This window comes from Ruegeria sp. CJ9 (genome assembly GCF_056536625.1).
In genome coordinates, this window is record NZ_JBQFPY010000006.1 from 110,584 (window position 1) to 220,888 (window position 110,305).

At 58.3% G+C, this 110,305-nt stretch carries 123 protein-coding genes (2 of these 123 running past the window's edge); 69 read left to right on the forward strand and 54 right to left on the reverse strand.

Translation table 11 applies throughout. From position 1 onward, the window contains the following. The 4 genes from ACR0AJ_RS13765 to ACR0AJ_RS13780 all read right to left on the reverse strand — a co-directional run. Positions 1–14, reverse strand: partial view of a GNAT family N-acetyltransferase gene (locus ACR0AJ_RS13765; RefSeq protein ID WP_170350325.1) — the beginning only. It extends 538 nt beyond the left edge of the window; the window shows 14 of its 552 coding nt (coding positions 1–14); it begins with the start codon at positions 12–14; its stop codon lies beyond the left edge, outside the window. Next, on the reverse strand, positions 11–568 hold the full coding sequence (locus ACR0AJ_RS13770) for a GNAT family N-acetyltransferase (RefSeq protein ID WP_480741110.1): 558 nt from the start codon (positions 566–568) through the stop codon (positions 11–13). The genes ACR0AJ_RS13765 and ACR0AJ_RS13770 overlap by 4 nt, the downstream gene beginning before the upstream one ends. Further along, entirely contained in the window at positions 565–2,070 is a 1,506-nt protein-coding gene (gene ffh, locus ACR0AJ_RS13775) for a signal recognition particle protein (RefSeq protein WP_170350327.1), read from the reverse strand. Before ffh ends, ACR0AJ_RS13770 begins: the two co-directional genes overlap by 4 nt. 206 nt (positions 2,071–2,276) lie before the next feature. Continuing rightward, positions 2,277–2,795, reverse strand: a complete 519-nt coding sequence (locus ACR0AJ_RS13780) for a hypothetical protein (protein WP_480647970.1) — start codon at positions 2,793–2,795, stop codon at positions 2,277–2,279. An 88-nt stretch (positions 2,796–2,883) separates the two neighbouring features. On the opposite strand from ACR0AJ_RS13780, the gene ACR0AJ_RS13785 reads away from it, so the two are divergent. Continuing rightward, positions 2,884–3,414 carry a prolyl-tRNA synthetase associated domain-containing protein gene (locus tag ACR0AJ_RS13785; protein ID WP_170350329.1) on the forward strand — a complete coding sequence of 177 codons (531 nt, stop codon included), beginning with the start codon at positions 2,884–2,886 and terminating at the stop codon, positions 3,412–3,414. On the opposite strand, the gene ACR0AJ_RS13790 is transcribed toward ACR0AJ_RS13785, so the two are convergent. Continuing rightward, on the reverse strand, positions 3,415–4,155 hold the full coding sequence (locus ACR0AJ_RS13790) for an aspartate/glutamate racemase family protein (RefSeq protein ID WP_170377459.1): 741 nt from the start codon (positions 4,153–4,155) through the stop codon (positions 3,415–3,417). It abuts the gene before it with no gap. 73 nt (positions 4,156–4,228) lie between these two features. Beyond that, the gene (locus ACR0AJ_RS13795; protein WP_170550833.1) at positions 4,229–4,810 is read right to left on the reverse strand and encodes an FMN-dependent NADH-azoreductase; all 582 of its coding nucleotides are present in this window, start codon (positions 4,808–4,810) and stop codon (positions 4,229–4,231) included. A gap of 117 nt (positions 4,811–4,927) precedes the next feature. Between ACR0AJ_RS13795 and ACR0AJ_RS13800 the strand changes: the two genes are divergently transcribed. From ACR0AJ_RS13800 to ACR0AJ_RS13815, 4 genes are all read left to right on the forward strand, one after another. Next, entirely contained in the window at positions 4,928–5,806 is an 879-nt protein-coding gene (locus tag ACR0AJ_RS13800; RefSeq protein ID WP_480647974.1) for a LysR family transcriptional regulator, read from the forward strand. Next, positions 5,803–6,717 carry a DMT family transporter gene (locus tag ACR0AJ_RS13805; protein ID WP_480741112.1) on the forward strand — a complete coding sequence of 305 codons (915 nt, stop codon included), beginning with the start codon at positions 5,803–5,805 and terminating at the stop codon, positions 6,715–6,717. Before ACR0AJ_RS13800 ends, ACR0AJ_RS13805 begins: the two co-directional genes overlap by 4 nt. 61 nt (positions 6,718–6,778) lie before the next feature. Beyond that, complete coding sequence (locus ACR0AJ_RS13810) at positions 6,779–7,060, forward strand: hypothetical protein (RefSeq protein WP_170359979.1); 282 nt, start codon at positions 6,779–6,781, stop codon at positions 7,058–7,060. 89 nt (positions 7,061–7,149) lie between these two features. Further along, a complete protein-coding gene (locus ACR0AJ_RS13815; RefSeq protein WP_170377467.1) occupies positions 7,150–7,563 on the forward strand; it encodes a universal stress protein in 414 nt (137 codons plus the stop codon). 2 nt (positions 7,564–7,565) lie between these two features. Here the strand turns inward: ACR0AJ_RS13815 and ACR0AJ_RS13820 are convergent, their stop codons facing one another. Then, positions 7,566–7,901, reverse strand: coding sequence for an ArsR/SmtB family transcription factor (locus ACR0AJ_RS13820; protein ID WP_170350335.1), 336 nt, complete (start codon positions 7,899–7,901; stop codon positions 7,566–7,568). Positions 7,902–8,132: 231 nt separating this feature from the next. Here ACR0AJ_RS13820 and ACR0AJ_RS13825 point away from each other — a divergent pair, with 231 nt between their 5' ends. The 5 genes from ACR0AJ_RS13825 (at position 8,133) to ACR0AJ_RS13845 (ending at position 10,703) form a co-directional block, all read left to right on the forward strand. Beyond that, positions 8,133–8,465, forward strand: a complete 333-nt coding sequence (locus ACR0AJ_RS13825; protein WP_170350336.1) for an AtpZ/AtpI family protein — start codon at positions 8,133–8,135, stop codon at positions 8,463–8,465. 2 nt (positions 8,466–8,467) lie between these two features. Continuing rightward, positions 8,468–9,226: a F0F1 ATP synthase subunit A gene (locus ACR0AJ_RS13830; protein WP_170350337.1), complete on the forward strand. Its 759-nt coding sequence runs from the start codon at positions 8,468–8,470 to the stop codon at positions 9,224–9,226. 48 nt (positions 9,227–9,274) lie between these two features. Beyond that, entirely contained in the window at positions 9,275–9,499 is a 225-nt protein-coding gene (locus tag ACR0AJ_RS13835) for a F0F1 ATP synthase subunit C (protein ID WP_005981269.1), read from the forward strand. An 86-nt stretch (positions 9,500–9,585) separates the two neighbouring features. Then, entirely contained in the window at positions 9,586–10,137 is a 552-nt protein-coding gene (locus tag ACR0AJ_RS13840; RefSeq protein WP_170350338.1) for a F0F1 ATP synthase subunit B', read from the forward strand. 5 nt (positions 10,138–10,142) lie between these two features. Further along, the gene (locus ACR0AJ_RS13845; protein WP_170350339.1) at positions 10,143–10,703 is read left to right on the forward strand and encodes a F0F1 ATP synthase subunit B; all 561 of its coding nucleotides are present in this window, start codon (positions 10,143–10,145) and stop codon (positions 10,701–10,703) included. Between the two features lie 68 nt (positions 10,704–10,771). On the opposite strand, the gene ACR0AJ_RS13850 is transcribed toward ACR0AJ_RS13845, so the two are convergent. Further along, positions 10,772–11,377 (reverse strand): hypothetical protein, encoded by a 606-nt coding sequence (locus tag ACR0AJ_RS13850; RefSeq protein ID WP_170411382.1) that lies wholly within the window; start codon positions 11,375–11,377, stop codon positions 10,772–10,774. A 261-nt stretch (positions 11,378–11,638) separates the two neighbouring features. Further along, positions 11,639–12,409 carry a FadR/GntR family transcriptional regulator gene (locus tag ACR0AJ_RS13855; RefSeq protein ID WP_170377475.1) on the reverse strand — a complete coding sequence of 257 codons (771 nt, stop codon included), beginning with the start codon at positions 12,407–12,409 and terminating at the stop codon, positions 11,639–11,641. Positions 12,410–12,559: 150 nt separating this feature from the next. Between ACR0AJ_RS13855 and ACR0AJ_RS13860 the strand changes: the two genes are divergently transcribed. From ACR0AJ_RS13860 to ACR0AJ_RS13880, 5 genes are all read left to right on the forward strand, one after another. Next, positions 12,560–13,759 carry an aminotransferase-like domain-containing protein gene (locus ACR0AJ_RS13860; RefSeq protein WP_480741116.1) on the forward strand — a complete coding sequence of 400 codons (1,200 nt, stop codon included), beginning with the start codon at positions 12,560–12,562 and terminating at the stop codon, positions 13,757–13,759. 45 nt (positions 13,760–13,804) lie between these two features. After that, complete coding sequence (locus ACR0AJ_RS13865; protein ID WP_170398626.1) at positions 13,805–14,215, forward strand: hypothetical protein; 411 nt, start codon at positions 13,805–13,807, stop codon at positions 14,213–14,215. Positions 14,216–14,355: 140 nt separating this feature from the next. After that, positions 14,356–17,811: a chromosome segregation SMC family protein gene (locus ACR0AJ_RS13870; RefSeq protein ID WP_170359992.1), complete on the forward strand. Its 3,456-nt coding sequence runs from the start codon at positions 14,356–14,358 to the stop codon at positions 17,809–17,811. A gap of 54 nt (positions 17,812–17,865) precedes the next feature. Beyond that, on the forward strand, positions 17,866–18,216 hold the full coding sequence (locus ACR0AJ_RS13875) for a hypothetical protein (protein WP_170350345.1): 351 nt from the start codon (positions 17,866–17,868) through the stop codon (positions 18,214–18,216). 131 nt (positions 18,217–18,347) lie between these two features. Next, positions 18,348–19,145 carry a class II glutamine amidotransferase gene (locus ACR0AJ_RS13880; RefSeq protein WP_170350346.1) on the forward strand — a complete coding sequence of 266 codons (798 nt, stop codon included), beginning with the start codon at positions 18,348–18,350 and terminating at the stop codon, positions 19,143–19,145. A gap of 12 nt (positions 19,146–19,157) precedes the next feature. On the opposite strand, the gene ACR0AJ_RS13885 is transcribed toward ACR0AJ_RS13880, so the two are convergent. From ACR0AJ_RS13885 to ACR0AJ_RS13895, 3 genes are read right to left on the reverse strand one after another with little or no spacing between them, the layout of a single operon-like run. Continuing rightward, positions 19,158–20,321, reverse strand: a complete 1,164-nt coding sequence (locus tag ACR0AJ_RS13885; protein ID WP_480663208.1) for a lytic murein transglycosylase — start codon at positions 20,319–20,321, stop codon at positions 19,158–19,160. Positions 20,322–20,332: 11 nt separating this feature from the next. Beyond that, positions 20,333–21,253, reverse strand: coding sequence for an adenosylcobinamide-phosphate synthase CbiB (cbiB, locus tag ACR0AJ_RS13890; RefSeq protein ID WP_480663210.1), 921 nt, complete (start codon positions 21,251–21,253; stop codon positions 20,333–20,335). Then, the gene (locus ACR0AJ_RS13895; RefSeq protein WP_480663212.1) at positions 21,250–22,215 is read right to left on the reverse strand and encodes a threonine-phosphate decarboxylase; all 966 of its coding nucleotides are present in this window, start codon (positions 22,213–22,215) and stop codon (positions 21,250–21,252) included. The genes cbiB and ACR0AJ_RS13895 overlap by 4 nt, the downstream gene beginning before the upstream one ends. Positions 22,216–22,399: 184 nt before the next feature. Here ACR0AJ_RS13895 and ACR0AJ_RS13900 point away from each other — a divergent pair, with 184 nt between their 5' ends. Then, positions 22,400–22,762, forward strand: a complete 363-nt coding sequence (locus ACR0AJ_RS13900) for a response regulator transcription factor (RefSeq protein WP_170350350.1) — start codon at positions 22,400–22,402, stop codon at positions 22,760–22,762. Here ACR0AJ_RS13900 and ACR0AJ_RS13905 read toward each other — a convergent pair. Next, on the reverse strand, positions 22,744–23,733 hold the full coding sequence (locus tag ACR0AJ_RS13905) for a glutathione S-transferase family protein (protein ID WP_480647994.1): 990 nt from the start codon (positions 23,731–23,733) through the stop codon (positions 22,744–22,746). The two genes, ACR0AJ_RS13900 and ACR0AJ_RS13905, sit on opposite strands and share 19 nt — an antisense overlap. A 213-nt stretch (positions 23,734–23,946) precedes the next feature. On the opposite strand from ACR0AJ_RS13905, the gene ACR0AJ_RS13910 reads away from it, so the two are divergent. After that, positions 23,947–24,300 (forward strand): hypothetical protein, encoded by a 354-nt coding sequence (locus ACR0AJ_RS13910; RefSeq protein ID WP_170350352.1) that lies wholly within the window; start codon positions 23,947–23,949, stop codon positions 24,298–24,300. 148 nt (positions 24,301–24,448) lie between these two features. Here the strand turns inward: ACR0AJ_RS13910 and ACR0AJ_RS13915 are convergent, their stop codons facing one another. Further along, on the reverse strand, positions 24,449–25,621 hold the full coding sequence (locus ACR0AJ_RS13915; protein ID WP_480741119.1) for a MalY/PatB family protein: 1,173 nt from the start codon (positions 25,619–25,621) through the stop codon (positions 24,449–24,451). A gap of 94 nt (positions 25,622–25,715) precedes the next feature. Here ACR0AJ_RS13915 and def (ACR0AJ_RS13920) point away from each other — a divergent pair, with 94 nt between their 5' ends. The 6 genes from def (ACR0AJ_RS13920) to speB all read left to right on the forward strand — a co-directional run bounded on the left by def (ACR0AJ_RS13920) (position 25,716) and on the right by speB (position 29,007). Further along, the gene (gene def, locus ACR0AJ_RS13920) at positions 25,716–26,234 is read left to right on the forward strand and encodes a peptide deformylase (RefSeq protein WP_170360009.1); all 519 of its coding nucleotides are present in this window, start codon (positions 25,716–25,718) and stop codon (positions 26,232–26,234) included. Then, positions 26,231–26,725, forward strand: a complete 495-nt coding sequence (gene def, locus ACR0AJ_RS13925; protein WP_170360011.1) for a peptide deformylase — start codon at positions 26,231–26,233, stop codon at positions 26,723–26,725. Before def (ACR0AJ_RS13920) ends, def (ACR0AJ_RS13925) begins: the two co-directional genes overlap by 4 nt. A gap of 2 nt (positions 26,726–26,727) precedes the next feature. Next, the gene (gene fmt / locus ACR0AJ_RS13930; protein WP_480741120.1) at positions 26,728–27,642 is read left to right on the forward strand and encodes a methionyl-tRNA formyltransferase; all 915 of its coding nucleotides are present in this window, start codon (positions 26,728–26,730) and stop codon (positions 27,640–27,642) included. Between the two features lie 5 nt (positions 27,643–27,647). Continuing rightward, positions 27,648–27,884, forward strand: a complete 237-nt coding sequence (locus tag ACR0AJ_RS13935; protein WP_170518024.1) for a hypothetical protein — start codon at positions 27,648–27,650, stop codon at positions 27,882–27,884. A 1-nt stretch (position 27,885) separates the two neighbouring features. After that, positions 27,886–28,122 (forward strand): GlsB/YeaQ/YmgE family stress response membrane protein, encoded by a 237-nt coding sequence (locus ACR0AJ_RS13940; protein ID WP_170398659.1) that lies wholly within the window; start codon positions 27,886–27,888, stop codon positions 28,120–28,122. 63 nt (positions 28,123–28,185) lie between these two features. Continuing rightward, on the forward strand, positions 28,186–29,007 hold the full coding sequence (speB, locus tag ACR0AJ_RS13945; RefSeq protein WP_480741123.1) for an agmatinase: 822 nt from the start codon (positions 28,186–28,188) through the stop codon (positions 29,005–29,007). Here the strand turns inward: speB and ACR0AJ_RS13950 are convergent. From ACR0AJ_RS13950 to ACR0AJ_RS13975, 6 genes are all read right to left on the reverse strand, one after another. Then, positions 29,004–29,627 carry a trimeric intracellular cation channel family protein gene (locus ACR0AJ_RS13950; RefSeq protein WP_170350360.1) on the reverse strand — a complete coding sequence of 208 codons (624 nt, stop codon included), beginning with the start codon at positions 29,625–29,627 and terminating at the stop codon, positions 29,004–29,006. The two genes, speB and ACR0AJ_RS13950, sit on opposite strands and share 4 nt — an antisense overlap. After that, a complete protein-coding gene (gene rnhA / locus ACR0AJ_RS13955) occupies positions 29,624–30,091 on the reverse strand; it encodes a ribonuclease HI (RefSeq protein WP_170350361.1) in 468 nt (155 codons plus the stop codon). Before rnhA ends, ACR0AJ_RS13950 begins: the two co-directional genes overlap by 4 nt. Further along, positions 30,084–30,668, reverse strand: coding sequence for a class I SAM-dependent DNA methyltransferase (locus tag ACR0AJ_RS13960; RefSeq protein WP_170350362.1), 585 nt, complete (start codon positions 30,666–30,668; stop codon positions 30,084–30,086). The genes rnhA and ACR0AJ_RS13960 overlap by 8 nt, the downstream gene beginning before the upstream one ends. Next, complete coding sequence (locus ACR0AJ_RS13965; RefSeq protein WP_170350363.1) at positions 30,665–31,117, reverse strand: DUF3429 domain-containing protein; 453 nt, start codon at positions 31,115–31,117, stop codon at positions 30,665–30,667. Before ACR0AJ_RS13965 ends, ACR0AJ_RS13960 begins: the two co-directional genes overlap by 4 nt. After that, complete coding sequence (gene ispH / locus ACR0AJ_RS13970) at positions 31,114–32,064, reverse strand: 4-hydroxy-3-methylbut-2-enyl diphosphate reductase (RefSeq protein ID WP_170350364.1); 951 nt, start codon at positions 32,062–32,064, stop codon at positions 31,114–31,116. The genes ACR0AJ_RS13965 and ispH overlap by 4 nt, the downstream gene beginning before the upstream one ends. A 192-nt stretch (positions 32,065–32,256) precedes the next feature. Further along, a complete protein-coding gene (locus ACR0AJ_RS13975) occupies positions 32,257–32,832 on the reverse strand; it encodes a LabA-like NYN domain-containing protein (RefSeq protein WP_058283597.1) in 576 nt (191 codons plus the stop codon). A gap of 128 nt (positions 32,833–32,960) precedes the next feature. On the opposite strand from ACR0AJ_RS13975, the gene folK reads away from it, so the two are divergent. The 10 genes from folK to rnc all read left to right on the forward strand — a co-directional run bounded on the left by folK (position 32,961) and on the right by rnc (position 41,119). After that, a complete protein-coding gene (gene folK, locus ACR0AJ_RS13980) occupies positions 32,961–33,542 on the forward strand; it encodes a 2-amino-4-hydroxy-6-hydroxymethyldihydropteridine diphosphokinase (RefSeq protein ID WP_480741212.1) in 582 nt (193 codons plus the stop codon). Between the two features lie 95 nt (positions 33,543–33,637). Further along, positions 33,638–33,991 (forward strand): DNA-directed RNA polymerase subunit omega, encoded by a 354-nt coding sequence (rpoZ, locus tag ACR0AJ_RS13985; protein WP_170350365.1) that lies wholly within the window; start codon positions 33,638–33,640, stop codon positions 33,989–33,991. 26 nt (positions 33,992–34,017) lie between these two features. Further along, positions 34,018–36,150 carry a RelA/SpoT family protein gene (locus tag ACR0AJ_RS13990; RefSeq protein WP_170360026.1) on the forward strand — a complete coding sequence of 711 codons (2,133 nt, stop codon included), beginning with the start codon at positions 34,018–34,020 and terminating at the stop codon, positions 36,148–36,150. Between the two features lie 16 nt (positions 36,151–36,166). Next, complete coding sequence (locus ACR0AJ_RS13995) at positions 36,167–36,865, forward strand: DUF2062 domain-containing protein (RefSeq protein WP_170360028.1); 699 nt, start codon at positions 36,167–36,169, stop codon at positions 36,863–36,865. Further along, positions 36,858–37,604: a pyridoxine 5'-phosphate synthase gene (locus ACR0AJ_RS14000; protein WP_480648004.1), complete on the forward strand. Its 747-nt coding sequence runs from the start codon at positions 36,858–36,860 to the stop codon at positions 37,602–37,604. Before ACR0AJ_RS13995 ends, ACR0AJ_RS14000 begins: the two co-directional genes overlap by 8 nt. A gap of 39 nt (positions 37,605–37,643) precedes the next feature. Further along, positions 37,644–38,621, forward strand: a complete 978-nt coding sequence (locus ACR0AJ_RS14005; RefSeq protein WP_170398677.1) for an NADPH:quinone reductase — start codon at positions 37,644–37,646, stop codon at positions 38,619–38,621. Between the two features lie 58 nt (positions 38,622–38,679). After that, the gene (locus tag ACR0AJ_RS14010) at positions 38,680–39,132 is read left to right on the forward strand and encodes a hypothetical protein (protein WP_480648006.1); all 453 of its coding nucleotides are present in this window, start codon (positions 38,680–38,682) and stop codon (positions 39,130–39,132) included. Then, the gene (gene acpS, locus ACR0AJ_RS14015) at positions 39,129–39,548 is read left to right on the forward strand and encodes a holo-ACP synthase (RefSeq protein WP_170350370.1); all 420 of its coding nucleotides are present in this window, start codon (positions 39,129–39,131) and stop codon (positions 39,546–39,548) included. The genes ACR0AJ_RS14010 and acpS overlap by 4 nt, the downstream gene beginning before the upstream one ends. A gap of 57 nt (positions 39,549–39,605) precedes the next feature. Next, entirely contained in the window at positions 39,606–40,442 is an 837-nt protein-coding gene (gene lepB, locus ACR0AJ_RS14020; protein WP_170350371.1) for a signal peptidase I, read from the forward strand. After that, complete coding sequence (gene rnc, locus ACR0AJ_RS14025; protein WP_480741125.1) at positions 40,439–41,119, forward strand: ribonuclease III; 681 nt, start codon at positions 40,439–40,441, stop codon at positions 41,117–41,119. Before lepB ends, rnc begins: the two co-directional genes overlap by 4 nt. 62 nt (positions 41,120–41,181) lie before the next feature. Here rnc and ACR0AJ_RS14030 read toward each other — a convergent pair whose 3' ends face one another. Further along, complete coding sequence (locus tag ACR0AJ_RS14030; protein WP_480741127.1) at positions 41,182–42,558, reverse strand: multicopper oxidase family protein; 1,377 nt, start codon at positions 42,556–42,558, stop codon at positions 41,182–41,184. Between the two features lie 157 nt (positions 42,559–42,715). Between ACR0AJ_RS14030 and era the strand changes: the two genes are divergently transcribed. The 3 genes from era (at position 42,716) to ACR0AJ_RS14045 (ending at position 44,962) form a co-directional block, all read left to right on the forward strand. Beyond that, positions 42,716–43,624, forward strand: a complete 909-nt coding sequence (gene era / locus ACR0AJ_RS14035; protein WP_170350374.1) for a GTPase Era — start codon at positions 42,716–42,718, stop codon at positions 43,622–43,624. Continuing rightward, positions 43,621–43,950, forward strand: a complete 330-nt coding sequence (locus ACR0AJ_RS14040; protein ID WP_480741128.1) for a DUF1491 family protein — start codon at positions 43,621–43,623, stop codon at positions 43,948–43,950. The genes era and ACR0AJ_RS14040 overlap by 4 nt, the downstream gene beginning before the upstream one ends. Positions 43,951–44,062: 112 nt before the next feature. Beyond that, a complete protein-coding gene (locus ACR0AJ_RS14045; protein WP_480741130.1) occupies positions 44,063–44,962 on the forward strand; it encodes a hypothetical protein in 900 nt (299 codons plus the stop codon). A 190-nt stretch (positions 44,963–45,152) separates the two neighbouring features. On the opposite strand, the gene ACR0AJ_RS14050 is transcribed toward ACR0AJ_RS14045, so the two are convergent. Then, positions 45,153–45,593: a cupin domain-containing protein gene (locus tag ACR0AJ_RS14050; RefSeq protein WP_480741131.1), complete on the reverse strand. Its 441-nt coding sequence runs from the start codon at positions 45,591–45,593 to the stop codon at positions 45,153–45,155. Between the two features lie 207 nt (positions 45,594–45,800). Between ACR0AJ_RS14050 and recO the strand changes: the two genes are divergently transcribed. Next, positions 45,801–46,526, forward strand: a complete 726-nt coding sequence (recO, locus tag ACR0AJ_RS14055) for a DNA repair protein RecO (RefSeq protein ID WP_480741132.1) — start codon at positions 45,801–45,803, stop codon at positions 46,524–46,526. Here recO and ACR0AJ_RS14060 read toward each other — a convergent pair. The 3 genes from ACR0AJ_RS14060 to ACR0AJ_RS14070 all read right to left on the reverse strand — a co-directional run bounded on the left by ACR0AJ_RS14060 (position 46,510) and on the right by ACR0AJ_RS14070 (position 49,349). Further along, a complete protein-coding gene (locus ACR0AJ_RS14060) occupies positions 46,510–46,902 on the reverse strand; it encodes an META domain-containing protein (RefSeq protein ID WP_480648018.1) in 393 nt (130 codons plus the stop codon). The genes recO and ACR0AJ_RS14060 overlap by 17 nt on opposite strands. Positions 46,903–46,943: 41 nt before the next feature. Further along, positions 46,944–47,498, reverse strand: a complete 555-nt coding sequence (locus tag ACR0AJ_RS14065; RefSeq protein WP_480648020.1) for a hypothetical protein — start codon at positions 47,496–47,498, stop codon at positions 46,944–46,946. Positions 47,499–47,657: 159 nt separating this feature from the next. Further along, complete coding sequence (locus ACR0AJ_RS14070; protein ID WP_170411310.1) at positions 47,658–49,349, reverse strand: acyl-CoA dehydrogenase family protein; 1,692 nt, start codon at positions 49,347–49,349, stop codon at positions 47,658–47,660. A 145-nt stretch (positions 49,350–49,494) separates the two neighbouring features. Between ACR0AJ_RS14070 and ACR0AJ_RS14075 the strand changes: the two genes are divergently transcribed. Continuing rightward, complete coding sequence (locus ACR0AJ_RS14075) at positions 49,495–50,259, forward strand: sulfite exporter TauE/SafE family protein (RefSeq protein WP_170350382.1); 765 nt, start codon at positions 49,495–49,497, stop codon at positions 50,257–50,259. Here the strand turns inward: ACR0AJ_RS14075 and ACR0AJ_RS14080 are convergent. The 3 genes from ACR0AJ_RS14080 to ACR0AJ_RS14090 form a co-directional block, all read right to left on the reverse strand. Continuing rightward, a complete protein-coding gene (locus ACR0AJ_RS14080) occupies positions 50,256–50,720 on the reverse strand; it encodes a hypothetical protein (protein WP_480741134.1) in 465 nt (154 codons plus the stop codon). The genes ACR0AJ_RS14075 and ACR0AJ_RS14080 overlap by 4 nt on opposite strands. A 111-nt stretch (positions 50,721–50,831) precedes the next feature. Further along, positions 50,832–51,122: a hypothetical protein gene (locus ACR0AJ_RS14085; protein WP_170350384.1), complete on the reverse strand. Its 291-nt coding sequence runs from the start codon at positions 51,120–51,122 to the stop codon at positions 50,832–50,834. A 360-nt stretch (positions 51,123–51,482) separates the two neighbouring features. Then, entirely contained in the window at positions 51,483–53,081 is a 1,599-nt protein-coding gene (locus ACR0AJ_RS14090; protein WP_170350385.1) for a phosphoenolpyruvate carboxykinase, read from the reverse strand. Positions 53,082–53,426: 345 nt separating this feature from the next. Between ACR0AJ_RS14090 and ACR0AJ_RS14095 the strand changes: the two genes are divergently transcribed. From ACR0AJ_RS14095 to ACR0AJ_RS14125, 7 genes are read left to right on the forward strand one after another with little or no spacing between them, the layout of a single operon-like run. Next, complete coding sequence (locus ACR0AJ_RS14095; protein ID WP_170350387.1) at positions 53,427–54,131, forward strand: response regulator transcription factor; 705 nt, start codon at positions 53,427–53,429, stop codon at positions 54,129–54,131. 32 nt (positions 54,132–54,163) lie between these two features. Next, positions 54,164–55,882 carry an ATP-binding protein gene (locus ACR0AJ_RS14100; RefSeq protein WP_480741136.1) on the forward strand — a complete coding sequence of 573 codons (1,719 nt, stop codon included), beginning with the start codon at positions 54,164–54,166 and terminating at the stop codon, positions 55,880–55,882. Between the two features lie 4 nt (positions 55,883–55,886). Continuing rightward, on the forward strand, positions 55,887–56,357 hold the full coding sequence (locus ACR0AJ_RS14105) for an HPr kinase/phosphorylase (RefSeq protein WP_425081472.1): 471 nt from the start codon (positions 55,887–55,889) through the stop codon (positions 56,355–56,357). Further along, on the forward strand, positions 56,342–57,235 hold the full coding sequence (gene rapZ, locus ACR0AJ_RS14110) for an RNase adapter RapZ (RefSeq protein ID WP_254428536.1): 894 nt from the start codon (positions 56,342–56,344) through the stop codon (positions 57,233–57,235). The genes ACR0AJ_RS14105 and rapZ overlap by 16 nt, the downstream gene beginning before the upstream one ends. Next, positions 57,232–57,639 carry a PTS sugar transporter subunit IIA gene (locus tag ACR0AJ_RS14115; RefSeq protein ID WP_170350392.1) on the forward strand — a complete coding sequence of 136 codons (408 nt, stop codon included), beginning with the start codon at positions 57,232–57,234 and terminating at the stop codon, positions 57,637–57,639. The genes rapZ and ACR0AJ_RS14115 overlap by 4 nt, the downstream gene beginning before the upstream one ends. 2 nt (positions 57,640–57,641) lie before the next feature. Then, complete coding sequence (locus tag ACR0AJ_RS14120) at positions 57,642–57,911, forward strand: HPr family phosphocarrier protein (RefSeq protein WP_170328297.1); 270 nt, start codon at positions 57,642–57,644, stop codon at positions 57,909–57,911. Positions 57,912–57,950: 39 nt separating this feature from the next. Further along, a complete protein-coding gene (locus ACR0AJ_RS14125) occupies positions 57,951–58,850 on the forward strand; it encodes a lysophospholipid acyltransferase family protein (protein WP_170518092.1) in 900 nt (299 codons plus the stop codon). A gap of 57 nt (positions 58,851–58,907) precedes the next feature. Here ACR0AJ_RS14125 and ACR0AJ_RS14130 read toward each other — a convergent pair whose 3' ends face one another. Then, positions 58,908–59,783: a 3-hydroxybutyryl-CoA dehydrogenase gene (locus tag ACR0AJ_RS14130; RefSeq protein ID WP_170377533.1), complete on the reverse strand. Its 876-nt coding sequence runs from the start codon at positions 59,781–59,783 to the stop codon at positions 58,908–58,910. A gap of 163 nt (positions 59,784–59,946) precedes the next feature. On the opposite strand from ACR0AJ_RS14130, the gene ACR0AJ_RS14135 reads away from it, so the two are divergent. Next, entirely contained in the window at positions 59,947–60,768 is an 822-nt protein-coding gene (locus ACR0AJ_RS14135; RefSeq protein WP_480741138.1) for a DUF6473 family protein, read from the forward strand. Between the two features lie 60 nt (positions 60,769–60,828). Here ACR0AJ_RS14135 and ACR0AJ_RS14140 read toward each other — a convergent pair whose 3' ends face one another. From ACR0AJ_RS14140 to ACR0AJ_RS14165, 6 genes are all read right to left on the reverse strand, one after another. After that, positions 60,829–61,758 (reverse strand): electron transfer flavoprotein subunit alpha/FixB family protein, encoded by a 930-nt coding sequence (locus tag ACR0AJ_RS14140; protein WP_170350399.1) that lies wholly within the window; start codon positions 61,756–61,758, stop codon positions 60,829–60,831. Beyond that, on the reverse strand, positions 61,758–62,516 hold the full coding sequence (locus ACR0AJ_RS14145) for an electron transfer flavoprotein subunit beta/FixA family protein (protein WP_170350401.1): 759 nt from the start codon (positions 62,514–62,516) through the stop codon (positions 61,758–61,760). The genes ACR0AJ_RS14140 and ACR0AJ_RS14145 overlap by 1 nt, the downstream gene beginning before the upstream one ends. Before the next feature lie 163 nt (positions 62,517–62,679). Continuing rightward, the gene (locus ACR0AJ_RS14150; RefSeq protein WP_170350403.1) at positions 62,680–63,252 is read right to left on the reverse strand and encodes a cob(I)yrinic acid a,c-diamide adenosyltransferase; all 573 of its coding nucleotides are present in this window, start codon (positions 63,250–63,252) and stop codon (positions 62,680–62,682) included. Then, positions 63,253–63,456 (reverse strand): twin transmembrane helix small protein, encoded by a 204-nt coding sequence (locus ACR0AJ_RS14155; RefSeq protein ID WP_170350405.1) that lies wholly within the window; start codon positions 63,454–63,456, stop codon positions 63,253–63,255. Between the two features lie 80 nt (positions 63,457–63,536). Continuing rightward, positions 63,537–64,364, reverse strand: a complete 828-nt coding sequence (locus tag ACR0AJ_RS14160; RefSeq protein WP_480741140.1) for an SDR family NAD(P)-dependent oxidoreductase — start codon at positions 64,362–64,364, stop codon at positions 63,537–63,539. 69 nt (positions 64,365–64,433) lie between these two features. Beyond that, positions 64,434–65,042, reverse strand: coding sequence for an SH3 domain-containing protein (locus ACR0AJ_RS14165; protein ID WP_254428538.1), 609 nt, complete (start codon positions 65,040–65,042; stop codon positions 64,434–64,436). A 203-nt stretch (positions 65,043–65,245) separates the two neighbouring features. On the opposite strand from ACR0AJ_RS14165, the gene ACR0AJ_RS14170 reads away from it, so the two are divergent. The 3 genes from ACR0AJ_RS14170 (at position 65,246) to tuf (ending at position 69,575) form a co-directional block, all read left to right on the forward strand. Beyond that, positions 65,246–67,594 carry a DNA topoisomerase IV subunit A gene (locus ACR0AJ_RS14170; RefSeq protein ID WP_170377539.1) on the forward strand — a complete coding sequence of 783 codons (2,349 nt, stop codon included), beginning with the start codon at positions 65,246–65,248 and terminating at the stop codon, positions 67,592–67,594. 98 nt (positions 67,595–67,692) lie between these two features. After that, the gene (locus ACR0AJ_RS14175) at positions 67,693–68,286 is read left to right on the forward strand and encodes a hypothetical protein (RefSeq protein WP_170360073.1); all 594 of its coding nucleotides are present in this window, start codon (positions 67,693–67,695) and stop codon (positions 68,284–68,286) included. A 113-nt stretch (positions 68,287–68,399) separates the two neighbouring features. After that, positions 68,400–69,575 (forward strand): elongation factor Tu, encoded by a 1,176-nt coding sequence (gene tuf, locus ACR0AJ_RS14180; RefSeq protein ID WP_480741143.1) that lies wholly within the window; start codon positions 68,400–68,402, stop codon positions 69,573–69,575. Between the two features lie 95 nt (positions 69,576–69,670). Here tuf and ACR0AJ_RS14185 read toward each other — a convergent pair whose 3' ends face one another. Beyond that, a complete protein-coding gene (locus ACR0AJ_RS14185) occupies positions 69,671–70,012 on the reverse strand; it encodes a RidA family protein (protein ID WP_170414024.1) in 342 nt (113 codons plus the stop codon). A gap of 517 nt (positions 70,013–70,529) precedes the next feature. Here ACR0AJ_RS14185 and ACR0AJ_RS14190 point away from each other — a divergent pair. After that, positions 70,530–71,195 carry a Crp/Fnr family transcriptional regulator gene (locus ACR0AJ_RS14190; protein WP_480649030.1) on the forward strand — a complete coding sequence of 222 codons (666 nt, stop codon included), beginning with the start codon at positions 70,530–70,532 and terminating at the stop codon, positions 71,193–71,195. Here the strand turns inward: ACR0AJ_RS14190 and rpe are convergent. Beyond that, the gene (gene rpe, locus ACR0AJ_RS14195) at positions 71,192–71,878 is read right to left on the reverse strand and encodes a ribulose-phosphate 3-epimerase (RefSeq protein WP_480741145.1); all 687 of its coding nucleotides are present in this window, start codon (positions 71,876–71,878) and stop codon (positions 71,192–71,194) included. The genes ACR0AJ_RS14190 and rpe overlap by 4 nt on opposite strands. A gap of 287 nt (positions 71,879–72,165) precedes the next feature. Further along, positions 72,166–72,876 (reverse strand): phosphonate metabolism transcriptional regulator PhnF, encoded by a 711-nt coding sequence (gene phnF, locus ACR0AJ_RS14200; protein WP_170351821.1) that lies wholly within the window; start codon positions 72,874–72,876, stop codon positions 72,166–72,168. A gap of 103 nt (positions 72,877–72,979) precedes the next feature. Here phnF and phnG point away from each other — a divergent pair, with 103 nt between their 5' ends. From phnG to phnN, 9 genes are read left to right on the forward strand one after another with little or no spacing between them, the layout of a single operon-like run. After that, a complete protein-coding gene (gene phnG / locus ACR0AJ_RS14205) occupies positions 72,980–73,438 on the forward strand; it encodes a phosphonate C-P lyase system protein PhnG (protein ID WP_480741146.1) in 459 nt (152 codons plus the stop codon). Continuing rightward, the gene (gene phnH, locus ACR0AJ_RS14210; RefSeq protein ID WP_480649028.1) at positions 73,438–74,013 is read left to right on the forward strand and encodes a phosphonate C-P lyase system protein PhnH; all 576 of its coding nucleotides are present in this window, start codon (positions 73,438–73,440) and stop codon (positions 74,011–74,013) included. The genes phnG and phnH overlap by 1 nt, the downstream gene beginning before the upstream one ends. Before the next feature lie 3 nt (positions 74,014–74,016). Continuing rightward, positions 74,017–75,108 (forward strand): carbon-phosphorus lyase complex subunit, encoded by a 1,092-nt coding sequence (locus tag ACR0AJ_RS14215; protein ID WP_480649026.1) that lies wholly within the window; start codon positions 74,017–74,019, stop codon positions 75,106–75,108. Beyond that, positions 75,105–75,353, forward strand: a complete 249-nt coding sequence (locus tag ACR0AJ_RS14220; RefSeq protein WP_480649024.1) for a hypothetical protein — start codon at positions 75,105–75,107, stop codon at positions 75,351–75,353. Before ACR0AJ_RS14215 ends, ACR0AJ_RS14220 begins: the two co-directional genes overlap by 4 nt. Continuing rightward, complete coding sequence (locus tag ACR0AJ_RS14225) at positions 75,350–76,210, forward strand: alpha-D-ribose 1-methylphosphonate 5-phosphate C-P-lyase PhnJ (RefSeq protein ID WP_480741148.1); 861 nt, start codon at positions 75,350–75,352, stop codon at positions 76,208–76,210. The genes ACR0AJ_RS14220 and ACR0AJ_RS14225 overlap by 4 nt, the downstream gene beginning before the upstream one ends. Beyond that, positions 76,207–76,611 carry a VOC family protein gene (locus ACR0AJ_RS14230; RefSeq protein WP_425081460.1) on the forward strand — a complete coding sequence of 135 codons (405 nt, stop codon included), beginning with the start codon at positions 76,207–76,209 and terminating at the stop codon, positions 76,609–76,611. Before ACR0AJ_RS14225 ends, ACR0AJ_RS14230 begins: the two co-directional genes overlap by 4 nt. A 5-nt stretch (positions 76,612–76,616) precedes the next feature. Then, a complete protein-coding gene (gene phnK / locus ACR0AJ_RS14235) occupies positions 76,617–77,387 on the forward strand; it encodes a phosphonate C-P lyase system protein PhnK (protein WP_425081459.1) in 771 nt (256 codons plus the stop codon). An 11-nt stretch (positions 77,388–77,398) separates the two neighbouring features. Beyond that, positions 77,399–78,082, forward strand: a complete 684-nt coding sequence (gene phnL, locus ACR0AJ_RS14240) for a phosphonate C-P lyase system protein PhnL (RefSeq protein WP_170351814.1) — start codon at positions 77,399–77,401, stop codon at positions 78,080–78,082. Beyond that, the gene (gene phnN / locus ACR0AJ_RS14245) at positions 78,079–78,627 is read left to right on the forward strand and encodes a phosphonate metabolism protein/1,5-bisphosphokinase (PRPP-forming) PhnN (protein ID WP_170351813.1); all 549 of its coding nucleotides are present in this window, start codon (positions 78,079–78,081) and stop codon (positions 78,625–78,627) included. The genes phnL and phnN overlap by 4 nt, the downstream gene beginning before the upstream one ends. Here the strand turns inward: phnN and ACR0AJ_RS14250 are convergent. Then, entirely contained in the window at positions 78,609–79,292 is a 684-nt protein-coding gene (locus ACR0AJ_RS14250; protein WP_170351812.1) for a DUF1045 domain-containing protein, read from the reverse strand. The genes phnN and ACR0AJ_RS14250 overlap by 19 nt on opposite strands. Positions 79,293–79,344: 52 nt before the next feature. On the opposite strand from ACR0AJ_RS14250, the gene ACR0AJ_RS14255 reads away from it, so the two are divergent. Then, entirely contained in the window at positions 79,345–80,484 is a 1,140-nt protein-coding gene (locus ACR0AJ_RS14255) for an alpha-D-ribose 1-methylphosphonate 5-triphosphate diphosphatase (protein WP_480649020.1), read from the forward strand. Here ACR0AJ_RS14255 and ACR0AJ_RS14260 read toward each other — a convergent pair whose 3' ends face one another. From ACR0AJ_RS14260 to ACR0AJ_RS14290, 7 genes are read right to left on the reverse strand one after another with little or no spacing between them, the layout of a single operon-like run. Next, positions 80,485–80,961 carry a class I SAM-dependent methyltransferase gene (locus tag ACR0AJ_RS14260; RefSeq protein WP_480649018.1) on the reverse strand — a complete coding sequence of 159 codons (477 nt, stop codon included), beginning with the start codon at positions 80,959–80,961 and terminating at the stop codon, positions 80,485–80,487. Beyond that, positions 80,958–81,725: a polysaccharide deacetylase family protein gene (locus tag ACR0AJ_RS14265; protein ID WP_480664295.1), complete on the reverse strand. Its 768-nt coding sequence runs from the start codon at positions 81,723–81,725 to the stop codon at positions 80,958–80,960. The genes ACR0AJ_RS14260 and ACR0AJ_RS14265 overlap by 4 nt, the downstream gene beginning before the upstream one ends. After that, positions 81,722–82,864: a glycosyltransferase family protein gene (locus ACR0AJ_RS14270; RefSeq protein ID WP_480664293.1), complete on the reverse strand. Its 1,143-nt coding sequence runs from the start codon at positions 82,862–82,864 to the stop codon at positions 81,722–81,724. The genes ACR0AJ_RS14265 and ACR0AJ_RS14270 overlap by 4 nt, the downstream gene beginning before the upstream one ends. Next, positions 82,861–83,445: a histidine phosphatase family protein gene (locus tag ACR0AJ_RS14275; RefSeq protein ID WP_480649012.1), complete on the reverse strand. Its 585-nt coding sequence runs from the start codon at positions 83,443–83,445 to the stop codon at positions 82,861–82,863. Before ACR0AJ_RS14275 ends, ACR0AJ_RS14270 begins: the two co-directional genes overlap by 4 nt. Beyond that, positions 83,442–84,518, reverse strand: coding sequence for a glycosyltransferase family 4 protein (locus ACR0AJ_RS14280; protein ID WP_480649010.1), 1,077 nt, complete (start codon positions 84,516–84,518; stop codon positions 83,442–83,444). Before ACR0AJ_RS14280 ends, ACR0AJ_RS14275 begins: the two co-directional genes overlap by 4 nt. Then, positions 84,518–85,765: a glycosyltransferase family 4 protein gene (locus tag ACR0AJ_RS14285; RefSeq protein WP_480741151.1), complete on the reverse strand. Its 1,248-nt coding sequence runs from the start codon at positions 85,763–85,765 to the stop codon at positions 84,518–84,520. The genes ACR0AJ_RS14280 and ACR0AJ_RS14285 overlap by 1 nt, the downstream gene beginning before the upstream one ends. Further along, positions 85,762–86,976: a glycosyltransferase family protein gene (locus tag ACR0AJ_RS14290; protein ID WP_170351804.1), complete on the reverse strand. Its 1,215-nt coding sequence runs from the start codon at positions 86,974–86,976 to the stop codon at positions 85,762–85,764. Before ACR0AJ_RS14290 ends, ACR0AJ_RS14285 begins: the two co-directional genes overlap by 4 nt. A 371-nt stretch (positions 86,977–87,347) precedes the next feature. Between ACR0AJ_RS14290 and ACR0AJ_RS14295 the strand changes: the two genes are divergently transcribed. Then, entirely contained in the window at positions 87,348–89,714 is a 2,367-nt protein-coding gene (locus ACR0AJ_RS14295) for a mechanosensitive ion channel domain-containing protein (protein ID WP_480649006.1), read from the forward strand. Between the two features lie 88 nt (positions 89,715–89,802). On the opposite strand, the gene ACR0AJ_RS14300 is transcribed toward ACR0AJ_RS14295, so the two are convergent. The 5 genes from ACR0AJ_RS14300 to ACR0AJ_RS14320 are packed head-to-tail and all read right to left on the reverse strand — an operon-like array spanning position 89,803 to position 97,024. Then, entirely contained in the window at positions 89,803–91,158 is a 1,356-nt protein-coding gene (locus ACR0AJ_RS14300; RefSeq protein WP_170351802.1) for a CoA transferase, read from the reverse strand. After that, a complete protein-coding gene (locus ACR0AJ_RS14305) occupies positions 91,155–92,309 on the reverse strand; it encodes an ABC transporter permease (protein WP_170351801.1) in 1,155 nt (384 codons plus the stop codon). The genes ACR0AJ_RS14300 and ACR0AJ_RS14305 overlap by 4 nt, the downstream gene beginning before the upstream one ends. Continuing rightward, a complete protein-coding gene (locus tag ACR0AJ_RS14310) occupies positions 92,306–93,334 on the reverse strand; it encodes an ABC transporter permease (protein ID WP_170351800.1) in 1,029 nt (342 codons plus the stop codon). The genes ACR0AJ_RS14305 and ACR0AJ_RS14310 overlap by 4 nt, the downstream gene beginning before the upstream one ends. A 14-nt stretch (positions 93,335–93,348) precedes the next feature. Next, entirely contained in the window at positions 93,349–95,259 is a 1,911-nt protein-coding gene (locus tag ACR0AJ_RS14315; RefSeq protein ID WP_170351799.1) for an ABC transporter substrate-binding protein, read from the reverse strand. Continuing rightward, a complete protein-coding gene (locus ACR0AJ_RS14320) occupies positions 95,252–97,024 on the reverse strand; it encodes an ABC transporter ATP-binding protein (RefSeq protein WP_170351798.1) in 1,773 nt (590 codons plus the stop codon). Before ACR0AJ_RS14320 ends, ACR0AJ_RS14315 begins: the two co-directional genes overlap by 8 nt. Positions 97,025–97,299: 275 nt before the next feature. Between ACR0AJ_RS14320 and ACR0AJ_RS14325 the strand changes: the two genes are divergently transcribed. The 7 genes from ACR0AJ_RS14325 (at position 97,300) to ACR0AJ_RS14355 (ending at position 105,227) form a co-directional block, all read left to right on the forward strand. Then, entirely contained in the window at positions 97,300–97,755 is a 456-nt protein-coding gene (locus ACR0AJ_RS14325; protein WP_254428615.1) for a class I SAM-dependent methyltransferase, read from the forward strand. Between the two features lie 16 nt (positions 97,756–97,771). Then, a complete protein-coding gene (locus tag ACR0AJ_RS14330; RefSeq protein WP_480741154.1) occupies positions 97,772–98,401 on the forward strand; it encodes a glutathione S-transferase family protein in 630 nt (209 codons plus the stop codon). Between the two features lie 110 nt (positions 98,402–98,511). After that, positions 98,512–100,914 carry a GcvT family protein gene (locus ACR0AJ_RS14335; RefSeq protein WP_480741155.1) on the forward strand — a complete coding sequence of 801 codons (2,403 nt, stop codon included), beginning with the start codon at positions 98,512–98,514 and terminating at the stop codon, positions 100,912–100,914. Further along, positions 100,914–102,467 (forward strand): trimethylamine methyltransferase family protein, encoded by a 1,554-nt coding sequence (locus tag ACR0AJ_RS14340; RefSeq protein ID WP_480741157.1) that lies wholly within the window; start codon positions 100,914–100,916, stop codon positions 102,465–102,467. The genes ACR0AJ_RS14335 and ACR0AJ_RS14340 overlap by 1 nt, the downstream gene beginning before the upstream one ends. Beyond that, positions 102,468–103,142, forward strand: a complete 675-nt coding sequence (locus ACR0AJ_RS14345; protein WP_170399072.1) for a TetR/AcrR family transcriptional regulator — start codon at positions 102,468–102,470, stop codon at positions 103,140–103,142. After that, entirely contained in the window at positions 103,139–104,443 is a 1,305-nt protein-coding gene (locus tag ACR0AJ_RS14350) for an NAD(P)/FAD-dependent oxidoreductase (protein ID WP_170362467.1), read from the forward strand. Before ACR0AJ_RS14345 ends, ACR0AJ_RS14350 begins: the two co-directional genes overlap by 4 nt. 52 nt (positions 104,444–104,495) lie before the next feature. Continuing rightward, entirely contained in the window at positions 104,496–105,227 is a 732-nt protein-coding gene (locus tag ACR0AJ_RS14355; RefSeq protein ID WP_480741159.1) for a hypothetical protein, read from the forward strand. A gap of 13 nt (positions 105,228–105,240) precedes the next feature. Here ACR0AJ_RS14355 and ACR0AJ_RS14360 read toward each other — a convergent pair whose 3' ends face one another. Beyond that, the gene (locus tag ACR0AJ_RS14360; RefSeq protein ID WP_413247483.1) at positions 105,241–105,600 is read right to left on the reverse strand and encodes a DUF3307 domain-containing protein; all 360 of its coding nucleotides are present in this window, start codon (positions 105,598–105,600) and stop codon (positions 105,241–105,243) included. 244 nt (positions 105,601–105,844) lie between these two features. On the opposite strand from ACR0AJ_RS14360, the gene ACR0AJ_RS14365 reads away from it, so the two are divergent. Next, on the forward strand, positions 105,845–108,841 hold the full coding sequence (locus ACR0AJ_RS14365; RefSeq protein WP_480741213.1) for an ABC transporter transmembrane domain-containing protein: 2,997 nt from the start codon (positions 105,845–105,847) through the stop codon (positions 108,839–108,841). Here the strand turns inward: ACR0AJ_RS14365 and ACR0AJ_RS14370 are convergent. Both ACR0AJ_RS14370 and ACR0AJ_RS14375 read right to left on the reverse strand, forming a co-directional pair. Continuing rightward, positions 108,838–109,125 (reverse strand): ArsR/SmtB family transcription factor, encoded by a 288-nt coding sequence (locus ACR0AJ_RS14370; protein WP_170351829.1) that lies wholly within the window; start codon positions 109,123–109,125, stop codon positions 108,838–108,840. The two genes, ACR0AJ_RS14365 and ACR0AJ_RS14370, sit on opposite strands and share 4 nt — an antisense overlap. Positions 109,126–109,238: 113 nt before the next feature. Further along, on the reverse strand, positions 109,239–110,305 hold the 3' portion of the coding sequence (locus tag ACR0AJ_RS14375; protein ID WP_480741161.1) for a mandelate racemase/muconate lactonizing enzyme family protein. The gene runs 166 nt beyond the window's last position; the window shows 1,067 of its 1,233 coding nt (coding positions 167–1,233); its start codon lies off the right edge, out of view; its stop codon occupies positions 109,239–109,241.

A 110,305-nucleotide genomic window follows, 5' to 3' on the forward strand; every position in this document is an offset into this window, starting at 1 on the left:
AGAGCAAGTTTCATGCCGGCACCTCGCCATAGCGCCAGACATGCTGGTCTGCATCAAATGCACGTTCGGCAACTGCGTCCCGCGAAGCACCCAAGCGCTGTGCCAACGCATTCGAACGGGCATTTGAAGCCGATACATAGCTTACGAATTGCCCAGATCCCAACAGGTCAAAACCGAAATCGCGAACAGCTGAGCACGACTCGGTGGCGTAACCCTGCAGTCTGTGATCCGCGCGGAACAGGTAACCAAGCTCGGGCTCCTGATCGTCCCATTCGAGACCCAGAATGACAAAGCCAATGACCTGAGCATCCTCTTTCAGTGTGACGGTGAACAGACCATGTCCGTGCAACAGCCAGCCGGAGGTATAGTAGGAGAACTCGGTCCAGGCGTCCTGATTGGTGTCGCCAAAGCTCTCTTTACAGATCGACGTCCACACTGGCAGGTCGTCCAAAGTGGGTGCGCGCAGAACCAGCCGCCGGGTCTTAAGGACCGGCAGGGCCGCGCGATACTGCGCTGCTGCCATCGCCGCCTTGCCGGACGGGGGCTGGGTGCAGCGTGCTGGGGTCACTTTTTCTTTCCGAACCCGCTGAGACCCGGAGGCAGACCCATGCCGCCACCCATACCGGGCATGCCGGGCATTTTGCCGCCCATTGCCTTGGCCGCCTGTTCCAGCGCCTTGGGGTCCATGCCTGCGGCCATTTCTTCGGGCGACGGGCCACCTTTGCCGAACATGCCCTTCATCGCTTGTTTCAGCATCTTGCCTTTACCCATCTTGCCCATCTTTTTCATCATGTCCGACATCTGCCGGTGCATCTTGAGCAGTTTGTTGAGGTCGCTGACCTCCATACCGGAACCGGCTGCAATGCGTTTCTTGCGGCTGGCCTGCAGCAGTTGCGGGTTGGCACGTTCGCGCTTGGTCATCGACTGTATCAGGGCGATCTGCTGGCGCAGGATTTTGTCGTCCAGACCGGCCTGATCCATCTGCTTGGCCATCTTGTTCATGCCCGGCATCATGCCCATCATGCCCTGCATGCCACCCATCTGGATCATCTGCTCCAGCTGCATTTTCAGGTCGTTCATGTTGAACTGACCTTTGACCATGCGCTTCATCATGCGCTCGGTCTGTTCCATCTCCATCGTTTCCTGGGCCTTTTCGACCAGAGCAACGATGTCGCCCATGCCCAGAATACGACCAGCGATCCGGTCCGGCTCAAAGGTTTCGAGGGCGTCCATCTTCTCGCCCAGGCCGACAAAGCGGATCGGTTTGCCGGTGACCGCGCGCATCGACAGCGCCGCGCCGCCACGTCCGTCGCCGTCCATACGGGTCAGCACCACGCCCGAGATGCCGACCTTGGCGTCGAACTCTTCGGCCACCTCAACGGCGACCTGACCGGTCAGGCCGTCAACCACCAGCAGGGTTTCGCGTGGGTCAACCGCATTGCGCACCTGCTCGACCTCGTCCATCAGGACTTCGTCGATATGCAGACGGCCCGCGGTGTCGAGCATATAGACGTCATAGCCACCCAGCGTCGCCTGTTGCTTGGCGCGCTTGGCAATGTCGACCGGTTTTTGGCCAGGGACGATCGGCAGGGTATCGACGCCGACCTGTGTGCCCAGAACGGCCAGCTGATCCATCGCCGCCGGGCGATAGACGTCCAGCGAGGCCATAAGGACCTTCTTGCCCTCTTTCTCTTTCAGGCGTTTGGCGAGTTTACCGGTGGTGGTCGTCTTACCCGAACCCTGCAGACCGACCATTAGGATCGGGGCAGGCGGGTTGTCGATCTTCAGCGCACCGGGGTCTTCCTCGCCGCGCAGTACATCAACCAGCGCGTCATGCACGATCTTGACGACCTGCTGACCTGGGGTGATCGACTTGGTGACCGCCTGACCGGTGGCCTGGCTTTGAACCTTCTTGACGAATTCACGGGCAACCGGCAGCGAGACGTCAGCCTCAAGCAGCGCAACCCGAACCTCACGCAGGGCGGTCTTGACGTCTTCCTCGGACAGGGCGCCCTGCTTGGTCAGCCGGTCAAAGACGCCGGAAAGGCGTTCGGATAGATTTTCAAACATGCCTTCGGCCTCCTTAGCCGGTTATCTCGTGGCGCCTCTTAGATAAGAAACACCGGTTAAATGCACAATTGCCCCCTCCCACTGAATTAGACGTGGGGGTAATGCCAAATGACATTGCCCCCACGGGCGAAACTCGCTGGTGGGGGGCGATCCCTGAACGACTCAAGGGACCGGAAGATCAGATGCTTCCGGATGTTGGCGGCGATTTAGGCCGATTGGCTGACAGAGTCAACCTTGCGTGCCGGAAGCCATTCATTGACGGCATCCACCAGCCGATGCGCGCCGCGCCCACTGGAATAGGCCTCAACAATGGGGTGCCGACCCGCGCTCATGCCTTTGTCCAGTATGAGTACGGGGCGATACAGCGTAGATGAGCCCTTGTTGCTGCGCGAAATCGTTGTTTCAATCTCGGCATGGGACAGGTTCGACAGCATGTGTTCGACGGCATCATAGCCAAAAACCGAATGCCTGCGGATCACGATGCTGTCTTTGTCCCGGTCCAGAATGACCTGAACGCGCCGTACAAAAGCGCAGAAGGCCCCAAATCCTAACCCTCCGCCGCCGAGGGCGAATATCAGGCCGAACAGGATGGCCTCGCCCCCCTCGGTCATCAAGAAGAGACCGAGGCCGACAAAGATTAGAATAAATAAGACAAGTGTGATGCCTATGAACCATGGGGTATCGGACAGGATCAGTTGGTTCGGTGTATTGCGCGTGACTTTCATGGCGGCACGCTAGCACTGTGTCGCGGGTCTGTCGTGCCTTGAATCTTGTTCCATGTTGCGCGAAGAGCGCGTTACATAGGAGGTTCCCATGGACGCATCATCTGCCTTTCAAGATACATTGCCGCTCAGCTCTGACGCGCTGCTGACGCAGTTGGGCGATTGGGGGCTGGCCTATCGGTTGCACAGCCATATCCCGCTGCGCACGGTCGAGGATGCGAAAGGGGTTGAGGATCAGTTTCTGGTGCCCGGAGAAAATACGCTGCGGCTCAAGAACCTGTACCTGCGTGACAAGAAAAAGCGGAACTATCTGGTGACGCTGGAACAGAGCCGCGAGATTGACCTTAAAGCCCTGGGTGCGGAGTTGGGTGTCGGGAATCTGTCCTTCGGTTCGGCGGATCGTCTGATGCAGAACCTCGGTATCCGGCCCGGAGCGGTCAGCCCACTGGCGATGATCAATGGGGTTCAGAACGAAGTGCGGTTCTTTATGGATAGCGCGGCGCAGAATTCAGACGTGATCAACATGCACCCGCTGGTGAACGACCGTACCGTAGTAATGACGCGCGCCGATCTGATGGCGTTCTTTGACCGGATCGGCTGTGAAGTGACCTGGTTGCCCTGATCAACCCTCCAGCGCTTCTTTCAAAGCCGCCTCGACATGCGCTGCGGACGGGTTAATGAATAGGTGTCCGTCGGACTTGAAAACGGGATCGTCCAGATGATCAGGAAAGGCCAGGGGTAACTCGGTGCAGGCCAGGAGGACGGCGGTGCCGGGGGTGGCATGTTTGTTGCAAAAGGTCAGTAGTCGTGTGCGGGCCGTGTCCGACGCGCCGCCGTAGAATTCGCTGTCGATCATGGCCTGCATCTCGGCAATCTCGGGTTCCGGCAGGCGGTCGTTGGCCGTGATGCCCTCTTTGGCCAGCCGATCGGCATAGTCAGTCGCCTGCATGGTCACCGCCGTCCCCAGAACCAGAGCGCTTGATGCTCCGGCAGAGGCAGTGGCTTCGGCGGTTGCGTCAAAAATGCTCAGAATTGGCATCGCCACACCTTGCCGGATCGCGTGCAGCCTTGCGTGTGGCGTGTTCGAGGCGATGATGCCGAAATCGCAGCCTGCGCGTTCCAACGTCAAAAGGGCCTCGCGGAAGACGGCGTCGAATTCGGCCCAGCTGGCCTCATCCCCTGCCACACCGCGCAGGGCGCGGGTTTTGGCCTGTGTGACGGATTCAATGGTCATGGGCGGGATGGGTAGTGGCGAGCCGTGACCGAGGTCAGCAAAATACCGGCCCGCGCCCTGTGCAATCGCCCGGTAATAATCCACGGTCGAGGCCCAGCCCACTCCGCCCAGAATTCCGATCTTTTTCATAACTAACGCCCAGCCTGCCAATTCCCGTTCGGGAGGCAGACTGGACGTTTCGGCGTATAAAGACCAGAGGCGATCAGGCCGCCAGCTCAGTTACTGCCTTGTGGGCGTTGTTCAGCGTGGCCTCGGCGTCCAGCGCCATTTTGTCGGCGGCGACCACGTCGACATTGGTGATGCCAATAAAGCCCAGAACGTGACGCACATAGTTGGTAGCAAAATCGATCTCGGACCCAACGGCAGTGCCGCCCGAGGCGATGGCCAGAACCACGCGTTTGTCTGTCAGCAGTCCCACTGGGCCGTTCTCAGTATACGAGAATGTCAGGCCGACGCGGGCAACCAGATCAATCCAGGCTTTGAATGCGGCAGGTACCGAAAAGTTATAGATCGGTAAACCGATGACGATGGTGTCGGCCTGTTGCAGCTCGCCTACCAGTGAATCCGATAGCGCCAGATGTTCGCGCTGCGCGTCGTTGCGCTGATCGCCGGGGGTGAAGTTGGCGCTGATCCAGTCCTCGGTCAGCAGGGGCAGGGGGGACGCCAGATCGCGGCGGATAATGCGTGCAGCACCCAGATGGTTGACGATACGGTTGGACAGATCGCGGGTAGCTGAACCTTCACGGCGGGCCGAGGCGTCGATATGCAGGATGGTCTTGGTCATTTCACTTGGTCCTTCTGATAGGATTTTCGTCTGCGGCCAATATGGATATTGCGAGAATGAACAAAACTCGGATATATCAACACTGACTGTTGGAATTTGCACATCTGAGGTAATGCCGTGGACAATTGGGACGAAGTAAGAACCGCTTATCAGGTTGCCCGTATGGGGACCGTCAGCGGCGCGGCCGAGGTTTTGGGCGTGCATCATGCCACCGTGATCCGCCATATCGACGCGATCGAGGCACGGCTGGGTGTCAAACTGTTCCAGCGTCATGCGCGTGGTTACACGCCGACCGAAGCCGGGGATGATCTGTTGCGTGTGGCACAAGCGACCGAGGATCAGTTCAACCAACTGGTCGGGCGAATGAAGGGGCGGGGGGACGATGTTTCAGGAGAGTTGGTCGTGACCTCGCTGTCCTCATTGGCGCCTTTGGTGGTCCCGGTACTTAGTGAATTCCAACGCTTACACCCGGGCCTGATCGTGCGTTACCTGACAGGTGATCGCCTGTTCCGTCTGGAATATGGCGAAGCGCATGTGGCGATCCGGGCGGGTTCGGCCCCTGATCAACCGGACAATGTGGTGCAGCCGTTTATCGATCAGGAAGTCGGGCTTTATGCCAGTACAGCATATGTGGAGCGTCACGGTCAGCCCAAGAGTGTCGAGGACCTTAGAAACCATTTCTTCGTTGGTGCCGACGATGAAAACAGCCGCGCTCCGTTTTCGCGCTGGTTGCGCAAGACCGTACCGGCCGAAAACATCATATTTCGCTGTACCAATAATTTCTGCAACCGCGAGGCGGTTATGTCCGGGGCTGGGATCGGCTTCATGGCTCGTTGGGAGGCGGGCCGCGACCCCAGTCTGATCGAGGTGATAGAGCCGCTGCCCGAATGGTTCGGGAATCTGTGGCTTGTGACCCATGTGGACCTGCACCGCACCACCAAGGTTCAGAGTTTCCTGACCTTTCTGAAAGAGCAATCCAAAGGTTGGTCGGCGTGAGTCCTCAGGCCCAGGGCCATCTGGCCATGCTGGTTTTTTCGGCTCTGGTGGCGGGCAGTTTTTCGCTGGGGTCACTGATCGCCAACCAGATCGCGCCCGAAGCGATCACGGCAGCTCGATTTCTGATCGCATCGGTTGTGATCGGCGTTGCGGCGCTTCTGACGACCGACTTGCCCCGAAGCGCGGCGCAGGCACCCTGGCGTTATCTGGTCTTGGGCGGATTGTTCGCCAGCTATTTCGTGCTGATGTTCCATGGATTGAAGACCGCGCCCCCGGTCAGCGCAGCGGCAGTGTTCACGCTGACGCCGGTGATGTCAGCGGTTGCAGGGTGGGTGTTGCTGCGGCAGGTCACCACGCCAAGAATGGCTTTTGCCCTGTCAGTTGGCGCAGTGGGCGCGCTTTGGGTCATATTCCGGGCCGACTGGCGGGCCTTTATGGCGTTCGAGATCGGTGGCGGTGAGATCATCTATTTCTGGGGCTGTTTGGCGCATGCGATCTACACGCCCATGGTGCGCAAGCTGAACCGAGGCGAGCCGGCGGTGGTGTTCACCTTTGGTACTCTGGTCGCGGGCTGCGTGTTGCTGACGTTGTATGGTTGGGCCGAGATCCGCGCGACCAACTGGGCCAACCTGCCGCTGATTGTTTGGGTCGGGCTGCTCTATGTCTCGATCTTTGCAACGGCGGCCAGCTTTGTGCTGGTGCAATTCGCAACCCTGCGGCTGCCTTCGGCCAAAGTGATGGCTTACACCTATCTGACCCCCAGCTGGGTGATCCTGTGGGAGGTTGCATTGGGTCAGAAGCCCCCAGGCTTACTGGTGTTTGTGGGTGCAATTCTGACCGTCGTGGCGCTTGTACTCTTGTTAAAGGTCGAGGGTCAGCCGCGCGCATCATCCAAGCCCGTGCCCGAATGACGCTTGTGTTCCCGTCAGATTGTGCGAGCGTTGGTCGCAGGCAAAACAGAGGCAATAACCAATGAGACCAGCACTTTATCTGATCACGGTGGTGGGGCTGTCGGCCTGTACGCAAACGTCCTCGGGCAATGCGGTTTCAGAAACGGATTTGCAGGGCAGTTGTGAAGCGCTTGTTTCCGCCGAAACGGGGGTTGGCCCCAAGGACGTGAACGCCATTTCCACCCGGTCCGAGCCGACAGGGTCGGTGACAACCTTGTCGGTCGCAGGGGCGCAGGCACCATGGTTGTGCATGTCTGATCCGTTCGGTGTCATCACGGGTGTGCAATACAGCCAAGAAGGTTAGTGGCCGTCAGGGTTCAGCACGCCCGTTGAGGCAGATCAATGTCGATACATGCGAATAACCTTATGCTTGGGACCAAGGAGGAATTCGTCATGTATACTCACATTATGTTCCCAGTTGACTTGCATCTTCCCCCCGAGGTTCGCAAAGCCGCCGATGTCGCTGCTGAAGTTGCCAAGTGGCAGGATGCGAAGATAACCGTAGTCAGTGTGACCGGAACTCAACCCGGTGACCCGGTTCAGACGGACGCAGCAGTCAACGAAGAATTGCAGGGTTTCGCCGAGGAACTGGCCAAGAGCGGCGGGACAGAAGTCGCATACCGCAATATTCACTCGGTCGATGTTGCAGCTGAGGTTGATGGTGACCTGATGCGCGCCGCCGAGGAAATTGGTGCTGACCTGATTGTTGTAGGAACTCACGCCCCGCGGATCACGGACTATATCTTTTCAAGCCATGCAGGGTACCTGGCCAATCACGCCAAGGTTTCGGTTTTCGTCGTGCGCTAAATCTAGGGATCGTCAGCCGCAGGCAGTTCAATTTCCAGAAACCGTTCGAACGCGTCCAGATTGACGGGCTCGAACTGTCCAAAGCCTTGCATCCAGACCGACGCTGTGCGCAGGGCGTCAGGTTCCAGCTTGCACCATTTCACCCGTCCGCGTTTTTCCTGGCTGATCAATCCAGCCTTGGTCAGGATCACCAGATGTTTCGAGATTGCGGCCAATGACATCTCGAACGGTTCTGCCACATCGGTCACGGCCATATCATCCTCAAGCAGCATCGCCAGAATGGCGCGGCGCGTGGGGTCGGCGAGAGCTGCGAATACGGTGTCGAGATCATTGGACATGCCTTCGCTCAACCACAGCCTTCGAGTTTGGTCAACCATTTGGTTGAATATGCGGATTCAGGGGTTTTGGTTGAAGTCGCTGCGCTTGTGCAGGTTTTCCCCTGGCTGAGGTTGGGTGAAAAACATTTAAAATCAATCATTTAAACTGCGTCAATTCGGTTGCTCAACGCCGTTGACTCTGTGCGCCTTGCCCCTTAGCACCCTACCCAAGACTGTGCGAGGGAAACGCCCGTGACCGATGATGACCAAAAGCAGCGTATGGCGCAGCTGGAGGCGAAGATCGAGGCGGCGAAAAAGGCGAAGCAGCCAAAGCCTCGTGCAGATGCTGACGTGTCCGGGGGCGAGCTTGCCTGGAGGATGGTCATCGAAATGGTATCCGGTCTGGGGATCGGATTTGGCATCGGATACGGGCTGGACAGCCTGCTCGGGACAATCCCGATCTTTCTGGTGCTGTTCACATTGCTGGGCCTCGTCGCCGGAGTGAAAGTAATGCTCCGCAGCGCCAAAGAGGTTCAAGAGAAACAAACGGCAGCGACGGCTGCCGAGAAGGACGAGAGGGACTGAACGTGGCAACTGAGACCACCGCAGCAGAAGGCAGCAGCCTGGTTTTCCACCCGATGGATCAGTTCATCGTCAAACCGCTTTTCGGTGACGGTGCAATTGCATGGTACACGCCCACCAACGTGACCCTGTGGATGTTCCTGGCGATTGCCGCGATCTTTGCTCTGCTGGTTCTCAGCACTTCGAAACGCGCGATTGTTCCGACCCGGATGCAGTCGGTGGCTGAACTGGCCTATGGTTTCATCTACAAGATGTTGGAAGACATCTGCGGCAAGGAAGGCGTTAAGTACTTCCCCTATGTCATGACCCTGTTCATGTTCATCGTCTGCGCAAACTTCCTGGGCATGATCCCGACGTCCTTTACCACCACATCGCATTTCGCCGTGACCATCCCGCTGGCGTTGGCCGTGTTCCTGACCGTGACTGTTCTGGGTTTCGTCAAGAACGGTGCCGCGTTTCTGGGTCTGTTCTGGGTCTCCAGCGCACCGCTGGCCCTGCGTCCGGTTCTGGCGATCATCGAGCTGATTTCGTACTTCGTACGCCCTGTCAGCCACTCCATTCGTCTTGCCGGTAACGTCATGGCGGGCCACGCGGTTATCAAGGTGTTCGCAGGCTTTGCCGCGATCGCCGTGATCTCGCCCGTGTCTGTTCTGGCGATCACCGCAATGTATGGCCTCGAGGTCCTTGTGTCCTTTATCCAGGCCTACGTTTTCACCATTCTGACCTGTGTCTATCTGAAAGATGCGCTGCATCCGTCGCACTAAGGTCTGATACCCCAACATCGAAACTTCCAATTCGTAAGGAGAAACATCATGGAAGGCGATCTCGCACACATCGGCGCAGGCCTGGCAGCAATCGGTTCCGGCGCAGCCGCAATCGGGGTGGGCAACGTTGCAGGCAACTTCCTGGCCGGCGCCCTGCGCAACCCTTCGGCGGCTGCTTCGCAGACCGCAACCCTGTTCATCGGTATCGCATTCGCAGAAGCCCTGGGGATCTTCGCATTCCTGGTCTCGCTGCTGCTGATGTTCGCCGTATAATCTGCGGAACCTGATCCTTACGCGCAGGTGGGCCCAAGCCATAGCGGCCCGCCTGTTGTAAAGACAACGTTCCGACGGAGGACAACATGGCGACTGAACCTATTGCCGAAGAAGTAGTTGGCAAATGCGTAGACTCCCATGGCTCGGCCATCGGGATGCCGCAGCTCTGCTTTGATTGGTTCCCCAACCAGATTTTCTGGCTGGTCATCACGCTGGTCGTCATCTTTCTGGTCCTGTCCCGCGTGGCCTTGCCGCGCATCGCGGCAATCCTGGCTGAACGTCAGGGGACCATTACAAATGACCTGGCTGCGGCCGAAGATCTGAAGGCCAAAGCGGTCGAGGCCGAAGAAGCCTATAACAAAGCGTTGGCCGATGCCCGTTCTGAGGCGCAGCGTATCGCTGCCGAAGCACGCGCCGAAATTCAGGCTGGTCTGGATGACGCGATCGCCAAGGCGGACGCGGAAATCGCTGCAAAGGCGGCTGAATCGGAAAAGGCGATCGCCGATATCCGTGCAGGTGCGCTGGAAAGCATTCAAGTGGTTGCCAAGGACACGGCGGCTGAACTGGTTACTGCACTGGGCGGTGAGGCGGATGCCAAAGCCATTGACGGTGCTGTTGACGCGCAGATGAAAGGATAAGCGACATGCGGAACACTCTTGCCCTTATCCTGACCTTTGGCGCTGCCAGCCCCGCGCTGGCCGCAAGCGGCCCGTTCTTCTCGCTTGGCAACACCGACTTTGTGGTCCTGTTGGGCTTTATCGTCTTCATCGCGGTCCTGTTCTATTTCAAGGTGCCGGGTATGATCGGTGGCGCGCTGGACAACCGCGCCGAAGGCATCAAGTCCGAGTTGGATGAAGCCCGTGCCCTGCACGAAGAAGCCCGCACCCTGCTGGCCTCGTACGAGCGCAAGCAACGCGAAGTTCAAACGCAGGCAGACGCGATTGTGGCGGCTGCAAAAGACGACGCCGCGCTGGCGGCCGAACAGGCCAAGGCCGATCTGGAAAAATCCATTGCGCGCCGTCTGGCCGCTGCACAGGATCAGATCGCATCGGCCGAGGCTTCGGCAGTTAAAGAGGTGCGTGATCAGGCGATTACCGTTGCTGTTTCGGCGGCAAATGCGGTTCTGGCCAAGCAGATGACGGCGACGCAGGCGAACAAGCTGATCGACGCTGCAATTGCCGATGTAGGCGAAAAGCTGCACTAAGATCTTCACATGATGAAATTGAAAAACCCGGCCTCAGAGCCGGGTTTTTCTTTCTTACGATGCAAAGATCAAGCCGCTGAGCGTTGACTTGGCAGCCGGTTCAGAATGTCCGCATATTTGGCTGAGGCGACAAAAAGTTCCGGTAGTTCGCTCAGTACAGCGTCGATGGGATCGTAAACCGCCGACGCTTGATCCAGAATCTCATCGGGTATGGATTTCTTTGCGCGCTCTGTTCTTTCAGGCAGCGTAAAGTTCAAATCCAGAAAATCGGCAACTTCGCTCTGTCTGCGCCAGATGGCATCATAGTTCAGGCACAGGACAGGTACGTTTTCGAACGTGGCCCATTGCCTCATCTGCTCTGCTTGGTTGAGAACGTCATATTTGAATAGATCCTCAAAAGTTCCTTTGGCGTGAAGATGTGCGAAATGCTGACGGATCCAGTCGCGACCATAGCGACCAAGCACGGAATAGACCGAAAGCGCCGAGTCTTTTGTCGGGCCATGGCAGAACAAGACCTTGACGTTGTCACGACCTCTCAGCACGCCGGGAAAATCATGTGTTTTGACAAGGTTTCCCTGATGCAATTCGGCCTGTGCCAGCTCCATTTCAAAGGTCGCTTTGGGCTTGGGCCACACACGCCGCTGCTTTTGCGCCTTCCACAAAGCATCAAACATGAGCGTGCTACCGGATCGACCGTTGCTGGCAACGATCAAGCAGGGGTTCGTTTTTGGGCGTTGCCCGGGTTTGAAAAGGATCATGTCAGACACCAGGGTTTCAGCGACGGTTAAGGTTCGCGACTTGCCTGTTTAATTGGTTTAGCTGCAGGTCAATATCCAGCAGATAACCACCAGAAATTGCGTAATAAATTATGAACTTTTTGTGTTCGGATTTGAGTCGCGACAGTTGGACGTTGCACTGATACCTCACGCGCCTCTTCAGGTTTGACCGGTCTCATGCTGCAGCCGTTGCTGTGCGATGGCTTCGTTTCGCAGGGCTTTCTGGTGATCTTCCATACAGCTCTGGACATAGTTCAGATGCTGCTGGACTGCATCGCGGGCTGCATCGGGGTCGCGTACCTGCAGGGCCGTGTTGATCGCGCGGTGCTGGTCCAGAATGGCACCACGGGTTGTGCGCTGCTGAAACATCATCTGACGATTGTAGAACACGCCCTGTTGCAGCAGGTCGTACATCGACCGCATCATATGCAGCATAACTACGTTGTGGCTGGCCTCGATGATGGCCATGTGGAATTGCGCATCCAATTGTGCCTCGTCCTGAGGGGCGTTGCGCGCATGCGCAGCCTGCATCTTGTCGAAAATCGCCTGAACCACTTTCAAATCGCTGTCTGATCCCAGCCGTGCGGCACGCTCGGCCGCCAACCCTTCTAGATCGCGGCGGAAAGACAGATAGTCGAACACCGCTTCTTCGTGGCTGCTGAACAGCCGAACCAGCGCCGGGGAGAAGGCAGAGCCCAGAACCTCGGCCACATAGATACCGGACCCGGCCTTGGCGGTCAGCAACCCCTGATCCTGCAATTCCGAGATCGCTTCGCGCAACGAGGGGCGCGATACGCCCAGCCGCTCTGCCAACTCGCGTTCCGCCGGAAGCCGCTCGCCTGGGCGCAGGATGCCACGCAGGATCAGCAATTCGATCTGTTTCACCACTGCGATGGACAGCTTTTCAGTCTGGACTTTTTGAAAGGGCATGTCGGCTTTTCCGAAATTGGTCAAATCATATGACCACGTAATATTGACCGGTTCAAGAACAGGTGAATGTTGGTTCGGAATATTAGGTCAGAATGATTGACATTAAATAAATCACGCTTAGTCTGCCCTGCGAGGTAGGGGAGGAGATCAATGTCGACCAAAGACCTGTTTGCCACGCGAACAAAGCGGATGAAAGCGTCCGAGATACGCGAATTGCTCAAGCTGTTGGACCAGCCGGGCATTATTTCCTTCGCGGGAGGAATTCCGGATCCGGCGTTGTTTCCGGCAGAGGGTTTTGCCGCTGCGTTCCAGAACGCACTGGGCACTGAACTAAAAGATCAGGCGCTGCAATATTCCGTCAGCGAGGGCTATGTCCCGCTGCGGGAATGGCTAGTCGATCACATGCGCCAGATCGGGATCGAATGCGGGCTTGATAACATCCTGATCACGTCGGGTTCGCAGCAGGCGCTAGACTACTTGGGCAAGTTGTACCTGTCGCCGGGTGATACAGCACTGGTCGGATGGCCCACCTATCTGGGGGCATTGGCCGCGTTCAATGCCTATGAACCGCGCTTTGACCGGCTTGGCATCAACGGCAACCGCAGGGCGGCTGAATACGCTGCCGCAGCGGGTGAGGGGGCTGTTAAATTTGCGTATCTGTCGCCTGACTTTGCCAACCCGACCGGAGAAACTGTAGACCTGCGCGGCCGCGAAACCCTGCTCGATCTGGCGGACGAATTGAACTGCGCTGTGATCGAAGACGGCGCCTATCAGGCCCTGCGCTATGATGGGGAAGCAATTCCGCCAGTTCTGGCGTTGGAATTGGCGCGCAAAGGGTCGATCGAAAGCTGCAGGACGATTTATTGTGGCAGCTTCTCGAAAACCCTGTCTCCGGGCCTTCGGGTGGGATGGGTCGTGGCGGCTAAGCCTGTAATTTCGCAGCTGGTGTTGATGAAACAGGCAGCTGACTTGCATTCCGCGACGATCAACCAAATGGCTATCAATGAAGTGGCGCGTGCCTGCTTTGATACGCACATCCCCATGTTGCGCCGCGTTTACGGCGCACGACGCGATGCGATGCTCAGCGCATTGCGCGAACATATGCCCGGTGGGGTGGACTGGACCAAGCCCGAGGGCGGCATGTTCATTTGGGTGACCTTACCCAAGGGCCTCAGCGGGGCTGACCTGCTGGCCAAAGCGCTTGAGACGGTGAAGGTGGCTTTTGTTCCCGGCCAGGCGTTCTTTCCAGACGAAACCGGGGCCAATACTATCCGTCTGAGCTTTTCGAATTCGGATGAGGCAACAATCCGCGAGGGTATCCGCCGGTTGGGCGACGTCCTGCGAACCTAAATGCAGGAAAGGTTCTGTTAACCATATTGCGGCAATGCTGGCGGTATGATCCGGTATCTGTTCCTCCTATCGGTGCTGGCCGCGTGTTCGGCCGGCACCCCTTATTTCCGGGATATCCCTGCAACCCGCATCGCCGTGAACGGCAGTGTCTTTGACGTACGCGTGCGCGGGGATCTGGCCGAGGCCGTGCGGATCAACACCCAATACGCCCCGCGTCTGGGGCCGATCAAAGATCGGGCGGGGCTGGCCATGGCGCAGGTTTCGGGCTGTCCAATCCTGGATGTACTGGGCGACGCCGCGGTGACCGTTGGTGTGCTGGGCTGTGACCACGAGGCGGGGGAACGTCTGTTGCTGACCGCCATCTCGACACCGAATTACGAATGCGTCGATTATGGTGTTTATGAGGATATTGGGAAGGAGTACGGCTTTCAGGTGTTCGAGTGTACGCCGTACTGAGATACGCGTATTCCTGCGCATTTCGGCAAGATATTGTGGATAAGTCGGGGTGATATCCCATATCCTGCGCAACTTCGTTGACTCAGCCCCCATCCGTTGCGCAGACTTCCTTCACATAGGAATCACAGGACTCATTGCCTTTGCGCTTTAGCAAACTCAAACTTACCGGCTTCAAAAGCTTTGTTGATCCGACCGATCTGATCATTGCGGATGGGTTGACCGGTGTGGTGGGCCCGAATGGCTGCGGCAAGTCCAACCTTCTGGAAGCTCTGCGTTGGGTGATGGGGGAAAACCGCCCCAAATCCATGCGTGGCGGCGCGATGGAGGATGTGATTTTTGCAGGCGCCGCGACGCGCCCAGCCCGTAACTTTGCCGAAGTTGTCCTGACCATGGACAACTCGGAACGGCTGGCACCGTCAGGGTTCAACGACGCGGATCAGCTTGAGATCGTGCGTCGCATCACCCGCGACGTAGGCAGCGCCTATAAAACCAATGGCAAGGACGTGCGGGCGAGAGATGTTCAGATGCTGTTTGCCGATGCTTCGACAGGTGCGCATTCACCTGCGCTTGTTGGGCAGAACCGCATTGCCGAACTTATCAACGCTAAACCCCGCGCCCGCCGCCGCATTCTGGAAGAGGCCGCAGGTATCTCGGGTCTTTATCAACGTCGGCACGAAGCCGAATTGAAGTTGAAGGGCACTGAATCCAATCTGACCCGCGTCGACGATGTGCTTGAACAACTAGGCGGTCAGCTTGCGCAACTGGCGCGCCAGGCCCGTCAGGCCGCGCGCTATCGCGAGATTGGCGAGCAACTGCGCCAGGCCGAAGGCATGTTGCTCTATCGTCGCTGGAAAGAGGCAGACATGGCCCGCCAGCAGGCCGAAGAAAAGCTGCGCGAACGGATCACCGAGGCGTCGCGGGCCGAGGCCGAAGCCCGCGCGGCCGCCACCAAACGTGCCGAAATCGAAGAGACCCTGCCACCTCTGCGCGAAGAAGAAGCTATCGCCGCCGCCGTCCTGCAACGCCAGCAGGTACAACGTGATGCCCTGTCGGATCAGGAAACCCGCGCCCGCCAGACCATTGAGACGCTGACCAACCGTATTCAGCAATTGGGCAACGATATAGAACGCGAAACCGGCCTGAATCGCGATGCCGGCCAGATGATCGAACGTCTGGAATGGGAAGCGCGCGAATTGGCCAAGGCCGCCGAAGGGCACGAGGATAAGGTGGCCGAGGCTGCCGAAATCGCGCGTGAGGCGGCGTCAGTGTTGCAGGACCGCGAAGATCATCTGTCGCAGGAAACCGAGGATATGGCGCGCTTGGTCGCCCGTCACCAATCGGCGCAGCGTCTGGTTGAAGACAGCCGCAAGACGTTGACTCGATCCGAGGCCGAAGAGGAAAAGGCCCGCAGCGCCGTGGATGAGGCGCGCGAAGCTTTGACCAACGCAAGCGACGCGTTTGAGACTGCGCAAGAGGGCGAGGAAGAAGCCCGCGAGGCGGCTGAGGCCGCCGAGGAAGCGCTGGCCGCAGCGGATGAACTGCGCAATGATACGCAAGCGCGTGAGGCTGAGGCCCGCGCACAACGGTCTGAGGCCGAGGGCGAACTGGGCGCGATCCGTGCCGAAACCTCAGCGCTGGCAAAGCTGGTGGAACGCGACACAGCCGAAGGCGGTCAGGTACTTGACCTGCTACGCGTCGAACCCGGTTACGAAAAGGCACTCGGAGCTGCACTGGCCGATGATCTGCGTGCCCCACTGGTCGAAGGCGACGGTCCATCGGGTTGGGTACAGGTAGCGGGCTATGATGCTGATCAGCCATTGCCGGATGGGGTTGAACCGCTGGCGCTGCATGTGTCTGGCCCGGATCGCCTGAGCCGTCGGATCGCGCAGATTGGTCTGGTTGATGCGGATCAGGGTGCGCGTTTGCAGGCTTCGCTGAAGCCGGGGCAGCGTCTGGTGTCCCGGTCCGGCGATTTGTGGCGGTGGGACGGGTTCCGCGCCTGGGCTGAGGATGCACCAAGCGCCGCTGCCCTGCGGCTGGAGCAGCTCAATAAGCTGGAGGCGCTGAAACAGGAGCTGACCCGCACCGAGGCACAGGCCGAAGGTGCCCGCGCCGCGCATGAGGCGTTGTCGCAGCAACTGGCTGATGTCACCGAAGCGGACCGCCGCGCCCGCGATGCCCGCCGCGCCGCCGATCAGCGTATGGCCGAAACCGCTCGCGCGCTCAGCCGCGCCGAAGCTGACCGCAATCTGGCGCAAGGCAAGCTTGAGACACTGTCGCTGGCCGTGGATCGCCACAAAGAGGACGCCATGTCCGCCCGCGCGCAGCTGCGCGAGGCCGAGGGGGCGTTGACCGGTCTGGGCGATCTCGACACCGCCCGCGCGCAGGTCGAAGATATCAAACAGACGGTCGAGGCTGCGCGGATCACTATGCTGACCCATCGCTCGTCCCATGATGAATTGCGCCGCGAGGGCGAGGCCCGCACGCGACGTTCGCAAGAGGTTACAAAAGACCTCAGCGGGTGGAAGCATCGTCTGGAAACGGCGGAAAAACGGATATCAGAGCTGGCCGAACGCAAGGAAAGTTCGGAAGAAGAGCTGTCCGAAGCGATGGCAGCGCCCAGCGAGATCGCCGAAGCCCGCGAGGAGCTGAACGAGCTGATTGAAACGGCCGAGGCTCGTCGCGCCGAGGCCGCCGATAAGTTGGCCGAAGCCGAAACCCAGCAGCGCGAAGTGGTGCTGGCCGAACGGGATGCGGAACGTCAGGCTTCGGAAGCACGCGAATCCCGCGCGGCGGCAGAAGCACGTTGTGATGCCGCCAAGGAAAGCGTGACTGCAACGGCAGAACGGATTGCTGAAGATCAGCAGCTGACCCCGAACCAGTTGCTGAATCAGTTGGACGTGAACCCCGATCAGATGCCTGCCGCCGACGCGCTTGAGGCCGAAGTGAACCGTCACAAGCGCCAGCGCGATGCGATGGGTGCGGTGAACCTGCGCGCTGAAGAAGATGCCAAAGAAGTTCAGGAAGAGTTTGACACACTGAACAGCGAAAAGGCGGATTTGGAAGAGGCAATCAAAGCCCTGCGCTCTGGTATCGCCAGCCTCAACCGCGAAGGCCGCGAACGTCTGTTGACCGCGTTTGAACAGGTGAACTCAAACTTTGCCATGCTGTTCAAGCACCTCTTCGGCGGTGGCGAGGCCAATTTGGTTATGGTCGAAAGCGACGATCCGCTGGATGCCGGGCTTGAGATCATGTGCCAGCCGCCGGGCAAGAAATTGTCGACGCTCAGCCTGTTGTCGGGTGGCGAACAGACCCTGACGGCGACGGCCTTGATTTTTGGCGTCTTCCTCGCCAATCCGGCCCCGATTTGTGTGTTGGACGAGGTCGACGCGCCGCTTGACGATGCCAACGTCACCCGGTTCTGCGACCTGCTGGATGAGATGTGCCGCCAGACCGATACACGTTTCCTGATCATCACTCACCACGCGGTGACGATGGCGCGGATGGATCGTCTGTTCGGCGTGACCATGCAGGAACAGGGCGTCAGCCAGCTTGTCTCGGTCGATCTGAAAAAGGCCGAGCAGATGGTCGCTTGACCCATCACTGCAACGTTATGCCCTTTTCATCACCATTCGGGGTAGGGTGTTGGTATGACCCGTCTTTTGATCCTTATCCTGCTGATCGCAAGCCCGGTATGGGCGGCGGAATGGCCAACCAAACCCGGAGATATTCCCCTGACGCCAACAGAACTGGAGGCGCTGGCCGGGCGCACACTGACCTTTTATGATGATGGGCAATCCAGTTTCTCAGTCGGCGGAGCCTACTCTTACACCTATGCCAGCGGTGAATCCGCCTTTGGCACCTATTCGATCGCCGAGGATGGCAGCGTCTGCATCCAGTACAGAAACGGGTTCGACCGCTGCGATTTGTATGTGCGCAGCGGCGAACGACTGATCCTGATTGATCAAAAGGGCGATCGTTATCCGGTGCGACCGGAGTAATTGATTGGCAAATGTGAACTCTGGTTGTCATGTGATAGAAGAAATTCCAAAAAAGTTGGAAATTTGGGAAAAAAACTACTCAATGAGTTGATATACCAGCCACATCTGAAAATTTTTGAATAGGCGAACAGATGTGTCGGTTTCTGGCTTGGGTCGGCGAGCAGCGGTATCTTGATGAATTGGTTCTGGATCAAGAGCAATCTCTTGTCATTCAGAGCCGCAACGCGCTGATCGGGAAGACGCCCGTAAATGCTGATGGATTTGGGCTTGCGTGGTATTCTGATCGTGAGACGCCGTGTTTTTATAAAGATACACACCCAGCCTGGTCGGACGCAAACCTTAAGCAATTGACCCATCATACCAGATCGCGCCTTTTCCTGGCCCACGTTCGGGCCTCGACCGGGACAGCCACGTCTCGGAACAACTGTCATCCTTTTGGGGTCGGTGCATGGAGCTTTATGCACAATGGCCAAGCCGGAGGGCATGATCTGATCCGGCAGGAACTGGACGCGATGATCCCAGCACATCTGTATGGGTATAGATTTGGCGCAACAGAAAGCGAAGCGATCTTTCTGATCGCGCAAGGCGAGGGGCTAGACGCTGACCCGGTAGCAGCAATGTCCCGAGCGGTCGCGCGAGTGGAGGCGGCGTCAAGACGATGCGGTGTGTTACCCTATCTTAGGTTCGCGGCCTGCTGGTCAGATGGAGAACGTATATTTGCAGCGCGTTATGCTTCGGATCGGTACGCGCCGAGCCTGCATTACCGTCGCTGCAAAGATGGTATTATCATCTCATCAGAACCATTGGATGGTGACAGCGACGGCTGGGTCGAAATTCAGCCGAACACTGCAATCGAAACGGAAGGATCAGAGATCATTTCACACGCGTTCGAACCTGGCCGAGCACTTTTTGCGGCAAAAAGCGCGTAATCCAACAACGTTTCACAAACGTCCAAGCAATTCGGCCGTCGGCCAGGCATCCGCCGGTAATCCGAGCCGCGCTTGTTCAGCCTGAACAGCAGCCCGTGTACCCGCGCCCAGAATTCCGTCGATTTTGCCTACATCATACCCGCGCGCCTGTAGCTTGCTTTGCAGCTGTTTCATTTGTGCGCCTGAAAGCCCCTGTGAAGCATTACCGGCATTATAGATTTGACCACCTTCCAGCCGTGTGCCGAAATAGGCGGCGGTTAGAACGTAGACAAAGCTCTGATTCCATTCGAAATAGACGTCGAAATTCGGATAGGCCAAAAAGGCCGGGCCGTTGTGGCCCTGCGGCAATATCAGCGATGCGGGCAAGTTAGCCAAAGATCCGTTGCGGGCCTGGACACCCATGGCCTGCCAGTCGGACACTGGGCGCGGTTTGCCCGGGCCGGACAGCGACCAGTCCATTTGCGCGGGCACCGTCACCTCTTGCAGCCACGGCTGCCCCGGCTGCCAGCCCAGGTGCGACAGCATCTTGGCGCCCGACATCAGCGCGTCCGGCGCGGACGTTTTCAACGAGACCGTGCCATCTCCGTCCCCGTCGACACCGTTTTCTAGAATGTCGCGAGGCAGCATTTGCACCATTCCAATCTCACCAGCCCAGGCACCGGTGGTGCGATTTGGGTCGAAATTGCCCTGTTGGTACAGCTCGATGGCCGCAAAGATCTGTGGTCGGAACAATTCGGGGCGGCGGCAATCATGGGCCAGTGTCACCAGCGCGTTGCGGGTGTTGAAGTCGCCCTGAAACGCGCCATAGTCGGTCTCGAACGCCCAAAAGGCCAAAAGAACCCCGCGTGAGACGCCGTATTCCTGATCAATCCGATCAAACACCGCATCATATTTGCGTGACATGGCCTGACCCCGGTCGATCCGGTTTTGCGAGATCAAATGGCGTGAGAAGTCGATGAACGGTTTCTGAAACACACCCTGCGCGCGGTCGGCTTTCAGGACGGCGCCGTCCTGCTGCACGCCGTTGAAAAACGCATTGACGGTGGATTTGTCGAACCCTTGCTGTATGGCCTCAGCCTTCAGCCCTTTGACGAAGGAATTGAATCCGCCACCGCATTGGGCAAGGGCGGGCGAGGCGAGCAGAACGGCGGCAACAAGGCCAGAGAGAATGCGCATGGGCAGGTCCGTCAGAGAATAAAGCTGACCCCAACCCACACCGATAGAAGGCCAAGCGCAAGCCCCCAAACGGTCCACAGCATGTTACATGCGCGGAAAACCTCTGACGCGCCGATTTCGCGCGGAGCATCGCCGTTCACCCAGGCTAGATCGCGGACTTTACCGTCATAACTGCGCGGGCCCGCAAGGGCCACGTTCAGGGCGCGCGCCATGGCGGCCTCGGGCCATCCTGCATTGGGAGAGATATGGCGGCGCGCATCCGCGACCATGTCAGGCCAGCGTGCCCATTGGCCGGACAGTGCCACGATCATCAGGCAGGTCAGGCGCGCGGGGATCAGGTTCAGCATGTCGTCCAGTCGGGCGGCGGCCCAGCCAAAGTCGCGGTACTTTTCGGTGCGGTAGCCGATCATACTGTCGGCGGTGTTGATAGCCTTGTAAATCAGCAACCCCGGCAACCCGGCGAGCAGGAACCAGAAAGCAGGTGCGATGACCCCGTCGCTGAGGTTCTCAGCCGCGCTTTCGATCGCAGAGCGGGCAACCTGCGCTTCAGTCATGTCGCGAGTGTCGCGGGACACGATCATCGCCACCTTGGCACGGCCCTCGGCCAAGGAGACGCGCAGCCCTTCGCCCACATCGCGCACATGCGACACCAGCGATTTCTGCGCCAGCAGGATGGCACAGAGTATGATCTCAGCGACTGGTCCTAGCAGTGCCAGTAACCGCCCAAGGATCAATGCGCCAACGACCAGCAATATCACTACTGCGACGCCTTTCATTCGCCGCTGCGCGCCGTGGTTCAGGTGCTTGTCCAACCACCCGATGATGTTGCCCATTACGACTGCCGGGTGGCGAACGCGCGACCAGAGCCATTTCGGCTCACCCAATGCCGCGTCCAGACACATGGCGCAGACCAGCATGAAAGTGATGCTCACAGTGCGGCCTCTAACCTGCTCCATCCATCCGCTGGGGGCAGGCCAACCCGCAAGTAGGTCTGGGAATAGGGGAAGACGCGGCTCCAGATATGGGCGCGGGCCAGACGGTCCTGCCATTGGGCTGCGTTTTCGACGGTGTAGAGGCGAAACAGCGTGGTGCCCCCGACCAGGGTGGCTCCTTTATTGATCAGTAATCGATCCAGCCGGTCAGACTCGGCGGTCAGGTGCTGACGGGTGGAACTGGCCCAGTCAACGTCCCGCAAAGCCTGCTCTCCGATCCGCAGGGCAGGGCCGGACACGGACCAAGGCCCCGTCAGGTCGTTCAGTCGGGCGATCAGGTCAGGATGACCGATGGCAAACCCCAGCCGCAGCCCGGCAAGCCCCCAGAACTTGCCAAAGCTTTTCAGCACGATCACACCGGGGCGCGCGGCCAGATGGATCAGTGAAACACCGGGGCTGATATCGCAAAAGCTCTCGTCGATCACGGTCAGCGGGGCGTCTGCATCCGCCTCGGACCAAATCCGGCCATCGGGGTTGTTGGGATGCACGATGACACGGGCGTCGGCTGGGCCGTTGGGTTGAACGGTCCAGCCTTGCGCGGCGAAGGCGGCGGCATGTTCGTTGTAAGTGGGCGTTGTGATCTGAACCCGACCACGGGCGGCCAGCGCCGGAATGCGGGAGATCACCGCCGATGCGCCGGGCGCGGGCAGGATTGCGGCCCCATTGGGCACTGCCCAGAACTGGCGGGCGGCCTCAGTCAGGCGCTCGAAGGCACCATGATCCGGCAACTCAGCCCAGTCTGAAGGGATCAGTCCAGACACCTGATAGGGGTGAGGATTTATCCCGGTGGACAGGTCCACCCAATCGGTGCGCGTGCCGCCATAAGATGCGATGGCCCCGTCCAGCCCTCCGCCATGGTCGCGTGCGGCGCGTGGGTTCAAATTCTCGGTAGGGCTTGCCATGGGGTTTCTCGCTGGAATCGCCTGTTTCGGCCCGTTTCAAGCGGATTTTTGCCGTTTACACAAGCGAATCCGCAAGTTCCGGGCCTTGCGGCAACGTCGTTAACGCTTTGTTAAGGAATAAGCGTGATCACAATTCACGGGGGGTCGGCACCATTCACTCTTTTTTGGGCCGAGGTTGTCGCAAATGAATGTTTTGATTGTTGAGAGTAACCCCGACCTTGGTCGGGTCTGGAAAAGGCATCTTGAACGGCACGGCACCGAAGTGACGCTGGTGGCCGGGCAGGAGGCAGCGATTCTGGCGCTGTATGGTCAGGAGTTCGATATCATCGTGCTGGATCTGGTGCTTGAAACCGGCAGCGCGCTGGCCGTGGCCGATTTTGCCAGCTATCGCCGCCCCGAGGCGCGGGTGATCTTTGTCACAAACACCACCTTTTTCTCGGACGGTTCGATCTTTGCCCACAGCCCGAATGCCTGCGCCTATGTGCAAAGCGCAACGCCGCCAGAGGATCTGGCGGCGATGGTCGAGCATTACGCGGCGGGTCGCTGACCGCGCCCGTGGGGGTGCAGATAATCCAAGGATGGGTTCACTGGGATGATCCGGCTCGGATTGATTGTTTCGTGGCTGTAGTGATAGTGGCGCACGATATGGTTCATATTTACCGTCTGTGCGACACCGGGCCATTGATATAGCTCGCGTGTGTAGGCCCACAGGTTCGGATAGTCGATCAGCCGCCGCTTGTTGCATTTGAAATGCAGATGATAGACCGGATCAAACCGGATCAGGGTGGTGAACAGCCGCCAATCTGCTTCAGTCACCTGATCGCCCATCAGGTACCGGTTTCGGGCAAGGCGATCTTCAAGCCAGTCCAGTGTGTCGAACAGGGGATGCACGGCGGCGTCATAGGCCTGTTGCGTGGTGGCAAAACCGGATTTGTAGACCCCATTGTTGATGTCGGAATAGATGCGGGCGTTGACCTCTTCGATCTCGTCCCGCATCGCCTCGGGCCAGTAGTTATCGGTGTTGCCGGTAATGCCGTCAAAGGCCGTATTGAACATACGGATGATTTCCGAACTTTCGTTCGAAACGATGGTCTGTTGTTGCTTGTCCCACAGGATCGGCACAGTGACACGTCCCGAATAAGCTGGATCAGCCTTGGTATAGATTTGATGGGCGTAATCGAATCCATAAAGGGTGTCGCCGGTTGCACCGTGGTCGTCAGTTTCAAAGGTCCATCCCTTGTCCAGCATGTCTGGATGCACCACCGAGACGGAAACCAGATCGCTCAGCCCTTTTAGTTCGCGAAAGATCAGTGTGCGGTGTGCCCAGGGGCAGGCGTGGCTGACATAGAGGTGATAGCGATCCGGTTCCGCCTTGAAACCGTCCTTGCCGGACGGCCCTGCGCTGCCATCTGCGGTCAGCCAATTGCGAAACTGCGCGGCGCTGCGTTTGAAGGCGCCGCCAGTAGATTCGGTGTCATACCATGTGTCATGCCATTTGCCGTCGACCAACAGGCCCATTGCGTATCCTCCGCTTGTGCGTTTCGACAAACATAGGGTGTTGAACACAGCCTTGACACGTGAAGGGTCGCGCACTGGCTCTGCGTCTGCGCACAGGGTATGCGATGATTTCCCAGCAACAGATCGTCAGCGCATGGCGCTATGTGACGGCCTTCACTGGATTTTTACAGTTGAGCCGTCACAATGGAATCCATTGCCGGGGGAATAGTTGTTATGAGTACCTATGTTTCAAAGGAAATAAGCGCAGAATTGGACGCGGCGCGAATCGCGGGGTTGAAGAAAACCAGCCGCCTTCGTGTCGAAGTTGACGACAATACGTTCAAAATACTCAGATTGTGGAAGGATGGCTTTACGGTTGAGGCCGCTACGACACCGCAATTGCGTGGATTGGTCGATATCTACGACGGTGCGCGCCATTTGTATCAATGCCTGATCATCGCCGATGATGAAGAGGCCGGTGAGATGCGGTATGATTTTAAGCGTAGTACGGCCGCGGCCGACAAGGCCCCGCTGGATTTCTACCGCGCACCCGACGCGCCGATTGCTTTGCTAGGGCACAAAGACTAGGGACGGATTTTTCGAACAGGATGTAATCGGTTTGGTTGCTTGCGGCACCAATGCGGCGCGGGCGTGAGCAGGTCTAATCTGTGCCAGCTAATCCACGCCGCGGGAGCCAGTACGACAAGCAGGATCAATAGCTCAGTCTAGCGCGACGCTATTGAAGGTCGCCAAACGCGCGTTTCAGGCGCGCGCAGGCTTCCTCGACGCGGCTGCGCTGGGTGGCCAGATTGAACCGTTCGAAAGTCTCTCCGCCAGCGCCGAATCCGGGGCCGGAGGAGGTGGCAATCCGGGCGTCCTCGCGCAGACGTCGAACAAACTCGTCGTGATCCATCCCGGTGCCCGAGAAATCGACCCAGGCCAGATAGGTGGCCTGCAGGGGCATTGACCACAGACCCGGTATTTCGGCGATGGCGGCGTCAAATAGTTTGCGGTTGCCGTCCAGATGCGCCACCTGCGTATCCGCCCAGGCCGCGCCTTCCGGTGAATAGGCCGCAGTGATCATGGCCACGCCTAAGGCGCTGGGCGCATAGTCCAACGTTTTCAGCCGATGCCGCATAGTGGCGCGCAGCTGGTCATCGGGGATGATCATGTTGCCGGTCCGCTGCCCTGCGATGTTGAACGTCTTTGACGCCGCAGTCAGCGTCACGGTCCAGGGGCGTGCCTCGGGCGCGGCCTTGTCCATCGGCACGAAGGTATGACCGGGATAGACCAGATCCTGGTGAATTTCATCCGACACAAGGATCAACCCGTTGCGCTCGGCAAAGGCGGCGACGGCCCGCAGCTCCTCGGGGCTCCAGACCCGACCCGACGGGTTTTGCGGTGAGCACCACATCAACAGTTTTTCAGACCCGTCCAGCCGTGACTGTGCATCCTCAAGATCAATGCCATAGCTGTCGCCTTGCCGCGCCAGCGGACATTCCACCACGCGCCGCCCAGCGGTGTTAATCTTATGAGCAAACTCGTGATAGACCGGGGTAAAGATGACAACACCATCCTCCGGCTGGGTCCAGACATCCAGGCACAGGGCAATTGCATTGCCCAGCCCTTGCGAGGTCAGCACCCAATCGGTGTCGATCGCCCAATCGTGACGGTTCTGCATCCACCACTGTACAGCGGCCAGATATTGCGGGTGTTCCCAGGTATAGCCAAAGGCCCCGTGATCGGCGGCATCCCGGACAGCCTCGATTACGCAAGGCGCGGTGGCATAATCGGAATCGGCGGTCCACATGGCCAGCCCATCCTGTGGCGAGACACCGTACAGCTTTTCCATCTTGTCCCATTTTGAGCTGTTGGTGCCCCGGCGGTCGATCAGGTCGTTGAAAGTCATGTCTGCTCCATCTGTCCGCAGGAAAGCTAGCTACAATTTCCGCAGGTGCAAGGGGGGCGTTGCGGCGGGGGGCGGGATGGCCTAAATCAACTCCATGAAGCGTAATATTTTGATCCATCCCGACCCCCGTCTGAAAAAGGTCTGCGCCCCGGTGACCGACCTGTCGGACGAACTGCGCAAACTGGCCGACGACATGCTTGAGACGATGTATGATGCGCCCGGCATCGGGCTGGCCGCACCGCAGATCGGCGTGCTGGACAGGCTGATCGTGATGGACTGCATCAAGGAAGAAGGCGAGACGCCACGCCCTCTGATCATGTTCAACCCTGAGGTCATCGCTTCGTCAGACGAGACTAACGTCTATGAAGAAGGGTGCCTGTCGATCCCTGAGCAGTTCGCCGAGGTGACGCGCCCAAAAGTGGTGGACGTGACGTGGATGGATCGCGACGGGAACTTGCAGAAAGAGACGTTCGATGGGCTCTGGGCAACCTGTGTGCAGCACGAGATCGATCATCTGAACGGTAAGCTGTTCATTGATTATCTCAAGCCGCTGAAACGTCAGATGATCACTCGTAAGATGCAGAAACTCAAACGCGAGCAGGCTCGCGCATGACCGTCCACACCTGCCTGCCCTGGCCGGACAAACGTCTGCGGACCAAGGCCGAGGATGTGTCCGAAGTAACCGACGAAATTCGCGCTATCTGGGATGACATGATCGACACGATGGAGGCCATGCCTGGCGTTGGCCTTGCCGCCCCGCAGATCGGTGTGATGCTGCGCTTGGCGGTCGTTGACGGATCGACCGAGCGGGGCCGTGCAGTACGTCTGGCAAATCCCGAAATTCTGCACAGCTCTATCGAATTGCGAGAACACGAAGAGGCCAGTCCGAATCTGCCCGGCGTCTCGGCCAAGGTGAAACGCCCGCGTGCGGTGACGGTCCGGTTTCTGAACGAACAGGGTATGATCGACCGCCGCGACTTTGTCGGGATCGAGGCCACCAGCGTGCAGCATCAAATCGATCATCTGAACGGTCGGATGTATTTTGATCGTCTCAGCAAGGTCAAACGCGACATGCTGCTGCGCAAAGCCAAGAAGCAGGGGTAGAAATGCGCGTCATTTTCATGGGCACGCCCGATTTTTCGGTCCCAGTTCTGGATGCGCTGGTTGAGGTCGGGCATGAGATCGCCGCAGTCTATAGCCAACCTCCGCGTCCGGCCGGGCGGGGCAAGAAAGACCGCCCGACGCCCGTACATGCCCGGGCCGAGGCGTTGGGCCTGACTGTCCGCCATCCGGTTTCACTAAAATCGCCGGAGGAACAGGATGCCTTTACCGCACTGAACGCTGATGTGGCCGTAGTGGTGGCCTACGGGCTGTTGTTGCCTCAACCCATTTTGGACGCCCCGGCGCAAGGCTGCCTGAACATTCACGCCAGCCTGTTGCCACGCTGGCGCGGGGCGGCTCCGATCCATCGGGCGATCATGTCAGGCGATGCGGAAACCGGCATCTGTATCATGCAGATGGAGGCCGGTTTGGACACCGGCCCCGTCCTTTTGCGGCAGGCCACTGATATCGGGCCGCAGGAAACCACGGCGCAACTGCATGATCGTCTAGCACCGATGGGTGCTGATCTGATCGTAAAGGCTCTGGCCCGTCTGCCCGAACTGACGCCCGAGCCTCAACCCGAGGATGGCGTGACTTATGCCTCGAAGATCGACAAGGCTGAGGCGCGGGTCGACTGGACCCGCCCGGCGGTCGAGGTGGATCGCCGGATACGTGGCCTGTCACCCTTTCCCGGTGCGTGGACTCTGATCGGAGGCGATCGGGTCAAGCTGCTGGCCTCGAAACTGGCCGAGGGACAGGGCGCGCCCGGAGAGGTTCTGAACGACGCGCTGCGCGTGGCCTGCGGTGATGGGGCGATTGACCTGTTGCGCTTGCAGCGAGCAGGAAAAGGGGCACAGGATACGGAAACCTTTCTGCGAGGATGGCCGGTCGCAACCGGAACCCGCCTGAACACGGAGTAAGACAAATGTTCATGGTCTTGATGGGCACCTTCGTGATTGCCGGTATCGTGGGCTATCTGGCCGAGAAGACCGGGTTTACCCATAACGGATACCTGCCCTCGATCATCATTTGCGTGGGTGGGGCGTTTCTGTTCTATTTTGTCCGCATCATGTTCGGTATCAGTTTTGGTTCGCCCGGTCTGAACGCAGTTCTGTCGTCCATTGGTGCGCTGATTATCGTGCCAACGCATTGGAGAAAGTAACGTGCCCGTCATTGCCCTGATCGTCATCGGTGCCGCTGCCGGATTTCTGGCCACCCGGTTGATGCGGATTGAGGCAAACATACCAACGACCATGCTGATCGGAATCATGGGTGCGCTGGTGGGTGGGTTCCTGTTGCGCTTTTTTATTACAGTGGCAGGTTGGCTGTCGGGCTTTGTGGGCGCGGTACTAGGCGCATTGTTGGTGATCTGGATCTGGCAGACCTATCTACGCCGCTAACCTCTTGGCGTTTGGGCAGGATGCCAGCCAGATCGCCGGAATATCCAACCTGAAAGGTGCCTCATGCCACATAACCTGAATTCCGGTGACGTCGCTCTGATGGGAGTGCCGCTGGATTTGCATTCGTCTTTTCTGCAAGGACCTGCCTTTGCACCGGGTCGTATCCGCGAAGCGCTGCATTCCGGGGCCGCCAATCTGACAGCCGAGGATGGAACCGATCTGGGCGCGACGGACCGCTTCAAGGATACCGGCGACCTGGAGGTGTTCGAGATGATCGGGCAGGAACCCATCGACCGGATCGAAAAGAGCGCTGCCGCCCGCATCGCAACCGGTGCGCGGCTGTTGTCACTGGGCGGGGACCACTCGGTCGCTTATCCGCTGATCAAGGCGCATTCTGAGCGGTATGAGGGGCTGAACATCCTGCATATCGACTCGCATCCTGACTTGTATGACAGCCAGCAGATCGGCCCTTTGGGCCACGGTTGCCCATTCGCGCGGGTGATGGAAACCTGTCAGATCAATCGTCTTGTGCAGGTGGGCATCCGCACCATGAATAAACACCAGCAGGAACAGGCCGACAAGTTCGGGGTCGAGGTCATCGACATGCGCAACTGGCGCTCTGATTTGGATATCCGTTTTGACGGCCCGGTCTATTTGTCGTTAGATCTGGACGCGCTGGACCCGGCTTTTGCGCCCGGTGTGTCGCATCATGAACCCGGCGGGTTGAGTACGCGTGAGGTGATCAATCTGATCCACCGGTTCGAAGGTCAGCTTATTGGTGCGGATATCGTCGAGTTGAACCCCCATCGCGATCCCTACGGAATGACCGCAATGGTGGCGGCAAAATTCGTCAAGGAAATTGGCGCGCGGTTGTTGTCGCATTAATGGCGGGGCGGGCGGCTTTTGTAAGCGGGCAGTCTCCAGCCGAACAGTAATGACCCCGCCCGCAAGGCCCAGCAGATCAGCGCGCAGGTCGCCAGCGTCACAAGCTCGTCGACCCCAAGACGGTGTGCGATCACGGCGGTCACAGCACCCGCGAAAGCGCATGAAACGTAAAGCTCGCCCTGTTTCAAAACCAGCGGTACCTCGTTGCAAACCACATCGCGCATCAGCCCGCCCAAGCATCCGGTGCAGACACCCATCAGAACCACAATGGTGCCGGACTGCCCCAACGACAGCGCCGCACCTGTTCCAGCCGCGACCGCAATAGACAGGGCAAAACTGTCCAGCCAGATCAGCCAGTTATAACGGCTTTCAACGAGGTGTGCGGTGAAAAACACCAGCACCGCTGCGGCTACGGCGATCAAGATATAGTCGGGTTGCCCAATCCAGAATACCGGATGCCGGTTCAAAAGAACGTCGCGCACAGTGCCACCGCCTACTGCCGTCAAGCAGGCGATGAAGGCAAAACCCACCAAATCCAGCTGCGCTCGGCTGGCCACCAAGGCACCGGTCAGGGCAAAGACAAGAACCGAGGCATAGTCCAGCAGGGCCAGACCGTTCACGATTTGGCCTTTTGGGGCTTGAACGGTGCCATGCCGGCGCGGGCTAGCTCATCGGCTTTTTCATTTTCGGGATGGCCCGCGTGACCCTTGACCCATTCCCAGATCACATCATGCCGGGTCTGGGCCTCATCCAACCGCTGCCACAGATCGACATTCTTGACCGGTTTTTTGTTCGAGGTCTTCCAGCCGTTCCGCTTCCATCCGAAAATCCACCCCGTCACACCATTCTTTACATAGGCACTGTCGGTTATGACGGTGATTGTCGAGGCGCGATCCAGCGCCTCTAGCGCATTGATCGCGGCTAGCAGTTCCATGCGGTTGTTGGTGGTCTCGGCCTCTCCGCCCTTCAACTCGCGCTCTTTCAGGACTTTGTCGCCATCCATTGCGCGCAGCAACACGCCCCAGCCGCCGGGTCCGGGATTGCCGGAACAGGCTCCGTCGGTATAGGCAAACAGTTCAGGCATGGGCCAGCACCAGAATGAACCCGTCATAAGACCCGGCCAGACCCGTTCCCATACCGGTGGTGATCCGGTCGATGGTGAACCCGGTTTGTTCCAGCGCAGCCTCGATCTCGGTCTGTGAGAAATAGGTGTAGTAGCGATCCAGATCGTCGCGGTGTTCGCCCGTGCCCAGCTTCAGGCCGAGGAAAAAGATGCCCTCGGGCTTCATTGCCCGGTGAATGGCCGCCAGGTGGCGCGAGAAATCTGTTCGGGGGGCGTGCAGCAGGGAAAAGCTGGCATAGATGCCGTCATAGGCGTCCACCTCGGTCACATCGTCAAACGTGCCCAGATGCGCGTCGACACCATTTTCCCGCGCGTGTTCGACGAAGGCAGGGGTTGCGTCCAGTGCGCGGACGGTCATGCCCTCGCGCATGAAAAAGGCGCTGTCTGAACCCGGGCCCGAGCCCAGATCCAGAATGTGGCCACTGCCAACGGCCTCGGTAAAGGCCAGGCGGGCCTCGATCTGTTCCGGGGGCAGGGGGATTTGCAGGTACTCCGCCACCCGTGTCGTATAGGCGTTGATCGTTTTATCGTCGGTCACAGGTATACTCCTACGGCGAGGCAGACCAACACGACGGCGGTCAACATGACTCGCAACCGCAGCCACCAGGTTGGGGTCAGCCGCCAATAGGCAAAGATGGCATCCAGTACCAACAACCCGGCAAAACCGTACATCAGATTGGTGCCGGTGCTGACAGGACCGCCCCCGGTTTTAAAGAACGCCCATAGCGCGGGTAGAACCGACAGGGCATAACATGTCGCCGCCTTGCCGCCCGAGGTTTTGGTGGCGAATCCCCACAAAACGCCGGACATAAAGCTCAGGATCACCGAGCCATAGAACAGCTGTACATAGGGCCCGACGAAACGCGAGCCAAACATCTGCGTACCCCAACTATGCAGATCATCGTTCAGATAAGTCAGCGCGCCCCAGATAAACGGGATCAGCCCCGCCAGTCCAAGAAAAAGCGGGGCCGTTGGTATGCCCCTCATGCAGGTTCTCTCAGCACGCGGGGCACTTTGAACTCGACGTTTTCCGTAGCGGTTTCGACCAGCTCGACGGTCACGTCATAGTGGGCGCGGAAGGCGTCGATCACTTCGTTGACCAGCACTTCGGGAGCCGACGCCCCGGCGGTGATCGCAACCGACGAGATACCTTCGAGCGCGCGCCAGTCGATCTCGGTCGCGCGTTGCACCAGCTGCGCGTAATTGCAGCCCGCGCGCGAGGCGACCTCAACCAGGCGGCGCGAATTCGAGGAATTCGGCGCGCCGACAACCAGCAAGGCATCCGACTTCGGGGCTACGGCCTTGACGGCCTCTTGCCGATTGGTGGTGGCGTAGCAGATGTCTTCCTTGTGCGGTCCAACGATGGCCGGGAACCGTTGTTCTAGCGCGGCGATGATGTCCTTGGTGTCATCCACCGACAGGGTGGTCTGGGTGACAAAAGCCAGTTTGCCCGGATCGCGCACCTGTACGGTGGCCACATCCTCGACGGTTTCTACCAGCAGAACCTCACCCTCGGGCAGCTGACCCATGGTGCCGACGGTTTCGGGATGGCCTTTGTGACCGATCATGATCATTTGCAACCCGGACTCGGCGTGGCGCTGGGCCTCGACATGGACCTTGGATACCAGCGGGCAGGTTGCGTCGACATAGATCATCTCGCGCTGTGCCGCGGTCGCGGGGACGGATTTTGGCACACCGTGGGCTGAGAAGATTACCGGACGGTCGTCGGGGCATTCGTCCAGTTCTTCGACGAACACGGCACCCTGCGCGCGCAATCCGTCGACGACGAATTTGTTATGCACGATCTCGTGGCGCACATAGACCGGCGCGCCCCATTTCTGCAGCGCCATCTCGACGATCTTGATGGCGCGGTCGACACCGGCGCAGAATCCGCGCGGGGCAGCAAGGTAAAGAGTCAGGGGTGGCTTAGTCATGTCACGGTCTCCTTAGGCCACAGGTAAGTCTTTTCCCGGCCTTGGTCCAGACAGGAGCTTGTCATTTCCCTGACATGAATCGGTGCTAGCCAATAGATGTTTCAGCACCTGTTCATTGTTAAAAAAGGCGCGGTCAGGATTGAGACACTGACCGCGCCGATTACTTTCCCCGGTTTGATAGGTGGCCGGTGCTTATTGCCCGCCTGCAGCCGCAACGCTGCGTGGCTCCATCGGCATTTCGCGCGGAGGCCGCCCGATCACATCGCGCAAGTCTTCCAGTTCGATGAAATTGTCGGCCTGGCGACGCAGCTCGTCCGAAATCATCGGCGGCTGGCTGCGGATGGTCGAAACAACCGAAACACGCACGCCCTGGCGCTGAAGGCTGGCAATCAGCGGGCGGAAATCCCCATCGCCCGAAAACAGCACGATATGATCAACGCGCGGTGCAAGTTCCATGGCATCAACGGTCAATTCGATGTCCATGTTCCCTTTGACTTTCCGACGCCCCATGCTGTCGGTGTATTCTTTTGCCGGTTTGGTCACCATCGTGAAGCCGTTGTAATGCAGCCAGTCAACCAAGGGACGGATCGGCGAATACTCGTCATTTTCCAATAGCGCTGTGTAGTAGAAAGCACGAAGCATCTTGCCGCGGCGCATGAACTCCTGGCGCAGCAATTTATAGTCGATGTCAAACCCCAGTGCTTTTGCGGCCGCATAAAGATTCGAGCCGTCGATGAACAGCGCTAGCCGTTCGTCTTTATAAAACATAAATAGATCCTTCCGGTACTAACCAGAACGCCGGATGATTAGGTGAGTGAGCTAGAAAATAGGCGGCGCGCTGATATGCCTATAATTAGGGCTTTTATCATGTATCGCAACCATGCAATTCACCGAATATAGCGAGTAGTAGGAGCAAATCTTTGTCAGAATCAGTGATTGCACTGGGTGCGAATCTCAATTTGAGATCATCTGGGCCCAACGTGACACTTCAAAGGGCTATTGACGCGATTTTGCGTCAGGGGGTAGTGATTCGCGCCGTCAGCCGCTTTTTCGAGACCCCTTGTTTCCCTGCCGGAGCTGGGCCGGATTACGTCAATGCGGCTGCATTGATCGAGACTGAAAAGACCCCGGCCGAGGTTCTGCAATTACTGCATGAGATCGAACACGAATTTGGCCGCGAGCGGGTGCAACGGTGGGGCATGCGGACATTGGATCTGGATCTGGTCTTTTATGACGATCTTATACTGCCGGATCCTGCTGAATACGACCATTGGCTTAACCTGCCGCCCGAGGCGCAGAAACAGCAGGCGCCCAAGCAATTGATCTTGCCGCATCCGCGCCTGCAGGACCGGGCATTCGTGTTGGTTCCGATGGCGGATGTAGCCCCTGATTGGCGGCACCCGGTGCTTGGTCGGACCGTCACCGAGATGGTCGCAAGTCTGCCTACCGAGGATGTCGAGGCTGTAACCCCTCTGTGAATGGTGCAATTGACGCCATTTCGTGCTTGTCAAGGCGGGGATTCGCCCTTAGATAAACGTCTTCCTGACATGGATTCAGTAACGGAGAGCGCCCCATGGCCCGCGTGACGGTTGAAGATTGCGTAGACAAGGTTCCAAACCGGTTTGAACTGGTGATGCTTGCCGCCCATCGTGCGCGCGAGATTTCCGCCGGTGCATCGATCACCGTCGACCGTGACAACGACAAGAACCCTGTTGTGTCGCTGCGCGAGATCGCGGACGAAACCCAAGGTGCCGACGAGCTGCGCGAGCGTCTGATCGAAGCCAACCAGACCCAGATCGAGGTGGATGAGCCAGAAGAAGATCAGATGGCTCTGCTGATGGGTGCGGAATCGGACAAACCGGTCGAGGATGACATGTCGGAAGAGAAGCTGCTGCGCGCTCTGATGGAGGCTCAAGGCCAGGGGTAACCCCCAAACACGAAGGTGCGGACCGGATGATTTCTGCTGAAGACCTGATTGCGCTGGTCCGCAACTATAATCCCAAAACCAATGCCGACCGCATCGCCCGGGCTTATGAGTTCGGGATGCAGATGCATGACGGTCAGTTCCGCCATTCCGGCGAACCCTATTTCACCCATCCCGTTGCCGTTGCCGCCATCCTGACCGAACAGCGTCTGGACGATGCGACAATTATCACAGCGCTGCTGCACGACACGATCGAGGATACCAAGGCCAGCTATGGCAAAGTGTCCGAGCTGTTCGGGGATGAGGTCGCCAAGCTGGTCGATGGCGTCACCAAGCTGACCAATCTGCAGCTGTCCAGCCGTGAGACCAAACAGGCCGAGAATTTCCGCAAACTGTTCATGGCTATGTCCAAGGACCTGCGGGTTATTCTGGTCAAGCTTGCCGACCGTTTGCACAACATGCGCACCATCAAAGCGATGCGTCCGGAAAAGCAGGTGGTCAAGGCGCGCGAGACGATGGATATCTACGCGCCACTTGCGGGACGGATGGGTATGCAGTGGATGCGCGAGGAACTGGAAGACCTCGCCTTCCGAGTGCTGAACCCTGAAGGCCGCCAATCTATCATCCGCCGCTTTATTACTCTGCAACGGGAAACTGGCGATGTGATCCACCGCATCACCGGCGATATGCGGCACGAGCTTGAAAAGGCCGGGATCGAGGCAGAAGTGTTTGGCCGTGCCAAAAAACCTTATTCGATCTGGCGCAAGATGCAGGAAAAGGATCAGGGGTTTTCACGCCTGTCCGACATCTATGGCTTCCGCATCATCACCCAGACCGAAGAAGACTGTTACCGTACCCTTGGCGCTATCCACCAGCGCTGGCGCGCGGTGCCGGGAAGGTTCAAGGATTACATCAGCCAGCCGAAATCGAACGGATATCGCTCGATTCACACGACGGTGTCAGGGCGTGATGGCAAACGGGTCGAGGTTCAGATTCGCACCCGTCAGATGCATGACGTGGCCGAAACCGGTGTTGCGGCGCACTGGTCGTATCGCGATGGTGTGCGGTCGGAAAACCCGTTTGCAGTCGATCCCGCCAAGTGGATTGCCAATCTGACCGAACAGTTCGACAGCGAGGATGATCACGAAGATTTCCTCGAAGCCGTCAAGCTTGAGATGTATTCGGACCAGGTGTTCTGCTTCACGCCCAAGGGTGATGTGGTGAAACTGCCGCGCGGCGCGACGCCGATTGATTTTGCTTATGCCATCCACACAAGGATCGGCCATGCGTGCGTCGGGGCCAAGGTGGACGGTATCCGTGTGCCGCTGTGGACCCGGATCAAGAACGGGCAATCGGTGGACGTGATTACTGCGGATGGGCAAACCCCACAGGTCACATGGCTTGAAATCGCAGTTACCGGCAAGGCCCGCACGGCCATCCGTCGCGCCCTGCGCGAGGTGGATCGTGAACGGTTCATCAAACTGGGCAAAGAACTCGCACGTTCAGGGTTTGATCATGTCGGGCGCAAGGCCACCGACAAGGCGCTGGACACCGCAGCCAAGCACCTGCGTCTGAAAGACCGGCACGAGCTGCTGGCCCGCCTCGGCAGCGCTGAGCTAACAGCACATGATGTAGTCAGCGCCGTTTACCCGGAGCTGACCCAAGACGATGGCGACGCCATTTCCCCTCGTCGTGCTGTGATTGGTCTGGAGCCTGGGCAGAAATTCGACCGCGCGCCCTGTTGCCAGCCGTTGCCGGGCGAACGCATCGTCGGCATCACTTTTCGCGGCAAGGGCGTGGTGGTTCATGCCATCGATTGCGATCGCTTGTCCGACTATGAAAGCGAACCGGATCGATGGGTCGACTTGCACTGGCATTCGGGCACACACCCGGCAGTTTATGGGGTGACGCTGGACCTGACCATCGGCAATGACGCTGGGGTGTTGGGGCGTATCTGTACGTTGATCGGTGAGAAAAAGGCCAATATCTCAAACCTGGAGTTCGTTGACCGCAAACCGGATTTTTACCGTCTTCTGATCTCTGTCGAACTGCGTGACCTTGAACAGTTGCATTCGCTGATGTTGATGCTTGAGGCTGAAAGCGACGTTGCCGCGGTCGAGCGGCATCGGAATCGGGAAAAAACCGCAGTTGCGGCAGGCTGAGAAGGGGTGATCAGGAGTGGTTTTCAAGCGCCGAGACCGACGCTCGCCCATTCAGATCGCTTCGGAATTCATCTATCCGCGCGGCGGCTGGACCCGTGCCTTTCATTACGTCAAACACCGCATCCGGCGGCTGCCCGATTCACCTGAGCGTATCGCGCGTGGTGTCGGAGTGGGCGTGTTCACGGCGTTCACGCCGTTTTATGGGTTCCACTTCTTTATCGCGGCCCTGCTTAGCCGGATTTTCAATGGCAATTTGCTGGCATCGCTCAGCGGTACCTTCTTTGGCAACCCTCTGACTTATGTGCCCATCGGGGTCGTCTGCCTGCAAACGGGCCATTTCCTTTTGGGTGACGACTTTGAAGAGGAAGAAACCCACGGCTTGATGGACAGCTTCTTCAAGGCGTTGAGTGACCTGAAGAACAACTTCATGGCGATGTTCACGGGCCGCGATGCCGATTGGCGCGGGCTAAGTGTTTTTTATGATGAGGTTTTCTTTCCCTACTTGATTGGTGGCATCTTCCCCGGGCTGATTGCCGGGTATATCTGCTACTATCTCAGCCTGCCGGTGGTACGCACCTATCAGCAGCGCCGCCGCGCCCGGATCAAGGCGAAATTCGATGAAATCAAGCGTTTGGCCGAAACCAAGGCTGCCGTTCCGGTGGCAAACCCTCTAGGCTCGGGCCGGAATTCGGGAAAGGAATCAAGCGATGTCTGACAAACACCTGCGTCTGGGCGTGAATATCGACCACGTGGCCACCGTGCGGAACGCGCGTGGTGGGGCTTATCCCGACCCTTTGCGTGCAGCCAAGTTGGCCGAAGAGGCCGGTGCCGACGGCATCACTGCGCATCTGCGCGAAGATCGCCGCCATATCTCGGACGCTGATATCGATGGGCTGATGGAGGTTCTGTCGGTGCCGTTAAATTTTGAAATGGCCGCCACGCCCGAAATGCAGCAGATCGCCCTGCGCCACAAACCGCACGCGGTTTGCATCGTTCCCGAAAAACGCGAAGAGCGAACCACCGAAGGCGGGCTTGAGGTTGCGCGCGAGGAAAACAAGCTAGCCCATTACATCGCCCCTTTGCGCAAGGCGGGGTGTCGCGTGTCGATCTTTATTGCAGCCGACCAGCGCCAGATCGAAGCGGCCCACCGCATCGGTGCCGAAGTGATCGAACTGCATACCGGCGCCTATTGCGACGCCCACGCCGAGGGTCGGTTGGACGAAGCCGCACGCGAACTAGAATCACTGCGCGAGATGTCCGCCTTTGCCCACTCGCTGGGGTTGGAAGTTCACGCAGGTCACGGTCTGACTTATGACACGGTGCAACCCATCGCCGCGTTCCCCGAGGTGCGCGAACTGAACATCGGTCACTTTCTGGTCGGCGAGTCGATCTTCCGCGGCCTCACCCCTGCCATTGCCGAGATGCGTCGGCTGATGGATGAAGCGCGGGGCTGACCGCTTCATATCACCATTGTCGGAAGATGGGGTAATGCAATGAAAGCAATTTCATATCGTAATTTTGGTCCAGCAGAGGACGTGCTTGAACTGATTGATATGCCCGATCCGGTGGCTGGGCTGGGTGAAGTTGTGGTTCAGATCAAAGCCACCGGAATCAATCCATCAGATGTTAAGTTGCGGGGTGGCGCGCGGCCAGGCGCTGTCATGCAGCACCCGCTTGTCATTCCACATTCGGATGGTGCCGGAGTAATTGTGTCCGTTGGCTCAGGTGTCGATCCGTCCCGGGTTGGTGAAAGGGTCTGGATCTGGAATGGCCAGTGGCAACGCGCGTTCGGAACCGCTGCTGAGTATATCGCTTTACCGTCAGAGCAGGCCGTTACTCTTCCTGACACTACCAGTTTCGCCGAAGGTGCGTGTTTTGGGATTCCGGCAATGACCGCATGGTATGCCTTGTATGCTGACGGGCCGATCGCTGACAAAACTATCCTGGTGACCGGCGGGGCGGGGACTGTGGGGCGTTACGCCTGCCAAATGGCCGCTCTTGGCGGGGCTCGGGTTATCACCACGGTCAGTTCGCAGGAAAAAGCAACGCACTCTGGTGCAAAGGAATTTGTGAATTACCGCACCCAAAACGTGGCTGAGACTGTATTGGATATGACAGACGGCGCGGGCGTTGATCGTATTGTCGAAGTGGACTTTGCGGCAAATCAGGATGCGTCTCTGGCACTAATCCGGCCGGGTGGTACCATCGCAAGTTATTCTTCCGTGTCGCAAATGCGACCAGAGCTCGATTTCTACGGTTTCATGTTCAAGAACATCCGCTTGCATATGTTGATTGTTTATCAACTGGATGCTGTTGCACGGCGCAGGGGGGAGGCGCAGCTAACGGAATGGCTGGAGCAAAAAGTGTTGAGCCACGCGGTGGTTCCGGCGGGCGACCTCACGAATGCCGCTGCTGCCCATGCAAAGGTCGAGACCGGGCAAAAGCTGGGTACTGTGGTGTTGGAGGTGTGATGTTTCCGGAAGAAAACGCTGAATCTTTTCCGCCAAAGCTACAGGAGCGTTGGTAGCTGTGACGTTGCGGTTTGATTCAAACCAAAAGGTCGGGCTGGATCGGTTAGGCTATTTAGCCTTCTTTTTCTCGACCTTAGTCACCCTTGGATTGATACAAAGATGGTTAGACTTCGAATGGCCCTTCCAAACACTGCCGCTGTCCATTGCAATGGTTTTTTCTGCGTCACTGTACGGCATGGCAAAAGGTATTAGAGGTAAATCCTTGGGCCCTACCTTTAAGAGTTGGATCATCGCAAGGCAGATGGTGCTGACTGTGACGTTTTTCTTCCTCGTGATCCTCTCAATTTTCTATCTGCTCGGAGAGGTTCCCAGGTTATTTGTGAATGTCTCGCGGATCATAGAACTCACGCTTTGTATGCTGATTTCGTTTGTTTTTTGTCGGTACGCCTTCATTTTGGGAGTGAACAAGGGATACTCGGCTTTTCTAAAGAAGGAAAACCACAAACTATGATCCTTGGCATTGGCACAGACCTCGCAAATATCGAACGCATTCAGGGTACGCTCGACCGGTTTGGCGACCGGTTCCGCAATCGTGTTTTCACCGATACTGAACAGACCAAGGCCGAGCGCCGCGCCGATACGGCCGGGACCTATGCCAAACGCTGGGCCGCGAAAGAGGCATGTTCCAAGGCGCTGGGCACCGGCCTGCGCATGGGTATCGCGTGGAAGGATATGGCGGTCACTAACCTGCGTACAGGCCAACCTGTCATGCATGTCACCGGTTGGGCCGCCGAACGTCTGAAAGAGATGACGCCCGAGGGCCATGAAGCCATCATCCATGTCACTCTGACAGACGACCACCCTTGGGCACAGGCCTTCGTGGTGATCGAGGCCCGACCACTTCAAGATAACGCCACGCAGCCTTGACTTGCCCCCGTCGGCCCCGCATGTAGCACCCCAACAACCAAAGGACCGGAGAGCAGTATGGCCGAGGACGTCAAAACCGGAAATCCCGTGTGGGAGACGATCAAAACCATCGTCTATGCCCTATTGATCGCGGGTGTTTTCCGTACCCTGTTCTTTCAGCCGTTCTGGATTCCCTCCGGCTCGATGAAACAGACGTTGCTGATCGGGGACTTCCTGTTCGTCAATAAAATGGCCTATGGCTATTCTTATGCCTCGTGCCCAAGCCTGATTATTCCCAGCGTCGGCTTGAACGTCGATGCGGAAGATATTTGCGGTTGGATGAAAGGTGACAACACGCGCATTTGGGGTGGTGAGCCCGAGCGCGGCGACGTCATCGTTTTCCGTCATCCCGTCACCGGGCGCGACTATATCAAGCGGCTGATCGGCCTGCCGGGGGATCGCGTTCAGGTCCGTGAGGGGCAGATCATCTTGAACGGTACACCAGTGCCGCAACAACCCGACGGCGTCTTTACCGAAACCGCCGAACCTCAAGGCCCGCAAGGCCTGCGCCCGCGCTGCGAGAACGGGCCTGTCGGCATTGGCGGTGTCTGCGAAAAGAGCCGTCTGATCGAAACCTTGCCCAACGGGGTCTCTTACGACGTGCTGAACATCACCGATCAGGGTTCGGACAATACCGGCATTTATACTGTGCCCGAAGGCCACTATTTCTTCATGGGTGACAACCGCGACAATTCCAGCGACAGCCGCTTGCCACAATCCGCCGGGGGCGTGGGGTATGTTCCTTATGAAAACCTGATTGGTCGTGCTGATCGGATCATGTTCTCGTCCGCGGGTCGGTCGATGCTGTTCTTCTGGACCTGGCGTGGTGACCGCTTCTTCAAGGCGATCAATTGAAGCTTTCCGCCGAGATAAAAGCGTTTCAGCAGCGATTGGGGTATGAGTTCGCAGACCCCGAACTGCTGGTACGCGCGTTGACTCATGGATCGGTCTCTTCGGCGACCCGACCCGACAATCAACGGCTGGAGTTTCTGGGCGATCGCGTTCTGGGCTTGGTCATGGCGACGGCTCTGCTTGAGGCCGACAAGAAGGCATCCGAAGGCCAACTTGCCCCCCGCTTCAATGCGCTGGTCCGCAAGGAGGCGTGCGCTGACGTGGCCCGTCAGATCGACCTGGGCGCGGTGTTGAAACTGGGCCGGTCGGAAATGATGTCTGGCGGCCGCCGTAAACAGGCCCTGCTGGGCGACGCGATGGAGGCGGTCATTGCCGGGATCTATCGCGATGCCGGGTTCGAAGCGGCGCGGGATGTTATTCTGGCGCTTTGGGGGGATCGTATCCACACGGTCGAAGCTGATGCGCGGGACGCCAAAACCTCGTTGCAGGAATGGGCGCAGGCGCGGGGCCAAAAGCCGCCGTCTTATGTCGAGATCAAGCGCAGCGGCCCGGATCACGCCCCCGTCTTCACGATTGCCGCTCGACTGCAAGACGGCACCGAGGCTCAGGCAACCGCAGGTTCAAAACGTCAGGCAGAACAGGCCGCAGCCAAATCGCTGTTGGAAAACCTACCTAAGTAGATTGTGGTCTTGGGCAGAAGGCAAGCCCCCTTTCGCCCGTATTGGTGTGGTCAAACTGAACCTCAATCCACCCGAATATATCCGGTTAGCCCGGTTTTCTGATGCTCGATCACGTGGCAATGAAACGCCCAGTCGCCCGGGTTGTCGGCGACCAACGCGATCTCGACCACCTCATCTTTCAACAGCAACATCGTGTCGGTCAGCAATGGTGGTAACGGGCGAAGGTTCGATTTTATCGGTACAAAAGCCAACCCATGCAGGTGGATCGGATGCAGGTTCGGTGACTCGTTACGCAATCGCAAAACATAACTTTTACCTCGTTGCAGCGTGGCCAACGGACCAACCCCTTTCGCCGCATCCCCCGGCCAAGGCCTTCGGTTGATCGACCAGAAGTTATACCCCAGAGAGCCACAAAACCCATTGGTCGGTTCGCCTCCTTCGGGTGTCCAGCCAAAGACAAATTCGTGCAATTCGGCATTCGCCAGATCCGGTTTTGTTGTGGGGTTCACGGGTAGGGGGCGCAGCTCGCGCAGCTCGCGCGAGACGGGCGCACCAACTGCACGCAAGCGGGTCATGGAGCGATGCGGCTGTCCAGGAAACTTGGCCATCAGATCGACAGTCTGACCCTCGCCTAGTGGCATTTTCAAAGCAAAATCCACACGCTGTCCGGGTCCAATCAGCAAGGGGTCATCGGCACTGGGCAATGGAAAGTCAACTTCGACCGGATGACCGTCCCATGCGATAATTCGGGCTTCGGCACCGTTCAGATGCACCTTGTAGATGCGGGTTGTGTCCGTGTTTACCACGCGCAAACGCACAAGGCTGCCTGCGACGTGATCATAAACCGGCCCATCCAGCCAGTTCGCCGTTTGCACATTACCAAAGGTTCCCGCCCTTGCGGCCCCGCGCGCGGTGTAGGCAGGCAGGAACGACCCGTCATCATTCAGGCGGAAATCACGCAGGTTGATCACCTGCTCGCTGTCAAAACCGAGATCTTCGGTCTCGGCGATCACCAGCACTCCGGTCAGGCCATGGGCCATCTGTTCCATCGTCATGCAATGAGGGTGATACCAATAAGTGCCCGCATCCGGAGGCGTGAATTCATAGTCAAACGCCTCACCCGGTCCAACCGGCATTTGGGTCAGATAAGGCACCCCGTCCATGTTATTCGGAATACGCAGCCCGTGCCAATGCATCGCCGTATAATCAGGCAGGGTGTTGCGCACCGGCAGGCGCATCACCTCACCCTGCTTGCCATGTAAAACCGGAGGCGGCGCGTCGGGCGACAGGCTGACCATACCGGTGGTGACCTGATCGCGCAGGGCAAAGCTGGCGGGTTGGACGACCAGCTCTTGCGCACCTGCCGCTAAACCAAAGCCACCTAGACCCAACGCCCCTGTGGCAGCGCCACTACCCAAAAGAAACTCGCGACGGTTCATATCAGCCTCATGAAAAGAAGGATTGCCTGGCTGTTATTGGCGTGGCTTGATCCGGTGATGCCATTCCGACCGCTTGGCCGCAATGCGACAAATGCCTCTGGCCCGCGAGGCCTTTCTGCTATAGGGGTGCGCACTTGCAAACAGGATCGCATCACACATGACCACACGCGCCGGATTTATCGCCCTGATCGGAGAGCCCAACGCAGGCAAATCCACCCTTCTGAACCGCATGGTCGGGGCTAAGGTCTCGATCGTGACGCATAAGGTGCAAACCACCCGCGCCCGCATTCGTGGTGTGGCGATGGAAGGGGATGCGCAACTGGTATTCGTTGACACGCCCGGCCTGTTCAAACCCCGCCGTCGTCTGGATCGCGCCATGGTCGCGGCCGCCTGGGGCGGAGCTGCGGATGCTGATGTAGTGGTGCTGATGGTTGAGGCGCATCGCGGCATCACCGAAGGGGTCGAACGCATCCTCGAAGGTCTGGAAGAGATCGGGCAGGGCCGTACCATCGCGCTGGCGATCAACAAGATTGACAAGGTTCCGTCCGAGAAACTGCTGGCGCTGACCAGCGATCTGAACGCGCGCTATCCTTTTGCCGAAACTTTCATGATCTCGGCCGAGCGCGGCTATGGTGTGGACGATCTGCGTAAGTGGCTGGCCGCAGAACTGCCCGAAGGGCCGTGGCTGTATCCCGAAGATCAGATTGCCGATCTTCCGATGCGCATGATCGCCGCCGAGATGACGCGCGAGAAACTGACCCTGCGCCTGCATCAGGAACTGCCCTACCAGTTGACCGTCGAGACCGAGAACTGGGAGGAACGCAAGGACGGGTCCGCCAAGATCGATCAGGTCATCTATGTCATGCGCGACGGTCACAAAGGTATCGTTCTGGGCAAACGCGGCGAGACCATCAAGGCCGTCAGCCAGGCAGCGCGGGCCGAGTTGGAAGAGTTCCTCGACCGCAAGGTTCATCTGTTCCTGCAGGTCAAGGTGCGCCCGAACTGGCTGGAAGAATCCGAGCGATATTCGGAAATGGGTCTGGATTTCAAAGACGGCAACGCATGACGCGTCTGACGGCTGATTTCTGGGTCCACGCCTATCTGGCAAGGCTGCGGTTTCAGGACATCCCGGCCTACGTAGTGGCCCACGGGGACGATACGGCTGGCGCGGTGCTGGTCAAGCTGAACACACTGGACGGGCGGGCCGTGGCCTTCCAACGCAGCTTTGATCTGATGAGCGGCGAGCGCAAATGGGTTGAACTCTCCAGCGGTGTGGAAATGGATGTGGATGAAGCCATCCGACGCCAGCGCAGCTTTGACCCAGACCTTTGGGTGATTGAGGTAGAAGACCGGCAGGGGCGGCATCTTCTTGGAGAAGAAGGGCTGGATTAACTGCAGCTTGGTCTGGCGGACAAAGTCTAACAATCTATTTCTATTTTGGGTTACACCCTGCACACTGAAATACTATCTGGAATTGTGCCCCCTTCCTAAGAGTTTGGAATTTATGAAAACCTTCTTGTTAGCCTGCCGTCTTCCCTTTTTGCTCTTGGTTTGCACAGCGACTTCCGCAGCGGCGCAGCCCAGATTGGGTTGGATCTATCAACTTGACGGGCTTGCTGCTTTTCAGGGCGATGCGAGTTTGAGTGGAGGTGGAGAGTTCTCGGCAAGCCGTGCTTTTGTGCGAACCACCGCGCTTTATAGCAAGGACGGAGGGAACTCCGTTGGGGTGTCGGCTAGCTTCGGTAGGTTCGATTACAACTTTAGCGAAGCAAATAACCAGCCTTGGGAAGATATCCGAGACATTCGCGTTTCCTTGCCAGTGCGGTTTCGAGTTGGAAATACAGCCACCGCCTTTATATCGCCACAGATCAGATGGGACTATCAAAGCGGCGTTACTGCCTCGGACGGACGTACCTATGGAGCTTTTGCGGGTATTGCATGGAAGCTAAGTGAGCGTCTTACCATCGGCCCTGCATTTGGCGTGTTTTCGCAGTTGGAGGATGACGATATCGATTTCTTCCCAGCCTTGTTGGTGGATTGGGATATAAACGACCGCTGGAACTTGAACACAGGCTCAGGGATTGGTGCTACGCAAGGTCCAGGACTCACGCTCAGCTACGCGCTAAATAACGAAATGAACCTGTCGCTTTCGGCTCGCTCCGAGAGAATACGGTTTCGATTGGATGGAGATGGCTTGGCTCCGGATGGGGTGGGTGAAGACAAAAGCATCCCTGTTGTGCTGGCGTTAGGTTACAGTCCCAATCCTGGCGTTTCGTTGAATGTCTTTGCAGGGGCTGAGTTGGATGGCCGTTTGACGTTGGACGATGCAAATGGTTCGGAACTCAGTCGCCAGAATTACGAAACGGCACCATTGGTCGGCTTTGCATTCAGAGTAAGGTTCTAATTGCCCTTCTGGTTCAGTTTTTCCCTCTAGACTACCCGACCTGCGACTATCCTCCGAAAACCTGGAGCCATGGGGGACCGGGATTGGCCTAGTGCGATCAGGGCATACTTCTGAATCTAATTGTCGCGTCAAAATCGGAGGTATTGATACCGCACAGACAATTGTCGATTGACGCGCAAAGAAACCACTCTTATCCAGCCAGTTCCACCCCGGTTTTGCGCAATACCTCGGCAATTTTTGCACCGTCCTGAACGGGGCCCGGCGCTTCGCGATCAAGGCCCGCGAACATCTCGATGGCGCGCGAACCCCTGCCGCTTATCTCAAGCAGATGTGCGCCCCCGGGGCCAAACTTGAAACTGTGTACTGTCCCGGCCGGGAAATGAACCAGCGTACCGGCGGGGGCGCTTCTGGTTTCCTTGTCCATGACAAATTCGACCTCGCCTTTCACCACAAAAAAGGTCTCATCCCAAGGGTGCGTGTGGGGCGGTGGGCCATTGCCTTCGTGACCGTAATTGAGCGTGACTGCATAATCCCCGATCTGTTCAAGACGTGCTAGCACAGTGATTTTGTCGCCAAGAACGTTCAGGGGTTCAGGGTAGTCGGAAGGTGAGGTGAAAAAAGGTGTTTTCATGGTGTACTCCTGTCTGTTCTCGGGGCGTATCCCGTTCAAATCAATCAATGAACCTGCCCCAGCAGCGCGCCGGTGCCGTTGATCATAGCATTTGTCGGAAGGTCTGGGGACTTTTACAGAATTGCAGCGGAACCGGCATATATCTTGCGCATGATCGGTTGTTGCGGTCTTGTGGCCGGGAAGTTCTATACCCATCAGGAGCCCACTTTGGATTGGCGTGATCACGGCATCCTTCTGACCTCGCGCCGCCACGGCGAATCGGCGGCGATCATTGAGGTTTTTACCGAAGGCCACGGTCGCCATGCTGGGGTTGTGCGCGGGGGCGCCAGCCGCAAGACCGCGCCGATCCTGCAACCGGGGGCGCAGTTGGACGTTCTGTGGCGCGCGCGACTTGAGGAACATATCGGAACGTTTCAGGTTGAACCCCTGCGATCCCGCGCGGCGGCGGCGTTTTCGGGGCGCTTGGCGCTGGCCGGGTTAAACGCTGTTGTCTCCTTGTTGTCCTTTTGTCTGCCGGAACGAGAGCCGCACCCTGCCGTCTACAATCAGACGGAACAGCTGATGGATTTGCTGGGCCAGGATGAAATCTGGCCGCTGGCTTATCTACGGTGGGAACTGGCCATGTTGGAAGAGCTTGGGTTCGGGCTTGATTTGTCCGTATGCGCCGTGACGGGCGCACGTGAGGGGCTTATTTATGTCTCGCCCAAATCCGGTCGGGCGGTCAGCGGCGAAGCGGCAGGGGAATGGGCGGATAAGCTGTTACCTCTGCCGCCTTGCCTGCGCGGAGAAGGCGCTGCGCCGGACGCAGAGATCGCAGCGGGTTTGCAAACGACCGGGTATTTTCTGGAACACCGCGTGGCCCCGTCGCTGGGGCACCACCCGTTGCCAGAGGCGCGGGCACGATTTGTGGATCAGTTTACTCGACGGCTGTAAACACCATCTCGTGCCCGTCTTCATTTCGCAGGATCAATACATCACCAGAGACCTCGGATTGAGTCATGGCCATAAGGGCTGCGAAGTAGAACCCTTCAGCCTCAAGCCCGGCACAGGCGGCGCGGGTCGCAGTGAGGTCTGCAATCTCAAACCACGGATATGGCGCGTTCAGAGTACCGCTGTAGCTGTTGCAAGGGGCATTTCCTGCTATCTTGCCTTCCTTGGGAAAGCGCAACAGGGCGCTGGTCTCAAAGGGTTGTCCATCGATTTCCTGCAACGCCCATGTTTGATCAGCCGCGCCGTAGGCAGCGACGGTTTCGTCTTTGTCGCATTGGAAAAGGGCCAGCAGGGGTAGGGTCAGGATCAGGCGGGTCATGGGATGGTCTTAGCGCAACCTTTGAGCGGACGGAACCGACGTCAGTAGGGGATCTCGCCGCTAATCAATTCTTCCCGGACCTCCAGACGAGGGCGCCAGTTATACTTGGTATCTTCCCGGACAGGCGCCCATGTCAGTGCGCCGCTGGCCCGCCAGGGGTCAAGAATGATCCCGTCATACATCGAATCCCCCTTGGCACTGATCAGAGCCGAGTGGTGGATGATCCGAAACGTCGTCGGCGGGGAAGTCGCCCAGTGCAGGTCCAGCGTGCGGAAATTCTCTTGCTTCAGACGTGTGGTCATGGCTTGGGCCCAATCATTGCACAGCCCAAACTCGCGAAAGCCGTTGATGACCTTGGCGTTGTGGATGATGGCCGAGTCGGTGACGTTCCATTCCTGCTTCAATTGCTGGGAATAAGAGTAGGCAATCGTGGCGGCTTTGTTTGCCTCGGCCGGATCGACCTCGGGGCCAAGGGCCTGGATGGCCATCGCCAGATCGTCAATATCGCTTTGGCCGACGGTCGGTTGCTTGGTCGCGCATCCGCCAAGGACTATTGCCGCTAGAACCGCACACAGTGCGAAAAGTCGTCTGGTCATTTTTCGTGCCATTCTTTCTTGAGCGCAGGATGCTCTAACCAGGTTCGTACCTGAGATCAAAGGGGAAGTTCGCCATCAGCGGATCACAACCTGCCCCGAACAGAAAAAGACCCGGCGCCAGGGCCGGGTCAGTTGGGGAAACGGGAATACCGAAAACCGTCAGCTCAGCAGTCGTCTTGCGATAACCTGAGCCTGAATTTCAGCAGCCCCTTCGAAAATATTCAGAATACGTGCGTCGCACAGAACGCGGCTGATCTTGTATTCCAGCGCAAAGCCGTTGCCGCCATGGATTTGCAGACCGTTGTCCGCAGCCGCCCAGGCCACACGCGCGCCCAACAGTTTGGCCATACCTGCCTCAAGATCGCAGCGCTGGCCGTGATCCTTTTCCCAGGCCGAGAAATAGGTCAGTTGCCGCGCGATCATGATCTCAACCGCCATCATCGCCAGCTTGCCCGAGACACGGGGGAAGTTGATCAGCGATTTGCCGAATTGCTTGCGGTCCTGCGCGTATTGCATGGCGATATCCAGCGCACTTTGTGCCACGCCGATGGCGCGGGCGGCGGTCTGGATACGGGCCGACTCGAAGGTTTCCATCAGCTGTTTGAAGCCTTTGCCCTCTTCGCCACCCAGAAGGTTTTCACCTTTCACATGGAAACCGTCAAAACCCAGCTCATATTCCTTCATGCCGCGATAGCCCAGCACTTCGATCTCGCCACCGGTCATGCCGGGGGTGGGGAAGGGGTTCTCGTCCGTGCCGGGTGTTTTTTCAGCTAGGAACATGGACAGGCCGCGGTGATCGGTAGTGTCCGGATTGGTCCGCGCCAGCAGGGTCATCACATGGGTTCGGGCCGCGTGAGTAATCCAGGTCTTGTTGCCGGTGATCTGGTAATCGCCGTTCTCATCCTTGACGGCGCGTGTACGCAGGCTGCCAAGGTCGGATCCGGTGTTCGGTTCGGTGAACACAGCGGTCGGCAGGATCTCGGCGCTGGCCAGTTTCGGCAACCAGTTGGCCTTTTGCTCGTCGGTGCCGCCTGCGATGATCAGCTCGGCCGCGATCTCGGACCGGGTGCCCAGCGAGCCGACGCCTATGTAACCGCGCGACAGTTCCTCGGACACCACGCACATCGAGGCTTTGGACAAGCCGAAGCCGCCGAATTCCTCGGGGATGGTCAGGCCGAAGACGCCCATTTCGGCCAGTTCTTCGATGATTTCGATCGGGATCAGCTCGTCCTTGAGGTGCCAGTCATGGGCGTTCGGTTCAACCTTTTCCTGTGCATAGCGGCGGAATTGGTCGCGGATCATTTCCAGTTCTTCATCCAGACCCGAGGCGCCGAACATGGTGGAACCGGCCTGATCACCCATAAGACCAACCAGTTGTGTGCGGGCGGCCTGTGTGTTGGCCTGAGCCATCAGCGTCTGGACTTCAGTGCATTGGAAACCGGACAGGGCGTCCCAACCAAGGCCCATATCTTGCAGACGCACGACCTCACCCTGGTTCATCGGGATGCCACCTGCGACCTGATGCAGGTACTCACCAAAGGCGATCTGATGCAACAGCTGTTCCATTTCGCCAAATTTGCCATCTGCATCCAGGGCTTCGGCCCAGCGTTGCATCTGTTGTAGTGATTGGTTGTACGTCGCCAACCACGAAAGGCCGTGGGCGGCGGTTTGATTGGCTTCAATCAACGCGCCAGAGACCCGGCCGTCAGCGGTGACTATCCCGCGGACCGACTCGCGGGCGCGTTCAAAAACTGCTTCAACGGCAGGCAGGGCCGCGCGGGTCAGCGTCAGAAGGTCGGGCAAAATCGCGGATGTCGTCATCTGGGTCATATCCTGTCCGTCATGGGCCATGAATCACGTCCTTCTTTAGAGTCGTCTGGTCATACCATGCTGCACGTGCAGCGCAACAAAAATACGAATTAAGCAGTGAAAAAGTTCGAAAATTGCTTTGTCGATTTTGCGATGCAGCGCGCGCCAAGAGTGTTATCACGGGCGCATGACATTGTTTTCCTTACTCAGTCCGCATGACTTGATGCTGGCCGCCGCCCTCGCTTTTGTTGCGGGGTGGGTTAAGGGCATGGTTGGATTTGCCATGCCGATGGTTCTGGTGTCGGGGCTGAGTATGTTCTTGCCGCCCGATCTGGCGATCGCCGGGTTGATCTTACCAACGCTGGTAACCAACGTGTTTCAGGCCCTGCGCGAGGGGGTGCCCGCCGCCGTGTCCGCGATCAAGCAGTTCCGTACTTTCTTAATGGTAGGTTTTGTGTTCCTGCTGTTGGGGGCCCAGGTTGTCAGCGCCGTGCCCGCGTCCACGTTTCTGTTGATGATTGGCCTTCCGGTTACGGTTTTCGCGCTGTTTCAAGTGCTGGGAATGCAGTTGACCCTGAGCAAACCATCGGCACGTGTCGAGGTGGGCATAGGCGCGATTGCCGGGTTTGTCGGAGGGATGTCCGGCATCTGGGGGCCGCCAACCGTCGCCTATCTGACTGCACTGAACACACCGAAGGCAGTGCAGATGCGCGTGCAAGGCGTGATATACGGACTGGGATCAGTGGCATTGTTGCTGGCGCATATAGCGTCGGGCATTTTGCGAGTCGAGACGGCACCGTTCTCGGTTGCTTTGGTCCTGCCGGCACTGTTTGGTATGTGGGCGGGCTTGCAGTTGCAATCACGAATCGATCAGGCGTTGTTTCGAAAGGTAACGTTGCTGGTTTTGCTGGTCGCAGGGGTGAATCTGCTTCGTCGCGCGCTAATCGGTTAGTGGCGCCTGTCCGCAAGCCGAAAGGCAAAATATAGCCCCAGCATCAGGAAAAACAGGCCTGAGATATCACCGATCAGAAAGGCGACATATTCGACGCGCGCGCTGCCAAAAGCCAGATTGGTCAACCCCGAGACAAGGAAAGAGGTGACGATCCCAACCCCCATGACGCATAACCAACAAGGTTTGCGATCCGCTCGGGGAAACAGATCCCAACCTGCCCACTTAAATAGATAGAACACCGCAGGAACGGTGGTGACGGCAATGAATATCGCCATCAGTCGGCTTGGCAGAAACACGTCGCTGCCGCCGAGAACGGCAAAAACCAGGAAAACGCCGGGCAACAAGGCGAATATCGCCCGCCAACCTAACAGCCACGCCGATAGAACCCGCACCCCGTGCGGAAGAAACAAAAGACTGGCCCGACTGGGGTATTCCGGAAAAAACACGTTCTGAAGCGGCATCAGGACCTCAAAAGTGAGGTACGATGCGGCGACATAAGCCGATGAGGCAAAGAGCGTGTCAGTAGCCCACCTGCGCACGTTGATCAGCCACCTGTACGCAGGAAGAAGGCATTACTTGGGTGCATGAACGATATACCGGCCCCGGTTGGCGGTACCGCTTTGCGACAGATACCCTTTCTGTACCAACGATTTCAGCGCACGAAAGAATGTCGGGCGCGAGACGCTTTGAACCAGCGTGTGTTCAATCAAGCCGAATGTGCGCACTTCGTCATCGGATTTGGACAGCTCTTCGGCGGCGTAATAAATGTCACGCTCAACCGGAGACAGCTGTTCCAGGCCCAGCGTCCGTTCCATGCTCTGCATTAGTTTACGCAGTTCGGTCAGTTTTGAGATTTCTGTCATATTCTACCTGTCGCTCTTCGTGTCGATGCCGCTGCACGGCGACAAAATGCGATTTACCGATTTCTTAAACAATATCAGTAAGTCTCATATTGACACTCATCCCCTTTAGCTTACACTAGTCACGTTTTCAGGTTGCTCATCGTGCTGATGTGAGAGTTCGCCCGAGCCACCCAAAGGTCTTTTTACTTTCCGCCCGGTGCGTAAGCGCCGGGCTTATTCATTTCAATAGCGTCGAAATTACCTCAGGCAGGCATGCCGGGCAACGCATTTGTACGTGAAGTCTGTATTATGCAACTTTAGCGAGAGCTCTTTTGCGATACCCACTAAGGAAAAAGGGGGCGTCAGCGTCCCCTTGTCCAATTACCCGATTGCAACGGCTTTGATGTCGTCGTCGATGAACGGCAGGTACTGCTCAAAGTTCTCGGCGAACATCTTCACCAGTTTCTCGGCCTGTTTGTCGAATGCAGCCTGATCGTCCCAAGTGCGGCGCGGGTCCAGCAGAACCTCGGCTACGCCGGGTACGGTCACCGGCACGTCAAAGCCGAAATTTGCGTCCTTGCGGAATTCGGCATCACGCAGCGAACCGTCCAGTGCCGCAGTCAGCAGCGCACGGGTGGCTCTGATCGGCATCCGCGAGCCAACGCCGTAGGCACCGCCGGTCCAGCCGGTATTCACCAGCCAGCAGGTCGCGCCGTGCTGAGCGATCTTTTCACGCAGCAGGTTGCCGTAAACTTCCGGACGGCGCGGCATGAACGGCGCGCCGAAACAAGTCGAGAAGGTTGGCTGGGGTTCGGTGACGCCACGCTCGGTTCCGGCCACTTTGGATGTGAAGCCCGACAGGAAGTGGTACATCGCCTGTGCCGGGGTCAGTCGCGCGATCGGAGGCAGAACGCCGAACGCATCGCAGGTCAGCATGATGATGTTCTTAGGGTGACCACCCAGTGCGCTGCTGGACGCGTTCGAGATATACTCGAGCGGATAAGCGCAGCGCATGTTTGCGGTCAGCGAGTCGTCGTCGAAATCCAGTTCCTTGGTTTCGGGGTCGAAAACCATGTTTTCGATGACCGTGCCGAATTTGCTGGTTGTCGCATAGATTTCCGGCTCGGCCTCGGCATTCAGATTGATGGTCTTGGCATAGCAGCCGCCTTCAAAGTTGAAGGTGCCGCGATCCGACCAGCCATGCTCGTCGTCACCGATCAACGTACGCGACGGGTCGGCCGACAGGGTAGTCTTACCCGTGCCGGACAGGCCAAAGAAAACAGCGGTGTCGACTGGATTGCCAACCGCGTGGTTGGCCGAGCAATGCATCGGCATCACACCTTTTTCCGGCAGCATGTAGTTCAACAGGGTGAATACGGACTTTTTGTTTTCACCTGCGTATTCCGTGCCGCCGATCAGGATCAGCTTGCGATCGAAGTTCAGTGCAATCACCGTCTCAGACTGGCAGCCGTGCTTTTTCGGGTCGGCCTGGAAGCTGGGGCAGTTGATGATGGTGAAATCCGCGATGAATTCATCCAAATCCTCGCGATCTGGACGGCGCAACAGGTGGCGGATGAACAGGTTGTGCCAGGCCAGCTCGGTGACCATCCGAACGTTGATCGAATAGGCTGGGTCTGCTCCGCCAACGAGGTCCTGCACGAAGTAATCCCGGCCCTTCATGTGAGCCAGCATATCATCATAAAGCGCGTCAAAGCCTTTTGGGCTCATCTCGGCGTTGTTTTCCCACCAGATAGAGTCAAGGACGCTTTCAGTTTTGACAACATGTTTGTCCTTGGGTGAGCGACCGGTAAACTTGCCGGTAGTGACCAGAAATGCCCCGCCGTTGCCAAGTGTACCCTCGCCACGCTTCAACGCCTCTTCAATCAGCGCCGGTTCCATGAAGTTGTAATAGACATTGCCCAATCCCTCGATGCCCTGATCTTCGAGGCGGAATTGCGGGTTAACCCGTCCAGATGTCATGTGTGTCTTCTCCTGTGGCGGCGCATTGGCGATTGGCCTGGATGCGCTCTTGGGGCATTTGCCGGAAAAACCCGGCGGTCAGGCGCCTCTTATCACGGTCGTTTAGGGCATGAACAGGACGGTTTGGCGCAGTTAGCGCCACCAAGCTCAAGTTTAGCGCCACCAAGAATTTCCTGATGGAAATCTGGGCAGTATTTTGCGGGCTGCAAGGCATTTTTGCCGCATAGCTGCCGCAAGAATGGCATGATTCGCAGTTACGGATTGATTCGGCGCGTCAAAACCGCCAACAATGACTTACAAAAAAGCGTATTATTGCGTAGGTGAGCAGGAATAGGGGTGAACCCGATGTCAAAGATTGCACTGGTGGACGACGACAGAAACATTCTGACGTCCGTGTCCATGACGCTCGAAGCTGAAGGATTCGAAGTCGAAACCTATAATGATGGGCAGGCGGCTCTGGATGCTTTCAACAAGAAACTGCCCGATATGGCCGTGCTGGATATAAAGATGCCGCGTATGGACGGTATGGATCTGTTGCAACGGCTGCGACAGAAAACCCAGATGCCGGTGATCTTTCTGACCTCTAAAGATGATGAAATCGATGAGGTTTTGGGCCTGCGCATGGGCGCGGACGACTATGTAAAAAAGCCCTTTTCCCAACGTTTGCTGGTCGAGCGCATCCGCGCATTGCTGCGTCGGCAAGAGGCGACGGCGGGTGATGCGACCAACGCCAATACCGGCGAAACCAAGGTGATGGAACGTGGCGAACTGCGGATGGACCCGTTGCGCCATGCGGTCAGTTGGAAGGGTGCGGATGTCTCGTTGACGGTGACCGAGTTCTTGCTGCTTCAGGCGTTGGCGCAGCGACCGGGCTTTGTCAAAAGCCGTGATCAGCTGATGGATGTTGCATATGATGACCAAGTCTATGTCGACGACCGGACCATCGATAGCCACATCAAGCGCCTGCGCAAGAAAATGCGCACCGCAGACCCTGAGTTTTCGGCCATCGAAACGCTGTATGGTATCGGATACAGGTACAACGAAGAATAAGTGTGGCCACTGAGAAGGGGTAACCGGGTCTCGTGCGCGATACGGAACAAGCAAACGAGTTGCGCGACGGTGACGTCGTTCTGGGGGATGATTGGGTCATCCCACAAGACCCGGATTCGGCTGAACTCCGGGCTTCGCGCCGACGTCGCAACATGTTCTCGCTGCGCGGGTCGCCCCTTGCGCGTCGGATTATTACCTTCAATCTGATTGCCCTTGTGATCCTGGTCACCGGGTTGCTGTATCTCGACGATTCTCGCGAAGAGCAGGTCCAGCAGACTGCGCGCAACCTGATCGGGGACGCGCAGCTAGTCAGCAATGTGTTCGAAGCCCAGCTGCGTCAAAACCAATCCGGAACCGCACAGGATACGGCGGCGTTGGACGTTAAGGATACGCTGGCGGGGCTTAGCCTGCCTGACGGCGGCGAGGTCTTTGTCTATGACTTGGATGGAACGCTGATCGGCTGGACGCGCGGGGTTTCGACCTCAACGCAGACCTATGCATTGCTGAAAACCGAAGCCGAAGTGCAGACCGGAAGTACCCTGATCAGTGACGCACTGAACGCTGTGTGGACCGGGCTGTCCCGGGTGTTCACCCGTTCCGACCCCGACGAAGCACCAACGCTGGCGCAGCGCGTGCAGGAAATCATTCCATTGTCGATTCAGGGGCAGAAGCAGATTGAGGCGGTAAAGGATGACGCTGGTCAGACGGTCATCGTTGCTGCGGCTCCGATCCTGCAAAGCGGCGAGCCGGTGGGCGCCGTCGCAATGGCTGGTCCTGCTGGACAGATTGACGCGCTGGCCCGGCGCGCGCAGGAACGTATTTTGCAGATGTTTGTTGTGGCATTGCTGGTGTCCATCGGTCTCAGCCTTGTTTTGGCCTCGACCATCGCCAACCCGCTGGCCGATCTGGCCGCTGCGGCCGAGATGGGCAAGGATCGCGGTGCCGGAGTAAATCCCGGCCGTATCCGCATCCCGGACCTCAGTGCGCGGCCGGATGAAATCGGACGCCTCAGCCGCGCCCTGCGCGGGATGGTAACAGCGCTGTATAATCGTATCGATGCGAACGAACAGTTTGCCGCCGATGTGGCGCATGAGATCAAGAACCCGTTGGCCAGCCTGCAATCCGCGGTGGGAACTCTGCGCGTGGTCAAACGCGACGACCAACGCGACAAGTTGCTGGGCGTGATCGAACATGATGTGCGGCGGCTGGATCGTCTGGTCAGCGATATTTCGAACGCATCGCGTCTGGATGCCGAACTGGTCAAAGAAGAGGAACAACCCTTTGATCTGCTGAAATTGCTGGGCAATATCGGTCAATATCTGGGCGAAGAGGCCCGTACCAAAGGCATCGACTATATCACTGACCTGCCGTCTCAGCCGATTATCGTGAACGGGCTCGAAGCGCGGCTGGCGCAGGTATTCGTCAATCTGATCACCAATGCGATTTCTTTCTGCGAAGACAGCGATGCCATTCGCGTCTGGGTGCGGCGTCGCGAAAACCGGGTATTGATCGTGGTCGAGGATACCGGCCCGGGCATCCCGGAACAGGCGCTGACCAAAATCTTCAAACGGTTCTATTCACAGCGTCCCGACGAGCATTTCGGCAATAACTCGGGCCTTGGACTGGCGATCTCGAAACAGATTGTCGAGGCCCATGGCGGCGTGATTTGGGCCGAGAACATCCGCCCAACCGAGGCAGATGTTACATCAGACCCACAAGGCGCGCGCTTTGTCGTGGGGCTGCCTGTATAAGCGCATGAGCGGCAAGACCCTCTTGGACATCCAACATCAAGACAAGGCCATCCTCCATGCGACATGTGTCGCCGTCGACGGGCAAGGCGCATTGATTCTGGGACAGTCGGGTTCGGGCAAATCGGCGCTGGCCTTGCAGATGATGGCGCATGGCGCAACTTTGGTGGCTGACGACCGAGTTGCCCTGTCGATGGTGGGCGATACGGCTATGGCTGATACTGCTCCAAACCTACGTGGATTGATCGAGGCACGGGGCATTGGTTTGCTTCGGGCGCACACGGCGGGGACAACGCCGATCCGCTATGTGGTGGATCTTGATCAAAACGAACCCGCCCGCTTGCCCGATCCCGATAAGACCCTAGTTCTAAAGAAATCCGTTCCCTTGCTACGGGCGGCAGGCGTCCCCAATTTGGCGGCAGCACTCATGCAACTTTTGAAAATGGGACGCGTGGACCCGGAATGGCCCAGCACATGACTTCGCAACGGCGCATCGTTCTGGTAACCGGCCCCTCGGGCGCCGGGCGCTCGACGGCGATTCGCGTTCTTGAAGATCTGGGTTTTGAAGCCATCGATAACCTGCCGATGGGTCTTTTGATGCGCCTGCTGGACGGTCCGCAAAGCGATCGTCCTATGGCGCTGGGCATCGACGCACGCAACCGCGATTTCTCGACCATCGGGTTTATTGAGCTGGCGGTCCGGCTGCGGCGGATGGAGCAGGTAGACTTGACTACCCTCTATCTGGATTGCAGCGACGAGGTATTGCTGCGGCGTTTCTCGGAAACCCGGCGTAGGCACCCTGTGGCCACAGATGCCAGCCCGGAAACCGGTGTGCGGCAGGAAAAGGAACTGTTGGCTCCGATCCGCGAAATCGCCGACACATTGATCGACTCCAGCCCGCTGAACGTCCACCAATTGCGCGAAGAGGTCGAACGCTGGTTCGCTCCCAAAGGCGGACGGCATCTGGCTGTTTCGATTGAATCTTTCTCGTACAAGCGCGGTTTGCCGCGCGGGTTGGATATGGTGTTTGACTGTCGGTTTCTGGACAATCCGTACTGGCGCCCTGACTTGCGGGCGAAAGATGGTCGAAACCCCGATGTCGCGCGCTATGTACAATCGGACACGAACTACGCACCTTTTTTCGACCGGGTGGTGGATCTGCTAAAACTCTTGTTGCCGACCTTCCGTGCCGAAGGCAAAGCACACCTGTCCGTGGCCTTTGGGTGTACCGGAGGGCAACACAGATCGGTGGCCATGGCCGAAGCGGTTGCAAAGGCCCTTGCAGAGGAGGGGCAGCAAGTGGCAATTAGGCACCGCGAAATAGAACGTCGATCGTTGAATGTGAGGCCGGATTGATCGGGATCGTACTCGTAGCACATGGTGGGTTGGCCAAAGAGTATCTGGCCGCCATGCAACATGTGGTCGGAAAGCAGCCCGGCCTAGTCGCGATTTCGATCGAGGCTGACCACGACCGTGCCGCAAAACAGGCTGAAATCTGTGCGGCTGCTGACAGCGTCGATGTCGGGGATGGGGTTGTTGTTGTAACTGATCTGTTCGGGGGCAGCCCGTCGAACCTGAGCTTGCGGGCCTGCGCGCCACAGGATCGCCGTATCCTTTACGGTGCAAATCTGCCTATGTTGATCAAACTGGCCAAAACCCGCCACCTGCCCATAGCAGATTCAGTACGGCAGGCGATGGAGGCTGGACGCAAATATATCAATGCGCAAAACATTACATTAGAAGAAGACCGGACAGATTAAGAATGACCAATCGAAGCCTGAAAATCATTAATGAAAAAGGTTTGCATGCCCGCGCCTCGGCCAAGTTGGTTGAGGTGGTCGAGGGCTTTGACGCACAGGCCGAAGTATCCAAAGACGGATTTTCTGCATCCGGCGATAGTATAATGGGCCTTTTGATGTTGGCAGCCTCGCGCGGAACGACTATTGACGTCGAGACGTCCGGACCGGATGCTGAGGCGTTGGCTGATGCCTTGGAAACCCTGGTGAACGACAAGTTCGGGGAAGGTTTCTGATTTCATCCGCCGCGCAACGAAGAACGGGAAGACCTGGAATTGGCGGAAACAACGCACGAGACGAAGACCGGCCCAGTGGTGGATGGGACCACAGATCAGGGTGAGATCTACGATCGTAGAACCCTGACCTATGCGAATTCGTTTGATGACGTCTGGACGTCGACGGCCATTCGCGCCATCGAATGGTGTACTGGCAAGCTGACCATTCTGCGTATGGTCAACAAGTTCGAAAAGAAGAACGAGTATTATCGCGGCCAACGGTTCTGGGGTGGTGCGCTCAAGACGATGGGCATCGACCTGACCACCCCTCAGGAACAAATCGCCCGTATACCTAAAGAGGGTCCCGTTGTTGTGGTGGCGAACCACCCCCACGGTATGGTTGACGGGATGATCTTGGCTGAACTCATTGGCCAGGTGCGCAGCGATTACCGCATCCTGACCCGTTCTGTTCTGACGGGGCTGGACGAAGCCGCGACATCGTTCATGATCCCGGTGCCATTTCCCCATGACCCCGAGGCGCAAACCAAGATGCTGGAAATGCGCAGCAAGTCGATGGACCACCTGAAAGAAGGTGGTGTCGTTGCCTTGTTCCCGTCAGGTGTGGTGATGTCCTCGGACGACTGGTTCGGCCCGGCGCAAGAGCGGGAGTGGAACGTGTTCACCGCCAAGATGATCCGCCGGTCCGGTGCCAAAGTGGTTCCGATCTTCTTTCCGGGCAGAAACTCTCGCGCTTATCAGATTGCCAACAAGCTGTCCCCGATCCTGCGACAAGGCCTTCTGCTGCATGAGATCGTGCGGTCGTGCAACAAACCGCAATCACCGGTTATCGGCGATCCGATCTCGGACGAGGACATGCAATTGCTGGAACGCGACCCGCGTGGCTTCATGGCTTGGCTCAGAAAACACACGATGTCGCTGGCCGAAACGCTAAAAAACTGATCCGTTTCTTCATCGGGCCAAAATACCTCGGTGGTGAGGGGGCTGGCCCCCTCTGCCTTAGCGGGTCGGAATCGGAACCTCGCCCCGATAGTCATAAAACCCACGTTCGGTTTTTCGGCCCAGCCATCCGGCTTCGACATATTTGGTCAGCAACGGGCAGGGGCGGTATTTTGTGTCGGCTAATCCTTCGTGCAGCACGTTCATGATAGCCAAACAGGTGTCCAAACCAATGAAATCGGCCAATTCCAACGGCCCCATCGGGTGATTGGCGCCCAATTTCATGGACTGGTCGATGGATTGCACATTGCCCACGCCTTCGTACAAAGTATAGACCGCCTCGTTGATCATCGGCATCAGAATGCGGTTCACGATGAAGGCGGGGAAATCCTCGGCGCTGGCGGCGGTTTTACCCAGACGATCCACCACGGATTTGCAAGTGTTGAAGGTTTCTTCGTCCGTGGCGATCCCGCGGATCAATTCGACCAGCTGCATTACTGGCACCGGGTTCATAAAGTGAAACCCCATAAACCGTTCGGGCCGGTCCGTACGACTGGCCAGGCGGGTGATCGAAATTGACGACGTGTTCGACGTCAGAATCGTGTGCGGCTGCAGGTGCGGCTGCAAATCCTCGAAGATCGCCTGCTTTATTGATTCTCGCTCGGTGGCGGCCTCGATCACCAGGTCCGTTTGCCCCAGTTCCGGCAATTCCAGTGTCGTCTTTACGCGTTTAAGGGCGGCTTGCATCGCCTCATCGGTAATTTTCCCGCGCGAGGCCTGACGTGCCATGTTGCCTTCGATTGCGGCGACGGCAGCTTCCAGTGCATCCTGGTTCACGTCATTCAGCAGAACGTCATATTCCGCAAGGGCCAGGACGTGGGCGATACCATTGCCCATCTGGCCTGCGCCAATCACTCCGACTGATTTTACGTCCATGTTCTGATGCCTCTGTATCTCGGGATTGAAGGGACAGTACCGGCAGATCGGTAGGGGCGGCAAGGGGATCGGACCCATCGAATTTGTCTAATTTGCGCGCATTAGGAATTTCTCAAGACATGCGGCTGCAAGATAGCAACCGGGTGAAAAATGGGTGAGTGTTATGAGCTATCATCAAACAGGCTCGGCAGGTGCCGGGCATGCCGTATGCCAGTACGGTCAATCACGTCTTTGGTTTCGGGGACCAGAGAGGTCTTTGGACACGGCCTATATGGCCTGTGTCGGCGGGGATGAGACCTATGGGCGATTTGTTGACCGTCCTTATGCAGCGATTCTAGAGGACAGGCTGGACCGGCGCTGCCTGAATTTGGGCAGCCTGTTTTGCGGGGTCGAGGCGCTGTGCGGCGATGCAGGCCTGTTCACGCTGTTGAATGGGGCCGAACTGTGTGTGTTACAGGCGCCCGGGGTTCTGAGCCAGTCAAACCACTTTTACCGTGTCCATCCCCGGCGCAACGACCGGGTTTTGGCACCAACTCAGGATCTGATCGACTTCTACCCCGAGGTTGACTTTACCGATGTCCATTTTGTGGGCCACTTGATGCGGCGTTTGCAAGACTGTCAGGATGCCCGCTTTGAGGTTGTGGCAGAAGAGTTGCGACGTAACTGGGTCCGGCAAATCAGCGACCTGCTGCAAAGGTTGAAGGTACCGGTCCTGCTGCTGGCGCTGAAGGTGCTGCCGCAAAAAAATGATGAACGTCAGGAAGAGAGGGCACCAATCACGGTCACACTTGAAATGCTAAAGGCCGTGCGCCCTTTCTGCGCCGATTATGTCGAAGCCACGGCTTATGTGTCCGGGCAATCTGATGAGCTTGAGGATATGTTGTTCGGTACATTACAACAGCCGATGGCCGAGCACATGATTGGCCCGGCGGCACATCGGTCAATCGCGGAGGCATTGGTCGGACCCATTCGGAACCTGCAATGAAAAAGGCCCGCTAGGTGGCGGGCCTTGCTAGATTTTTCGGCGAAAAATCTTTTCCTGCTATCAGCCAAGCTTTTCGGTCAGTTCCGGCACGGCCTGGAACAGGTCGGCAACCAGTCCGAAGTCTGCGACCTGGAAGATCGGTGCTTCTTCGTCCTTGTTGATCGCGACGATGACCTTGCTGTCCTTCATGCCAGCCAGGTGCTGGATCGCACCCGAGATACCGACGGCGACATACAGGTCCGGGGCAACAACCTTACCGGTCTGCCCAATCTGCCAGTCGTTCGGCGCATAGCCCGAATCGACCGCCGCGCGCGAGGCACCAACCGCCGCGCCCAACTTGTCGGCCAGACCTTCGATCAGTTTGAAATCGTCTTCCGAGCCGACACCACGTCCGCCCGAGACAACGACCCCAGCCGAAGTCAGTTCCGGCCGGTCGCTTTCGGCGACCTTGTCCTCGACCCAGGACGACAGGCCTTCGGAGCCCGGAACCGAAACGGTCTCGACCGCGGCCGATCCGCCTTCGCCCGCCGCGTCAAAGCTGGCGGTCCGCAGAGTGACAACCTTTTTGGCGTCGTTCGATTTCACAGTCTGGATGGCGTTGCCCGCATAGATCGGGCGCTCGAAGGTCGAGCCGTCGACCACACCCGACGCGTCCGAGATCACCATCACGTCCAGCAGCGCGGCAACGCGCGGCATCACGTTCTTGGCGTCGGTGGTGGCAGGGGCAACGATGTGCTCATACCCGTCGGCCAGCGACACGATCAGTGCGGCGGTCGATTCCGCCAGGCGGTGGCCCAGCGAGTCGTCTTCGGCAACCAGAACCTTGGACACACCGTCGATCTTGGCAGCGGCTTCTCCAGCAGCAGCGGCGGAACCGCCAGCGGCCAGAACGGTAATGTCGCCCAGAGCCTTGGCGGCATTGACGGCCTTGGCGGTGGCGTCCAGCGCCAGCTCGCCATTGTTAACCTCGGCAAGAAGAAGAACAGCCATTACACAGCCCCCGCATCTTTGAGTTTCGTAACCAGCTCATCAACCGAGCCAACAATGATGCCCGCAGCACGCGCCGGCGGCTCTTCGGTCTTGACGATCTCAAGGCGCGGGGAAACGTCTACGCCGTAATCGGCAGCGGTCTTCTCCTCCAGCGGCTTCTTCTTCGCCTTCATGATGTTGGGCAGCGACGCATAGCGCGGCTCGTTCAGGCGCAGATCAACGGTCACGATGGTCGGCATCTTGACGCTGATGGTCTGCAGGCCGCCGTCCACCTCGCGGGTGATCTTGGCGGCGTCGCCTTCGATGTCCAGCTCGGACGCGAAGGTGCCTTGCGACCAACCCAGCAGGGCCGACAGCATCTGGCCGGTGGCGTTCATGTCATTATCGATCGCCTGCTTGCCGCACAGCACGATGCCCGGCTGCTCTTCTTCGACCACCTTGGCCAGGATCTTGGCGACGGCCAGCGGCTCGATGTCTTGATGCACGTCATCGGCGGCCACAACCAGAATGGCGCGGTCGGCGCCCATGGCCAGCGCGGTCCGCAGGGTTTCTTGCGCCTGCTTGACGCCAATCGAAACGGCTACAACCTCTTCCGCCTTGCCGGCTTCTTTCAGGCGGATCGCCTCTTCCACCGCAATCTCGTCGAACGGGTTCATCGACATTTTGACATTGGCGAGATCAACTCCGCTACCGTCCGCTTTCACGCGAACCTTCACATTGTAGTCAATCACGCGTTTGACAGGCACGAGTACCTTCATTTTAGCGCTTGCTCCTCACAAAAAACGGTAAGCCGCGTTGCGACTCCACCAATGCTCTCGGACGACTGAATAACGTCTGAATTCGCCCTGCAACAGAGCAAAATCGTCACGTCATGGGTTTGGGACGTCGCGTTTCGTGCTTTTTGACGTTATGGTCCGCGACTTAGCGGTTCGCCCCCGGAACCCAAAGCACATCGCGCGTGCCGTTTTCATTGGCGCAACGTGCGGCGACGAAGAACCAGTCGCTGAGACGGTTGAGGTATTTCACCGCAACCGTGTTCACCGGTTCCATATTGGTCAGCTCTACCGCCAGCCGTTCGGCCCGGCGTGAAACAGTGCGGCACACGTGAAGATGTGCCGCCAGACGCGAACCACCCGGCAGAATGAAGCTGCGCAGCGGCTCCAATGCTTCGTTCATGGCGTCGATTTCCGCTTCCAACCGGTCGATCTGGGCTGGCACGACGCGCAGCGGGGGATAGTCGGCCTCGGCATCCTTTTCCATGTCGGGACGGCAGAAATCGGCGCCCAAGTCGAACAAATCGTTCTGGATACGGGACAGGGCGGCTTCGACATCGCCCTCGGCTTCGGTGCGGGCCACGCCAACAAATGCGTTCAACTCGTCAACAGTGCCATAGGCAGCAACACGGCCGGAATACTTTGCAACGCGCTCACCATTACCCAGAGCGGTTTTGCCGTCATCGCCAGTGCGAGTGTAAATCTTGTTGAGAACGACCATCTATTGGGCTCCTTGTCCACGCAACCAGACGTAAAGCACGATCAGCACTACGGCAATGAACTGAAACAGGATGCGCAGGCGCATCATCTTGTTGCTTTTCATCGCGGCCTCTTTACCGCTTTTGCCAAAGTTTGAGATGCCAATCGCCAGCACGACGACAACAGCCGCCATGGCCAACAGCAAAACGACCATCATTAGGTCCATGGGTACACCGTCCGCGTTTTTTGTTTCCTTGGGCTATCATCTAGCCCCGTAGGTGTGAAAAGCGAACGGGTAATATTGCCTCAGACGTCCGACAGAATGCGATCAATCGTGCGGGTCGGCAGAAAGCGGCGCAGGTATCCGGCGATGTAAGTCGGCGTCGTCACATAGTATCGCGCGCGTGGCCGTTTTGATTCGACCGCATGGGCCAGCTTGTCGGTTACCGCCGACGCGGGTAGTTCGAACCGATCCGGCCCCGAGGATTCGTACAGTCTTTTCAACAACGAAGATTCGTACCGCTCTCGCAGGGGCGAGTTCTGCCAGTTGATGAATTTTTCAAAGAAGGGGATCGAGTTTTCGCGGATTTTCGAGGTGATCGGGCCGGGCTCGATCAGGATAACCTTGATCTCGGTATCTGCCAGTTCCAGGCGCAGCGTGTCCGTCAGACCTTCGACCGCGTATTTTGTGGCCACATAGGCGCCGCGCCAGGGATAGGCAACCAGGCCCAGCACGGACGAGTTCTGAACGATTCGCCCATGTCCTTGCGCCCGCATGGCTGGAATCACCTGCCGGGTCAGCTCGTGCCAGCCAAAGAAATTGGCCTCGAAAATTGCGCGCAAGCCATCCGTCGGCAAATCCTCGACCGCACCGGGCAGGCCATGCGCGCCATTGTTGAACAACGCATCCAGCGTGCCACCCGTCGCCTCAAACACCGAAGCCAGCCCCGCGGTGATGCTGTCGGCGTCGGTGTAATCAATATGCGGGCTTTCAAACCCTTGAGCCCGCAGCCGGTCGCAATCTCGCTGCTGACGGCAGGAGGCAAACACCCGCCAACCTCGGGCGCGCATGCCGTGCGCCGCATCTAGTCCAATGCCCGAGGAGCAGCCGGTGATAAGAATGGTCTTTTGCATGGTCTTCCTGAATCTGAACCTGATCTATAGCTATGGCGAGGTTCAGGTCAGGACAATGACACGGCTGCGTCAGTTCGCGATTTTTCGCACCAGCGAGGCCGAAATCCATCCGACCTGTTGCTGAGGCAACACGCGCAAGCGCAGCCAGCCGGTTCCGGATTCGCTTAGTACTTCGACCTTCTGACCGATGGTGGCCTTGCCGACAATCGGATAGATCGTACCCGGCCCGTCGCGCATGTTCACGCGGGTTCCCGAAATCTCGCGAATGTCTTTTTCGGGCTCGGGGATGGCGGGTGTTTCGGCCACATCTTCCTGCACGTCATCCGTGATCTGGCGCAGCCCGGCGACACCGTCCTCAAGCGAAGCAAGCGTGATGTTGGCGTCTTGGTCCGCGAAAACCGTAATGGTTGAGAAAGACCCCAGCGTGGCATCATCGGCCACAAATTCAACCACCTCTTCCACGGCGGGCTTGGGTTGCACACGTGCAGTTGGCGCACGAACTGCGACATTGGTCACAAGCTCTTCGGCCTGGGCAGGAGCAATGGTTTGCGTCGGGGCGGTTGCAATACGAGCGGGTTGCTCGGCACGCAGGCCACGCGGTTCGAAATCCGGCCCGCCGCTCATTACGTAAAAGCACCAACCAAGTGCAGCGAAAGTAAAAACAACAAGGCGCGTCATGGCGCATCCCCCAGGGTCAATCGTAAGATACAAGAAATAGGCAGCAGTCTAATCCAGTCAGCGTAGCATATTTCAGGGTCCAAGTCGAAAGACGGGGGAAATCGGGGGGTTGCCTCCCCCTGTTGCAAAAAGCGCCACTTGTCCCCAGTAAAATGCGTGCTGCTCGCTTTACCAGCGCGCGGTTGCGGCGTATCACATCATGTATGACCGATACGATCGACGACCCCAACATGGAGGCCCCCGACAACGGGGGCGAGATAGCCGAACCGCTACGCCGCGCGATTGGCGAACGCTATCTGACCTATGCTTTGTCCACCATCATGCACCGGGCGCTGCCTGATGCGCGCGACGGGCTGAAGCCGGTTCACCGGCGAATCCTGTATGCGATGCGCGAGTTGCGACTCAGTGCGACGGGTGGTTTCCGGAAGTCTGCGAAGATTTCCGGCGACGTGATGGGCAACTATCACCCGCACGGCGACGCCGCGATTTACGATGCGATGGCGCGTCTGGCGCAGGACTTCAACGTCCGTTACCCGCTGGTCGACGGGCAGGGGAACTTCGGCAATATCGACGGCGATAACCCGGCGGCCTCGCGATACACCGAGGCACGGATGACCATCGTCGCCGAGGCGCTGCTTGAGGGTCTGAACGAGGACGCCGTCGATTTCCGCGATAACTATGACGGCACGCTGACCGAACCGGTCGTGCTGCCCGCGCAGTTTCCAAACCTGCTGGCAAATGGCTCCAGCGGCATCGCGGTTGGTATGGCGACAAACATTCCGCCGCATAACATTGCCGAGCTGTGTGACGCCTGCCTGCATCTTATCAAAACACCTGACGCGCGCGACGACACTCTGCTGAACTATGTGCCCGGCCCCGATTTCCCGACCGGTGGCGTCATTGTCGAGCCGCCTGAGAATATCGCGCAGGCCTATCGCACCGGGCGCGGGTCCTTCCGTCTGCGCTGTAAGTTCGAGGTTGAGGATCTGGGCCGTGGCCAGTGGCAGATCATTGTCACCGAGATTCCGTATCAGGTTCAGAAGTCCAAGCTGATCGAAAAGATCGCCGAGCTTATCCAGACCAAGAAAATTCCAATTCTCGCTGATGTGCGCGACGAATCCGCCGACGACATCCGCCTGATCCTTGAACCACGTTCCAAGAACGTGGACCCCGAGGTGTTGATGGGAATGCTGTATCGCAACTCGGATCTTGAGGTGCGTTTCAGCCTGAACATGAACGTGCTGATCGACGGCGTGACGCCCAAGGTCTGTTCGATGAAGGAAGTGCTACGCGCGTTCCTGGATCACCGGCAAGAGGTGTTGCTGCGTCGCTCGCGTCACCGGATGGCGAAGATCGACCATCGGTTGGAAGTGCTGGAAGGCTTTATCGTTGCCTTCCTGAACCTCGACCGTGTGATCGACATTATCCGCTACGACGACGACCCCAAAGCCGCGCTGATGCGCGAGGACTGGGGGATCGATCATGTTCGTGCCACTAGCGAGGCCGACTATGTCTCACCCAAACCGGGTGAGGGCGAGCTGTCCGAGGTTCAGGTCGACGCGATCCTCAACATGCGTCTGCGCAGCTTGCGCCGTCTGGAAGAGATGGAACTGGTGCGCGAGCGCGACGCGTTGATGATGGAGCGCGCCAATCTTGAGGACTTGCTGGCCGATCCGGCCTTGCAATGGGCCAAGATCGCCGAGCAGTTGAGAGAGACCAGAAAGACCTTTGGCAAAGATTACGAAGGCGGCGCGCGCCGTACCCAGTTTGCCGAAGCCGGACAGGTTGAAGAGGTTCCCCTTGAGGCGATGATCGATAAGGAACCGATCACGGTCGTCTGCTCTCAGATGGGCTGGATTCGCGCCATGACCGGGCATATCGACCTGAAGCGAGAGTTGAAATTCAAGGATGGCGACGGCCCGCGTTTCATCTTCCACGCGGAAACGACGGACCGGCTGCTGGTGTTTGCCTCGAACGGGCGGTTTTACACGGTCAGCGCCGCCAACCTGCCCGGCGGGCGGGGCATGGGCGAGCCGCTGCGTCTGATGGTCGATCTACCGAACGAGGCGCAGATCATCGACATCCTGATCCATAAACCCGGGCGCAAGCTGCTTGTGGCCTCGGATGCGGGTAACGGGTTCATGGTGCCCGAGGATGAGGTGCTGGCCCAGACCCGCAACGGTAAACAGGTGCTGAACGTCAAAGGCGAAGAAACCGCAATGATCTGTAAGCCTATCGATGGCGATCACGTGGCGGTGGTGTCTCAGAACGGTAAGTTCCTGGTCTTCCCAACCGAAGAATTGCCCGAGATGACCCGCGGCAAAGGCGTGCGTCTGCAGAAATACAACATGGCGCGTGGACGGCAGGGCACACTTGAGTTGGATGGCGGCTTGTCCGACCTGACCACCTTCAACTGGGAAGAGGGTCTCAAGTGGTCGATGGGTGGGGATAAAACCCGGCACGAGGCGGATATGTCCCAATGGCTCGCCAAGCGCGCCAGTGTTGGGAAAAAGCCACCCTATGGTTTCCCGCGTGACTATAAATTCTCGTGAATATGCGCTGGGCGCAGGTAGAATTTCGCTGATACGGCTTGGCACAGGCCGTATCGGTGCGCTAGACCAAAGAAAAACAGGCCTATCGAGATGAACCTATGCTGCGCATTCTGACTTTGATCACCGGATTGGCCCTTATGGGCGCCTGCACGCAAACGCAGCTTTATGAAGAGCCGGAATCGCTGGGCGAATTCAAGTTGCGGGTCAATTATGCCTTTGCTGACAAGGCGGTGCAGGGGCCGGTCAGCCGCGATGCCACACCGGATGAATGGACCGCTGCTATTCAGAACGCAGTTGATATTCGGCTGGGTCGCTATGAAGGCGTACAGGAATACGACATCGGTATCAGCCTCGAAGGCTATATGCTTGCGCCTCCGGGTATCCCGGTCATCTATAATCCGAAAAGCACGGCCATTGTCCTGGTCAACGTCTATGACGTGAACAAAAAAGAGTTCCTTGCCAAGGGCAAGCAGTTCCAGGTTCTCGAGGACACGACCGGCGGCAGTGCTTTGAAGGGCTCTGGCCACGAACGGACCAAAGAAGAGCAGATGAGCGGGCTTGCATTGAAGGTCGCGGACCGTGTCGAGGAATGGTTGGCCGAGGAACACAAAGACAATGGCTGGTTTGATCGTCGTCCAGACCTGATCCAACCGCTCGAATCCGGTGTTGTTACGCAAAATCCGGCATCTTAACCTGCTTTTCACGCAGGATGTGCTTGATTTTCCCCTTTGAACCAAATATCTCGCGCGCGCAGATGTAACCACGGGACCAAGGGTCCCCCAAATCGCAAAAGGGCGCCTGAGGAATGGCAAAGGAAAAGTTTGAGCGTACAAAACCGCACGTCAACATCGGCACGATTGGGCACGTTGACCACGGTAAAACCACGCTGACCGCAGCAATCACCAAGTATTTCGGTGACTTCAAAGCGTATGACCAAATCGACGGCGCGCCTGAAGAGAAGGCTCGTGGCATCACCATCTCGACCGCCCACGTGGAATACGAGACCGACAACCGCCACTATGCACACGTCGACTGCCCCGGCCACGCCGACTACGTCAAGAACATGATCACCGGTGCTGCCCAGATGGATGGCGCGATCCTGGTTGTGAACGCTGCTGACGGCCCGATGCCGCAGACCCGCGAGCACATCCTGCTGGGCCGCCAGGTTGGCATCCCGAAGATGGTCGTGTTCATGAACAAAGTTGACCAGGTTGACGACGAAGAGCTGCTGGAACTGGTGGAAATGGAAATCCGCGAGCTGCTGTCTTCGTATGACTACCCCGGCGACGATATTCCGATCATCGCAGGTTCGGCTCTGGCCGCGATGGAAGGCAACAACCCGGAAATCGGCGAAGAGAAGATCAAGGAACTGATGGCGGCTGTTGATGACTACATCGACACCCCTGAGCGTGCTGTTGACCAGCCGTTCCTGATGCCGATCGAAGACGTGTTCTCGATCTCGGGCCGTGGTACCGTTGTGACCGGTCGTGTTGAGCGTGGCGTGATCAATGTTGGCGACGAGATCGAAATCGTCGGCATCCGCGACACCAGCAAAACCACCTGCACCGGTGTTGAAATGTTCCGCAAGCTGCTGGACCGCGGTGAAGCGGGCGACAACATCGGCGCTCTGCTGCGTGGTGTTGACCGTGACGGCGTTGAGCGTGGTCAGGTTCTGTGTAAGCCGGGTTCGGTTACACCGCACACCAAGTTCGAAGCCGAAGCCTATATCCTGACCAAGGAAGAAGGCGGTCGTCACACTCCGTTCTTCGCGAACTACCGTCCGCAGTTCTACTTCCGTACAACGGACGTGACCGGCACCGTGACCCTGGCCGAAGGCACCGAGATGGTCATGCCCGGCGACAACGTGTCGTTCGAGGTTGAGCTGATCGCCCCGATCGCGATGGAAAACGGCCTGCGTTTCGCCATCCGCGAAGGCGGCCGCACCGTCGGCGCCGGCGTTGTGTCGAAAATCATCGAGTAAGGCGCTTAAGCCAATACTCAAAGAAAGGGCGTCCCTTGGGGCGCCCTTTTTGCTTGGATGTACGCTAAAGCGCGCAAACTGCCTTTGCCGAAGGCTTAATCGTAAGCAGCATCCACGATAAATTCCACTTTCAGTTCGGGGCGTGCCAGCTTGGCTTCCCCGCAGGCGCGGGCCGGTGCGTGACCTTTGGGAACCCAGGCATTCCAGACCTCGTTCAATCCGGCAAAATCTTTCATATCGGCCAGCCAGATCGTTACACGTAGCATTTTCTCACGTGATGACCCGGCTTGTACGAGCAGGGCATCGATTTTTTCGAGGCAAATTCGGACTTGTTCCTGAATAGTGTCACCCTCGGCGACTTGTCCGGTCAGGTAGGCCACGCCGTTGTGCTTTACGATTTTCGAGGACCGTTCGCCGGTGTCGATGCGTTCAATCATGGGGCATTCTCATTTAGATGTTTGATGCGGCTGTTCATGGTCACAAGATGACCTGCTTGGCAATTGCTATTTTCGTGGCAAGATCTGCGGTCGTTTTGGCGGTTTAATTTTACCTCCACCTCAACGCAAGGAAGTGACCCCATGTTTGCACTCGAAGCAAACGGCGCGAGTCTCGCAAGGGTTGGTGTCAGAAAATCAGAGCTTGGGGTAAATCATGTTTGGACTTCCGTTCGTACACTACAGCACGCGTATCCTGCACAGCACCGATCTGGGCGACATGCAAGCCGCAATCCTAAGCGCCGATGATCCTGAGACGGGCACCAGATCGCACCTGCCACGTCCGCAGCAGAAAGTAAGCCACATAACTTGTCTTTCAGAGAAACCTGAAAGATTCCGGGTGAAAAAGTAATAGGCCGGAGTCAACGCTCTAGCCCACCTAACAGCGACTGCTAAACTCAACATGCACCTGTAAAGCGCGCCTGGCCCCGGTCAGCGCGCAAAACTGATGAGGTAGGGCATGGTGGGTTTGGACCTTTTGGTAAATGCGGCGAATGTCTTTTACCTGATATCTTATTCGGTCAGGGATATTTTCTGGCTGCGTGTTCTGTCGGTGATTGGCGCGATGATCCTGCTGCCCTATTACTATCTGCAACCCGCGCCGCTGTGGGCCCCAATCGGGTGGAACCTGTTTTTCACCGGTATCAACATCTTTTGGATTGTGCGTTTGTTGCTGGAACGACGCCCGGTGCCATTTACCGATATTCAAAGACACCTCTATGAAATCGCTTTGCGCAATTTCTCGGAGCGGGACGCATATGACCTGCTGAGAATGGGAGTTGCAAAAACAGTTCCGGTTGGAACCAATCTGTTAACGCAAGGTAGCCCGGTACACAGCCTATCCCTTATCGTGGATGGGGAAATCGGTGTTGAGATGAGCGGAGACCGCGTAGACACGCTAGGCGAAGGCCGGTTCCTTGGTGGGACAGCCTTTCTGGCCAAAGATCAGGGCTTTACCGCGCCGGTGACCGTGACAGCCCTTAAACCGTCACGGGTGATCGAATGGAACATGTCCGATCTGACTGCGGAACTGCAAAATCAGCCAGATCTGGCAATTTCAATCGAAGCCAGCCTTGGGCTCGAGATTTCGCGGTTTCTGCAAACCGCCAGATTACAGATGGCCTAAACCGCGGATTCTGCGGCAGCCCGTACGGCGCGAATATTGTCGCCATAGACACCGGGGCTTTCAACTGATCCACCCTTGAAGACAGCTGATCCTGCGACCAGAACATCAGCGCCTGCGGCTGCAACCAACGGGGCTGTTTTCGGGTCAACACCGCCGTCGATCTCGATATGCACGGGGCGGTCACCGATCATCTGACGCAGTTTGCGGACCTTGCTGGTCATGTCGATGAACTTCTGACCACCGAATCCGGGGTTCACGGTCATGACGCAGATCAAATCGGTCAGGTCCAGAAGATGTTCGACGGCTTCGGCTGGCGTGCCGGGATTCAGCGCAACCCCTGCCTTCATCCCGGCTGCACGAATGGCTTGCATCGTACGGTGGGTGTGCGGACCGGCCTCGACATGCGCTGTAAGGATATCGGCACCTGCATCGGCATAAGCTTGAATATAAGGATCAACCGGCGCGATCATCAGGTGGACATCCATCACCGTTTTAACGTGCGGGCGGAATGCTTTGACGGCGGGTGGGCCAAAGGTCAGGTTCGGGACGAAATGGCCGTCCATAACATCGACATGGACCCAATCCGCGCCCTGGGCCTCGATCGCCTGAATCTCTTGCCCGAAATTGGCGAAATCGGCGGATAGGATCGACGGGGCGATCTTGATGGTGCGGTCAAAGCTCATGGTGGCCTCGTGTCAGCTGAAGAGTCGCGGTCGCGTATACCTGCGCTGCATTGCAAAGGGTAGCCCCCGCGGTTTGCCCAACGTTACAAAACTTTCACCGCGTTGCAGGAGTGCTTGAGCATTATAGGAGCAGTCATGTCTAAGGGCGGAACCACTCCCGCACTCGCAGGCGCATCGGCTGTGCCGATACCCCTTGGCGGCTTTGGGCCCGGCGCCACGCGCAGCGCTACGCCCAACGGGATGAGGCCTCCGCAAGGAGGTCGAAGACGGGCGAGAGCCTCCGGTGCTCAATCATTATTCAGGGTCAGGGTAACCCGCTCTCCTGCAAAAACCGTGCGCCCGTATTCGACCGGCACGCCGTTTAGATCGGCATTGATCCCCGTCGAAAACAGCACCGGAGCGCCTTGCGACAGTTGCAGATGCAAACCCTGTGTCGCCGTGGCAGCCCGCGCGGTCAGGCGGGTAGACACACGGGTGTAGTCTGCGACGCCACAGCGTTGCAGTGCCTTGGTCACGGATCGCGTGTCTTGCAGTGCAGTCAGGATGTCGGGCAGACGATCAGCCGGAAAGACGCTCTGAAATAGGCCGATGGGCTGGCCATCGGCCAGAGACAGGCCGTCATACACGTGAACCGTGTCTCCGGGGGTAAGCTGCAGAGCTTCGGCTTCGGTTTCATCTGCCGCGCGGGTGGTCAACGACAGGATCGTCTTGCCCGGCATCTTACCGCTGGCCGATATGCTTTTGTGGTATCTCACCCGTTTGCCAATTGGATAATCGGTCGGGCGCGAGGCCACAAAAACGCCTGACCCGCGCCGTGGGCGGACCAGACCTTGTTCGGCCATGTCCGACAGCGCGCGCCGTACCGTATGCCGATTGACACCATGTTGCGCCGCCAATTGCGCCTCGGTCGGCAACCGGTCACCGGTATTGTATCGCCCCTCGGCTATGTCCGAGGTCAGGCTGAGCGCAATGCTTTTCCAGACAGGCGTTTTATTCATGTCACCAAACTTTCACGGGTGCGCGGATTGCGGGTTCTCCGCGAGGGGTGTAATATTTGTCTAGTTGTATAGTTCATGTAGACAACCTGGCCAAGGGGGGTTGATGACCGATAAAACAAAAACCGCGAATGCTGTGCGTCAGGAATGGATGGGTTTGCTGGCCTGCGCTCCAGAAGAAGAACTGATTGCGTTGTTGGATGAAATCGGCGCGCCTCCGAGCTTTCAATGGCTCCGTCACCCCGAAGTAGGAGGTGTGATGGTGCGCGGACGGACCGGCGGCACAGGCGCGCCATTTAATCTGGGTGAAATGACGATCACGCGCTGTTCGCTCGCGTTGCAGGACGGAACAATTGGTCATGGCTATGTGCAGGGACGTTCCAAGCGAAAAGCGGAAATAGCGGCGCTGGTTGATGCGTTGATGCAAACCGACGCCGCCGGAGACGTTCGTGCGCGGGTGATCGCTCCGCTTGGTCAACAGATGCAGACAGCCAAAACAACCCGCGCCGCCAAGGCCGCGGCCACCAAGGTCGAGTTTTTTACGATGGTACGAGGTGAAGACTGATGACCGTGCAAAACCAATTTTCAGGCGGGTTCCAGAACGCACCAATTGAAGCGGCCCATGCTTTTCGTGCCGCGATGACGGTCATGGCGCGCCCGGGTGAGATCCGCCGGATCATCGGCACTCACCCACCCGCGCCCTTGTCCGTGGCGGCGGGAACACTGCTGCTGACGCTTTGCGACCCGGAAACCAGTGTGTTTTTGGCGGGTGACGTTGATACGGATGCAGTGCGGCAATGGTTGACCTTTCACACCGGTGCGCCGCTTGTGACAGCGGACCAGGCTGACTTCGCAATCGGAACGTGGCAAGCGCTGATGCCCTTGGGGCAGTTCCGCATTGGAACGCCTGAGTATCCTGACCGTTCAGCGACGCTGATCGTGGAATGTGACGACCTAAATCAAGCAGGGGCAACGCTGACGGGGCCGGGGATCAAGGGCGTCGCCCTTCTGTCACTACCGGATATTCCGACGCTTCGGGCCAATGCGGCGCTGTATCCATTGGGATGTGATTTTTTCTTCTCCTGCGGTGACAAAGTCGCAGCGTTGCCGCGGAGCACGCAGATCAAGGCAGAGGGTTAGTCGATGTATGTGGCTGTAAAAGGCGGTGAGAAGGCCATCGAAAACGCCCATGCCTGGCTGGCCGAGGAACGGCGCGGGGCGACCGATGTTGCTGAACTCAGCATCGCGCAGATCCGTGAACAGCTGAGCCTTGCGGTAAACCGGGTAATGGCCGAAGGGTCTTTGTTCGACCCCGATCTTGCTGCTCTAGCCATCAAGCAAGCGCGCGGCGATTTGATCGAGGCGATTTTCCTGATCCGTGCCTATCGCACCACCTTGCCCCGGTTCGGGTATACCAACCCGGTTGAAACAGACCGTATGGCCTGCGACCGCCGAATCTCGGCCACGTTCAAGGATGCGCCGGGCGGACAGGTGCTGGGTCCGACCTTTGATTACACACATCGTTTGCTGGATTTCAAACTGGCCGCCGAGGGCGAGGTTCCGCCCTCACCCAAAGGTCAGCCACGCACAGACCCGGTTCCGCATATCGCCGACTTTCTGAAGGATGAGGATATCATTCAAGATGAACCCGCAAGTGACGACGCTCCGGCTGATCTGACTCGGCAACCGATGGAGTTTCCGGCCGGACGCCCCCTGCGCTTGCAATCGCTGGCCCGCGGGGATGAGGGGTTTGTGTTGGGCATGGCCTATTCAACCCAGCGCGGTTACGCCCGCAACCACGCCTTTGTCGGCGAATTGCGCATCGGCAAAGTCGCGGTCGAGATAGATATTCCCGAGTTGGGCTTTGCCATCGAAATCGGCGAGGTGGAATTGACCGAATGCGAGACGGTGAACCAGTTCAAGGGCTCCAAGACCGAACCACCCCAGTTCACACGCGGTTATGGTCTGGTCTTTGGCCAGTCGGAACGCAAATCAATCGCCATGGCTTTGGTCGACCGCGCGTTGCGCTGGCAGGAATTGGGAGAAGACAATCTAGGTGCCCCTGCGCAGGACGAGGAATTTGTCCTGAGCCATGCGGACAACATTCAAGCGACCGGGTTCCTCGAACATATCAAGCTGCCGCATTACGTGGATTTTCAGTCCGAACTGGAATTGGTCCGCAAGCTGCGGCGCGACGCCGAGGCGAGGACTACACCGCAGGAGGCAGCCGAATGAGCCCAACCAACGCACAGCGGATAAGCGGTTTATTGCTCCTACTCCGTGTCCTTCACCCTGTGATCGCCAAGGTCAAGGGCACCGATTGCTTTCCAAATACCGGCCTTGTCCCGCAGCATCGATTCTCGTCGCCGTCTGGAATGGCGGATATGCAGGATGAGATAAAACATAATGGCCAAAAAGACCGCTCCACATACAAAAACGTCCATAAAAATACCAAAACACAAAGTGATACTTCAAAATGAATGAGTACAACTTTGCATATTTGGACGAGCAGACCAAGCGGATGATCCGCCGAGCTATCCTCAAGGCTCTGGCTGTTCCGGGATATCAGGTACCTTTTGCCAGCCGTGAGATGCCCATGCCCTATGGCTGGGGAACGGGCGGCGTGCAGGTATCGGCTGCAACATTGACGCCGGACGATACGCTCAAAGTGATTGACCAGGGGGCCGATGACACCACCAACGCCGTCTCGATCCGCAAGTTCTTTGAAAACACCGCAGGGGTGGCGACAACCGAGGAAACCGCGAAGGCAACTGTTATCCAGACACGCCATCGCATCCCCGAAGTAAAACTGACCGAGGATCAGATCCTTGTGTATCAGGTACCGATCCCTGAACCCCTGCGTTTTCTCGAACCGCGCGAGACCGAGACCCGCAAGATGCACAGTCTCGAGGACTATGGCCTGATGCATGTGAAATTGTACGAGGATATTAGCCAACACGGGGTGATCTCGACCGCATATGCCTATCCGGTAAAGGTCTCGGGGCGTTATGTGATGGATCCGTCGCCGATCCCGAAATTCGACAACCCGAAGCTGGAAATGGACGCGATCCAGCTGTTCGGGGCTGGGCGGGAACAACGCATCTATGCGCTGCCGCCGCATACCAAAGTGGTGAGCCTGGATTTCGAAGATTACCCGTTCGAACCCACCAAGGCCGATCATGCCTGCGACCTGTGCGGGGCAGAGGACAGTTATCTGGACGAGGTAATCATGGATGATGCAGGCAACCGGATGTTTGTCTGTTCCGACACGGATTACTGCCGCACGCGACGCGCGCGGGGGAGCCAAGGGCGATTAAGCAAGGAAGGCGAGATATGATACGGCAGAATGTATTGGGAATAGATCACCTTGGCCTGACCGTCGCTGATCTGGACGCCTCGAAAGGGTTCTTTGTCGACGGGTTAGGCTGGGACGTGGTGGGCGGCAAGCCGGAATACCCCTCGGCTTTTATCAGCAACGGTGCCGCCGTGCTGACACTGTGGCAGCAGAAGGGTGACAACCGGCGCGGGTTCGATCGGCACGCAAATGTGGGTCTGCATCACGTGGCATTCAAAGTGCCGGACGAGGCCGCGCTGAACACCGTATTCGATGCCATCAAGGACTGGCCAGGGGTTAAGGTCGAATTCGCGCCAGAGCCATCCGGCGCGGGTCCGAAAATCCATTTCATGATCCGGGAACCCGGCGGCAACCGGATCGAATTTGCGTACGACCCGAGGTGACAAGCATGACACCCCTGCTGAGCGTTCAGGACATCACCAAGACATATGGCGCGCGGATTGGATGTACTGGCGTCAGTTTTGATCTCTATCCGGGTGAGGTTATGGGGGTTGTTGGCGAAAGCGGCTCAGGCAAGACAACATTGCTGAACTGTCTGGCAGGTTATCTGGAGCCGGACACGGGGCAGGTGATCTTTGACACGCGCACGGATGGTCCGATGGACACAGTGACCATGTCGGAACCCGAACGCCGGATGCTGGGGCGAACGGATTGGGCCTTTGTCCATCAGCATGCAAGTGACGGTTTGCGCATGTCGGTCAGCGCGGGGGGGAACATAGGCGAACGGCTGATGGCCTTGGGTAACCGCCACTATGGGTCGATCCGAGGCGATGCCATGGATTGGTTGGGGCGAGTCGAGATTGACACAGACCGCATTGATGACCGCCCCACCGCGTTTTCCGGTGGGATGCAGCAGCGCTTGCAGATCGCGCGCAACCTGGTGACGGGGCCTCGGCTGGTGTTCATGGATGAACCGACCGGTGGGCTGGATGTCTCGGTTCAGGCGCGCTTGCTGGACTTGCTGCGGGGGCTGGTGCGCGAGATGGGGCTGAGCGCCATAATTGTCACCCATGATCTGGCCGTGGTGCGGCTGCTGGCGGATCGGTTGATGGTGATGAAGGACGGCCACGTGGTTGAGGCCGGGTTGACCGATCAGGTATTGGACGATCCGCAGCACGCTTATACGCAGCTTTTGGTTTCAAGCGTACTACAAGTGTGAAAGGGAAGGCGATGATCGAACTTAAAGGTGTCAGCAAAAGCTTTACCCTGCACAATCAGAACGGTGCCGTGATCCCGGTGATGGAAGGCGCTTCGCTGAAAGTCATGCCTGGCGAGTGTGTTGCTTTGACCGGGGTGTCGGGGGTGGGCAAGTCGACTTTGATGCGGGTGATCTATGGCAACTATCTCGCGGCATCCGGTCAGGTTCTGGTTGGTGGGCTCGACGTAGCTCAGGCTGAACCGCGTGAGATTTTGAACCTGCGCCGCGAAACGCTGGGATACGTCAGCCAATTCCTGCGTGTCGTCCCACGAGTGCCAACGCTTGAGGTTGTGGCCGAACCACTGTTGGCCATCGGATTTGACCGGCAAGTGGCTCTGGACAAAGCAGCTAATCTGCTGGTGCGGCTGAACATTCCCGAACGCTTGTGGACCCTAAGCCCTACGACATTTTCCGGCGGTGAACAGCAGCGGGTGAATATCGCGCGAGGCTTTGTGCATGACTATCCGGCGTTGTTGCTGGATGAGCCCACGGCCTCACTGGATGCAAAGAACCGCGAGACGGTTCTGGCGCTGATCACCCAGGCCAAGGCACGCGGCGCGGCAATTGTCGGCATTTTCCACGATGTCGACGCACGCAAGCGCGTCTGTGATCGCCAGTTCGACCTGTCCGACTTTGCACCTGGAATGGCCGCATGAGCCTTGCCACTGTCATAGCCGTCGTGGGCCCGTCAGGCGTCGGCAAGGACAGCGTGATGCAGGCGTTGGTGGCACGTGCGATCGGTATTTGTTTGACGCGCCGCGTGATCACGCGACCCGAGGGCGAAGAGGGTGAGGATTTCGACCGAGTGTCTGTTGAAGAGTTTCATCAGATGGTTGCGCGGGATGCCTTTGCGCTACACTGGTCCGCGCATGGATTGTTCTACGGCGTGCCCCGCACCATTGAACAACAGCGGCAAAGGGCAGATGCCGTATTGGTGAACCTGTCCCGATCCGTCTTGTTGCAGGCCCAAGAGGTGTTTGGCGATCTGATCGTGATCTCTCTGACCGCTGACCCTGAAGTATTGGCGCAACGCCTGTTGATGCGCGGACGTGAGAGCGCACCTGAGCAGACACGAAGGTTGGCGTGTGCCAAAGTGCCTTTGCCCGAGGGGCTGAAACGGGTGATCGAGATTGACAACTCCGGGCCGCTGGAGGCTACGGTTGAAGCCATTCTCGATCAGCTTCAGCCGGAAAGGACGTAGCGATGGATCAGGTGAAACCGCCCATCCCTTGCCTCGCCCACCAAAGCCAGATCATTGATTTGAAAGGGCGCGGGCAGCAGGGGAACAAGGTGCGATTGCAGCGCGCGCTCAACTGTCGACAACGTGGGTTTGTCCAATTTACCGCTGAGGGTGATGTGAAAGCGGAAAGACTCCATCACATGCGGATAACCCCATTGCACCAGGTTAGCCTCTTGCCGGGCGTTCAGGCCATGGGCGCGGCGGCGGTGCAGTTCGGCCTCCGATGGCGGGGCACGAAAGCTGTCCAGATCACGCACACAGGCGGCAGCCAGCGCGTTCAGAGCGACCTCATCCCCCATCGGACGCAAAGCCAGAAACCGACCCAATCGGGCGATCTGCAGCCCGCCCAGGGCGACCGGGGCCTGCGTGGCCGCAAGCCGCGCGCAGGCGTCGTGCAACGCTTCAACCGACTGCCCATACCGCAGGCGAAACGGGGGCTTCATCGTCGCATGCAGCCCGTATTTGCGCGGCACCTCGGTCACGGCTGCAACGTCCACACCGTTTATCACCAGGTGGGCAATGGGCGTTCCGACCTCCATATCCCAGCCCAGCCAGCTGGTGGCGAATTTCGTCCATTCCGCCCGCGCCGGGGGCATAAAATAGATCGCGTATCGCGTGAATGTCACGTTGGCCTCCTGTGCGCAGCCTTTCCACTTGTTCAGACCGTGTGAAGTTCAGATGACAGAAGAAATGATCCTTGCCAATGCCATGCTTGTTCTTGCCGATGAGACGATCACCGGCAGCGTCCGTATCGTAGGTGAATCGATTGCCGAGATCGCCACCGGCCGCACGGTTCCCCCGGGCGCGATTGATTGCGAAGGTGACTATGTCAGCCCCGGTCTGGTCGAGCTGCACACCGACAATCTGGAACGCCATATCCAACCGCGCCCCAAGGTCGACTGGCCGCATGCGGCGGCCATCTTGGCCCATGATGCCGAGCTGGCCAGCACCGGGATCACCACTGTCTTCGATGCGATACGCGTCGGGTCAATCCCCAGCGGCCAGCGTTACCGACGATACGCCCGCGAACTGTCTCGTGAACTGTGGCAACTACGGGAACAAGACGTGTTGAAGATCAGCCATTTTCTGCATCTTCGGGCCGAGGTGTGTTCAGAGACCCTGGTCGAGGAGTTAAACGAGTTCGGCCCCGAAGATAGGGTTGGGCTGGTTTCGTTGATGGATCACACACCTGGCCAACGTCAGTTTCAAGATATGTCGAAACTTGAGATTTACCTGAAAGGAAAGCTGGGGTTGGAGGGCGAAGGGTTTCAGCGCCATGTCGCGGACCTCAAGGCAATGCGAAAGCGCAACGGAGACAAGCACGAGGTCGAAACCGTCAAGGCCGCCAAGCGGTTTGGGGCCATGCTGGCCAGCCATGATGACACCACCCCGGAACAGGTGCGAGTCTCGGCAGGACACGGCATCCGGCTGGCCGAGTTTCCCACCACCGTCGAGGCCGCACGCGCCTGCAGCGAACACGGGATAAAGGTGATGATGGGGGCGCCTAATCTGATCCGGGGCGGGTCGCATTCCGGCAATGTGGCCGCTCAGGAACTCGCCGATCTGGGCCATCTCGACATTCTCTCCTCAGATTATGTTCCCGCCGCGTTGCTGTTGTCGGCTACACGTCTGGGGGAGATATGGGGCAATATGGCCCGTGGCCTGCGAACGGTGACGCGGACGCCAGCACAGGTTGTTGGTTTGGACGACCGCGGAGAACTGCGCAGCGGCGCGCGCGCAGATATCATCCGATTCTGTCTTCACCATGGCGCCCCAGCGCTGAACGGGGTGTGGTCTCGTGGACGGCGCGTGGCTTGATCAGGCGCGGTAGAACAGATACCGGCCCGGCGCGATGGTATCCGGACCTTTGATCTCTTCGAACCCGGTTAGAGGTTGCCCCGATATCAGCAACCCGCCGGGCCGCATTACCCGCGCAATTAGCGGGCTAAGACGCGCTGCTTCGGCAACATCGTCTTCTTTGATGCCACGTCCAAAATCATAATGGGCCAGCGCGATCTTTGGCCCGTCGATACCAAGCTTTTCAAGCATGGGCTCCGCTTCGCCCTGCAGAAAGTCCTCGGCCGGAGGGGTGCTGGACGGATGGCATTGCAGCACCCGGTCCATGACCCAGATCCGCCGATCTGGCAGAATTTCCCGCAAATGGTCATAGGTGCGACCGTTGCCCAGCCCCATGTCCAGAACATCGCCGTCCATGTCGCTGATCTGCGCGACCGCCCAATTCAACCCGTCGCGTTGCGCGGTCAGGCGGCGTAGCATGGAATCCAGTCGGCTCATTCGGGTTCTCCGGTTGGTATTGTGGGGCCTGCCCAGGCAAAACCGGGGCCGTCCAGAAGTCGGCTCAGCAGCTCTTGGGTAAAGGTCCAGATCTCCTGAACATGGACCAGATGGTGGGTCAAGACGCCAAAAGGTTCGGTAATGTCGGCGCGTCCTTCACGCCGGTCGCGTAAAAGGTCTGCTGTCTGAATGATCAACTTGTCCGCCGCCACCAACCCGCGCGTTCCGCGCCAGTCAATCGGGTCCAGATGGGTGTTGATCTGCTCCAGCCTTGGGACAGGTTCCCGCGTCTTGCGCGGTGTCGCTGTCGAGACGATGCGATACCCAAGATCAGGTAATTCCTGCACCACCTCGGGCGCGATGCGGTTCCAGGGCGGTACAAACATCGGACACAGCCTGTCTCCGAACAAAGTACGCAGGCGCTCCAGCCCGGATTGCGCGTCGACGATTATGGCCTCAAGCGGGCGGTGCAACCCGAATTCGGATTTCTTCTCGTCAGGCGGTGCGTGGTTTTGATGAGCCCAGCCATGCACTACAGGAATCAGCCACTGCTGCTGCGTGACGTAATCGCCCAGCCCGGCATCGGCATCACGAGGAATGATCGCCAGATGAACGGACAGGCCAAGCGACCGTGACAGCTCTGACAGCCTTTCAAGCTGCGGTGTCCTTGATATGGCGTCATCATCCCGCCACCACAGCGGCAGCGACAAGCCCTGCGCCTGCCAGATGTCCAACTCCGCCTCCAAAGGGCGCCAGTCCATCATCTTGTTTGCTCCCGCAAGTTCACGGCAATCTCGACCGATCTTGCGGCCCCGTCAAAGCCCTGCGCTGAAACCGGGCGTGGGCCATCTGACATGACCGACGCAACGGCCCGTGCTAATGAATCCCCATTAAGGGATTTGCTAGGCAACACATCGATGGCCGACAGGTCCGAGAGGCTCTGACCACGCAAACCCTGCTCAACCTCTTTGCCGTCGTCGAACGGGATAAAAACCGCAGGCGTTCCCGATTGCAAAATATCCAGCGCCGTGTTGTAGCCGCACATACTGACTGAGGCCGCCGCATGGGGCAGCATTTGCCGGAAGTCCGGGCGCACCGGTTCCAGCGTCACTTGGGCATCGCCCACGAGTTGTGACAGTTGATCAATACGTGCCCTTGCGTCCTGCCCGCCCACCAACAGGCGCCAGCGCCTGTTGGGTATCTTTTGGGCGGCCTCGATGGCCGCGCGAAAGATCGGCTGGCCCACAGATCCGCCACCGGCGCTGACCAATATTTCGCCATCGCCCACCGCGTCAGGATGCGGCACAGGCGCCTCGGGCGCAACAAAACCGGTATAGAACAACCGCGAGCGCAATCGATCGGTCACCGGCCAGCTCACCTCCAGCGGAACAACGCTTTGATCTGAATGGACGAGGATACCGTCGTAATACTGGCACACGATCTCTTCCGTGCGTTCCGCCTTTGATGCCTTCGATGGCGGGGCCAGAATATCGCGGATCGAGCCCAGAACGACCGGCCGTCGCGGTAAGTTCCTGGCGGCCACCAAGGCGGCATTGAACTCGGCCGCAAGTGACCGGCGACCAAAGGGAAAAAGCTCGGTGATCAGCACATCAGGTGCGAAACTCTGCACGGCTGCGACCAATGCGGTTTCGCGCGATGTCAGATAGGCGGCATCGGCCACTTCATCGCTTTGGGTCAAAAGCCGGGTGAAATCCGTGCCGTCCGAACGCAGCGGTGGAAGCCCCAACAGGGTCATGCCCGCGCTGTCTAGCTGTGGTGCCGGCATTCCACCTGAGACAACAAAGGTCTCGTGCCCGGCCCGTACGAAAGCCCGGCCCAAAGTCAGCGCCCGGCTCAGATGCCCGGTGCCCAACAAGTGCGTGACAACAATCATCACCTTCATTGTGATGCCTCTGGTCTGATCAGGCGGACGGGTTCGGGCTGGGGACGTAGTGTCGACATATCGACGATATACATGCGGTTGCGTTTGATTTTAAAGGGGGCGGGGCCATTGAAATCCCATCCCCAGGCCCGCGCCAGAATGACCCGCATAATACCGATGTGGCAGACGGCAACCGTATCGCCCGACAACGCGTTCAGCCAGGGCTGCAGACGGGCCCAGACCTCAGCTGGGCTTTCACCGTTTGGCGGGCGAAAATCCCAGCTCCAGTCTTCGATATGGCGGTATCCGCTGTCGGGGTCGGCAATCAGGTCGACCCCGTGTAACCCTTCCCAATCACCCCAGTTCATCTCGGTCAGCGCGTCCGAAGTCTGCGGCTCGCGTCCCGCGACCAGACGGGCGGTTTCGCTGGCCCGCAGCAGGGGGCTGGACCAGAGGTCCGCGTCCTTCCATGGCGCGGGCAGTTGCATAGCGGATAGCTCTGCCTGCGCATCTTCGTCCAGCGGTATATCACTGCGTCCCTGAATGCGGCCCGCGCGGTTCCAATGGGTGTGACCGTGCCGAAGCAGTGCTAGCCGGGTCATGATCGAACCTCCATCAAGGGTCGTGTTGCCTGCCAGAACCGGTCGGTTGCTGCGGGCATCAGGTGACGTTCGGCCACGCGCGCGCGGGCTTTGGCCCCCAGTGACAGGCGCAAAGAAAGGTCATCCAGCAAGGTGCGCAGCCGTGCGGCCAATCCTTCGGGGCCAGCGTCGACCGAAGGATAGTCCGACGGGGACAGCACATCCCGCACGCCGGGCCGGTCCTGCGCTACAACAGGCACACCGCTGGCCTGCGCCTCAAGATAGATCATGCCATAGGCCTCGTTCACTCCCGGCCAAACCAGTACCGAGGCCGCACCGTACAGCTTCTGCAAAGCATCGCGGTCACATTGCCCCAGAAACCGGACCTTTGATCCGAACGGCGCCATCAGCACCTCGACTTCGGGACGTGCTGGGCCATCACCCGCAATATCCAAGGACCAGTCGCCGTCCAGTAAGGCCAGAGCCTGCGCTAGAAGAGTGTAAGAAGCCAGCTTGTCACCGTGCCGCATCATGCCCACGGTCAGCATCGGCCCCTCACAGCCCGAGGCGGGCGGCAAATCCGACCGGGGTAGGAAAGGGGGCAGTTCCACAAGGCTTTGATCCCCGTACCGTTCCCGTTCCAGAGTGATCAGGTCATTGGAGGTGTGGTAGAAAATCACCTGCGCTGCATCACAGGCGTCATGTGCAGCTTTTGCAAACCCGGCCCAGGGACCTGTCAGGCGGCTGGTTGCGCGGGTGCTTTCCAACTGAACGTAGGGAATGTTGCGCGCCTTGCAGACACGCGGGCCCAGCAGATCGGGGGCCTTGTAATAGTTGTGATAGGTCACCCAAAGCGCGGTGTCCGCGGGAAGATCGGCGATCAGACGTTGCACCTCGGCGTCAGCCTTGGCGCGCAATGCGGTCTGCACCTGCGCGTCCCCGGCTTTGTCGTAGGTACGCAGCCGCGAGGCCAGTTCGACCATATCCTCTTGCGCGGCGATCGCCTGCATCAGGTTGCGGGCCATTTCGCGATCCCCCGACGGCACCGGGCTGTCCGGCGCTTTCATCGGGGAGTAATAGGCCACTCGTGCCATCAGCCTATGTCCGAACCCAATGCGCGCAGTCGTTTGGACAGGCGGGCAATGCCGGGATCCATGCGGAAATCGGCGATCAAACGATCATAGGCGGCACTTGCCATCAAAGCAGTTTGCTGCGGATCGGCGGCCAGATGGATGATGGCGCTGGCCAATGCGGCAGGATCATCGTCGGACAAGACGCCGTGGGTGCCGGTTTCAATAAACTCGGGGATGGCCGATACCGGCGTCGACAGTATCGGCAACAGCTGTGATGCGGCCTCCATCAAAACATTGGGTAGCCCGTCGCGGTCTCCGTCACTGGCGATCCGGCTGGGAAGCACAAACAGGTCTGCGCTGCGCATTGCTTCGATCACTTCGGGTTGATCACAAGCGCCTTGCCACGTGATCCGTTGCGACAGGCCAGCGGCGTCGGCCCGATAACGCAAGGTATTGCCAAGTGTTCCGCCGCCAATGTGCGTCCAGTGCCAGTCCAGCGTTTCTGGCAGCATGGCAAATGCCTCGATCAGCCGGTCAAAGCCCTTTTTCTCGACCAGACGACCGACCGAGAGCATGTTAAATGGCCCGTCCGGCGCGCGTGGCGTACGGTTCGGCGGAGATGGAAAACGGTTCAGATCCAGCCCGTGATAGATCAGATCAACCCGCGCGGGATCGTCGGCCAAACTGCGTAGATGGTCGGCCCCAATTGCCGTGCAGGTCGCACCAAAAGCCGCTCCATGGGTGTCGGCGCGCAGTTTTTCGATCTTTTCCCACTCGGGAGATGTCCAGATGTCCTTGGCGTGGGCAGAAAAACTCCACGGCAGGCCACGCATGATGGCGGCGTAGCGCGCGACCGAGGATGGGGTGTGCATGAAATGCGCATACATCACTTGTGTCACGTCGGGTAATTCGGCGGCCAGAACGCAGGCCTGACCAAAACGCCGTATGCGGTTGTGGGTCGGATCACGGCGCAGATCGGCGCGCCAGACCCGGTAGGCCTCGGCATAGCCCGGCAGGGCTTGCGCAGTCTGTCGCGCAGCCCAGACACGCTGTGGTTCTTCGTAAAGGTATTCTGGCAGGTAATGCACCTGACCCTGAAAACGGTCGTGCAGCGGGTGCCGTTTTACGTCGGTCGGATGGCGCAAAGACCAGATGTCAAAGCTGTGCCCGGCCTCTTGCAGGGCGACAAGTTCCTGGGCAATGAACGTCTCGGACAGGCGCGGCCACCCTTTGACCAGCACCGCCAGTTTCGGCTGGGCTGTGGTCATCCGATGGCCCGTTCCTGTTCCTGGCCTAGCAACGCGTCAACGCGGTCGATGACATAATCCAACCCGTCCAGCAGCCCGTCCTGAATGGTCTGCGATGGCAGGGGTTGGTGCGGCAGGTCGCGGATCGCCTCGATCATCGCATCCGCTGTCAGCCCGTCGCGGTTTTCGTCCAGCATCCGCACAAGGCCCAGCCCTTCTGCGCGCGAGGCGCGAATCCACTGTTCTAGTCGTGGCGTCGTGCGAGGCACGATGACGGCACGTTTGTCAAAGGACAGAACTTCGCAGAAAGTATTGTAACCGCCCATACAGACCACCCCGGCGGCCCCCGCAAAAAGCGTTTCGATCTGGGATTCGAACCCCACGGCGGTCACCCGGCCATTCAACGCGGCAACGCGGGTCTCGAATTCTTCACGCAACTCACCGGAAAGAAAGGGGCCGTAAACCAGCACTGCACGCGGCGACAGGGTAGGGTCTTTTTCGTAAGCGGAGAGAACCTGGTTCACCATCGCCTTACCGTCGCCACCGCCACCTGGCGTGATCAGGATGTAGGGTTGTTCAGGTGGCTCGCCTACAGGGCCAAGATCCCGCCGCAGGTAACCGGTCCAATGCGTGCGCGATTGCGCCGCGTGGCTAAGCGGCAGCCCTTTGGTCGGATCATAGATCGAGCGCAGACCGTAAACCCAGATTTCGTGATAGAAGCGCTCGGTCGCGGCAAGGGCCTCTTTCCGCTCCCACTCGGCGGCCAGAACTTCGGGTTCGTCCAGCACGTCGCGCAGGCCAAGAACCAGCTTGGTGCGTTGCGAATGCAACAGATGTTCCAGTGTCGGCAGCAACTCCCCACGAAAACCGGTGGGTTCCTTGTCGACGATCAGCATATCGGGGTCGAATTGCTGGACGGCAGTCTGGATCAGACCTGCACGCAGTTCGGTTACCTCTTCGATCCCCATGCCAATGGTGCGCGCTGCATACGAGCCATCGGCACGTTTGGTCACACCTGGCAGGCGCACGTGGTCGACCCGGCGCGGAAAGGTGAACCGACCTGCCACGGGTGACCCGGTCAGGATCAGGGCTGACGCTTGCGGGTTGGCTTGCGTGATAGCTGCGGCAAGGGCGCGCGACCGGCGCAGATGCCCCAATCCAAATGTATCGTGGCTGTAGAACAGTATGCGCGGCGCACGGCCGGTGATGTTGTTTTGTATTCCTAGGCTCATGCCTTCGCCTGTCGTGTCCCTGGGTGCAAATCCGCGCGTTAAACTCCGTTACCGTATATTCTTTGACGCCGCTTGCCAAAGGGGGTGCCGAGATTGTGCAAATTCGTCAAACATGGCGAAATGGCAACAGCCAAAGTACAGATGGTATTGGGGCGTTTTTCCCCGTTACACCCTGCGTTGATCTTGCCATTCCACTCATACTACTGGGTCGGTCATATTCAGTTTTTCCAAGGTTGCAAACACTCTTGTCGCCTGCATTGCAGCCGAAACACGAAATGACACGAACTTGAGCCGTGAAACGCTGAATATTTGAATACGCTCAGGCGCTTCTGTAACCTGCGATGCAACATACGACTTGGACAGAAAAATTGATGAAACTCAGACTAATTGCTGGAATGGCTCTGATCCTGTGGGCGTTTGCTGCGGCCTTCGTCACAGAGGCATCGGCGCAAGTCCCTTTGATCCCCGGATATACCTCAGAGTCTGAGGCCGAAACTGGGACCGATGGTGATCTGGCTGCCGCGATCAAGGCGGCAACCGAGGCCGGCGCCAGCATAATTGTCATCGACAGCGCGGGGCAGGTTGTGTCTTCGGGCGGTCGGCCAGGTGCTGATGCCTCGGCCGAGGACGCGCATGGGCCGATGGGCGACGGATCGCAACTGATGAAAGCGCAGGAAAGGTTCTCAAAGTTCCGCGAGTCCATGGAATCGCGCCTAGAGGCTTTGCCCTATTCTATTTTCGAAGTTCAGTACGTCCTGCGGCAGACCAGCCCGGATGGCCGCATTCAGACCTATGTCGAGGTTCTGGCGTGGAACATTCTGTTTCTGCTGCTGGGGCGCTGGCTGTCCACCGAGATTTACGGCAAGCGCATGGCCAAAAAGCTGGTTGTGGCACGGTCCAAGGAAAACCCGCAGGGCTATCGGGAGAAAATGCCGTTTTTGGTGTTCCGGTTTTTCATGGGGATCGGAGGCACGATCTTTGCGATGCTGATGGCGCTGATCGTGGGGTACCTGTTCTTTGGTGAAGCCGAAGATATCTCGATTCAGTTTACGGTCACTGCGATCTTTACGGCGTTTTTCCTGTCGCGCACGATATCCGACCTGTGGCGGATGGTTCTGTCCCCTTATCTGAGCCAATACCGTTTGCCGCCCTTCTCAGATCGAGACGCAAAGCGGCTGTATTTCTGGGCGTCGGCGCTGGCGACCTACGACATCTCGGTTGTGTTGTTCGCCACTTGGGTGGCGGATTTTGGGTTGAACTACAATGTCTATGCCTTGGTCTATGGTGGCCTGACCATGTTGGGCGCGCTGGGTAATTTGTTGATGATCATGTTCAATGCGCGCGCCATTTCGAATGCCATTCGCGGCGGGCGCGCACCGGACCAAGTGTCGTGGATTTTGCGGTTCATCTCATTCGCGTGGGCGCCTGTGCTGGTTGTCTATATCGTATTCAGCTGGTTCAAGCTGGCGGTGGATCTGGTGCTTGAGAATGAGAATTCTCTGCCGATCGTGGCCAGCAGCTATTTGATTTTCATGTCTGTGGTCGTGGCCTACGGAGCAATGAATTACCTGCTGGAGCGTTACTTTGACCGTAACCGCCAAATGGAAGACATGAATGCGGCGGCCACGGAAGAGGATGATGAAGCCGTCGAGACACCCGAGGCGGAACTGCGCCAACATTCGATCCTGACATATGAGGATTTGGCCCGTCGCGTGGCAGGGATTTTGGCCTTTGTGGTCGGGCTTTATGCGTTGGTGGTGATCTGGAACCCCGAAGCCAGCTGGAGCGAGGACTTGCCGGTCGAGCGTGCGCTGGATGTGATGGTCATCCTGTTCATCGGCTATATTCTCTTCCACTTCTTCCGCATCTGGATCGACTCGAAAATTGCTGAAGAAACCGATGATGGCGGCGAAGAGGCCGAGTTGGGCGATGAAGGCGGCGAAGGCGGGCAAAGCCGTCTGGCGACCCTGCTGCCCCTGTTCCGTGGGGCGATCCTGGCCGTTGTCGTCGTTACCATCGTTTTGATCGTGTTGATGGAGTTGGGGATTAATGTCAGCCCGCTGTTTGCCGGTGCCGGGGTGGTAGGTCTGGCTGTTGGGTTCGGCTCGCAAACGCTGGTGCGCGATATCTTTTCGGGGGCGTTCTTCCTGATGGATGATGCCTTTCGTAAAGGAGAATACATCGACATCGGGGATGTGAAGGGGACGGTTGAAAAAATCTCGGTTCGTTCATTCCAGTTGCGTCACCATCTGGGCGCGCTGAACACTATTCCCTTTGGTGAGATCAAGGTGCTGACCAACTATTCCCGCGATTGGGTGATCATGAAATTGCCGTTGCGTGTGACCTATGACACCGATGTTGAAAAGGTGCGCAAGCTGATCAAGAAGCTGGGTCAGCAATTGCTGAGCGACCCCGTGATCGGCGACAACTTTATCCAGCCGTTGAAATCGCAGGGCGTGATTGAGATGCAGGATTCCGCGATGATCATCCGGGTCAAGTTCATGACCAAACCCGGTGACCAGTGGCTGGTGCGCAAGAGAGTCTATCAAGATATCCGCGAGCTATTCGCACGCGAAGGGATCAAGTTTGCTCATCGCGAAGTCACCGTGCGGCTGGCCGAAGGCAAAGAACCCGAGGATCTGACGCCGAAGCAGCGTGAAGCCGTGACCGGCGCGGTGCAGGCGGCGATTGATGAGGATTATCTGGACGATATCGGCCCCGGCGGGGATGATCGCTAGGGAAGGCTCCCGCCCCCTTGGGATGCGTCTCTGACGAGACGCCCCCCAAAGTGTTGGGCCGGGCCGCGCGTACCGCGCGGCGGTTGGCTCAGGTGGTCAGCGAAGGCCAGATAGGTTGGGATGTGCCCAGCTTCGCGGCTGGCAGAGGCCATGACATATGGGCCTGGCCAACGGACAAAGCCGGTTTCAGGCGATGGCCGGGGCCCCAGCCGGAAGCTTCAATCTCTTGTGCGTAATCGGAAGTTGTGGGGGTTGTGATCTCTTCGTCCTGCTCGGATTTTGCCAACGCAGCCAGTAGTTCCGCTGTGCGGGCCAGGGACAGCTGCGCCAGCATGATGGAGTTTGCAGACGCGGCTTCGGCCATTGCTGACAGGACCGTCGCAGCCATCAGATAGCCTGTCGCGTGATCCAGCGCCTGAACCGGCAGAGGGGTGGGTTTTTCGGCCTTGGCCCAAGCGCGACCCGCGTCTGCGATGCCAGCGCTCATCTGTACGAGGCTGTCAAAACCACGTCTGTTGGACCACGGCCCCTGCCAGCCATAAGCGTTCAGAGTGACCTCAATTCGGTTGGGAGCCAGTTCATCACGTTTTATCTTGGTCAGTCCAAGCGCATCCAGCGCACCCGGGCGGTAGCCATGAATGAAGACATCTGCTTGCGCCAGCAGGTCTTCCAGCTTCTTCAGACCGGCTGGCGATTTCAGATCTAGATAGGCGCAGTGTTTGCCCAGTGAAATACCCGGAATGACACCCGGCTCATCCCATCCGGGCGGGTCGATGCGCAGAACTTCGGCACCGAACCCCGCAAGCGTACGGGTCGAGACCGGTCCGGCCAGAACACGCGTCAGGTCCAGAACGCGCAAGCCTGCCAGCGGACGTCGAGCCGTTGCCTCGGGACGGTCGCGCGGCGTGATATGCCGCGGGCTGTGCCATCCGATCAGCGGATCGCGCGACACCGCCCGCCCTTGCGGGTGTTCCAGCCATTCGGTCCGACCGCGCATCGCGGCGGCCGCGCCGCCCTCGGCCACAACCGAGGTTTCTAAATCGGCGATGGACCAGTCTTTCACAGCCTGTGCAACTGCGTCCCGGTTGGCTTGCGCCTTCAGCACCTTCAGCGCCGCTGCCCGGTGGGAGGGCAGATTGGTGTGCAGCCTGATCCAGCCATCCGACGCCTGATAATCCCCGGCGATTGGGTCCCAGAGGCTGGGCATCTCCCACCCGTCTGGTTTGAACGAAGACCCGTACCACAGCGAAGCCAAACGATGATTGACCGATATCTCAGGCGTTGTGGGGGCAAGGTTCATTGCTGTGATCAGGCGCGCCAACTCTTGACCAACGGCAGCGAAACTGGCGGTTGCCAGTTCGGATACAGCAAACGCGCTGGACCATGCGCCCTTCCCGGTCGACTTGTAGCTGTCTGCGGCGGGGAGGGCGGAAATCAGGCTCATTGCTGGTACGGGTCCAGACTGTCGCGCAATCCGTCGCCCAGGAAGTTGAACGCCAGTACAACGACAATGATTGGCAGCATTGGAATTGCCGTCCACGGATAGATCTCGATCGAGGCCAGGTTCTGCGCGTCATTCAGCATCACCCCCCAGCTGACCGCAGGAGCGCGCAGCCCAAGGCCAAGGAAGCTGAGCGCCGTTTCTCCAAGGATCATCGCCGGGATCGACAAGGTGGCCGATGCGATCAGGTGGGACATGAAGTTGGGCAGCAGGTGTTTGCGGATCACGCGGCCCGAGCTTGCGCCCATCATCTCGGCGGCGCGCACGTATTCCTCTTCGCGCAGCGACAGGAATTTGGCGCGCACGGATCGGGCCAGACCGGGCCAATCGAGGATGCCGAGGATGATCGAGATGATGAAAAACACCGCCACCGGGCTCCAATTCGAAGGCACCGCGGCGGACAGGGCCAACCACAGGGGTAGTTCAGGCAAAGAGCGCAGGATTTCAATGACCCGGTTGATCACCCAGTCGATCTTGCCGCCGAAATAGCCGGCCATCGAACCGAAGATAATTCCAAGGGTGAAAGACACCGAGATGCCGATTAAACCTACGGTCAGCGACAGCTGCGCGCCGTAGAGAATGCGACTGAACACATCCCGGCCCAGACGGTCCGACCCCCACAGGAACAGCGTCGCCCCTTCGGGCGCGCAGAACAGGTGAGTGTCGGATTTGATTAGGCCAGCCAGTTTGTATTCCGACCCTTCACAGAAAAACTTGATCGGGCGCGGATCTTCGAGGTCGGGTACGAATTTCCATTGGAAGGTTTCCAGATCGGCCTCGGCAACGATGGGAAAGACATGGGGGCCGATGAATTTGCCCTCATAGAACCAGTTGACGCTTTGCGGCGGCGCATAAAGATGCTCTCCGTTGCGTTCATTCGGACCATAAGGCGCGATGAACCCTGCGAAAGGCAGCATCAGATAACACAGCAGCAGGAAAATGCCCGAGATCAAGCCCAGCTTGTGAGTTTTGAACTTGCGCCAAACCAGCACCCAGTTTGGCGCGTCCAGATCGGCACGCTCGAGCTGTTGCAGGGCGGCGTCCGGGTCATAGGGGGCGTCGTCGACATAGCGACCATCGGAATGTTGGGTCATGCTTCACGCCCCTCGTACCGGATGCGCGGGTCAAGCATGACCAGCAGAATGTCAGATATCATGGTGCCGATGAGGGTCAGCAGGGCCACGAACATCAGAATAAAGGCGGACAGGAACTGATCCTGCGTTTTCAGTGCCGTCAGAAGGGTCGGGCCGATGGTTTGCAGGCCAAGAACAACCGAGACCAAAACCGAGCCGGACACCATCGAGGGTAGCAGGTTGCCGATATCCGCCACGAAGGGGTTGAACGCCACGCGCAGCGGGTATTTCGCCAGCATCCGCGACGGGGCCATCCCTTTGGCGATTGCGGTTTCCACATAGGGTTTCCCCAACTCGTCCAGCATGTTGGCACGCAAGCGTTGCATCATGGCCGAAGCCCCCGAGGTGCCGATCACAAAGGTCGGGACGATCAGGTGGACAAGAATGGACTTCAACTTGTCCCAGCTCATCGGCTGGCCTTCAAAGGATGGGTCCATCAAGCCGCCGATGGGTAGGTTGAAGTAACGGTGGCCGTAATAGAACAGGATCAGCGCAAGCAGAAAGTTCGGCGTGGCCAGACCCAGATACCCCACAAAAGCCGACGTGTAGTCGATCCACGTCCGGGACTTGGCAGCAGCAAGGACACCAAGCGGCAGCGCGACGGCGTAGACGAACAGGATGGCGGCCAGGTTGACCACTACGGTCAACCACAGGGTATCGCCTACAATCTCGGCCACGGGGCGGTCGAATTCGAAGGACCAACCATAGTTGCCCTGCAGAAGCCCCTCGAACCCGTGCGGGCCGGGCCAGAATCCCATCCAGATCAGATATTGTTCCCAGACGGGCCGGTCCAGCGCATATTCCGCACGCAGAAATTCCGCCTTGGCCACGCCGGCAGACTGGCCGGAAGCCTGCAACTCGGCGATCTGATTGCTCAGGTAATCTCCAGGCGGAAGGTTGATGATCACGAAGATCAGCACCGACACCACCAACAGAGTCAGCAGCATCGTGAAAAAGCGATACACCGCATAGCGCAGCATGACCATTTAGCTGCTCCTGATCAGTCGGCGAAGAAGAATTCGTCCGGCCGGTGAATGCCGAAATGGGCGCCGGGCTCCCATGCCCACATGGCCTGTTCGGGCACGTTGCGCAGGCGGTTCGACACCACCACAGGCTGCGGTGCGCCGTTCAGAATGCCGATGGCAAATAGCTGTTCGGCATGAATGTTCAACATCTCGGTCCAGATTGCCTTGCGATCGTCGTCGTTGGTGGCGACCTCCCAATCATGGGCCAACTGCATCAGGCGTTCTGCCTCGGGCATGTCGGGGGCTTCGCCTGCGTCGCCGCCGGTTTGATAAAATTGACCCCATTTGGGCCAAGCCAAAAAGACCTGATCGGTCGGCGCCAGATAGGCGGGCGAGGTGTGGGCCTGCGGAATACCGTCATCCCAGCCAAACCAGACTGAAGCCATTGTGTTTCCAGCAAAAACGCGGTTGCGCAAGATGTCCCTGTCCAGCGGTCGCATGACCAGAGCGACGCCAATCTCGCGCCAGGTGTCGGTGACGATCTGCAGCGCGTTCTCGACCTCCTGCCGTTCACCGGCAGTTTCGATGATCAGTTCCATCGGGCGGCCATCGGGCAGCATGCGGATGCCGTTCTTGTCCCGCTCGGTCAATCCGGCCTCATCCAGTAGGGCATTGGCCATTTCGATGTCGTATTGCGCCCATGCCTGAGCGTTTTCCTCATCATAGAACGGCGACGCGGGCAGAACCGACATCGCGCCGGGTTGGGCCAATTTGAAATACAGCGCCTGATTGATCGTCTTGCGGTCGATGGCAAGCGACAGGGCACGGCGCACGCGGACATCGCGCAGAACGTCGCGCCAACCGTCATCAGCAAAGTTCAGGTTCGGATAGATTGCGATCTGCGACGCGACACCGGTTTTCCACAGCCGTGTCTTGTAGTTCCCGACCTCTTCACCCTTCTTCAGGATTGACGCATCGCGGAACGCCAGACCACGCCCTTGCAGGTCGGTTTCACCGGCATTGGTTTTTGCTGCGACCAGACCGGGGGCGACAATCTCCATCTCGACCACGTCGATATAGGGCAACTGCACACCGTTGCTGTCGATGCGGTGGTAATAGGGGTTGCGCACAAAGTTGTGCCGGATTTTCTTGCCCGAGCTGGCATTCAGCCATGGCTGAAGTGTGGGTAGTTCGTGGTTGTCGAATTTATAAAGGTTATCCAGCTTGTTGTGCAGTGCCGCCCAGCTTTTGACGCGGTTGTCTTCAACCAACGCGGCCATCTCTTCGGGATCTGCATATTTCTCGTGATACGGCTTCAGAAATGCGGCCGGTCGGTAAATGAAGGGCGGGCGCGCCTGTGCCAGTGATTGCAGGAAATCCGGGTTCGGGTCCTCCCATTCGAAAACTACGGTTGTTTCGTCGGGGTAGCTCACCGTTGGCGTTTTGCCTTCGACGATCAGAAAATCGGGCGGGCCGGACGGGCTGAGCAGCTCGTTATTTGCGACATCTTCCCACCAGTACCTGAAATCCTCGGATGTAAACGGCGATCCGTCTGACCATTTATGCCCCTCGCGCAGGTTCAGGGTAAACTTGCGGTTGTCTTCGCTTTCGTAGGACTCGAGCAGGTCGGGTACAAGTTCGTAATTCTCGTTGAAACCCACCAGCCGGGCATAGCCATAGACAACCATCTGGCGGATGTCCTTGGACCGGGTGACCATAGTGCGCAAAGTGCCGCCTGGCGTTCCAAATTCACGCCCCTTCGCCGCCAGATCGACAACCAGCGGTTCATCGGGAAGGCGATCCTGAACAGGTGGCAGATTGCCCGCGCTCACCTCACTTTCCCAAAATCCGCTTTCCTTTGGGGTGGGTGTTTCCGCCGAGGCGGGCAGCATCCACGCAGCCGTCAGCGTGGCAGCCAGAAGCAGGGGGCGAGTGGTCTTAAACATGGCATCGTACCTTATGGCCGGGTTCCATCTCTACCAGCGAAGGTATCACGGAGTCAGTAAATCGGAAGGCGTCATCCCAACTGTCCGGCGAACCTGCGCCCAAAGCAACCAATTTCAGGTCGATTGGGCGGTTGATGTCAGGTTCTGGCTGGGCGGCAATCAGCGCCTTGGTGTACGGGTGGCGGGGATTGTAGAAAAGGGTCTCGGGCGGGGCCTGTTCAACGACCAGCCCGCGGCGCATCACGGCAACCTCGTCGGCAATGCGCGCCACAACGGCAAGGTCGTGAGAGATAAAGAAGTAGGACAGGTTCAGACTGTCCTGCAAATCTTCCAGCAGGGTCAGGATTTGTTCCTGAACCGAGACATCCAAAGCCGATGTAGGTTCGTCGCACACGATCAGCTGCGGGTCCAGCATCATGGCGCGGGCAATGGACAGACGCTGTCGCTGACCACCAGAAAAGGCATGAGGGTAGCGTTTCAGCATGTCGGCGTTCAGCCCAACCCGCAGCAGCATCTCGGCGGCTTTGTCACGCTGTTCAGATGCGGTGCCGATCTTGTGAATCTCCAACGGCTCGGTCATCGCATCCTGAATGCGCATGCGCGGGCTGAGCGAGCTGTAGGGGTCTTGAAACACCATTTGCGCCTTGCGCTGAAACGCAGTGCGCTGGGCGCGGGTCATGTGGTGGACGGTAATAGGGTCTTCGGTTGGCGAGGTGCGGAACAGAACCTCGCCGCCGGGATCGGGAAGTTCGGCGCCCAACGCGATACGCGCAGCCGTGGTCTTGCCCGAGCCGCTTTCGCCGACCACGGCCAGCGTCTTGCCGCGTGCGAGCTTCATGTCAACGCCACGGCAGGCATGGATCAGTTGTTCACCCTTCCAACCCTTGCTGGATCGCAAGGTGTAAGTTTTTGAGACGTTCTTGATCTGTAGGATCAGATCCTCGTCGGGCATCGGTATCCCAACTGAGTCTTCGTCCGGAATCTCGGGTGCGGCGTTGAACAATTGCTGCGTGTAAGGATGCGCGGGTGAGGTCAGGATCGGGGCGGCGGCCCCGGATTCCATCACACGGCCCTTGTGCATGACGACGACCTGTTCTGCCATATTGGCGACCACGCCCAGATCATGGGTGACAAGGATCAGTGCCATGCCGGTTTCGCGTTGCAATTCCTTGATCAGGCCCAGAACCTGCGCCTGTGTCGTCACGTCAAGCGCGGTTGTCGGCTCGTCCGCGATCAACAATTCCGGCTTGGACACCATCGCCATCGCAATCATGGCGCGTTGGCGCATGCCACCCGACAATTCAAACGGGTAAGAATCATATGCACGTTGGGGATCGGGAAAGCCAACGCGCTCGAACTGAGTCAAAACTTCTTTGCGGGCCTGCGCCTCGGAGGCGCCACGGTGCAGCCAGAGAACCTCGCTGACCTGATTGCCGATCTTGTGCAGCGGCGACAGGGATCGCATCGGTTCTTGAAAGATCATCGAAACGCGGTTGCCGCGAATGCCGCGCATCTGCTTTTCGCTAATCTTGGTCAGATCCTCTGTGCCTTTGGAATCATTCAGAATGATTGTCCCGCTGCGAATTTGCGCGGTGCGTGGCAAAATCCGCAACGCCGCCCTGCACGAGATAGTCTTGCCAGAACCGGATTCGCCGACCAGCGCAAGTGTCTGCCCCGCCTCGACGTCAAAATTGACGCCTTTGACAACGGGGTTGCCCGCACCAAAACCGATGCTCAAATCGCGGACAGACAACAAAGCTGTCATGCGGGTATTCCACCCGTTGGGCCGTAGGTCGGCATCGGCTTGATCAACTCCCCGTGTTTTTTGACGCAGTCTCGCGCGGTTGGGGCGGGGTAGTCAAACCCGTTCTTGGGGTGAAATGTCGCGGAAACGTGAAACTGACACCAATTTGTCTACACAAAGTCTTGAGGATTTGCGATCACGGGCCATGTCGACCCCATCTGGCAAATCGACTGATATCAAGGAGAGATTTCCCCGTGCCCGACGATCAAAGCCGACTCGATCTGTTCATTGACCGCATGGTGTCGCAACGCGCCTGTCTGGATTTTGCCATTGCCGAATCGCGTGGCATGGCGGGGCCGGTCTTTGAATTGGGTTTGGGCAATGGGCGGACCTATCATCACATGGCGCAATATGTGAAAGACCGCCCCGTGTACGTGTTTGAACGCGCGGTGGCGTCCCACCCAGATTCAACGCCCCCCGAGGATCGGGTGATTCTGGGCGATGTGCGCGAAACGCTGCCCGCCGCGCTGACGCGTTTCGGTGCCACTGCAAGCCTGATCCACGCGGACCTTGGCGGGCATAACCGAGAAAAGAACGACGCCTTTGCAAGATTTGTTTCACCGTTGATCCAACCTCTGCTCGCAGAAGGTGGTTTGATGGTCTCCAGTGATCGGATGTATTTCGACGAACTGACTGAATTGCCTTTGCCGCCCGGTGCGGTTCAGGGCCGGTGCTTCGTCTATCGCCGCTGAGACACAGGAGCATCCCATGCTGTTCTACGATTGTAAGACCGCCCCGAACCCACGCCGGGCTCGTATGTTCATCGCGGAAAAAAGGTTAGAGGTCGAAACCCGCGAGGTCTCGATCGGCAAAGGCGAACAGCTGAGCGATGCGTTCAAAGCGATCAACCCGAACGCGACCCTTCCTGTGCTGATCACGGATGAGGGCACGGCACTGACCGAGAACCTTGGCATCGCGGCCTATCTCGAGACCCGATTTCCCGAGCCGCCTTTGATGGGGCGCACTCCGGATGAAAAAGGGCTGGTTTTGATGTGGAACAGTATCGTTGAACAGCAAGGCGGCGCGCCCATTGCCGAAACTTTGCGCAACACGCATCCCGCCTTTGCCGACAGGGCGATTCCTGGTCCGGTGAATCACGCTCAAATTCCTAAACTGGCGCAACGAGGTGCCGCGCGGGTTGGAAATTTTTTCGATCTGTTGGAAAGGCGATTGGCGGAAAGTCCCTATATCGCCGGGTCTGAGTTTACGCTGGCTGACATCTCAACATTTGTCTTTGTTGACTTTGCCCGAGTGATCAAGACGCGAATACCGCAGGAAAACTCGGCAACGCTGACTTGGTTCGAAAAGGTCAGCACACGGCCCAGCGCGCAGCTTTAAACCAGAGAAATTCGCCCAACAATTTGGTGCGGGTAGAACTGTACAGAAATGTCTAGACAGAAGTGAACAGTGGGTCTAGCGTTCTGCCCAAGCCATGTTGGGAGGGCAGGATGAAATCTCAGTACCGTGTTGTGGTTATCGGGGGCGGCGTTGTGGGCGCCTCGGTTCTGTATCACCTGGCCAAGTTCGGCTGGTCGGATGTGGTGATGCTGGAACGGCGGCGGTTGGCATCGGGATCTTCCTGGCACGCTGCCGGAGGGGTTCATGCGTTGAACGCTGACCCAAATATGGCCTCGCTGCAGGCGTATACCATCGATCTGCTTAGTGAGATTGAAAAGGAATCGGGTCAGAATATCGGTATGCACATGACCGGTGGCCTGACGTTGGCTGGAACGCCCGAACGGTGGGAGTGGCTACAGGCGAACTACCGTATTTTTCAGTCTATCGGCATTGAGGATTGCGAGTTGCTGTCTCTGGAAGAGGCGCAGCGCCGTTGCCCGATCATGTCCACCGACGGCGTGCTGGGTGCTATGTGGGCGGACCGCGAAGGCTATATCGACACGACCGGCACGGTGCAGGCTTATGCAACGGCAGCCAGAAAACGTGGTGCCGAGTATTACGAGGAAACCAAGGTTGAGGAGCTGATCCAAACCGCGGATGGTTGGCAGGTGGTGACCGACAAGGGCACGATCACTTGCGAACATGTGGTCAATGCGGCTGGGCTTTGGGCCAAACAGGTGGGCCGCATGGCTGGCATCGAACTGCCGGTCTCGCCGCTGAAACACCACTATCTGATTACCGACACGGTGCCCGAAGTGGCGCAGGCGGATTTCGAGATGCCGATGACCGTCGACCTCGAAGGGTTCACCTATATGCGGCAGGACCAGAAGGGCGTCCTTGTTGGTATCTACGAGATTGATCACGAACACTGGGCCATGGACGGCGCACCGTGGAATTACGGCGAAGAGCTGTTCCAAGAACAGCTGGATCGGATTGAAAACGAACTGACGCTGGGCTTTGAGCGATACCCGTCGATTCAGAACGTGGGGATCAAGACGTGGGTAAACGGGGCGTTTACTTTCTCGCCAGATGGTAACCCGCTGGTCGGACCCGTTCCGGGCAAGCGCGGTTATTGGTCGGCCTGCGCGGTGATGGCTGGGTTCTTGCAGGGCGGCGGCGTTGGCAAAACATTGGCCGAATGGATGATCCATGGCGAGCCTGAGGCGGATGCATGGCCGATGGACGTGGCGCGGTATGGTGATTTCGCGCAGAACAAACGCTATATCCGTGAAACCACCGGGCAGTTCTATTCCCGCCGTTTCGTAATGACCTACCCGAATGAGCAACTGCCCGCGGGCCGTCCGCTGAAGATGGCGCCCGCCCATGACGCAATGACAGAGGCCGGCTGCAAATGGGGTGTTAGCTGGGATCTGGAAGTGCCGCTGTATTTCGCGCCGAAAGGGTTTGAGGAAACACCGACGCTCAAACGATCAAACGCGCATGACATCGTGGCCGAGGAATGCAGGGTGATCCGCGAAGGCGTCGGCCTGTTGGATATCTCGGGCTTTTCGCGGTTCGAGGTCAGCGGCCCCAACGCTGAGGTTTGGCTCGATAAGGTCATGGCATCGAAACTCCCCGCGCCGGGCCGTGCCAAACTGGCCCCGATGCTGGGCGAGAACGGGCGGCTCAAAGGGGATCTGACCGTTCTTAACTGGGGCGACGACACCTGGTGGATCATGGGCAGCTATTATCTGCGCGCCTGGCACATGCGCTGGTTCGACGATCACATGATCGACGGCGTCAATATCCGTGATCTGGGTGAAGAGTATTGCGGTTTCGCTGTGGTAGGGCCGAAATCGCAGGCAGTGGTCGAGAAACTGGCGGAACAGGATATCTCGGGTCTTGGGTTCATGGGCTGCGGTGAGTTCGATATCGGCCTTGTTCGCGCCCGCGTCGCGCGTATGTCGGTGACAGGCGAAAAAGGCTATGAGATCAACTGCCGTTATGGCGATCATATTGCGCTGCGCCGGGTGCTGCTTGAGGCCGGGGCGGATGAAGGTATTCGCGAATGCGGCTTCAACGCGATGCTGTCGACGCGGCTGGAAAAAAGCTTTGGTATCTGGTCGGCGGAGTTCACCCAGGCCTACACGCCGGGGATGACAGGAATGGATCGCTGGATCGACTGGGATAAGGATTTCGTCGGCAAAGACGCCGCATTGGCCGAGCGTGACGGAAACGGCCCGGCGCAAGTGCAAGTAACGCTGGAAATAGACGCGCTGGACGCTGACGCCAGCGGGTACGAGCCGATCTGGTCGGGCGAAGACCGAGTGGGTTTCGTAACTTCGGGCGGCTATGGGCACTATACCGGAAAATCTCTGGCTATGGCTCTGGTCGAACGTGACAAGGCAGAACCGGGTACCGAGTTGACGGTTCATGTGGTTGGTGTTGAACGCCCCGCGTGTGTGATCGCAACGTCCCCATACGATCCGAACGGTAAGGCGATGAGGGGCTGATGGTGATCTCGCAAACATCCGAGCGCGGCAGGCGGCGTCGTGGACGCGGTGCAGACGCCGTGCCTGTGCCAAGTCGCGATGTGAATTACCGCCAGCTGCGCAACCCGTTCCCGGTGATGGAGGTGTTCCCGGCGGATCAGATCGCCGATATGCACGCAACCGCCCTGCGGACGCTTCAGGAGCTGGGGATTAAGGTTCTGCTGCCCGAGGCCCGCCGAATATTCGACAAGGCAGGCGCACGGGTAGAGGAAGACAGTGAAATGGTCTTCATCGGTCGAGAGATCGTTGAGGCCGCTATAGCGTCAGCCCCCAAGTCCATCAATTGCCGTGCTGGCGCGCGCCGTCGTGATTTCACGCTGGAACTGGGCAGTCTTGTGTTTCAACCAGGAGCAGGGGCTCCGAATGCCACCGATCTGGAAAAGGGTCGTCGCCCCGCGACGGGGCAGGACTATCTGGATTTTTTGAAACTTACGCACCACTTTGATGTGTTCCAGATGATTTCGCCGCAGGTCGAACCACAGGACGTGCCGACCCACCTGCGCCACTATTTCACCACGCAGGCGCAGATGGAGCTGACTGACAAGTTCCCGTTCTTCTACTCTCGCGGAACGCCGCAGGTGATGGATTGTTTTGAGATGCTGACCACTGCGCGTGGCCTGCCGGACGATGAATTCCGCGCCACCCCGCACAGCTATACGATCATCAATACCAACAGTCCGCGGACGTTGGATATCCCTATGGCGCAAGGTCTAATCGACTTTGCCCGCCACGGTCAGATGTCGATTGTCACGCCGTTCACGCTAATGGGGGCGATGGCACCCATTACTGTGGCCGGGGCGATTACGCTGTCTCATGCCGAGGCTTTGGCAGCGGTTACCCTGACCCAGCTAACCAATCCCGGCGCGCCGGTGTGTTATGGGACCTTCACCAGCAACGTGGACATGAAATCGGGGGCTCCAGCGTTTGGGACGCCTTCGCATTTCCAGGCGTCTCTGGCGGCGGGGCAGTTGGCGCGGCATCTGGGCCTTCCGTGGCGGTCCGCCGCCGGGTCGGCGTCGAATGTAAACGACGTTCAGGCCGCGAATGAAAATCAGTTTGGCCTTTGGGGGTGTCTGATGGCCGGGGCCACGGTGATTATCCATTCGGCCGGGTGGCTGGAGGGTGGATTGACGGTCTCGTTCGAAAAGATGATCTGTGACGCCGAAGTGCTGAATATGGTGGCCGAGCTGTGTGCTGGCGCACAAGCGGGCACGGCCGAGATCGGTTATGACACCGCCCTGCGAGAGGTTGAACCCAGCGGGCATTTCTTTGCCTCCAGCCAGACGATGGAGCGCTACAATACCGAATTCTACGAGCCCCATGTGCATGACTATGCCAATTTTGGCACCTGGACCGAGCGCGGATCAATCGACGCCAATCACCGTGCAACGGACGTTTGGAAGACCATCCTGAACGATTTCAAAGCCCCTGCCGGGGACAGCGACAGGTTGGGTGACTTGCAGGACTTCATCGCACGCCGTACGGCTGAAGGCGGCGCACCGCCGGAGAGTTGAATGAACACAAAACCGATCCTGCATAGGGACGATCCCAAGGCCGAACCGCTGGTCGGCAACATCAAGGTCACGCGCGACGACTGGCTGAACGTGGCGATGGACGTGCTGATCTCGGACGGGGTGGACCAGATCAAGGTTCTGAACCTGGCCGAGCGGATGGCCGTGTCGCGATCATCTTTCTATTGGTATTTCAAGTCCCGGCAGGAATTGCTGGACGCGCTGCTGGCTCGCTGGCAGGCAACCAATACGGCGGCGCTGGTTGCGCAGGCCGAAGAACCTGCCGATACCATCACCGCTGCGGTTTGCAATGTGCATCGCTGCGTGGTGAACACGGACCTCTTCGATACGGCGCTGGATTTCGCCGTGCGCGACTGGGCACGCAAGTCAGGCAAGGTGCGACGAGCCCTGGATCAATCGGACGCGCGGCGGCTTGAGGCGTTGCACGCCATGTTCGCGCGGTATGAGTATCCCGAGATCGAGGCCGAAACCCGCGCGCGCGTGTTGTACTACATGCAAATCGGGTACGATCTGGCGCAGTTGAACGAGCCGATGGAAACGCGGCTGTCGCTGGTGTCGCATTACCTATACGTCTTTACTGGAGTCGAACCCAGGCCCGAAGAAGTCGAAGAATTCAGCGCCTATTCAAAGCGCTATTGGGAGGGAGCAACAGAATGAGTCAACCAGACGCAATTATCATTGGCACGGGTGTCATCGGCGCGGCCATCGCGTTCGAGATGGCCAAGGCCGGGTGGAAAACTCTGTCGTTGGACCGCAATGCTCAGGTCGGTCACGGCTCGACCGCCGGGTCCTGCGCGATCATTCGGATGCATTATTCGACCTTTGATGGCACGGCCTTTGCGTGGGAAGGCTATCACTATTGGCGCGACTGGGCCGAATATCTGGGCCTGCCAGCAGATGCCAATCTGGCGCAGTTTCGTGAAACCGGATGTCTGGTGATGAAGACCGAAGCCAACGGGATGCTGGAAAAGCACATGAAAAACAGTGCGGATCTGGATTGCCCGTTCGAAGATTGGTCGCCTGAAAAAATCACGGAGCGTCTGCCGGTTTATTCATTGGACAGCTTCACCCCGCCCAAACGCATGGAGGACCCGGAATTTGGCCAGCCGAACGGGCGCAAGATGCAGGGCGGTGTGTTTTGGCCGCAGGCCGGATACGTTACCGACCCGGCCTTGTCGGCGCAGAACCTGATGGATGCCGCCAAACAGCATGGGTCAGAAGTGCGCACCGGGGCCGAGGTGGTCGAAATTCTGACGGAAGGTGGTCGCGTGGCCGGGGTCAAACTGGCCTCGGGCGAGGAAATCCGCGCCAAGGTCGTGGTAAATGTCGCTGGACCGGGATCAGCGATTATCAACAAGATGGCTGGCGTATTGGATGACATGACCATCGAAACCCGCCCTCTGCGACAGGAAGTGGTTCACGTCCCCGCGCCCGAGGGATTCGATTTCGAAAATGACGGTACTATTGTGTCGGACAGCGATATCGCGTGTTACTGCCGCCCTGAACATGGCAATCATATCCTCGTGGGTTCAGAAGATCCCGAATGCGATCCGCATCAGTGGTGCGAGGATGACGTGCACTACAATCACGACTTCACCGACCAGTGGACCACACAGGCGATGCGCTATGCCCAGCGGGTGCCCAGCCTTGGCATCCCGTCCAAAACCCGTGGGGTGGTTGATCTGTATGATGCGTCGACCGATTGGATTCCGATCTATGACAAATCCAGCCTGCCGGGGTTTTACATGGCCTGCGGCACCAGTGGAAACCAGTACAAAAACGCGCCGATCGCAGGAAAGATGATGACGGCCCTGATCGACTATTGCGAGGGTGGGGCGGATCACGATGCGCAGCCACTGCAGTTCGAACTGCCCTATATCAAGCGGATGATCGATGTTGGGTTCTACTCGCGTAAACGTCCGATCAACGAAGAAAGCAGTTTTTCGGTTCTGGGCTAGCCTGCCTGCAAAACTGCTCTAGTCTTTCCAAGAACCGTTTGTGGGGTCCTGGATGACTGAACCATCGAACCGAGTTCTGATACTGGGCAGCGCGCCCGGCGCCTTGGCCGCGCAAGGCTGGGCGCGCGATCCCTTTACCCATATTGTCGCGATCAATAACGCCTGGCGCATCCGGCCAGATTGGGACATTCTGATCCACCCCGAAGATTTCCCGATAACAAACCATCCAACTGGACTTGCCCCGCATCAGCGGATCATCACGGCGCAGGACTATGTACCGGCGCAAAATGGGTTTGGTGGGTTTGTCTACGCTGGCGGAACGATGGCGTTTACCGCGGGCTATTGGGCCTTGGCGGCGCTAAGGCCTGCGGTGCTGGCCTTTTTCGGCTGTGACATGATCTACCCGGATACCGGGAAGACGCATTTCTACGGAACCGGTCAGGCTGATCCTTTGCGTACGGATATCACTTTGCGGTCGCTCGAGGCTAAATCGGCGCGCCTGGCGCTGTTTGGTGCAGATCAGGGATGCCAGGTCGTCAGGCTATCAAAAGGGGAGAGCCGCCTGCTGTTTCCGTCCGTCGAAATCGGTGATCTTGTAAGAGACGACTTACCCGAAACCGACGCGATGCAGACCATTATCCAATCGGAAAATGAGCTGGGGTATCACGTGCCCTCGGGGCGGTATTGGGAAGTTGCGGACAGGTTCGACACTAGCAAGCTTGATGCGTTGGACCAGCAATGGCTGGCAGCCTATCGCGCGTCAGCCCTGATAGATTTCGCCTGAAACGGCCAACAGATCAGGTGGCGAATTTCGCCCAGGCCCAGACCATCGCGATATAAGTCAGGTTGTGCATCAACTGGTCCAGACCCGCAGCGCGCCAAAAAGCAGCCTGTGTTGGCATCAGTTTTTTCTTGTCAGAATAACTGGCTTTGGCAAAATCGATGTTGAAATGTATGAACCATTCCAGGGCGGCAATTATAAGAATAAAAGCCCAAGGCGCACCGAACAGCACAAAGACAATAACGGATCCGATAACATGTACGCCGGCATGTTGCGCGCGACCCCAGTGAAGATACTCACCACGACCCGATAGCATTTTGGGTGTCTGAAGGTAGAAATCCGCGAACATATGTTTGATCTGCAACAAGCAGAGCATCAACAACACTGCGCCCAAGCTGGCGGTCAAATTGTTTCTCCCGATATCGTCCTAAAGCGAACTCTAGGGGCTAAACTGGTGCGGCGCAAATAAACTAGATCACACATGGCGAATTTATGTGCAAACTGGAAACTATTTGCGTCAGTGGTCACGAATGCTGTAAATTCAGCGTGTTGGATGCGCCGCAATTTCTTTCAGATCGGATCGGTGATTCAAAACAGGGGCAGGATCCATAGAACGTTCGATTTTCCGGTTTATTTGGAAGTACTCAAAACGCGATCAGCTAATTCTGCTGGCCGTGACGTCTACGCTGTTCCCGCTGCTGTATCTGACACTGGAATTGCCCAAGCGCATTATCAACGATGCCATTGGTGCAGCCAGCCCGATTGTGGATGTTCTGGGGTATCAGGTACCGCAAACCACATTCCTGATTATTCTGTGCGGCGCGTTCCTACTGGCGGTGCTGGCGCATGGCCTGATGAAGATGCGTATCAACACCATGAAGGGTGTGCTGAGCGAACGGATGCTGCGCCGCTTCCGGTATCAGCTGATCAACCGCGCCCTGCGTTTCCCCCAACCGTATTTCGAGCGGGTCAGCCAGGGTGAAATGGTGTCGATGATCACCGCCGAAAGCGAGCCTATGGGTGGGCTTATGGGCGATGCGATCAGCCAGCCGGTCCTGCAAGCGGGACAGATGATCACGATCCTGTCGTTCCTGTTCCTGCAAAGCGTCTGGTTCGGGCTGGCCGCTGTGGCCTTGATACCGCTGCAGGCGTGGCTGATTCCCAAGCTGCAGCGTCAGATCAACTTACTGAACAAGAAACGCATTCAAGAAGTCCGCGTATTGGCCGCGCAAATTGGCGAGAATGCCGCCGGGGCCTCGACCCTGCGGGCCAATGGCGGCTGGCGTTATCGCCGGGCGATGATCTCGGAACAGTTGGGACGGCTGTTCGGCATTCGGTTCGAGATCTACCAGAAAAAGTTCTTTATGAAGTTCATCAACAACTTCATCTCGCAGCTGACGCCGTTCATGTTCTATTTGATTGGCGGCCTTCTGGTGTTGCAGGGCTCGGTCTCATTGGGGGCGCTCGTGGCGGCGTTGGCGGCGTATAAGGACCTGAGCTCGCCCTGGAAAGAGCTGCTGACCTACTACAACCAGACGCAGGACATGTCGTTGCGCTGGGACGTGGTGATCGAACGTTTTGCCCCGCCGGGAATGCCCGATGAAAAGCTGTTCGAAGGCGAGCCCGAAACGCGACCTCATCTGAATGGGGATATCGCGCTGGATCGGGTCTCGGTTCGGGATATGGATGGCAATCAGGTTTTGGATGATCTGAACCTTACCTTTAAGGGCGGACAAACTGTTGGGATTGCGGCCCCCAGCGAAGAGGACCGGCGCGCCGTTGCTGAGTTGCTGACGCGGGAAATTCTGCCCAGCGCGGGTCGGGTCGAGATTGGTGGCGAAAACCTGTCGAACCTGCATCAAAGTGTGGTGGCCGCGCGCATCGGCTACGCCTCGTCACGCCCAGTTATGTTTCAGGGGACGTTGGGCGACAATGTGATGATGCCGATGCGTCAGAGGCCGCTGACAACGCAGTCCGACGACCCTGATTTTGCTGAGACCCAACGCGCAGGCAACAGCGCCGATCCGTATGATGCCGAGTGGCTTGACCCGTCTCAGGCTGGGTTGGACAGCCCCGACGCGCTGCGCGATTGGTGGTTGCACCTGATTGACGGCATGGGGTCGGGGGCGGCTTTGTTCCAGCGTGGATCAGAGCAAGTGTTTGATCCGGTTGAACACCCGGAATTGGCCAGCAAACTGGTCGAGCTGCGCCCCTTGGTCCAGCAGGCAGTGCAAAAGGCTGGGCTGGAGCAACAAGCTTTGGTGTTTGATCGCGATACTTACAACCCGGCCTTGCCGGTGGTGGAAAACCTGCTGTTCGCCACACCGCGTGTGCCGGTCACGCAAGAATTGCTGGCGCGTCAAACCGTCTTTTTGGGACAACTGCGCGAGTTGGGGTTGGACGAAACACTGGTTGGTCTGACCCGCGATGTGATCGAGATGCTGCGTCAGATCTTTGGTCTGGACGGCACTGACCACCCGCTGTTCCGCAAGCTGGGACTTGAGGCCCAAACCTATGAGGCCGCGCTGGAACTGGTCGAGCGGACCAGGAATGAGGGCGTATCCGGTCTGGATGACGAACAACTGGCCAATCTGCTGGCGGTGCCATTCGTGATTTCGGCGGAACAGATTGGGCCTGCCTTTACCGATGAGTTAAAGAACCGAATCCTCGAATTGCGTCACAGCCATTCCGAGAAATTGCTGGGGCGGTTGCATGACGTTTTCGTCTCGCTGGACAAAACGGCATTTGCGCCGGGTCTGACCGTTATGGAAAACGCCCTGTTCGGCAAAGTCAGTCAGATCGGGGGCGGTCGTTCGGACGAGGCGCGTAAGCTGATTGTCGATGTGCTGGACGAAAACGGCGCGCGCCCGCTGGTGGTCGAACTGATTTATGACGTCCCGGTCGCAATCGGTGGTCAGAACTTGCCCGCCGTTTTTGCGGAACCACTGGCCTTTACCCGCGCGACGATCAAAAAGCCGGACATCCTGATCCTGGAAAACGCGCTCGCCAGCTATGACATGGCGACACAAGTTGCTGTTTACAAAAACCTGCGTCAGTTGCTGCCCGACACGACAGTCATCTATCTGAACGACCAGTTCGAAAATCCGGATGTATTCGACATGTTTGTCGAAATCCGGCAAGGTCGTGTGGTCTCGGACGGAGGGTATGATGCCGTGGAAGAGGATAGCGCCGCCTCAGCCGATCTGGCGCGCAAGCTGCGCGCATTGGAACAGACGCCGCTGTTTTCCGGTCTTGACCGCAGGCAGTTGCGCCTGCTGGCCTTTGGTGCGCGCTGGTTCGATGCCAAGCCGGGCGAGGTTGTGTTTCTGAAAGATGACCAACCCACAGATGGGGCCTATGTGGTGCTTGAAGGCGAGGCCGGGCTGTACCTGCCGCAGATGGAAGGCCCGGATCAACTGATCACAAAAGTGGGGCCGGGGGCACTGGTGGGGGAACTGGGGCTGATCCGCAAGGAGCCCCGCGCCCTGAGCATGATTGCCGAGACGGAACTGTCCTGCTTGCGGATCGGGGAAGAGGAATTCCTGGCGGTGGTCGAAAACGATGCCGCTACCGCATTCAAGCTGATGCAGGTGATCGCTGGGTACGTTTCGAACTAGATCTTGGGCTTACAGAACAATTCGTAAAGCAGCCCGATGACCTGCGCGGTGTTGCCGTCCTGCAGCGAGTAATAGATGGTCTTGCCGTCTCTTCGCGTGGACACCAGCCGTTCCTGCCGCAACCGGGCCAGCATCTGGCTGACGGCGGCCTGCCGGATTTGCAGCAGGTCCTCTAACTCACCCACTGATTTTTCGCCGTCGCCCAGGTGGCACAGGATCATGAGCCGGCCTTCATGGGCCAGTGTTTTCAGAAACGCCGCAGCCCGCGCGGCGCTTTCTTTCATGTCCGCGGGGTTTTCAGAATGTGCGCCTTCGGTGTCTTGGGCTTTGGGGGTCACACGCAGCCTGTTTGTTCGCAATAGGGTTGGACCAATATGCCCTTAAACCAGTTTGGTTGTCACCCCTCGGTCGCTGGCGCACCCCCTTGAAAGGTGTTGCCGTTGATATAGTCGCAAGGTTCTTCCTGCATTTGCAAATGCAGCCCGTCGCCGGTGTAGGGATGCGCACGGGCCAGGTCCTCGTCCACCTCGATCCCAAGGCCGGGTGTGGTTGGGGCGGTCACGAAACCATCATCGACACGTAAAGTGCCTTTGATCAGCTGATCGTGGAAAGGCGTTTCGATGGTTTCCAGCAGCAACAGATTTGGGATCGACGCGGCCAGATGGATATTTGCGGCCCACTCGATTGGTCCGGCATATAGATGCGGTGCCATTTGGGCATTGAACACCTCGGCCATGGCGGCGACCTTCTTCATCTCCCATATGCCACCAGCGCGGCCAAGGGCGGGTTGCAGGATTTCGGCAGCCCCGGCACGCAGTACCGCGCCGAATTCGGCCTTGGTGGTCATACGTTCTCCGGTCGCGACAGGGATGCGGACGTTGCGGGCGACGCGGGCCATATCCTCGATCATGTCGGGCGGGGTGGGTTCTTCAAACCACAGCGGAGAGTAGGGTTCCAACGCCTGACCCAACCGGATTGCGCCTGCGGTGTTGAACTGACCATGGGTGCCAAATAGCAGGTCGGCCCTGTCCCCCACGGCTTCGCGGATCGCTTTGCAGAACGCGACCGACATTGAGATATCGGACATCGCAGGCATATGCCCGCCGCGGATCGTGTAAGGGCCTGCCGGGTCGAATTTCACCGCGGTGAATCCCCGCCGTACCATCTCGGCCGCGCACTCACCGGCCTGATCGGGTGAAGTCCAGAAATCGGACAGATCATGTTGCGGCAGGGGGTAAAGGTAGGTGTAGGCCCGGATGCGCTGGTTCATCACCCCACCCAGTAAGGCATAGACCGGGCGGTTACGATCCTTGCCCAGAATGTCCCAACAGGCAATTTCAAGCCCCGAAAACGCGCCCATGACAGTCAGATCGGGACGCTGAGTAAAGCCGCTGGAATAGGCACGGCGGAACATCAACTCGATGTTTTCGGGATTTTCGCCCAGCATATGCCGTTCGAACACGT

Coding starts and splice junctions, on each gene's coding strand:
- ACR0AJ_RS14120 (WP_170328297.1), top strand. CDS start 57,642: ATGACCAATCGAAGCCTGAAAATCATTAATGAAAAAGGTTTGCATGCC.
- phnN (WP_170351813.1), top strand. CDS start 78,079: ATGAGCCTTGCCACTGTCATAGCCGTCGTGGGCCCGTCAGGCGTCGGC.
- ACR0AJ_RS13810 (WP_170359979.1), top strand. CDS start 6,779: ATGAGACCAGCACTTTATCTGATCACGGTGGTGGGGCTGTCGGCCTGT.
- ACR0AJ_RS14355 (WP_480741159.1), top strand. CDS start 104,496: ATGACTGAACCATCGAACCGAGTTCTGATACTGGGCAGCGCGCCCGGC.
- ACR0AJ_RS14310 (WP_170351800.1), bottom strand. CDS start 93,334: ATGGTCATGCTGCGCTATGCGGTGTATCGCTTTTTCACGATGCTGCTG.
- ACR0AJ_RS13780 (WP_480647970.1), bottom strand. CDS start 2,795: ATGAAAGTCACGCGCAATACACCGAACCAACTGATCCTGTCCGATACC.
- ACR0AJ_RS14045 (WP_480741130.1), top strand. CDS start 44,063: ATGAAAACCTTCTTGTTAGCCTGCCGTCTTCCCTTTTTGCTCTTGGTT.
- ACR0AJ_RS14335 (WP_480741155.1), top strand. CDS start 98,512: ATGAAATCTCAGTACCGTGTTGTGGTTATCGGGGGCGGCGTTGTGGGC.
- ACR0AJ_RS13900 (WP_170350350.1), top strand. CDS start 22,400: ATGAATGTTTTGATTGTTGAGAGTAACCCCGACCTTGGTCGGGTCTGG.
- ACR0AJ_RS14255 (WP_480649020.1), top strand. CDS start 79,345: ATGACAGAAGAAATGATCCTTGCCAATGCCATGCTTGTTCTTGCCGAT.
- ACR0AJ_RS14325 (WP_254428615.1), top strand. CDS start 97,300: ATGGTGTCGCAACGCGCCTGTCTGGATTTTGCCATTGCCGAATCGCGT.
- ACR0AJ_RS14040 (WP_480741128.1), top strand. CDS start 43,621: ATGACGCGTCTGACGGCTGATTTCTGGGTCCACGCCTATCTGGCAAGG.
- ACR0AJ_RS14350 (WP_170362467.1), top strand. CDS start 103,139: ATGAGTCAACCAGACGCAATTATCATTGGCACGGGTGTCATCGGCGCG.
- ACR0AJ_RS14260 (WP_480649018.1), bottom strand. CDS start 80,961: ATGAGCCGACTGGATTCCATGCTACGCCGCCTGACCGCGCAACGCGAC.
- rapZ (WP_254428536.1), top strand. CDS start 56,342: ATGGCCCAGCACATGACTTCGCAACGGCGCATCGTTCTGGTAACCGGC.
- ACR0AJ_RS14340 (WP_480741157.1), top strand. CDS start 100,914: ATGGTGATCTCGCAAACATCCGAGCGCGGCAGGCGGCGTCGTGGACGC.
- ACR0AJ_RS14075 (WP_170350382.1), top strand. CDS start 49,495: ATGACATTGTTTTCCTTACTCAGTCCGCATGACTTGATGCTGGCCGCC.
- ACR0AJ_RS14085 (WP_170350384.1), bottom strand. CDS start 51,122: ATGACAGAAATCTCAAAACTGACCGAACTGCGTAAACTAATGCAGAGC.
- ACR0AJ_RS14370 (WP_170351829.1), bottom strand. CDS start 109,125: ATGAAAGAAAGCGCCGCGCGGGCTGCGGCGTTTCTGAAAACACTGGCC.
- ACR0AJ_RS13990 (WP_170360026.1), top strand. CDS start 34,018: ATGATTTCTGCTGAAGACCTGATTGCGCTGGTCCGCAACTATAATCCC.
- ACR0AJ_RS13795 (WP_170550833.1), bottom strand. CDS start 4,810: ATGACCAAGACCATCCTGCATATCGACGCCTCGGCCCGCCGTGAAGGT.
- ACR0AJ_RS14155 (WP_170350405.1), bottom strand. CDS start 63,456: ATGGACCTAATGATGGTCGTTTTGCTGTTGGCCATGGCGGCTGTTGTC.
- phnL (WP_170351814.1), top strand. CDS start 77,399: ATGATCGAACTTAAAGGTGTCAGCAAAAGCTTTACCCTGCACAATCAG.
- ACR0AJ_RS14265 (WP_480664295.1), bottom strand. CDS start 81,725: ATGATGGACTGGCGCCCTTTGGAGGCGGAGTTGGACATCTGGCAGGCG.
- lepB (WP_170350371.1), top strand. CDS start 39,606: ATGGCCGAGGACGTCAAAACCGGAAATCCCGTGTGGGAGACGATCAAA.
- ACR0AJ_RS13915 (WP_480741119.1), bottom strand. CDS start 25,621: ATGACTTTCAACGACCTGATCGACCGCCGGGGCACCAACAGCTCAAAA.
- ACR0AJ_RS14220 (WP_480649024.1), top strand. CDS start 75,105: ATGAGCCCAACCAACGCACAGCGGATAAGCGGTTTATTGCTCCTACTC.
- ACR0AJ_RS14275 (WP_480649012.1), bottom strand. CDS start 83,445: ATGACCCGGCTAGCACTGCTTCGGCACGGTCACACCCATTGGAACCGC.
- ACR0AJ_RS14105 (WP_425081472.1), top strand. CDS start 55,887: ATGAGCGGCAAGACCCTCTTGGACATCCAACATCAAGACAAGGCCATC.
- rpe (WP_480741145.1), bottom strand. CDS start 71,878: ATGAGCTTTGACCGCACCATCAAGATCGCCCCGTCGATCCTATCCGCC.
- ACR0AJ_RS13895 (WP_480663212.1), bottom strand. CDS start 22,215: ATGGCAAGCCCTACCGAGAATTTGAACCCACGCGCCGCACGCGACCAT.
- def (WP_170360009.1), top strand. CDS start 25,716: ATGAAGCGTAATATTTTGATCCATCCCGACCCCCGTCTGAAAAAGGTC.
- ACR0AJ_RS14005 (WP_170398677.1), top strand. CDS start 37,644: ATGAAAGCAATTTCATATCGTAATTTTGGTCCAGCAGAGGACGTGCTT.
- ACR0AJ_RS14150 (WP_170350403.1), bottom strand. CDS start 63,252: ATGGTCGTTCTCAACAAGATTTACACTCGCACTGGCGATGACGGCAAA.
- ACR0AJ_RS13835 (WP_005981269.1), top strand. CDS start 9,275: ATGGAAGGCGATCTCGCACACATCGGCGCAGGCCTGGCAGCAATCGGT.
- ACR0AJ_RS13815 (WP_170377467.1), top strand. CDS start 7,150: ATGTATACTCACATTATGTTCCCAGTTGACTTGCATCTTCCCCCCGAG.
- speB (WP_480741123.1), top strand. CDS start 28,186: ATGCCACATAACCTGAATTCCGGTGACGTCGCTCTGATGGGAGTGCCG.
- ispH (WP_170350364.1), bottom strand. CDS start 32,064: ATGACTAAGCCACCCCTGACTCTTTACCTTGCTGCCCCGCGCGGATTC.
- ACR0AJ_RS13880 (WP_170350346.1), top strand. CDS start 18,348: ATGTGTCGGTTTCTGGCTTGGGTCGGCGAGCAGCGGTATCTTGATGAA.
- ACR0AJ_RS14330 (WP_480741154.1), top strand. CDS start 97,772: ATGCTGTTCTACGATTGTAAGACCGCCCCGAACCCACGCCGGGCTCGT.
- ACR0AJ_RS14270 (WP_480664293.1), bottom strand. CDS start 82,864: ATGAAGGTGATGATTGTTGTCACGCACTTGTTGGGCACCGGGCATCTG.
- ACR0AJ_RS14080 (WP_480741134.1), bottom strand. CDS start 50,720: ATGCCGCTTCAGAACGTGTTTTTTCCGGAATACCCCAGTCGGGCCAGT.
- ACR0AJ_RS14000 (WP_480648004.1), top strand. CDS start 36,858: ATGTCTGACAAACACCTGCGTCTGGGCGTGAATATCGACCACGTGGCC.
- ACR0AJ_RS14130 (WP_170377533.1), bottom strand. CDS start 59,783: ATGGACGTAAAATCAGTCGGAGTGATTGGCGCAGGCCAGATGGGCAAT.
- ACR0AJ_RS13785 (WP_170350329.1), top strand. CDS start 2,884: ATGGACGCATCATCTGCCTTTCAAGATACATTGCCGCTCAGCTCTGAC.
- ACR0AJ_RS13845 (WP_170350339.1), top strand. CDS start 10,143: ATGCGGAACACTCTTGCCCTTATCCTGACCTTTGGCGCTGCCAGCCCC.
- ACR0AJ_RS13975 (WP_058283597.1), bottom strand. CDS start 32,832: ATGTTTTATAAAGACGAACGGCTAGCGCTGTTCATCGACGGCTCGAAT.
- ACR0AJ_RS14060 (WP_480648018.1), bottom strand. CDS start 46,902: ATGACCCGCCTGATCCTGACCCTACCCCTGCTGGCCCTTTTCCAATGC.
- ACR0AJ_RS13855 (WP_170377475.1), bottom strand. CDS start 12,409: ATGCCCTTTCAAAAAGTCCAGACTGAAAAGCTGTCCATCGCAGTGGTG.
- ACR0AJ_RS13820 (WP_170350335.1), bottom strand. CDS start 7,901: ATGTCCAATGATCTCGACACCGTATTCGCAGCTCTCGCCGACCCCACG.
- ACR0AJ_RS14215 (WP_480649026.1), top strand. CDS start 74,017: ATGTATGTGGCTGTAAAAGGCGGTGAGAAGGCCATCGAAAACGCCCAT.
- ACR0AJ_RS14280 (WP_480649010.1), bottom strand. CDS start 84,518: ATGGCACGAGTGGCCTATTACTCCCCGATGAAAGCGCCGGACAGCCCG.
- era (WP_170350374.1), top strand. CDS start 42,716: ATGACCACACGCGCCGGATTTATCGCCCTGATCGGAGAGCCCAACGCA.
- ACR0AJ_RS14305 (WP_170351801.1), bottom strand. CDS start 92,309: ATGACCCAACATTCCGATGGTCGCTATGTCGACGACGCCCCCTATGAC.
- ACR0AJ_RS13865 (WP_170398626.1), top strand. CDS start 13,805: ATGATCCGGTATCTGTTCCTCCTATCGGTGCTGGCCGCGTGTTCGGCC.
- ACR0AJ_RS14065 (WP_480648020.1), bottom strand. CDS start 47,498: ATGACCAGACGACTTTTCGCACTGTGTGCGGTTCTAGCGGCAATAGTC.
- rpoZ (WP_170350365.1), top strand. CDS start 33,638: ATGGCCCGCGTGACGGTTGAAGATTGCGTAGACAAGGTTCCAAACCGG.
- rnhA (WP_170350361.1), bottom strand. CDS start 30,091: ATGCCTGAACTGTTTGCCTATACCGACGGAGCCTGTTCCGGCAATCCC.
- acpS (WP_170350370.1), top strand. CDS start 39,129: ATGATCCTTGGCATTGGCACAGACCTCGCAAATATCGAACGCATTCAG.
- fmt (WP_480741120.1), top strand. CDS start 26,728: ATGCGCGTCATTTTCATGGGCACGCCCGATTTTTCGGTCCCAGTTCTG.
- ACR0AJ_RS13860 (WP_480741116.1), top strand. CDS start 12,560: ATGTCGACCAAAGACCTGTTTGCCACGCGAACAAAGCGGATGAAAGCG.
- ACR0AJ_RS13910 (WP_170350352.1), top strand. CDS start 23,947: ATGAGTACCTATGTTTCAAAGGAAATAAGCGCAGAATTGGACGCGGCG.
- phnG (WP_480741146.1), top strand. CDS start 72,980: ATGACCGATAAAACAAAAACCGCGAATGCTGTGCGTCAGGAATGGATG.
- ACR0AJ_RS14050 (WP_480741131.1), bottom strand. CDS start 45,593: ATGAAAACACCTTTTTTCACCTCACCTTCCGACTACCCTGAACCCCTG.
- ACR0AJ_RS14345 (WP_170399072.1), top strand. CDS start 102,468: ATGAACACAAAACCGATCCTGCATAGGGACGATCCCAAGGCCGAACCG.
- phnH (WP_480649028.1), top strand. CDS start 73,438: ATGACCGTGCAAAACCAATTTTCAGGCGGGTTCCAGAACGCACCAATT.
- ACR0AJ_RS14295 (WP_480649006.1), top strand. CDS start 87,348: ATGAAACTCAGACTAATTGCTGGAATGGCTCTGATCCTGTGGGCGTTT.
- ACR0AJ_RS14175 (WP_170360073.1), top strand. CDS start 67,693: ATGCTGCGCATTCTGACTTTGATCACCGGATTGGCCCTTATGGGCGCC.
- ACR0AJ_RS14160 (WP_480741140.1), bottom strand. CDS start 64,364: ATGCAAAAGACCATTCTTATCACCGGCTGCTCCTCGGGCATTGGACTA.
- ACR0AJ_RS14300 (WP_170351802.1), bottom strand. CDS start 91,158: ATGAGCCTGATTTCCGCCCTCCCCGCCGCAGACAGCTACAAGTCGACC.
- ACR0AJ_RS14315 (WP_170351799.1), bottom strand. CDS start 95,259: ATGTTTAAGACCACTCGCCCCCTGCTTCTGGCTGCCACGCTGACGGCT.
- ACR0AJ_RS13935 (WP_170518024.1), top strand. CDS start 27,648: ATGTTCATGGTCTTGATGGGCACCTTCGTGATTGCCGGTATCGTGGGC.
- ffh (WP_170350327.1), bottom strand. CDS start 2,070: ATGTTTGAAAATCTATCCGAACGCCTTTCCGGCGTCTTTGACCGGCTG.
- ACR0AJ_RS14140 (WP_170350399.1), bottom strand. CDS start 61,758: ATGGCTGTTCTTCTTCTTGCCGAGGTTAACAATGGCGAGCTGGCGCTG.
- ACR0AJ_RS14185 (WP_170414024.1), bottom strand. CDS start 70,012: ATGATTGAACGCATCGACACCGGCGAACGGTCCTCGAAAATCGTAAAG.
- ACR0AJ_RS14030 (WP_480741127.1), bottom strand. CDS start 42,558: ATGAACCGTCGCGAGTTTCTTTTGGGTAGTGGCGCTGCCACAGGGGCG.
- ACR0AJ_RS14285 (WP_480741151.1), bottom strand. CDS start 85,765: ATGACCACAGCCCAGCCGAAACTGGCGGTGCTGGTCAAAGGGTGGCCG.
- ACR0AJ_RS14320 (WP_170351798.1), bottom strand. CDS start 97,024: ATGACAGCTTTGTTGTCTGTCCGCGATTTGAGCATCGGTTTTGGTGCG.
- ACR0AJ_RS13850 (WP_170411382.1), bottom strand. CDS start 11,377: ATGTTTGATGCTTTGTGGAAGGCGCAAAAGCAGCGGCGTGTGTGGCCC.
- ACR0AJ_RS14145 (WP_170350401.1), bottom strand. CDS start 62,516: ATGAAGGTACTCGTGCCTGTCAAACGCGTGATTGACTACAATGTGAAG.
- ACR0AJ_RS13840 (WP_170350338.1), top strand. CDS start 9,586: ATGGCGACTGAACCTATTGCCGAAGAAGTAGTTGGCAAATGCGTAGAC.
- ACR0AJ_RS13875 (WP_170350345.1), top strand. CDS start 17,866: ATGACCCGTCTTTTGATCCTTATCCTGCTGATCGCAAGCCCGGTATGG.
- ACR0AJ_RS14070 (WP_170411310.1), bottom strand. CDS start 49,349: ATGGCCCATGACGGACAGGATATGACCCAGATGACGACATCCGCGATT.
- ACR0AJ_RS14170 (WP_170377539.1), top strand. CDS start 65,246: ATGACCGATACGATCGACGACCCCAACATGGAGGCCCCCGACAACGGG.
- ACR0AJ_RS14190 (WP_480649030.1), top strand. CDS start 70,530: ATGGTGGGTTTGGACCTTTTGGTAAATGCGGCGAATGTCTTTTACCTG.
- ACR0AJ_RS13790 (WP_170377459.1), bottom strand. CDS start 4,155: ATGAAAAAGATCGGAATTCTGGGCGGAGTGGGCTGGGCCTCGACCGTG.
- ACR0AJ_RS14230 (WP_425081460.1), top strand. CDS start 76,207: ATGATACGGCAGAATGTATTGGGAATAGATCACCTTGGCCTGACCGTC.
- ACR0AJ_RS14165 (WP_254428538.1), bottom strand. CDS start 65,042: ATGACGCGCCTTGTTGTTTTTACTTTCGCTGCACTTGGTTGGTGCTTT.
- def (WP_170360011.1), top strand. CDS start 26,231: ATGACCGTCCACACCTGCCTGCCCTGGCCGGACAAACGTCTGCGGACC.
- ACR0AJ_RS14135 (WP_480741138.1), top strand. CDS start 59,947: ATGAGCTATCATCAAACAGGCTCGGCAGGTGCCGGGCATGCCGTATGC.
- phnK (WP_425081459.1), top strand. CDS start 76,617: ATGACACCCCTGCTGAGCGTTCAGGACATCACCAAGACATATGGCGCG.
- ACR0AJ_RS14090 (WP_170350385.1), bottom strand. CDS start 53,081: ATGACATCTGGACGGGTTAACCCGCAATTCCGCCTCGAAGATCAGGGC.
- tuf (WP_480741143.1), top strand. CDS start 68,400: ATGGCAAAGGAAAAGTTTGAGCGTACAAAACCGCACGTCAACATCGGC.
- phnF (WP_170351821.1), bottom strand. CDS start 72,876: ATGAATAAAACGCCTGTCTGGAAAAGCATTGCGCTCAGCCTGACCTCG.
- ACR0AJ_RS13965 (WP_170350363.1), bottom strand. CDS start 31,117: ATGAGGGGCATACCAACGGCCCCGCTTTTTCTTGGACTGGCGGGGCTG.
- ACR0AJ_RS13905 (WP_480647994.1), bottom strand. CDS start 23,733: ATGGGCCTGTTGGTCGACGGCAAATGGCATGACACATGGTATGACACC.
- ACR0AJ_RS14225 (WP_480741148.1), top strand. CDS start 75,350: ATGAATGAGTACAACTTTGCATATTTGGACGAGCAGACCAAGCGGATG.
- ACR0AJ_RS13885 (WP_480663208.1), bottom strand. CDS start 20,321: ATGCGCATTCTCTCTGGCCTTGTTGCCGCCGTTCTGCTCGCCTCGCCC.
- ACR0AJ_RS14360 (WP_413247483.1), bottom strand. CDS start 105,600: ATGCTCTGCTTGTTGCAGATCAAACATATGTTCGCGGATTTCTACCTT.
- ACR0AJ_RS14290 (WP_170351804.1), bottom strand. CDS start 86,976: ATGAGCCTAGGAATACAAAACAACATCACCGGCCGTGCGCCGCGCATA.
- ACR0AJ_RS14095 (WP_170350387.1), top strand. CDS start 53,427: ATGTCAAAGATTGCACTGGTGGACGACGACAGAAACATTCTGACGTCC.